Consider the following 112,590-nt stretch of genomic DNA (forward strand, 5'->3'; position numbering starts at 1 on the left):
CTCCGTCCGGCGGATGGGTGGTGTTGGGGTGGGGCCGCACGGGTGGGTGCTGTTCGGTTCGCATCGGTTCACGGGCGCCACGCGACCCGGTGCTCCGCCAGCCGAGCGAGAACCGCGTGATTCGCCTCCCAGCCGTCCGGGAACTTCACCAGCGTCCCCAGTTGCACCGGCTCGGTCGACGGGTAGTCGTCCAGCAGTTCGCTCACCCCCGCCCGGCAGACCACGATGCACGCGTGCCGGTGGCGGGAGGCGAGGACGCACAGGCGGCCCGTCTCCAGGTGGAAGGCGGTGGCGTCGGGGCGGCCGGAGAGGGGATGGAGGACCACGGTCACGTCGTACTCGCGGCCCTGGAGGCGATTCGCGGTGTCCACGGTGACGTCCGTCACGCCCAGCTCTGCCAGGGCCGCCCGGACTGCCGCCGCCTGGTCCCGATGGGCCGTGCCGACCGCGACCCGGCCGGCGGTGAGGGGAGCGGGATCGGGCGAGCGCTCCGACGTCGCCGCTCCGCCCCGGTCCAGGAGGCGCCGTACGACCGTCGCCACCGCCCGGACCGCCTCGGGGTCCGTGCGCGGGGTGTTCCGGGCGGGCAGCTCCAGGAGTCCCCAGCCCGACTCCGCCGCCTCGTCGATCACCCGGTCGGGGCCCGAGCCGTCCGACGGGACCGCGAAGGACAGGCGTCGGTCGCCGTGGTCCGTGCCGCTGCGGAACGGGGTGTACGGGTAGAAGGCGTCGGAGACGAGGGGCGCGGCGGACGCGGGGAGCCGCCACGAGACCGGCAGGCGGTGCTGGGGCAGTTCGGGGTTGTGGGCCAGGAGGGTGGTGACGGCCGAGCCCGACGGGTCGTACGACAGGCCCGCCCACTGCTCGCTGCCCACGATCGCGAACGGGTCCAGCTGCCCCGGGTCGCCCACGAACAGCGCCCGTTCGAACAGCCCCGCCACGGCGAGCAGCGAGTCCGAGCGCATCTGGTACGCCTCGTCGACGATCGCGTGCCGCCAGGGCTCGTCGACCTTGACGTGTGCCCACTTGGCCGCCGTGGAGATGACGACCGAGAGGCCCGCCAGGTCGCCCGCCTTCGCCGACTTGCGTACGTTCGGCAGGTCGTCCAGGGCCTTGTCGTACGGGTCGGCGTCACTGCTGTGCAGCCGGCCCACCGGCAGCTCGGGGTTCTTCTCGGCGAGTCTCAGCACCAGGTCGTCGACCTGGGCGTTGGTCTGCGCGACGACCATCAGCGGGCGCCCCGCGTCGGCGAGTTCGAGGGCCGCGCGGACCACGAGCGTGGACTTGCCGGCGCCGGGCGGGGAGTCGACGACGACGCCGCGCGCGGTGCCGTGCAGCGTGTCGTGAAGGATCGCGTCGGTGGCCTCGGTCGCCGCGGCACCGGGGTCGAACACGGCGGTCACAGCACGTCCTCCTCGGTCAGGGCGTCGGCGGCCTCGGGGGCCTGCTCCCCGGGAGGCCCGCCGTGCGTCCACGGCGTCTGCTCCGGGTCGGGCAGCTTCGCGCCGCCCCGCGGCTCGTGCTCGAACAACGTGAAGCACAACAGGTCGCCCTTCTCGGGCACCGACCCCTCCTCCGGCTCCTTGCCGCGGCCCATCTTGTCCAGCACCCGCAGCACCACGAGCACGCCCCCGTCCTCGATGTCCCCCTCGTACCCGACGAACTCCGCCGACTGGGGCTTGCCGCCCAGCGAGCGGAACACCTTGGCCCGCTCGCCCAGATGCGGCCGGTCGTCCGTGCGAACGGTCACCAGGGGCCGCGGACTCGGGCGCTTGCCCTCGCTGTACGCCATGACGACCTCGGTGACCTCGCCCGCGAACGCCTCCCCGGACAGTCGCCGCCCCGCCATCACCAGCGGGTCGTCGAGCGCCTCCTGCGCCTCCAGACGGGCCTGTTCACGCTCGCGTGCGGCGAGCTTGTTGGCGGCGGTGACCGCGTCGTCACGGCGCGGCTGCGGGGGTTCGCCGGCGAGGACGCGGTCGCGGTGGCCGGTGAAGGACCAGCGGTCGCGGGTCCACCGCTCCTCGACCCGCCCGGCCTCGGGCAGCTCCCGCACCAGGTCCAGGCCCCGCCACACCGCGTCCCAGGTGGGCCTGGTCCGGCTCTCGACGAGGGCGCGGATCTCGCGTTCGGCGGCGGTGAGATCCCCGAGCCGGTCGTCCGCCTCCAGCCCGTCCTCGGCGGCGGCGAGGGCGGTGCGGGCGCGGTCGTAGCGCTCGATGGCGGGGGCGAGCAACTTGTTGTCGAACGCCGGGTCGGTGGCGGGACCGGCGGGCGGGCACAGCAGCTGGCCCTCCCGGTCCCGCGCGAGCTCCGCCCGCAGTGCGGCCTCGGCGCCCGTCGACGCCTGGTGGGGAGGGTCGATCCACGCCAGCAGCGCGCCGAGATGCTGGTCCTCCAGGGTGGACTGGCCGGTCGTCCAGTGCCGGGCCAGTACGTCCGTCATGGCCGACAGCAGGGAGGAGCCGGGCACACGGGCCCGCTCGGCGAAGTGGGTCAGCCAGCGGCCGAGCAACGGCACGCGCGGGGGCGCCGGATAGGGGGTCTCCGGGTCCTGTTCCGCCGTACGCCGGAAGCGCATCGAGCGGCCCAGGAGCCGTACGAAGTCGATGCCCGCGCGGCTCGGCACGATCAACTGCGGGGCGTCCGCGCACAGTTCGACCTCGACCTTGACCCGCTTGCCGGTCTCCGGATCGGTCTCGTTGCGCTCGGCCGCCTCCACGTCCTGCGCGTAGGTGTCGATGTACGGCAGGACGACGTCCGCCAGCTCGGCCAGGAAGGCGAACCGGAGGTCCCGGTCGCGGGGCTGGGGTACGACCAGCAGGTGCGGGGCGTCCCGGTCGGTGCCGACCAGCGCGCCGAGCGGAGCCCCGGCCTCACCCGCGGTGGTGAGGGGCACGAAGACCAGCGGCCGCTCGGACAGACGCCGGTGGCGGACGGTGGCGGCGGGCTGGGCGCGGCCCGTGCTCACCGCTTCGAGGCGGGCGAGGGTGGAGATCAGCGACACGCGGCCACCGCCTCCGGGCGGCCGAGGGCCCCGGGTTCCCGGCCGAGGGCCTCGCCACGCAGCCGCGCCGCCCTGCGCAGGGCGGCCACCGCCGGGTCGGCCGGGTCGCCGGACTCGCCCCGGGCCGCCGACAGGACGTCCTCGACCGTCGTCAGGTCGCCCAGCTCGGCTCGCACCGAACGGCCCAGCGACGTGACCGCGCCGGACGCGCGGGAGCGGGCTCGGCAGTGGAAGGCCAGCTCACAGGCGGACAGGCACTCCGGCGCGTACGTCGCCGAGACCGACTCGACGGCCGTCGTCAGGTCGGCGGCGGGCAGCTCCGGGGAGAAGCAGGTGCCGTCGGGGAGGGTGTCGGCGATGTCCTCGATGCGGGTCAGCCGGGCCAGCTGGCGGGCGGTCACCGCGCGCTGCTTGCGGACGTCGACGGCCGAGGCGGTCGGGAGGTTGGAGAAGTCCTTGGGGCAGACCAGCAGGACGCGATGGCGCACGCGCGGGGCGGGGGCGCCGTCCGAGCCGAGCCGGGCGGCGATCTGCTCCAGCGCCAGCACGTACACCGCGGACTGCCGCGCGGCCGCGCCGACCTTGGCCGGGTCCGCCGCGCCGTCCAGCATCGGGAAGGACTTGATCTCCACGACCGTCCAGCTGCCGTCCGGATGCACGACGACCGCGTCCGGCTCCAGGAAGGCGGGCGAGCCGGCGACGTCCAGCGCGAGCATCGGATGGTCGAGCAGCGTCCACTCGCCGCGCGCTTCGGTGGCCTCCCGCAGAGCCAGTGCCGTACGGGCCGTGCGGCCCTCGGGGCCGGTCGCGGTGAGCTCGGGCACACGCGCGTGGCCGGGCGGTTCGGCGGTGCGGTCCAGTCTCTCGTGCGCCAGCCGCAGCAGCTCCGCGCCGCCGTCCGCCTTGACCTTGGCCTCGAAGGCGTTCCCGCGCGTGAAGGCGAACTGCGACTGCCCGAAGACCGACGGCGAGCCCAGCGCGCTCGCCAGTGCCGCCTTGTTCACCCCGGCGCCGTCCAGGATCGCGCGCCGCCTGCAGCCGGGGTTGGCGGCGAGGGCGGCCAGGGCGCGCGCGTCCAGCGCCTTGGCCGGTACGTCGGGACCGCGCAGCTCAGCGAGCCGGTGTCGGAGCGCCGTCCCCCGCGTCCTGGGGAGAGGCACTCGGCTCGGCTCCGGATCCGAACCGGGACTCGCGCTGCCGTGGAATTCGCTCACCCGCGGAAGTCTGGCATCCGCCACTGACAATTGAGGAAGAAGCGTCGTCGGAGGCCACCGTGACGGTGCCGCGCGCACTGTCCCGGGCACCCTTCGCGACCGTGCCGCCGGAGGCCGTTCCGGCCGTCGCGACGGGTGCCACCTCCGGGCCGAACCGCGCCCTGACCCGGTCCGCGGTCCGCAGCACGTACGGCGTCAGCAGCAGTCCGACGCCCATCACGGCGGCGCCCGCGACCGCGTCGAGGAAGTAGTGGTTGGCGGTGCCCATCACGACGATCGTGGTGATCAGGGGGTAGGCGACGGCCGCGACCTTCGTGAGGCGGGTCCCGCCGTACCGCCACAGCATCACCCCGCACCACAGCGCCCAGCCGACGTGCAGACTCGGCATGGCGGCGTACTGGTTCGTCATGCCGCCCATGCCCCGCGGCGCGCTGGCCTCGCCGCCCCACCAGCCGTACGAGCTGTACTGGGCCATCGTGTCCACGAAGCCGTGGCTCTCGGCGAGCAGCCGGGGCGGACAGGTGGGCAGCAGGGTGAAGCCGATCAGGCCTATGAAGGTCGACGTCATCAGCCAGGTGCGGGCCGCGCGATAGCGCACGGTGCGGGACCTGAAGATCCAGACCAGGAGCGCGGGCGTGACCAGGTAGTGCAGTGACGCGTACCAGAAGTCGGCCGGGACACCGAGCCAGGGCTCGCGCGTGAAGAGGCGGTTGAGGGGGTGCTCCGCGTTGAGGTACAGGGCCTTCTCGATGTCCAGGATCGCGAGGCCGTGGTCGACGGCATGGCTGACATCGCCCCGGGCGAGGAGCCGGCCCGCCGAGTAGCAGGCGTAGACCAGGAGTATCAGCGGCAGCTCGGTCCACCAGCGCAGGCGGGTCCGCGGCGTCGCCTCCACGCCAGCTGTCTCGGCGCGTGGCATCCGATCGCCTCCCCCTTCTCGTCGCGGCGCCCGGTTGACCGGTCGTACCACTTTACGGTGTATGCGCGAGCCCCCTTCGGGCGCCCCGGCCCTCAAGACGCAGAGATCGCCCCCGGGGTTGCCCCCGCACAGCGTGCGCGATGATGGACGGGTCCGCCTCTCATTTCTCCCGGAAAGGCCTTTCCATGGCACCGCGCATCCTGCTGGCCCGGCACGGACAGACGGCGTGGTCGCTGTCCGGCAAGCACACGGGCAGGACCGATGTGCCGCTCCTGGAGGAGGGCCGCCGGGGCGCGAAGCTGCTGGGCGAGCGTCTGCACCGGCCGCCGTACGACGGGCTCGCGGGGGTCGAGATCCGCACGAGCCCGCTCTCACGCGCGCGTGAGACGTGCGAACTCGCCGGCTTCGGCGAACGCGCGCGTACCTGGGACACGCTCATGGAGTGGCACTACGGCGCCTACGAGGGCATGACACCGGCCGAGATCCAGGCCGTACGGCCGGGCTGGCTCATCTGGCGCGACGGCGTGCCGGAGGGCGAGAGCCTGTCCGAGGTGTCGGCCCGGGCCGACGAGGTGGTGGCATGGGCGCGCGAGGCGGACCGCGACGTGCTGGTCTTCGCGCACGGGCACATACTGCGGTCCATCGGCGCGCGCTGGCTGGGCCTGCCGCTCGACTTCGCCGCCCGCATCCGGCTGAACCCGACGTCGCTGTCGGTGCTGGGGTGGGCCTACGGGGAGCCGGCGATCGAGAGCTGGAACGACCTGGGGCACCTGGCGGCGTAGCCGGCCGGCCACAGCCCCCGCCGGTCACGCCATGCGGGGGGTGCTCGCGTGTCGTTCCAGGAAGGCCGACACGCCGCTCGCCCGCCGGTGCGGCAGCAGTACCCGCGCCGTCCCGGCCAGCATGGTCTGCACCCGCGACGACTGCACCTGGTCGAGCAGGTCCAGCACCCGCATGCCGGCGGCCGCGGCCTCGTCAGGTCGTCCGCCCCGGGCCAGGTCGTCCGCCAGTTCCGCCATGTACAGGGCGATGTTGCGGGTGAAGTGCGGGTCCTGGAGCTCGGCCGCCCGCCCAGCGTGCCGGGCCGCCCGCTGCCAGTTGCCCAGTATCGACCAGCACTGTGCCTCCAGTGCCTCCAGCTCGGCCTCCCCGTAGAAGCTCATCCACTCGGGGTCGGCGTCGGAGTGGCCCCGGTCGAAGAGGGCCTGCGCGCGGACGAGGGCCTGCTCGCAGCCGGTGCGGTCGGCGAGCCCCGCCCAGCCGCCCGCCTCGCGCAGCGCCAGCAGCGACATCAGACGGGGGGAGCCCAGCGGGCGTGCGACGCGCTGCGCGGCCTGGGCGGCCCGCACGGCCTCACGCGGCCGGCCCGCGTCCCGTGCCAGGAACGAGGTGTTGCAGAAGGCGTGCGCCTCCAGGGCCGGGTCGCCCGCCATCCGGGCCGTCGCCAGCGCCTCCGCGTAGTGCGAGCGCGCGTCGTCGAACCGCCCCGAGTCGTGCGCCAGCCACCCCACCGAGATGGCCAGTTCACCCGCCCCCGAGTGGATCCGGTCGCCGGTCGCCTGCCGGGTCGTACCGGCGTCGAGCAGTTCGTACGCGGCACGCAGTGGGGCGGCGGCACGCCGGTAGAGGCCGTCGGCGCCATGCCGGTCGTCGAGCAGCCGGATACGGCGTACGGCTTCCTCGAGCGCGTCCGCCTCGTGTCCCCCGGCACGTCGCACGGGACGTTCCGCCGCCGCGGCGTCGAAGGCGAGCCCCAGGGGGCTCAGCGAGGCGGCGGCCACTGTGGCGCCTCCGCCGGTCATGAATGCGCGACGCAGCACGTCGCTCTCCTCGTGGATCTCGTGATTCTGGTGGTTCTCGTGGTTCTGCTCTGATCCGTACGGGTCGTACGGGTCGTACGGGTTCTGCGGGTCATACGGCTCGTGGCCCCTCCACGTCTCACTTGCGGCGCACGCCGGGCTCGTGGTGTGTACGAGGGGCGCGTCCTCGTCGGTGTGCGCCCGGCGTCCGCGTACGGACGAGCGGGGCGCGAAGCCGAGGTCGGTGAGCGTGCGGCCGGGGAACATGTGCAGGAACACCCGTTCGTACGCGTAGTTGGGGCAGCGGATCTCGCCGGCCTCGACCCGCCCGACGTAACGCGCGTCACAGCTGACCCGCTCGCCGATCTCGCGCGCGGCTCGTCGTACCACCGCGGCGAACTCGGCCGGCGAGCGCTGTCCGCGCAGCTGCCGGAACGCGAGATTCGGCCTCGGTGGTTGGAAGGGCTGGGACGAGGTCAGCTCTGACGACGCCATGGCCGGGTCCTCTCATGCGAACCGTCGAACCATGCCGGAGCGAGGACGAGTTGAGCCGGACACCCGTACCGAATATCCGTGTGGTGCCCTTGCTGTCGGCGGGCATGAACGTACCTGCTGTAGCGGACCCGCCACGCAGTGTTTGGCTACAAAACGGATATCTCATACGGGATCTGCCATGAACTGCCATCCTTTGCGGCTGACTTCCGCCGTAGCCGTTGACGTCGCGGCGCGTTGAACTCCGCGGACTGCAAAAGGGGTTCCGTGGTGGAGGTCGGGATGGAGACCAGCCAGAGCATCGCTCCGCATGTGCCGTCGACTACGGCGGGGCACGCGCCGACCGCAGAGTGCGGCGAGCCGCCGGCGGCGGCCTGCGACGTGGTCACGGTCCCGGCGCGGCAGGGCCTGGAGGCGGTCGACATCCTGCGGCGGGGGGCCGCCGGGGACGCGGTGGGGCCCGTACTGCACGACGACGGATGCGACACCCTCGGCTTCGTGGTCCCGTCGGGCACGGCGGCCGCCTGGGACGTGCCCGGCAGCACCTGTACGGAGACCGACGGCCGCGGGCTGAGGCTGAACCTGGACCCCGAGCCGCCGGTCGAGGGCTCGGACTGGCTCCTGCCGCCCGGCGAGGCGGACCTGGCGACGGATCCCGTGGTGCTGCGTGCGGCGCTGGGAGAGGCCGCGCGGCTGATCGAGGCGGCCGACAACTGCCGGTGACGCGTGGTCGCCGGTGCGGGCGGGTGGCGGTGACCGTACCCCCTGATAATGGCCAGGTGGGAAAGTCCAGGAACCCCCGGCGCTCCGGCGCGGACCTCGCCTCCGTCGTCGAGACCGTCGACGGCGGACTCGCCGAACTCATACCCGACCGGGACCGTGCGCGGGCCTGGACGCTGCTCATCGACGGGGCGCCGCAGTCGCACGTCGACCTGGACGACCCCTCCTATCTGTCCTTCGAGTACCAGCGCCGCCTCGGTCACGTCATCGATCTCGTGGCCGCACCCGGCAGACCCGTACAGGCCGTGCATCTCGGCGGTGGCGCCCTCACCCTCGCCCGTTACGTCGCCGCCAGTCGCCCCCGCTCCACCCAGCAGGTCGTCGAGCGTGACGCGGCCCTCGTCCAACTGGTCCGCCGTGAACTGCCGCTGGACCGCGGCGCCCGGGTCCGGGTGCGGTCCGTCGACGCGCGGGAAGGGCTCGCCAAGGTGCCCGACAGCTGGGCCGACCTCGTCATCGCCGACGTCTTCAGCGGGGCCCGCACCCCGGCCCACCTCACCTCGACCGAGTTCCTCGACGAGGTCCGCCGGGCGCTGAGACCCGGAGGCTGGTACGCCGCCAACCTCGCCGACGGGCCGCCGCTCGCGCATCTGCGCGGCCAGATCGCCACCGCCGCCGCCCGGTTCGGGGAGCTGGCCCTGGTCGCCGACCCGACCGTGCTGCGCGGCAAGCGCTTCGGCAACGCCGTCCTCGTCGCCGCCGACCACCCGCTCCCGGTCGCCGAGCTGACCCGCCGCGCCGCCTCGGACCCGCACCCGGGCCGGGTCGAACACGGCCGGTCCCTCACCGACTTCACCGGTGGTGCCGTACCGGTCACGGACGCGGCGGCGGTCGCCTCACCGGCGCCACCGCCGTCGGTCTTCCGGTAGCCCGGAGCCCTTCGGGTGGGTCAGTAGTTCCCGATCTCCACCCGCGGCGGCCCGTCGTGCCAGGTGCAGAACACCGACACCCGGTCCGCTCCGGCGCCGAACTCCACCCGGATCCATGTCTCCGTCTTCCACACCTGCATCGACCAGCCCGCACCCGGGGTCGCCGAGACGAGGGTCGCGTCCGTCTCGGCGATGTCGAAGACCACGCGGCCGCCGTCGGTGTCGTAGCTCTTGACCTGGCCGGACGTGGTGGGGGAGGGGCTGGTGCGCTGCGGTGGTGTCTTCGAGGGGGTGGGCGTGCGGGGCGTCCCGGCCGGCTTGGGCGAGGGGCTCGACGGGCCCTTCGAGGGGGTCGGCCGATTCGTCGACGACGCCAGCGGCTTCGACTCCTGCGTGGTCGCGTCGGCCGCCGTGATGGGCAGGGCGCGGGGCCGGTCGTACACCGTGCCCGCCATCACCGTGTGGACACCCCACCACGACAGCGTGACCGCCGCGCCCGTGGCGAGCGACCAAGCCAGTACGTGTACGAGTCCTCTGCGCATCGCGGGCCATACTGCCTCACGCGTCCCGGACGTGTCGCGCGGTTGTCCACAGGGCCTGAGTTGTCCGCGGAGTGCTCCAAAGGGCCGGAGTTGTCCACAGGAACCGAGTTGTCCACAGGCCCGGACCGGGCTCGCTCGCATGGCGTACGGTGCGGCGCATGGCAAGTGTGCTCGTGGTCGAGGACGACCAGTTCGTACGCTCGGCGCTCATCCGGCACCTGACCGACGCCGCCCACACGGTGCGCAGCGTCGGTACGGCACTGGAGGCGCTGCGCGAGGTCGCCCATTTCCGCTTCGACGTGGTGATCCTGGACCTCGGTCTGCCCGATCTGGACGGCTCCGAGGCCCTGAAGATGCTGCGCGGCATCACCGACGTACCCGTGATCATCGCCACGGCACGGGACGACGAGGCGGAGATCGTCCGGCTGCTCAACGCGGGCGCGGACGACTATCTGACCAAGCCGTTCTCGGTCGAGCACCTCTCGGCCCGGATGGCCGCCGTCCTGCGCCGGGCCCGGTCGGGCGGCGGGGAGGCCGCGCCGTCGAGTGTGCTCCGCGTCGGCGGCCTGACCGTCGACCCGCTGCGCCGCCAGGCCGAGTTGGACGGCGCGAGCCTGGACCTCACCCGCCGCGAGTTCGACCTCCTCGCCTTCCTGGCCGGGCGGCCCGGAGTCGTCGTCCCGCGCAAGGAACTGCTCGCCGAGGTGTGGCAGCAGTCGTACGGCGACGACCAGACCATCGACGTCCATCTGTCCTGGCTGCGCCGCAAGCTGGGCGAGACGGCCGCGAGCCCACGCTATCTGCACACCCTGCGGGGCGTCGGCGTGAAGCTGGAGCCACCGCGATGAGGTGGGCACTGGTCAAGGTCTGTCTGGCGGTCACCACCATGGTCGTGGTCGCCTTCGCCGTCCCGCTCGGACTCGTCATCCGTGAGATGGCCCGCGACCGCGCCTTCTCCAACGCCGAGCGGGAGGCCGCGGCCGTCGCCCCGGCGCTGTCCATCACCACCGACCGGGACCAGCTGGAGCGGGTCGTCGCTTCGGCCGGGTCGGACGCGGGCATGGCCGTGCACATACCGGCCTCCGGTGACGCGGCCGCCGTGGACCTCGGCCGCCGGCGCGCCGCCGCCGACGACATCGCGACCGTACGACGGCTGGGCCGCGCCTCGACCAGCGAGGTGCCCGGCGGATCCACGCTGCTCCAGCCGGTCGCGCTGAGCTCCGGCGAGATCGCCGTCGTCGAGGTGTACGTGCCCGACGCGGAGGTCACCAACGGCCTCGCCACGGCCTGGGCGGTGCTCGCCGGCGTGGGCCTCGCCCTGATCGTCGGGTCGGTCGCGGTCGCCGACCGGCTGGGCGTACGGATGGTGCGGCCCGCGCAGCGCCTGGTCGAGGGCGCGCACGAGCTGGGCGAGGGCAAGCTGGGCGCCCGGGTGCCGGAGGACGGGCCGACCGAACTGCGGCTGGCGGCAGTCGCGTTCAACTCGATGGCCGACCAGGTCGTACAACTCCTAGCGAACGAGCGTGAGTTGGCGGCCGACCTGTCCCATCGCCTGCGTACCCCCCTGACCGTGCTGCGGCTGAACGCGGCCTCGCTCGGGGACGGCCCGGCCGCCGAGCAGACCCGGGCCGCGGTCGCCCAGTTGGAGCGCGAGGTCGACACGATCATCCGTACGGCCCGGGACGCCAAGCCGCAGACGGTGGCGGCGGGTCCGGGGGCCGGGTGCGACGCGGCCGAGGTGGTGCGCGAGCGCATGGCCTTCTGGTCGGCGCTGGCGGAGGACGAGGGCCGCAAGGTGCGGGTGGCCGGCGTGGACCGGCCGGTGCGGATACCCGTGGCCCGGGCGGATCTGGCGGCCGCGCTGGACGCCCTGCTCGGCAACGTCTTCCGGCACACGCCCGAGGGCACGGCCTTCGCGGTGGACGTGCACAACGGCGAGGACGCGGTGATCGTGCTCGTCTCGGACGCGGGGGCCGGCATCTCCGACCCCGAGGCGGCGATGGCGCGGGGTCGGGGCTCGGGCAGCGCCGGCTCGACCGGGCTCGGCCTGGACATCGTGCGGCGGCTCGCGGAGTCGACGGGCGGGGACGTACGGATCGGGTCGTCCGTGCTGGGCGGCACCGAGGTGCGGATCTGGATCCAGCTGGACGGACGGGCGCCCGTGCGCAGGGGGCATCGGGGGGCCGTCCGAAGACGCCGCCCCGGCAGATTGGTCTCGACCTTTAACCGTCCCCGATCTCTCCCTTAAGCGCACCCTAAGGTCCTCAACACCGGCCTGGATCAGGGCTTTTGCCCGATTCCGCATCGCTAGCGTGCTGCCGCACCCCACCCTCGGGAACCCCCGTGATGAGCGAAGGCAGGCACGTGATGAGTACGCACCGGCGCAAGGTCAGCGGCAGGAACAAGGCGATCGGCGGACTCGTCGCCGCGGCCGTGGTCGGTGGTGGCGCGATCCTGTTCACGGGTACGGCCCAGGCCGCCGGGATCGGGGCGGCGTACACGAAGACCAGTGACTGGTCGACGGGCTACACCGCGCAGTACGTCGTCACCAACAACAGCGCGGCGGCCAAGGGCTGGACGCTGGAGTTCGACCTGCCGTCGGGCTCGAAGCTGAGCTCCCTGTGGAACGCCGAGTCGAGCGTGCGCGGGCGGCATGTCACCGTGACGCCGCCGAAGTGGGACACGGACGGGCTTGCCGCCGGCGAGTCGGTGACGGTCGGCTTCGTGGTCAACGGCACGGGCGCACCGACGGGCTGTCTGATCGACGCCGCGAAGTGTTCCACGGACGACAGCGCGACGCCCGAGCCGAGCGGCCGCCCGACGTCCACCGCATCGGCCTCGCCGACCCCGACCCCGACGCCGAAGCCGACGGCCACGCCCACCCAGAGCGCTCCCGCCACCGCGACCCCCACCGCCAAGCCCTCGGAGAGCCCCGGCAGCGGAACGGGAACCGCCGCCGGCTTCGCCCCGTACATCGACACCTCCCTCTACCCGGCCTTCGACATGGCGGCGAGCGCCGAGGCGACCGGCGTGAAGGACTACAACCTCGCCTTCATCACCGACGGCGGTGGCTGCACCCCGAAGTGGGGCGGCGTCACCGACCTCGGCACCGACGCGGTGGCCGCGCAGATCGGCGCCCTGCGGGCCGAGGGCGGCGATGTCCGTGTCTCCTTCGGCGGCGCGGCGGGCAGCGAGCTGGCGACGACCTGCTCCTCGGCGGACGCGCTGGCGGCGGCGTACGGCAAGGTCGTGGACGCGTACAAGCTGACCAAGGTCGACTTCGACGTCGAGGGCGGCGCGCTGCCGGACACGGCGGCCAACGCGCGCCGGGCCCAGGCGATAGCCGGACTCCAGCGGCAGCACCCGAACCTGGACGTCTCCTTCACTCTCCCCGTCATGCCGGAGGGCCTGACCCAGCCCGGCGTCGACCTTCTCGCCGACGCCGAGCAGAAGGGCGTGAAGATCGACACCGTCAACATCATGGCGATGGACTACGGCCCCGCGTACAGCGGCGACATGGGCACCTACGCCGAGCAGGCGGCCACCGCCACCCAGGCCCAGGTCAAGAGCGTCCTCGGCCTGTCCGACGGCGCGGCCTGGAAGACGGTCGCGGTCACCCCGATGATCGGCGTCAACGACGTCACGACCGAGATCTTCAAGGTCGACGACGCCGCCCAGCTGGTGAGGTTCGCCCGGTCCAAGGGGCTCGGCTGGCTGTCGATGTGGTCGGCCACCCGTGACCAGCAGTGCGCGGGAGGCGAGAAGCCGGCGGCGGACGCGACGTGCAGCTCGATCCTCCAGGAGAAGTTCGCGTTCTCCAAGGAGTTCGCGGCCTACGGCAAGTAGGGACGAGCAGCCGACCGACCACCCATGACACGGGGGAGCGCGCCCCGGCCGGTCTTCCCCCCATCCGGCCGGGGCGCGCGGGCTGTCGCCCCCGGGGCAGTTCCCTGCGGGGGCGGCCGGCTAGATCTCCGTCTCCACCGCCGGCAACGTCCCCGTCCGCGCAGCCTTCCCGTACCAGTACGCGCTCGACTTCGGCGTCCGGGCGAGTGTCGAGTAGTCGACGTACACGGCCCCGAACCGCTTCTCGTAGCCGTACGCCCACTCGAAGTTGTCCATCAGGGACCACAGGTAGTAGCCCCGGACATCGGCGCCGTCGGCGATCGCGCGGCGGACCGCGGAGAGATGTCCGTGCAGGTACGCGATGCGCTCCGGGTCGTGGACGCGGCCGTCCGGGTCCGGCTTGTCGTCGTAGGCCGCGCCGTTCTCGGTGATGTACAGCGGCAGACCGGGCGCCTCCCGGGTGTAACGCATGATCAGCTCGTGCAGGCCGGTCGGGTCGATCGTCCAGCCCATCTCCGTGCGCTCACCCGGCGTCTGGTGGAACGTCACGTCGTCCGCGCAGGGCCACGGCGAGTGCTCGCTCGCCCCGTGACCGTCCGCCCGCGGGCCGCTGACCTCCGTCTCCGCCGCCGACACCAGCGCCGGGGTGTAGTAGTTCAACCCCAGGGCGTCCAACGGCTGGTTGATCGCGGCCAGGTCGCCGTCCAGGACGTACGACCAGTCGGTCAGGAGCTCCGTCGCCGTGTACAGGGTCTCCGGGTAGGCGCCGTGCAGAATCGGGCCGTGGAAGATGCCGCTGGCCAGGTCGTCGATCTTCCGGGCCGCCGCGAGGTCCGCCGGGTCCTGCGAGAACGGCCGTACCGCGGCGGAGTTGAGGCTGAGCGCCACCGAGTTGCGGGCCGGCATCACCGAGCGCAGGGCCGAAGCGCCCAGGCCGTGCGCCAGGTTCAGGTGGTGGGCCGCCCGCAGCGTGGCCGCCGGTTCCGTACGGCCGGGGGCGTGCACGCCGGATCCGTAGCCCAGGAACGCGACGCACCAGGGCTCGTTGATCGTGATCCACTGCTCCACCCGGTCGCCGAGCGCCTCGCCGACGATCTGCGCGTACTCGGCGAACCGGTACGCCGTGTCGCGCTCCGGCCAGCCGCCCGCGTCCTCCAGCTCCTGAGGGAGGTCCCAGTGGTAGAGGGTGGCGGCCGGTTTGATCCCCGCGGAGAGTAGCTCGTCCACCAGACGGCGGTAGAAGTCCAGGCCCCGCTGCACCGCGGGGCCCCGGCCCGTCGGCTGCACCCGTGACCACGAGATCGAGAAGCGGTACCCGCTCAGGCCGAGCTCGGCCATCAGCGCCACGTCATCGCGGTAGCGGTGGTAGTGGTCGATGGCGATGTCACCGTGCTCGCCGCCGGCCGTCCGGCCCGGCGTATGACTGAAGGTGTCCCAGATCGACGGGGTGCGGCCGTCCTCCCGCACCGCCCCTTCGATCTGGTACGCGGACGTCGCCGCGCCCCAGAGGAAGGAGGGGGGAAAGGACACGGCGGACATGGGTTCAGGCATGGAAGCGCTCCCATAGGGGGTCGTGGAGACCGACGGGTAGGAGGGGAGGGGGAATGGGGGGAACAAGGGGCCGAGGCGGCGGTGACCCGGCCCCGAGGGACGTACGGGAAGGGATGTACGGGAAGAGACGTACGGGAAGGAACGTATGGAAAGGGGCGTAGGGCGACGGACGTACGGGACAGCGATGCGACCCGACGGGCCTCAGCCCTTGACCGCGCCCTGCATGATCCCGCCCACGATCTGCTTGCCGAACAGCAGGAAGGCGATCAGCAGCGGCAGCGTGCCGAGCAGAGCGCCCGCCATGATCACCGCTTGGTCGGGGACGTAGCCGGTGCCGAGGGAGTTGAGGGCGACCTGCACGGTCGGGTTCTCCTGGTTCAGGGCGATGATCGGCCACAGGAAGTCGTTCCAGGCGAACACGAAGGTCAGCAGGCCGAGGACGGCCATCGCGGGCCGGGCCGCCGGGAAGACCACGTGCCACACCACCCGCAGACTGCTCGCGCCGTCCACCCGCGCCGCCTCGATCAGCTCGGTCGGCAGCGCCTGCAGCAGGTACTGGCGCATGAAGAACGTACCGAAGGCCGTGCACAGCGTCGGCAGGATGACCGTCTGGAGCTGGTTCGACCAGCCGAGGTCCGCCATCCACAGATACAGCGGTACGACCGCCAGCTGCGGCGGGATCATCATCGTGCCGATCGTCAGCATCAGCAGGACGCCGGAGAACCGGAACCGCAGCTTGGCGAAGGCGAAGCCGGCGAGGGTGGCGAACACCACCGTACTGATGGTGATCGTGGCCGCGACGAACGTGGTGTTGAACATCGCGGTGCCGAGCCCGCCCTCCTCCCACGCCCGTTCCATGTTCTTGAACAGGTTGCCGCCGAACCACAGCGGCGGCGGGGTCTCCGCGAGCCGCCGGTCGGTGCGCGAGGCCGCGATCGCCGTCCACACCAGCGGGGCCAGCGAGACCAGCGCGAAGACGGTCAGGACGACATAGGTGAGCGGGCCGGCGTGCAGTTGCTTGCCCGCGCCCATGACCCGGCGGCGCCCGCGCTTGGGCTGCTGGTCCTTCTCTATCTGAGGAACCGTCAGTTCACCTGTACTCATTGGGACTTCCTCAGCCGTCGGGACACCAGCAGTTGGATCACGGCGACGATCAGCAGGATCAGGAACATCGACCAGGCGATCGCGGAGGCCTTGCCGAGGTTGCCGATGATCCAGCCCTGGTCGTACATGTACAGGCCGAGCGTCTGGTACTGGTGGTCGGAGCCGCCCTTCGAACCGGACACCCCGCCGAACAGCAGCGGCTCACCGAAGAGCTGGGTCGCGCCGATCGTCGAGACGACCACCGTGAACAGGATCGTCGGCCGCAGCTGCGGGATCGTCACATGGATGAACTGCTGCCAGCGGCCCGCGCCGTCGATCGCCGCCGACTCGTAGAGGTCGGCCGGGATCGCCTGCATCGCCGCCAGGTAGATCAGCGCGTTGTAGCCGGTCCACCGCCAGATCACGATCGACGAGACCGCGAACTGCGAACCCCAGTCGGACTCGCGCCAGTTGACCGGATCGATCCCGACGAACTCCAGCAGCCAGTTGATCATGCCGCCGTCCCACGAGTACAGCAGCACGAACACCAGCGTCGCCGCCGCCACCGAGGTGGCGTACGGGGTGAGCATCACGACCCGCCACACGGTCGAGCCGCGCAGCTTGTAGTTGAGCAGGTGGGCCAGTCCGATCGCCATCAGCAGCTGGGGCACCGTGGAGATCACGCCGATGGTGAAGGTGTTCCCCAGCGCGTTCCAGAAGAAGTCCGAGGACAGCAGGTTCTGGTAGTTGTCCAGGCCGGTCCAGGTCTGGCCGTCGAGGTCGGCCAGCTGCACGTTGTGCAGCGAGTACCAGGCCGTGTAGAGCAGCGGGACGAGCGAGAACGCCCCGAAGACGATGAAGAAGGGGGCGACGAACGCGTACGGCGACGCCTTCATGTCCCAGCGGTACAGCCGGCTGCGCCAGGAGTCCGGGCCCGGCGGAGGCGGCGTACCGCGACCGTGCGCGCGGCCGGCCGCGCCCGGCTGGTCACCGGGCGCGGCGTCGGCGCTCGCGGAGTGCGCGAGGGCCTGCTTGGAGCTGGTCACTGGCCGAGCACGTCCTTGATCTCCTCGGACGCGGCGTCCCAGCCCGCGTCGGGGGACTTGCCCTTCTGCTCGACCTGGAGGATGCCGACGTCGGTCAGCGCGGTGTTGATCGCCTGGTCCTTGATGCCGAAGTACTGCGACGGGATCGTCTTCGCCGAGTCGGAGAAGATCTGGGTGATCGGCGCGTTCGAGAAGTACTCCGTGGTGGCGGCCGCCGGCTTCAGGGTCGAGTACGCCGACGGGGTCGACGGGAAGCTGGCCTGCTTGGCGAAGACCTTCGCCTGCTGCTCGGGCGCGGTCAGCCACTTGGCCAGCGCGATGGACTCCTTCTGGTGCTTGCCCGAGGTCGGCACGCCGATGAACGAACCGCCCCAGTTGGCCGCGGTCGGCGCCGCCGCCACGTCCCACTTGCCCTTGCCGGCGTCACCGGACTTCTCCAGGATGTAGCCGATCATCCAGGCCGGGCAGGCCACCGTGGCGAAGGTGCCGTTGGCGTAGCCCTGGTCCCACGGCTTGTCGAACTGCTTCAGCTTCGCCGACATGTCGCTGGTCGCCACGTCCATGGCGACGTTCCAGGCCTTCTTGACGCTCTGCGACTTGTCCCAGGTGACGGTGCCGTCCGTCTGGTAGTAGCGCTCGGGCTCGCCGCCGAGGGCCGCGTTGTAGACCGAGGAGGCCGAGTCCACGAACTTGGTGCCGCTGGGCGCCTTCTTCATGTACTCCTTGCCCAGGTCGACGTACTTGCCCCAGTCGCCCTTCCACTGCGCGGCGAGCTTGGTCCGGTCGGTCTCCAGGCCGGCCTTCTCGAACAGGTCCTTGCGATAGCAGATCGCCATGGGCCCGACATCCGTACCGAGCCCGATCAGCTTGCCGTCCTTGGTGGTGGCCTGGGCGTTCTTCCAGTCCAGCCACTGGGACTTGTCGACCTCCTTGCCGAGGTCGACGAACTTGTCGCCCTGTGTCTCCACGGCCTCGGTGATGTTCATGACCTCGATGGCCTGGATGTCGTCGGCGCCGGCGCCGGCCTGGAGTCGGGTGAGGACCTTGGGCCAGTAGACGTCGGTGCGGGTGGTGACGTTCTCCTTGATCGTGATGTCGGGGTGGAGCTTCATGTACTCGTCGTAGAGGCCGGCCTGCTTGTAGCCGAAGGTGCCGAAGGTGCCCACGGTGAGCGTGGTCTTGCCTCCGCCGCCGTTGCCTCCGCCCTCCGAAGAGCTGTCGTCCGAGTCCTCGGCGCAGCCGGCGAGCAGCCCTGTCGTCAGCGCGGCCGCGGCCGCGAGGGCCATCAGCCGGCGGGACCGGCGGGTACTCGTGCGCATTGCGTCCTCCTGTTGCCTGACGTGCCGACCCCCCGGCCAACTGCACTGTTGGGCCCGTTCGTTGTTCTCGCTGCGGCTCGGGCGGGGAACGTGCGGGATGTGTATGTGTCAGGTACTGTGGGAGCGCTCCCACAGGTGATGAGTTGAAGGGTCGTCGGTCGGGGCGGGGGTGTCAAGGGACCCGGAGCGGAGAGATGTGTTCAGTTATCGGGCTGTTAACTGGACCCGCTCGGACCGGTTCGGGCTGGTTCGGGCCGCCTCGGCGGACGAGGGCGAGGCCGTACGGGCCGGAGCGGGGCCGGGGACAGCAGCACCCCGGGGACGGTCACTCTTCCTGACGGGACTGTTAAATTCCAGGCCAGCGTGAAGACAACGGCGGAAGGTGGAGCCCCATGGCAACCCACGGAGCGCGGGGCCGTAGCGGCGGTCGGCCCACCCTCGAAGAGGTGGCGGCCCGTGCCGGCGTGGGCCGGGGCACCGTCTCCCGCGTGATCAACGGCTCGCCCCGGGTCAGTGACGCCACCCGCGCCGCGGTGGAGGCGGCGGTCGCGGAACTCGGCTACGTCCCGAACACGGCGGCCCGCGCCCTGGCGGCGAACCGCACCGACGCCATCGCCCTGGTCGTGCCCGAGCCGGAGACACGGTTCTTCGCGGAACCGTACTTCTCGGACATCCTGAAGGGTGTGGGCGCCGAACTCGCCGACACCGAGATGCAGCTGCTGCTGATCTTCGCGGGCAGCGACAAGGAGCGGCGCCGCCTGGCCCAGTACCTGGCCGCCCATCGCGTCGACGGCGTCCTGCTGGTCTCGGTCCACGCGGACGACCCCCTGCCCGACCTGCTGTCCCAGCTGGAGATCCCCGCGGTGATCAGCGGCCCGAGATCGGCCGCGGAGACCCTGACCTCGGTGGACTCCGACAACTACGGCGGTGGCCGCTCGGCCGTCGAGCACCTGGCGGCCCGAGGCCGCACGCGGATCGCCCACATCACCGGCCGCCTCGACGTCTACGGCGCCCAGCGCCGCGTCGACGGCTACCGCGACGCCCTGCGCGACGCGGGGATCGAGGTGGACGAGCGGCTGATCGAGCCGGGCGACTTCACGGAGGAGGGCGGCCGTCGGGCGATGGAGACCCTCCTCTCACGCTGCCCCGACCTGGACGCGGTCTTCGCGGCGTCGGACGTGACGGCGGCCGGCGCCCGCCAGGTCCTGCGCGAGGCGGGCCGCCGTATCCCCGATGACGTCGCCCTCGTCGGCTACGACGACTCGGCCATCGCCCGCCACATGGACCCGCCCCTCACCAGCGTCCGCCAGCCCATCGAGGAGATGGGCCGCCGGATGATCGACCTGCTCCTCACCGAGATCGCGGACCGCCGCCCGGCGATGTCGCGGGGCCTGGAGCGGGCCCAGATGGTCCTGGCCACGGAGTTGGTGCCGCGGGCGTCGTCCTGAGCGGTGGCCGTGCGCCTTCCGGGACCAGGACCCGGGCAACGCTCGCGGAGTGCGCGGGAGTTGGCGAGGTTCCTTCGAGCGGCCGGGTGACCGGGCCGTCGGGGGACGGGCGGCGGCATGCGCGCGGGGTCCGGATCTCCGGGGTTGCCTCGCGGCCGGCCTCGGGCCGAGCCCGTCTTCAGCGCGGAGCGCTCAGGGGAGAGCGGGCGGGTCAGCGGGTTGCGGCGGTGGCGTGAGCCGCCACCGTGTCTCCCCGTCCTGCTCCTCGTCGGTCGGGGCGAGTCCGGCCGCCGCGGCTACGGCCGCCGAAGCCGCGTGGGCGGGGTGGATGTGGGCGACGACCGTACGGACCGACCTTCGCCCGAGCCAGTCGACGAGCCCCCGCGCGGCCTCGGACGCGAACCCGCGCCCCTGCCACCGACTCCCGATCACCCAGGCGATCTCGGCGCCGCGGCCGTCGCGGGGCCGGCCTTCGGTGACCGTGGCCTGGACCGTGCCCACGAGGCACGACCGCGCGCGCAGCCGCAGCACCCAGTTGCACCAGGAGACGGCCGGGTCGGGGGATCCGGAAATGAGGCGCTCGTAGCGGGCGCGCAGGTCGGCGGGGGAGAGGGGAGCGCCGCCGATGTAAGTGTGCAGCGCCGGGTCCGACAGGACGACGGCCATTTCCTCGGCGTGCTCGACGCGCAGAGGGAGGAGATCGAGGCGGGCGGTGCGGACGGTCTCGGGGGGTACGCGGGGCTCGGACATCGTGCGCAGCCTATGACCCGGGCGGGAAAAAGCTTCAGCCGGTGACTTCGTTTCCGAAGTCACCGGCTGAAGACCGAGGGTGAGTGACGGGACTCGAACCCGCGGCATCCTGGACCACAACCAGGTGCTCTACCAGCTGAGCTACACCCACCATGACCGGCTTTGGGTTTCCCCGACCGGCCGAGAAAAAGTGTACAGGGTCCGAAGGGGTGCTCGCGCACGGATTCCTCGGCGCCCCCCGGCACCCCCCTCGCACTCCTACTGAGCAGGCAGAACGTGCTTCGCGGCGATCGACTTCGCGGTGTCCGAGTCCGGGCCGGGCTGCGGCACGAAGACGGCCTCGCGGTAGTAGCGGAGTTCGGCGATGGACTCGCGGATGTCGGCCAGGGCGCGGTGGTTGCCGTTCTTCTCCGGGCTGTTGAAGTAGGCACGCGGGTACCAGCGGCGGGCCAGCTCCTTGATCGAGGAGACGTCGACGATCCGGTAGTGGAGGTAGTCCTCCAGCGTCGGCATGTCGCGCAGCAGGAAGCCACGGTCCGTGCCGACGGAGTTGCCGCACAGCGGGGCCTTGCCGGGTTCCTTCACGTGCTCGCGGACATACGCCAGCACCTTCTCCTCGGCGTCGGCCAGGGTCGTGCCGCCGGCCAGTTCGTCGAGGAGCCCGGACGCGGTGTGCATCTGACGCACCACCTCCGGCATCGTCTCCAGCGCCGGGTCCGGCGGGCGGATGACGATGTCCACACCCTCGCCGAGGATGTTCAGCTCGGAGTCGGTGACGAGGGCGGCAACCTCGATGAGCGCGTCGTCGGACAGCGAGAGGCCGGTCATCTCGCAGTCGATCCACACCATGCGATCGTTCATGCGAACACCCTACGGCTGACGTCCGCTTTTGGGATGCCCGGTGTCGCAGGCGGCGTACCAGGGGGCTGCCGACCCCTGGACCCCCGCTTCGGCCTGAACGGCCTCGTCCGCAGACGCCGGACGGGCTGAAATGTGCCCGCCCGGCGTCTGACGTCAGGCTCCGCTGCGCTGACCCGGCAGGGTCGCCCGGCCTCCGACGTACAGCTCGCGCCCGTTCTCCGAGGGGCCGGGGCCTACGGGAGCCGGTGTGCGGCGGGTCTGGAGCGGGACCGGGCCGCCGTCCTGGTACGGGGCGGGTGGTGGGCCCTGCTGGACGGTGGGGCCCGTCGGGGGCTCGACGTCCGTCGGCCGTTCGGCCTGGGGACGGCGGGCACGGTACGCCGCCCGGTACGCGGCCGGCGACGAGCCGAGCTGGCGGCGGAAGTGGCCGCGCAGCGCGACCGGCGAGCGGAAGCCGCAGCGTCCCGCCACCTCGTCCACCGAGTAGTCGGACGTCTCCAGCAGGCGCTGCGCCTGAAGGACCCGCTGGGTGATCAGCCACTGGAGCGGGGCGCTGCCCGTCAGCGAGCGGAAGCGGCGGTCGAAGGTGCGGCGGCTCATGTACGCGCGGGCCGCCAGCGTCTCGACGTCGAACTGCTCGTGCAGGTGCTCCAGCGCCCAGGCGACGACCTCCGCGAGCGGGTCGGCGCCGATCTCCTCTGGTAAAGATCGATCGAGGTAGCGCTCCTGACCGCCGGATCGGCGCGGCGGGACCACCAGACGGCGGGCCAGTGCTCCGGCCGCCTCGTTGCCGTGGTCCGTCCGCACGATGTGGAGGCAGAGGTCGATGCCGGCCGCCGTGCCCGCGGATGTCAGAACGTCGCCGTCGTCGACGAACAGCTCGCGCGGATCCACGTGCACTGACGGGTAGCGCTTGGCCAGAGTCGGTGCGTACATCCAGTGTGTCGTCGCGGGACGGCCGTCCAGCAGGCCCGCCGCGGCGAGGACGAAGGCGCCGGTGCACAGTCCGACTATGCGTGCACCTTCCTCGTGCGCCCGGCGCAGCGCGTCGAGTGCGTCCTCGGGCGGCGGTGAGGTGATCGAGCGCCAGGCCGGCACGACGACCGTGCCCGCCCGCGAGATCGCCTCCAGGCCATGTGGCGCGGAGAGTTCCAGGCCCCCTGTGGTCCGCAGTGGGCCTTCCTCGCCGCCGCACACCAACAGGCGGTAGCGCGGCACGCCGGCGTCCTGGCGGTCTATCCCGAACACCGACAGCGGTATGGAACTCTCGAAGATGGGGCCGCCGCTGAACAGCAGCACCGCAACGATCTCCTTGCGGCGTCGCCCGGAAAGTTTCCGGGCCGCGGCTTCCGGCGCGGCAGTGGAGTCGTGGCTCATACTGCTAAGCCCCCCTCGGTGGTCGCGGCTCCTCGGTTGTGTCGCTCCTGCACGTTTCCCCTTGGTCCTGCACGAGTCCCCCGCCGTAGACAGTCAAGATCGAATCTACTGTGTCGCGTCGCGCCGGAGTGGCCGGTTCGACACTCGGTAGATTGTCGACTTGGCAACTTGGCGTGAAGCATTCGATCACGAAGCGTTGCACTCAAGGGCCGTGCAGGGAAGTGCGCCTTGTCGCGGTGGCCAATCCACGTAGGGTGCGCAGGGCCCCTGAGGCCCTTTCCGTGCAGGTGGAACGGGGGTTGGGGGGTGTTCTGGGCAGGGGATGCCCGCGCGCCAGAAGTTGGCTGAAAAGCAGCGTGCCGGGGTGTGAAAACCGGTCAGCCGACCGGTGTATTTCCCCCAGTGTGACGTCCGCCTCTATGGGCCCCGGTTCCGGTCCTGTGATGGCGTCCACGGCGCCGGGGTGACGGGCCGGCCTCCCCGGCCTTGATGCGGGCCGCGCCGCGTTCCGACTGGCGCAACAGCAGGCGGCACACGGCCGTCACGGCCGCGAGGCCCAGGGCCGTGCCGGTGGCGCCGGCGAGCGAGGTGCCGTACCAGAGGAGCACCACGGGGACCAGGACGCAGCTGAAGGCCGCCCAGCGCACCACATCGGTGGCGCTGTCCTCGGTGGGCGTGCTGGGTCCTGACATGCGTACTGCTCCCTGGGCTGCCTGGGCGGTGGCTCAGGGAGATCAACGCGGGTCCGAGCGGTCGGTCACTGGTACGCGCCGGTAGGCGGCCGTCCGGCGGCGGGACGAAGTTGAACCCTGTGCAAACCGCCTGTACACCGCAGCAACCATTGCGTTACGGGCGCACCCTCGTGCATCCTCCCTGGAACCCGCACCGACCGTGAGCGGGGATCTGGGCTAAGGAGGCGTGCCGCCGTACCCTTGGGGTATGGGGTTGGGAAGACCATTCCCGGACACAGCTCCGCCGCATACTGCTGCATCCGTCAGCGAGCCCGCTCGTGGGCCACCCATAAAAGGATCAATTCGCCGAGACAGCCATGGCCGGTCACGAATTCTTCGAACCCGCGGACCGCAAGCGGCCCGTCGCCGACCCCACGGCGGCCGAGCCCCTGGCGGCGGAACAGCCACGCCATTCCTGCGACCCCGCCTTCAAGCACGGCGTGGTCGTCGGCTTCGACGGCTCCACCTCCAGTGAGCGCGCCCTGGCGTACGCCATCGGCATGGCGCATCGCTCCGGGTCGGGCCTGATCATCGTCCACGTCGCCAACCGGCTGCCCACCACCGTGTGGGCCGGCTGCGAGCCTCCGGTCTTCGTCGACGTGCCGGATCACCGCACCGAGGTGCTGGGCCTCGAACTCGCGTGCGCGGAGTACCTCGCCGAGGTGCCCTGGATCCTCGTCGAGCGCGGCGGGGACATCTGCCACGAGCTCGAAGAGGTCGGGCAGGAGTACGAGGCGGACGCGATCGTCGTCGGTTCCACGCACGGGATCGTCGGGCGGATCTTCGGCTCCGTCGCAGGGCGGCTCGCCAAGCGGGCCAAGCGTCCTGTCATCGTCATTCCGTAACTCCCCGTCGTCCCAGGTGGGATGAGCGGTTCGGGGTACGGCCCCCTTCTTGCGATGCGTGAACTTACTGGCGCGTAGAGGTGTTTGTGCCTTTGTGAAGGGCATATATCGCTCACCGCACAACTGCACATGCACGAAGGGAGCCCGCCGTGGACAACGACGTCTCTGCGGGAAGCGGAATCACTACCGTGGTCGGCCGACTCGCCCTGGGAATCACCCTGTTGGCCTTCGGGCTGGGGTACACCGAAGTCATCGACGGCGTGTCGGCCGCTGACGCCGTATCAATCGCCCAGTACGTGGGCGGCATTGCCCTCTTCGTCGCGGGGCTGATGGCCCTCCGCGACCGTGACACCGCGAACGGGACCGCGTTCGTGACGCTGGGCGCCCTCTGGTTCACCTGGGCGGTCTCGGCGGGCGGCTCCGCCGATGCGGCCGGGTTGTTCCTGTCGCTGTTCGCCCTCGTGGTGCTGTCACTCACGCTCGCGGGTGGGGATCAGCTCGGGCAGGGGGCGTACGGGCTGTTCTTCGTCGCGCTGGTGCTCATGGCTGTCGCCGACTTCGCCGACAGCGGCGGGCTCGCCAAGGTGGGCGGCTGGTTCGCCGTCGCCGCGGGTGCGGTGGCCTGGTATGCGGCGACCGCGGCGCTGGCGCACTGGCCCACGGCTCTTCCGCGACGCGCTGCGGGTCGGGGCGTGACGGCCACCGGGTAGCTGCGCGGGCTGGGGGTTGGGCGGCCCCCGGCGCTGAAAACGGACCCCCCGTGTCGGGTGGCGACACGTGGGGGTCCGTTCCGTTGTCCGGCCTCTGCGGGTCGTGGGGGTTGCTCGCGCAGTTCCCCGCGCCCCTTGCTGCCAGGGGGCTACTCCACCGTTACCGACTTCGCGAGGTTCCTCGGCTTGTCGATGTCCCTGCCCAGGGCCAAGGCGGTGTGGTAGGCGAGGAGTTGGAGGGGGACGCCCATCAGGATGGGGTCGAGTTCGTCCTCGTTCTTCGGGACGATGATCGTCTGGTCGGCCTTCTCCTGGGGCTGGTGGGCGACCGCGAGGATCTTGCCGCTGCGGGCCTTGATCTCCTCCATGGCGGCGCGGTTCTTCTCCAGGAGGTCGTCGTCGGGGACGATGGCGACCGTCGGGAGGGAGGGGTCGATCAGGGCCAGGGGGCCGTGCTTGAGCTCGGAGGCCGGGTAGGCCTCGGCGTGGATGTAGGAGACCTCCTTGAGCTTGAGGGAGGCCTCCAGGGCGACCGGGTAGCCCCGGACGCGGCCGATGAAGAGCATCGAGCGGGCCTCGGCGTACTGCTGGGCCAGCTTCTCGATCTCCGCCTCCTGCTCCATGACCTCGGCGATCTGGGCGGGCAGCTTGCGCAGGCCCTCGATGATCCGCTTGCCGTCGCGGACCGAGAGGTCGCGGGTGCGGCCGAGGTGCAGGGCCAGGAGGCCGAAGGCGACCGTCGTGTTCGTGAAGCACTTCGTCGAGACGACGCAGACCTCGGGGCCCGCGTGGACGTAGATGCCGCCGTCCGCCTCGCGGGCGATCGCCGAGCCGACGACGTTGACGATGCCCAGGACCCGCGCGCCCTTGCGCTTCAGCTCCTGGACGGCGGCGAGGACGTCGTAGGTCTCGCCCGACTGGGAGACCGCGATGTAGAGGGTGTCGGGGTCCACCACCGCGTTGCGGTAGCGGAACTCGGAGGCCGGCTCGGCGTCCGCGGGGATGCGGGCCAGCTCCTCGATCATCTGGGCGCCGATCATGCCCGCGTGGTACGAGGTACCGCAGCCGAGGATCTTCACGCGGCGGATCTGGCGCGCCTCACGGGCGTCCAGGTTGAGGCCGCCGAGGTGCACGGTGGAGAAGCGGTCGTCGATGCGGCCGCGCAGGACGCGGTCCACGGCCTCGGCCTGCTCGTGGATCTCCTTGTGCATGTAGGTGTCGTGGCCGCCCATGTCGTAGGACGCGGCTTCCCACTCGACCGTGGTGGGCTCCGCCGTCGTACGGGTGCCCTCCGTCGTGTACGTGCGGAAGTCGTCGGCCTTGAGGGTGGCCATCTCGCCGTCGTCCAGCGTCACTATCTGGCGCGTGTGGGCGACCAGCGCGGCGATGTCCGAGGCGACGAACATCTCCTTCTCGCCGATGCCGAGGACGACCGGGGAGCCGTTGCGGGCGACGACGATGCGGTCGTTGAAGTCGGCGTGCATCACGGCGATGCCGTACGTGCCCTCGATGACGCGCAGCGTCTCGCGGACCTTGTCCTCCAGCTTCTCCGCCTGCGAGCGGGCGATGAGGTGGACGAGGACCTCGGTGTCGGTCTCGGAGAGGAACTCGACGCCGTCCGCCTCCAGCTTGCGGCGCAGGTCGGAGGCGTTGTCGATGATGCCGTTGTGGACGACGGCGACCTTGCCCTCGGCGTCCAGGTGCGGGTGGGCGTTCGCGTCGGACGGGGCGCCGTGGGTGGCCCAGCGGGTGTGGGCGATACCGGTCGTGCCCTTGAAGCGCCCCGGGACCTTGGCCTCCAGGTCGCGGACCCGGCCCTTGGCCTTGACCGTCTTCAGGCCCGCCGCCTTCGGGGACGTGACGACGATGCCCGCCGAGTCGTAGCCGCGGTACTCCAGGCGCTGAAGGCCCTCCAGGAGCAGGGGAGCCACGTCACGCTTCCCGATGTATCCGACGATTCCGCACATATACAGGTATTCCTAGCCGTAGACGATGCGGCGCAGCTGCCTGAGCGTGAGCTCCGGCGGTGCCACCGCACGGTATTTGAGGTCCGCCTCGATCCGTTCGAAGATCTGCGCGTTCACCAGGCCCTGGGCCTGGAGTTCGCGGTGGCGGCGACGGACGTAGTCCTCGGTCGTCTCGTCGAAGTAGGCGAGCACGTCCTGGATCACACGAAGCGCCTCGCCCCTGCTGAGGGGCGTGGAGCGCGTCAGGTGATCTACGAGTTCGTCGTGCACCCGGTAGATCCTGGGGTACGGGCAGCGGTTTCGCAAGAAACCTGCCCGTTTTCGGGCAGCCGCCTTGCAGTGGGCTGGCAATCGGCTGTTTGAACCTCTTGGAAGAACATTGAGGGTCTCATGGGGGCCTGTTCCGGAGCCGTCCATGCGTCGGTCCGCATCCCGTTGCCTGAGGGGACGAGTTTCGGACGCCATGGACATTCCTCGCATGGGAGTACCCCAGCAGCTGGCCGAGCGCATGAGCATGGCCGAGCAGCACGAGTACCTGCGCGCCAAGTTCTCGCGGCGCAACATGATCAGAGGCGGCGCCGTCACGCTCGGCGCCGTCACGGGTGGCGCGTTCGTACCGGGCGCCACCGCCCAGGCCGCCACCCAGGCCGCCACCCAGGCCGCCGTTCCGACGCGGACGGCTCCGCGCACCGAGACGGTCGACGGTGCCCTCGTCGCCCCCTTCGGCCGCCACCTCGGCTACGGCAACGACCCGCGCACCGAGATGACCATCTCGTGGCAGGTCCCCGTCTCCGTGAAGAAGCCGTTCGTCCGGATCGGCGCCCACCCCTGGGACCTCTCCCGCAAGATCGAGGCCGAGGTCCGCACCCTCTACACGCCGGCCGGTGTCGGTGCCAGCGCCGACCACACGCAGTACTACGTCCACGCCAAGCTGACCCACCTGCGCCCCGGCCGGACGTACTACTACGGAGTCGGCCACGCCGGCTTCGACCCCGCCGAGCCGCACCTGCTGGGCACCCTCGGCACCTTCACCACCGCCCCCGCCCACAAGGCGCCCTTCACCTTCACCGCCTTCGGCGACCAGGGCGTCAGCTACCACGGCCTCGCCAACGACAGCCTGCTCCTGGGCCAGAACCCCGCCTTCCACCTGCACGCGGGCGACATCGCCTACGCCGACCCGTCCGGTGCGGGCAAGACCGCCGACACCGGCTACGACTCGCGCGTGTGGGACCAGTTCCTCGCCCAGACCGAGTCGGTCGCCAAGTCCGTGCCGTGGATGGTCAGTTACGGCAACCACGACATGGAGGCCTGGTACTCGCCCAACGGCTACGGCGGCGAGGAGGCCCGCTTCACGCTCCCCGACAACGGGCCGGACAAGAAGCACCTGCCGGGCGTCTACTCCTTCGTCTACGGCAACACGGCCGTCATCTCGCTGGACCCCAACGACATCTCCTTCGAGATCCCGGCCAACCTCGGTCTGTCCGGCGGCACCCAGACCAAGTGGTTCGAGGCGCAGCTGAAGAAGTACCGGGCCGCGCACGACATCGACTTCGTCGTCGTGTTCTTCCACCACTGCGCGTACTGCACCTCCACCGCGCACGCCTCGGAGGGGGGTGTGCGCCAGGAGTGGGTGCCGCTGTTCGAGACGTACCAGGTGGACCTCGTCATCAACGGCCACAACCACCAGTACGAGCGCACCGACGTCATCAAGGGGAACGAGGTCGCCAAGAAGCTGCCGATCGGCGGCACGGCGTACCCCGAGACCGAGGGCGTGGTGTACGTGACCGCGGGCGCGGCGGGCCGCAGCCTGTACGCGTTCACCGCGCCGGACTCCTACGAGGGGCACGAGCACGAGCAGGAGTCCGTGGCCTCGTTCGTCAACCTCAAGGACGGCAAGCAGAACGAGACCGTCGCCTGGTCCCGGGTGCGCTACCTCGACTACTCGTTCCTGCGCGTGGACGTCACGCCCGCGCCGAAGGGCCGCTACACGACCCTGAAGGTGCAGGGCATCGCCGAGACCGGCGAGCGGATCGACCACTTCACGGTGGCGCGCAGGGCCAAGTAGCGAGCGGCCGGGCACGCGGGCTACAGCCGCTTGAGCACCGCCTGCTTGGCCATCGTGAACTCGTCGTCGGTGAGCACACCCGTGCGGTGCAGCTCGCCGAGTTCGCGCAGCCGGCGCAGGAGGGCGTCGTGGTCGTCCTCGGCGGCCGCGACCGGAGGGGAAGGCAGCTCCGGTCGCGGCTGGGGTACGTCCGTGGCGGTGGCCCCGGCCGGATGCGGGAGGCGGGCCTGGACCGCCGCCGCGACCAGGGCCATCAGCGGATCCTTCTTGAAGCCCCACAGCTCCACCGAGTTGGCGTCGTACTTCGGCGGGGCCTTGGTGGGCGCGTTCCTCACGGTGAAGCGGAGGTGGCCGTTCTCCAGGCCCGCCGCCGGATGCCACTGCACGGCGGTGACGTCCGTGAGCGTGAGGGTGCGGGAGCCGGCGGCGGCCTTGGCGTCCTCCGTCTTCCAGTTCCACTCCAGGCGGATGTGCTCGCCGTCGAAGGTCGCGGTGCCGTCCCCGGCGGAGACCGACAGGGGGACGGAGGGGCCCGGCAGCAGATACGCGTCGACCGGGTCGGCCGGGACCTGGTCCAGCAGCAGGGCGCCCCGCACCTCGTCCACGAAGTACTCGGCGACGCCGTACCGGTCGGACTCGACGACCAGCTGGTAGGGGTCGTTGGGCTCGGTGAGCCGGCCGCCGGTGGCGTGCAGCAGCGGGTCGGCGCCCTCACGCAGCCGCAGCCGCAGCCGCCCGGCCTTCTTGCCCTGCTCGAAGGAGACCCCCGCCAACGCCCCCAGGGGGACGACCAGTTCACCCAGGGTCTTGCGGAACAGGCTGACGTTCTTGTCCCGCCCGGGAGTCAGCCGCAGGGCGTCGCCGTCGAAGACCCACGTGCCGTCCTTCTGGATGATTTCCGCCATGGGGTGGATTGTTCCACCAGTCTCACGAGAGAGTGGTCCAGACCTCTTGGAGCGCAACGGCTCATGAAGGGACACGCTTGTGAGAGTCGGCTGTGTCGGACCGCACCACAGAACGTTCCGCCTTCTCGGTTCCCTGCTGCTGGTCGCGATGGGCGCCTCGGTGACCGGGGCCGCTCCCGCCCGGGCGGCGTCGCCCCTCCCGCTCGACCGGGTGGTCCCCGTGCCCGCCTCGGTGGACCCCGGCGGATCCCCCTACCGGATCACCCGCGACACCCGCATCCGCGTTGACGACTCCCGCGAGACGCGCCGCGTGGGCGAGTACCTGGCGCACCTCCTGCGCCCCTCCACCGGCTACCGGCTCCCCGTCACCGCCCACGGTGGCGGCGGCATCCACCTGCGCCTGGCCAAGGGCCCGTTCGGTGCCGAGGGCTACCGCCTCGACAGCGGCCGCAAGGGCGTCACCATCACCGCCGCGGGGCCCGCCGGGCTCTTCCACGGCGTCCAGACCCTGCGCCAGCTGCTCCCGGCGGCCGTCGAGAAGGACTCCGTCCAGCCCGGCCCCTGGCTGGTCGCGGGCGGCACGATCAAGGACACCCCGCGCTACGGCTGGCGCGGCGCGATGCTCGACGTCTCCCGGCACTTCTTCACCGTCGACCAGGTCAAGCGCTACATCGACCAGCTCGCCCTGTACAAGATCAACAAGCTGCATCTGCACCTCAGCGACGACCAGGGCTGGCGCATCGCCATCGACTCCTGGCCGCGCCTGGCCTCGTACGGCGGCTCGACGCAGGTGGGCGGCGGTCCCGGCGGCTTCTACAGCAAGGCCGACTACAAGGAGATCGTCCGGTACGCGTCCTCCCGCTATCTGGAGGTCGTCCCCGAGATCGACATGCCCGGCCACACCAACGCGGCGCTCGCCTCGTACGCCGAGCTGAACTGCGACGGTGTGGCTCCGCCGCTCTACACCGGTACCGAGGTCGGGTTCAGCTCGCTGTGTGTCGGCAAGGACATCACCTACGACTTCGTGGACGACGTGATCCGCGAGCTCGCCGCGCTCACCCCGGGCGAGTACCTCCACATCGGCGGCGACGAGGCGCACTCCACGAGCCACGAGGACTATGTGGCGTTCATGGACCGGGTGCAGCCCCTCGTCGCCAAGTACGGCAAGACGGTGGTGGGTTGGCACCAGCTGACAGGGGCGACTCCCGTGAAGGGGGCGCTCGCGCAGTACTGGGGGCTCGACGACACCAGTGCGCAGGAGAAGGAGCAGGTCGCCGCCGCCGCGCGGAACGGGACCGGGATCATCCTGTCGCCGGCCGACCGGATCTACCTCGACATGAAGTACACCGCCGATACGCCGTTGGGGCTGGACTGGGCCGGGCTCGTGGAGGTGAAGCGGTCGTACGACTGGGATCCGGGAAGCTATCTGCCGGGGGCGCCGGCCTCGGCGATCCGGGGTGTCGAGGCGCCGATGTGGACGGAGACGCTCAGCAAGTCGGCCGACCTCGAGTACATGGCGTTCCCGAGGCTGGCGGGGGTGGCCGAGCTGGGGTGGTCGCCGGCTGCCACGCATGACTGGGAGGGGTACAAGGTTCGGCTGGCTGCGCAGGGAGCTCGGTGGGAGGCGCTGGGGATTGATTACTACCGGTCGCCTCAGGTTCCGTGGTGATTCGTCTGCGGGCCGGTGGGGGCTGGTCGCGCAGTTCCCCGCCCTGGACGTAGACGGGCACCCCGGGGGACCGTACCCCGGGGTGCCCGCCTGTCTGTGTAGGGCCGTGGACTACAGCCCCGCGATGGGGTTCTTCAGGTTGCCGACCAGCTGGAGGGCGCCCGCCGGGTCCGCGAGGTCGACCATCTGCTTGTTGTTGCGCAGCTGGAGGCGGTTGAGGCAGGACAGGGCGAACTCGGGGGCGAACATGTCGTACTGCTTGAACTTGTCGGCGAGTTCGGGCACCGAGTGCTGGTAGTCCCGGGTGATCTCGGCGACCGTGCGCCAGAAGTCGTCCTCCTCCAGAATTCCCTCGGCGGCGAGGTTCGCGGCGAGGAAGCGGAAGAAGCAGTCGAAGACGTCCGTGAAGACGGACAGGAGCTTCTTGTCCTCCGGGACCTCCACGCGGAGCCGCTCGACCGTCGGCGGCAGCACCGCGTCCGGGTCCATGACGGCGATCTCCTCGGCGATGTCCTTGTAGATCGCGCGCTCCACGACCCCGTCCTTCAGGACGAGGATGACGTTCTCGCCGTGCGGCATGAACACCAGGTCGTAGGCGTAGAAGCTGTGGAGCAGCGGGGTGAAGTAGGCCCGCAGGTAGCGGCGCAGCCACTCCGTGGGGGTCAGGCCCGACTGCTCGATCAGCGCGCCCGCGAAGGACGCGCCCTCGTGGTCGACGTGGACGAGGGAGGCCATGGTGGCGAGCGACTCGCCGTCCTTCAGGGACGACACCGGGCTCTCCCGCCACAGCGCGGCCAGCATCTTGCGGTACGGCGAGTAGCGGTCCGTCGCCGCCTCGTACTCCAGGTGCCGGTAGCCGACGGCGGCGCGCTCGCGGATGATCGACAGGCCGGTGGACTTCAGGATCGGGTCGCCGGCGATGAGCTGGGCCAGCCAGTCGTTGATGGCCGGGGTCGCCTCCATGTACGCCGCCGAAAGGCCGCGCATGAAGCCCATGTTGAGGACGGACAGTGCCGTCTTCACGTAGTGCTTCTCGGGGCTGGAGCTGTTGAAGAAGGTCCGGATGGACTGCTGGGCCAGGTACTCGTCGTCGCCCTCACCCAGGCACACCAGGTGCTTCTGGGCGACCTCGGCGGCGAAGGTGACGGTGAGCTTGTTCCACCACTGCCAGGGGTGGACGGGGATGAACAGGTAGTCGGCGGGGTCCAGGTCCTGGTCGCGCAGGACGCCGTGGAAGCGCTCGACGGTCTCCTCGCCCAGCTCCTGCCGTACGAAGGACTCGTACTCGATGCCGACCCCGGCCGTGAACGCGGCGCGCGAGTGGTGGGCCGCCAGCCAGACGAGCCGGACCGGGCTCGCCGTCTCGGGGGCGTACGACAGGTACTCGTGGATGCCGAAGCCGAGCCGCCCGTTGTTGGCGACGAAGCAGGGGTGGCCCTCGGTCATGCCGGTCTCGATGGCCTGGAAGCCGGCCTTCGCCAGCTCGGCGACCGGGACCTGCGGCTTGGTGAGCTTGTAGCAGGTGCCGGAGAGGGTGGAGGAGATCTCCTCCAGGTAGACCGGCAGTACCTCGTCGCTCAGGCCCAGGGACTTCTGGAGCTCGATGAAGAAGTCCAGGGCGGCGAGCGGGCGTTCGGCCCCGTCCCGGTGACGGGTGATCGAGTCCGCGTCGACCTGCCAGTGGTCGAGGGCGTGCACCGTGGCCGTGAAGGTGTAGCGGGTCAGGCCGTCGTCGCTGCGCACGACGTACGTGCCGTCGGCGGCGCTCTCCGGCGTGATGAGGCGCTCGTGGGAGAACTCGGCGAGTGCCTTGCGGATCAGGAGGCGGTTGGCCCGCGCCCAGCGGTGGGGGGACAGATGCGCTACGGCGTCGGACAAGGTCATACGGCTACTCCTCGGGCGGCCAGGCTGTGCCTGTCAATGAAGCGTTCGCGCGTGCAGAAGCTGAGCAGCGCCTTCTTCTCCGGCTTCTGGATCTCGCGCTCGGGCACGAAGCCCACGGCTTCGTTCAGGGCGTGGACGGCCTTGTTCGAGACGTCCGGCTCCACGACCACGCGTCGTACCGCCGGGTCCTCGAAGAGGTGCGCCATGACGGCGGTGATGACGGACCGGGTGAAGCCGCGGACGGGCCGGTCGGTGGGCGGCGTGAGGAAGTGCATGCCGATGTCGCCCGGCTGCGGCTCGTACAGGCCGACCAGTTCCCGGTGGGCGGGGTCGTACTTCTCCATCAGGAAGGCGGGGACGCCGTTCTCGTCGAGGCCGAGCAGCGCGTGGTGGTGCTCGTCGGCCGCGATCTCCATGTAGGCGCGCTCGACGTCCACCAGGCTCGCGTCCTGCATCATCCAGAAGGCGGCCTTGGGGTGGGTGACCCAGGCGTGCAGGAGCTCGGCGTCCTTCAGGGGGTCCAGCGGGCGGAACGTGAATGTCATACCGAGAACTCCTGGAACGCGATCGTCTTCTCGACCGGGTAGTACTCGGTGCCGAGCAGCTCGCGGATGATGTACGCGTTCCGGTACGGGCCCATCCCCAGGTCGGGGCTGGTGATGCTGTGCGTGTGGACGCCGGCGTTCTGCAGGAAGATCCCGCGGCCGGTGACGTCGACGGCGTAGTTGCGGGCGACGTCGAAGCTGCCCCGGGAGTCGTAGACCAGGCGGTCACGCACGGGCCGCAGGAACTCCGGCTCGGCGTACCGGTAGCCGGTGGCCAGGACCAGGCCCTGCGAGTCGAGCGTGAAGTCCTTCCCCTGCTCCTCCTGGCGGAAGGACACCGTGTACGTGCCGTTCTCGTACGCCACGCCGCTGAGCGAGGAGTTGGTGAGCAGCCGGGTGGGGACGGGGCCGCCGAGGTTCTTCTGGTAGAGCAGGTCGAAGATCTCGTTGATCAGATCGCCGTCGATGCCCTTGAACAGGCCCTTCTGCTGGGCGGTGAGGCGGTAGCGGGTCGCCTCCGGCAGCTCGCGGAAGTAGTCGATGTACTCCGGCGACGTCATCTCCAGCGTGAGCTTGGTGTACTCCAGCGGGAAGAAGCGCGGGGAGCGGGTCACCCAGTTCAGCCGGTAGCCGTGGACGTCGATCTCGCTGAGCAGGTCGTAGTAGATCTCCGCCGCGGACTGCCCGGAGCCGACCAGGGTGATGGAGTCCTTCTTCTGGAGCTCCGCCTTGTTCTGCACATAGCGGGAGTTGTGGATGAAGTCGCCGCCCAGGCCCTGGCACGCCTCGGGTATGTAGGGCGGGGTGCCCGTGCCGAGGACGAGGTGGCGGGCGCGGTAGGTGTCACCGGCGGCCGTCCGCACGACGTACAGCTCGGCCCCCTCGTCGTACGTCACCTCGGTGACCGTCGTGCTGAAGCGGATGCTGCTCAGCTTGTTCGCGGCCCAGCGGCAGTAGTCGTCGTACTCGACCCGCAGCGGGTAGAAGTTCTCGCGGATGTAGAACGAGTAGAGCCGGCCCTTCTCCTTCAGGTAGTTCAGGAAGGAGTACGGCGACGTCGGGTCGGCCAGGGTGACCAGGTCCGACATGAACGGGGTCTGGAGGTGGGCGCCGTCCAGGAACATGCCCGCGTGCCACTCGAAGTCGGGCTTCGACTCCAGGAAGACCCCGTCGAGCTCGTCGATCGGCTCGGTCAGGCAGGCGAGTCCGAGGTTGAACGGGCCTAGCCCGATCCCCACGAAGTCATGGGTTCTGGTCGGGTTTTCAGGACGCGCGGTCAAGGGACTCTCCCAGGTACTGCTCGGCGTGGCCGGCTATCAGGTCGAGGACGGCCGCGATGTCTTCGGTCGTCGTCTCGGGGTTGAGCAGGGTGAACTTCAGGTAGTGGCGGCCGCTCACCTTGGTGCCCGCGACGACCGCGTCGCCGGAGGCGAACAGGGCCTTGCGGGCGTAGAGGTTGGCGCGGTCGATCTCGGCGGGGTCGGTGACGGCCGCCGGAATGTAGCGGAAGACCAGGGTGGAGAGGGTCGGCTCGACCACGACGTCGTAGCGCGGGTCGGCGGCCAGCAGCTGCCAGCCCTCCACCGCCAGGTCGCAGACCTCGTCGAAGAGCTGCCCGATGCCGTCGGCGCCCATCACGCGCAGGGTCATCCACAGCTTGAGGGCGTCGAACCGGCGGGTGGTCTGGAGGGACTTGTCGACCTGGTTGGGGATGCGCTCGGTGACCATGCGCTTCGGGTTGAGGTACTCCGCGTGGTAGGTGGCGTGGCGCAGGGTCGAGGCGTCACGGACCAGTACGGCGGAGGAACTCACCGGCTGGAAGAAGGACTTGTGGTAGTCGACGGTGACCGAGTCGGCGCGCTCGATGCCGTCGATGCGGCCCCGGTACTTCACGGAGGCGAGCAGACCGCAGCCGTAGGCGGCGTCGACGTGCATCCAGGTGTCGAACTGCTCGCACAGCTCGGCGACCTCGGGCAGCGGGTCGATGGAGCCGAAGTCGGTGGTGCCGGCCGTCGCGACGACGGCCATGGGGACGAGGCCGTCCTTCCTGCAGCGCTCCAGCTCATGGGCGAGCGCGACCGTCTGCATGCGCTTGTCGTGGTCGACGGGGATGGAGACCACGGCGTCCTGGCCCAGTCCCAGCAGTTTCGCGGACTTCTTCACGCTGAAGTGGCTGACCTCGGAGGCGAAGATCCGCAGTTTCGCGAACGAGTCGGTCTTGGCCTCCTCGCGCGCCAGCAGCAGCGCCTGGAGGTTGGACTGCGTGCCGCCCGAGGTGAAGACACCGTCGGCGTTCTCGCCGAGCCCGATGCGGGCCGTCGTCCAGTCGATGAGCTTGCGCTCGATCAGGGTGCCGCCTGCCGACTGGTCCCAGGTGTCCAGGGAGGAGTTGACGGCGGAGAGGATCGCCTCGCCGAGCACGGCCGGGATGACGACCGGGCAGTTGAGGTGGGCGAGGTAGCGCGGGTGGTGGAAGTAGATCGCGTCCCGGAGGTAGACGTCCTCCAGCTCGTCGAGGACCGCGGCGGTGTCGAGCAGCGGCTTGTCGAGGTCGATGGCGTCGATGGCGGGGGCGAGGGCGTCGACCGTGACGCCGGTGAACGGACGGTCGGTGGCGGCGAGTTTGGCTGCCACCCGCTCTATACCTTCGGTCACGGAGCTGCGGTACCGCTCCGCGGTCGTGTCATTGAGCAGGTGCGAGCGCATGGGGAGGTCCTCCGGTGGGGACGGGCCGTGAAGTGCGGGGTGGCATGCGAGGTGGCGTGCAACTTAGGTTAGCCTAACCTAAGTTCCTTTGAATCAGGGCGGCACCAAGGGTGACTGCGATCACTTACGTCCGGTGGCCGCCCGATCGCCTTGCTTTCAGGGGCGGTTACGCCTGCTCGCGCAGCTGCTCCTCGCTCATCCCCTGCCTCCAGTACCCCACGAAGGTGACCCGGCGCCGGTCCACCCCGCGCTCCTGGACGAAGTGCCGGCGCAGTGTCTTCACGCACCCGGACTCGCCCGCGATCCACACGTACGGCCGCTCGGCGGCGGGCAGTTCGGCGGAGCGGATGGCGTCGAGGGCCATGGGGGACCCCTCGGCGCGCGTCCCCTCCCGGACGAGCCAGGTGATCTCGGCGTCGGCCCCGGTCACCAGGTCCTGGATGTCCCCGGCGTCGTGCACCTCCAGCCACACCCGGGCACGGGTGCCGGCCGGCAGGGCTTCGAGGATGGCGGAGACGGCGGGTACGGCCGTCTCGTCGCCCCAGATCACCACGAGGTCGGTGTCCTGCGCGGGCCGGAACCGGATCGCCCGGTTGTCGGCGACGGCCGGCCCGAGCAGCAGGACCCGGTCACCGGCCGAGGCGCGGGAGGCCCAGTGGGAGGCGGGGCCGGCCGGGGTGTGCAGGACGAAGTCGATGTCGATCTCGTCGGGGTGTCGGCGCAGGGCGCGCAGCGTGTAGGACCGCATCACGGCCCGCACGTCGTCCGGGAGTTCACGCCAGCCCTGCCACCACCCGTCACCGAGTTCGAGGGGAACCTGCGGTTCCGTCTGGCCCGGGTGCGGCAGGAACAGCGACAGGGACTGATCGCGCCCGTCGGAGAAGAAGTACTCCAGATCGTCCCCGCCGAAGGTGACCCGGACCAGAGACGGCGCGAGCCGCCGCGTCCGTACGACCTGGAGGGAAAAGAAACGGAACGGGGCGGCAACGGCGGTAGTCATATGTGCTCCTGAGGCAACGCGCCCCGAAGGGGCGCGGGGAACTGCGCGACCAGCCACGGCGGACGCGCAGTTCACCACGGTGCGGTGGACCTACGGCGCTGACCGGCTCTCCCGGCGGAGCGCCTACGCGACCTTCTTGGCCTTCTCGATGGCCTCGGCAAGGCTGGTCAGCAGCGGCGTGCACTTGTCGTACGACAGAATCGGCTCGGGCGAACGCCCGATGACCTGCCCGGCCTTCACCGCGGGAAGCTTCTTCCAGGTCGCCTCGGTGATGTCAGCGGGCTGGATCGTCGAGGAGCGGTCGTCCATCATGATGATGTCGGCCGGGTACTTGTCGACGTTCTCCCAGCTCAGCGACTCGAACCAGCCGCCACCCTCCTTCTTGGCGCTCTCCGGCGGCTCGACGAAGTTCACGCCGAGGGCCTTGAAGTACTCCAGGTCGATGGAGAGGTTCGTGCCGGAGACGTAGAAGATGTCCTGGCTGGCGGAACCGGCCATCACCTTGATCTCGGGACGCGCCTTCGCGGCCTTGCGCAGCCGCTCCGCGGCGGCCTCGAAGTCCTTCTTGGCCTGGACGGCCTTGTCGGCCTTCAGGTCCGCGCCGAGGGACTCGGCCAGCTCCCACATCCGCTCCAGCGGCTGGGTCAGCTGGCGGTCGTAGACGGAGATCGCGGCGCTCGGGGCGAGCTTGGCGATCTTGTCCTTGGACGCCTCGGGGACGTACCAGAGGGTGCCGGCGCTGTCGAAGGTCGTGGAGATGAGGACCTCGGGGGCGAACGCGGCGTACTTCTCGACGTTGAACTGGTCCCAGACGTTGCCGAAGACGGTCAGCTTGCTGACGTCCATGTCGCCGGCCTGGACGTCGGCCTTGCCGCCCTCGGTCGTGGTCGGGCCGAAGACGCCGTTGATCTCGATGCCGTAGTCGTACAGAGCGGCCGCGACACCGACGAAGGCGACGATCTTCGTGGGCACCTTGTCGAGCTTCACGGTGGTGCCGCGGTCGTCCTTGAACGTCCAGGGGCCGGACTTGGCAGCGGTCGTGGCCTCGCCGGAACCACCGCTTTTCGCGTCGTCGTCACCGCATGCTGCGAGCACGGCACCGAGGCCGAGGGCGCCGCCCGCGGCGAGGATGCCGCGGCGGGTGAGGTGGGTGGCTCTGGCGTTGGACATGGCTACGCTGCTTTCGAACAGGGCGGATCACGCGCCGGACAATTCGAAGGTAGGTTAGCCTAACCTGAGCTGATGTCCAGGGGTGGGGGCCTTGTGATCGAAGCTGTGCGTGGGTTGTGCGGGATGTGTGACCGGCCCACAAGGCCCAACTCCCTTGTAATCAAGGGGCGTTGGGCCTCGCTCGCTTCGTGGGGTCCCCGAGCCGGGATCAGCCCACCAGCCCCAGCTCCCGCGCGATCAGCATCCGTTGCACCTCGCTCGTGCCCTCGCCGATCTCCAGGATCTTGGAGTCCCGCCACATCCGGGCCACCGGGTACTCGTTCATGAAGCCGTAGCCGCCGTGGACCTGGGTGGCGTCGCGGGCGTTGTCGACGGCGACCGTGGACGAGTAGAGCTTCGCCAGGGCCGCCTCCTTCTTGAAGGGCTCTCCCGCGACCAGACGGGAGGCGGCGTCGCGCCACGCCAGGCGTGCCGTGTGGGCCTTCATCTCCATGTCGGCGATCTTGAACTGGATGGCCTGGTTGGCGCCGATGGGCCGGCCGAACGCGTGGCGTTCCTTGGCGTACTTCACCGACTCGTCCACACAGCCCTGCGCCAGGCCCGTGGCCAGCGCCGCGATGGCGATCCGGCCCTCGTCCAGGATGCGCAGGAACTGGGCGTAGCCACGGCCCTCCTCGCCCAGGAGGTTGGCCGCCGGGACCCGGACGTCCGCGAAGGACAGCTCACGGGTGTCGGATGCGTTCCAGCCGACCTTGGAGTACGGGGCCGCGACCGTGAAGCCGGGGGTGCCGGACGGGACGATGATCGATGAGATGAGCGGCCTGCCGTCCGGTTCCCGGCCCGTCACCGCGGTCACCGTCACCAGACCCGTGATGTCCGTGCCGGAGTTGGTGATGAAGCACTTGGTGCCGTTGATCACCCACTCGCCGGTCTCCGGGTCGAGCCGGGCCGTCGTCCGCGTCGCGCCCGCGTCCGAGCCGCCGTCGGGCTCGGTCAGCCCGAAGGCGCCGAGGATCTCACCGGAGCACAGACGCGGGAGCCACTCCCGCTTCTGCTCCTCGGTGCCGAAGAGATGGACCGGCATCGCGCCGAGCGAGACGCCCGCTTCGAGGGTGATGGCCACCGAGGAGTCCACGCGGGCCAGCTCCTCCAGCGCGATGCCCAGCGCGAGATAGTCGCCGCCCATGCCGCCGTGCTCCTCCGGGAACGGCAGACCGAACAGCCCCATGCGGCCCATCTCCCGCACGATCTCGTACGGGAACTCATGACGCTCGTAGAGGTCGCCGATCTTCGGCGCCACGACGTCGTGGGCGAACTCCGCCACCGTACGGCGGAGTTCCTCCAGCTCGGGGGAGAGACGGTGGTCCATGGCTGTTCACTGCTCCTTGTGGGAGAGGGCTCGGACGGTGCGGGACGGGCTGGGTCGGCCCAGTTGTTCGGCCATCCACGCGCTCGTGGCGACGAGACGGTCCAGGGCGACCCCGGTGTCGATGCCGAGGCCCTGAAGCATCCACACGAGGTCTTCGGTGGCGAGGTTGCCGGTGGCGGACTTGGCGTACGGGCAGCCGCCGAGGCCGCCGGCGGAGGCGTCGACCGTGGTGACGCCGTGCTGGAGGGCGGCGTAGGTGTTGGCCAGTGCCTGGCCGTAGGTGTCGTGGAAGTGGACGCCCACAGCTGCCGCTGGGATGCCGGCTTCCCGCAGCGCCGCCAGCAGCGCTGTCACGTGCCCCGGGGTCGCGACCCCGATGGTGTCGCCGAGGCTCAGCTCGTCGCAGCCCATGTCGACCAGTGCCCGGCAGACCCGGACGACCTGGGGAACCGGGACGGCCCCCTCCCACGGGTCGCCGAAGCACATCGAGAGATAGCCGCGGACGTGGAGGTCCGCCGCCTTCGCCTTCGCCACCACCGGCTCGAACATGGCCAGCGCCTCGTTCACCGTGCGGTTGAGGTTGGCCTTGGCGAAGGACTCGGTGACGCTGGCGAAGACGGCGACCCGGGTCGCGTGCAGCGACAGGGCCCGGTCCAGGCCGCGTTCGTTCGGCACGAGGACCGGCAGGTCCACCGGCAGGCCGGCGACGAGCGGGAACAGCCGCTCGGCGTCCGCGAGCTGGGGTACCCACCTGGGGTGGACGAAGCTGGTGGCCTCGATCGTCGTCAGCCCCGCGTCGGCGAGGCGGCGGACGAACTCCGCCTTGGTCTCGGTGGGCACCGTCGCCGACTCGTTCTGCAGACCGTCGCGTGCGCCGACCTCGTGGATCCGGACGCGGGCGGGCAGACCCGCTGCCGGTACGGCCATCGGGAGACCCTCGACTGTCATTGCTCCGCCTCCTCATGAGGTGCGATGACCGCCAGGACCTGGTCCATGGCGACCGTCGTGCCCGGCGTGACGTCCAGTTCGGCGACCGTGCCGGCGTGCGGGGCGGAGATGACGTGCTCCATCTTCATCGCCTCGACGACCAGCAGGCTCTGCCCGGCGGCCACTTCGTCCCCGACGGCGACCTTCACCACGGTCACCGTCCCCGGCATGGGCGCGGTGAGCGAGTCGGCGCCGGCGTGCGCGGCGCCGGTGAGGGACGCGGCGACCGGGTCGTGGTCCCGCACATGCCAGGCGTCGCCGTCGCGGCCCAGCCAGGTGCCGTCCGGCAGGGCGGCGCGGTGGAAGGTGTGGCGTACGCCGTCGAGGGTGACGGCCACCTTCTCGTCCGTGACGGTGTGGCTGCCGCGCGGGGCGTACTCCACGGGGTCGGTGATGCGCAGGTGGAAGCCGACCGGCCTGGACTCGCCGCCGAGCCGCCATCCGCTCGGCACGGAGAACGGATCGGTCCATCCCTCGCCACGAGGCCGCAGCGCGTCCAGACGCACGGCCGCCGCCGCCTCGTACACCTCCTCCGGGACGTCGGTGGGGACCAGGTCGTCCACCACGCGCTCGACCAGCCCGGTGTCCAACTCGCCCGCGACGACCGCCGGATGCGCGAGCAGCCGCCGCAGGAACCCGGCGTTCGTCTGCACGCCCAGCGTGACCGTCTCCGCGAGGGCCGCCCGGAGCCTGCGGAGCGCGGTGGCGCGGTCGGGGCCGTAGGCGATCACCTTGGACAGCATCGGGTCGTACAGGCTGCCGACCTCGGTGCCCTCGCTGAGCCCGGAGTCGGTGCGGATGCCGTCGCCCTGGGGTTCGTGGAGCTTGAGGACCGTGCCGCCGGAGGGGAGGAACCCGCGCGCGGGGTCTTCCGCGCAGATGCGGGCCTCGACGGCGTGACCGGTGAGCCGTACGTCGTCCTGCCCGAAGTCCAGCCGCTCGCCCGCCGCCACCCGCAGCTGCCACTCGACCAGATCCAGGCCGGTGACCAGCTCCGTGACGGGGTGTTCCACCTGGAGGCGGGTGTTCATCTCCATGAAGTAGTAGGAGGAAGGGTCGCTGCCGGGCACGATGAACTCCACCGTGCCCGCTCCCCGGTAGCCGCAGGAGCGGGCCGCCTGCACGGCCGCCTCGCCCATCGACGCGCGCGTGCTCTCGTCCAGCAGGACGGACGGCGCCTCCTCGATGATCTTCTGGTGCCGGCGCTGCAACGAGCACTCGCGCTCGCCGAGGTGCACCACATTGCCGTGGCCGTCGGCCAGCACCTGGATCTCGATGTGCCGGGGCCGGTCGACCCATCGCTCGACGAGGAGCGTGTCGTCGCCGAAGGACGCGCGGGCCTCGCGACGGGCGGCGGCGATCTCCTCCTCGAGCACGGACAGGTCCCGCACCAGACGCATGCCCTTGCCGCCCCCGCCCGCCGAGGGCTTCAGCAGCACCGGTGCGCCCAAGTCACGGGCGGCGTCGGCCAGGTCGGGATCCCGGCCGCCGGGTACGACCGGCACGCCGGCCGCCTTCACCGTCTCCTTGGCGCGGATCTTGTCGCCCATGAGCGAGATGGCGTCGGCGGGAGGCCCGATGAACACCAGCCCCGCGTCGGCGCACGCGCGCGCGAAGGCCGCGTTCTCCGCGAGGAAGCCGTATCCGGGGTGCACGGCCTGCGCGCCCGTACGCGCGGCCGCCTCCAGGATCCGCTCCATGGACAGATAGCTCTCGGACGCGGGCGCCGGACCGATCCGTACCGCCGTGTCCGCCTCCCGGACGTGCCGCGCGTCGGCGTCCGCGTCGGAGAAGACGGCCACCGAGCGCACGCCCAGCGCGCGCAGCGTACGGATCACACGGACGGCGATCTCGCCCCGGTTGGCCACGAGGACCGTGTCGAACATGGTCTGCGTCATCGTCACAGTCCCCCTCACATCCGGAAGACGCCGAACTGGGGCTCACCCAGGGGCGCGTTGGCACAGGCGGTCAGGGCCAGGCCCAGCACCTGACGGGTCTCCAGCGGGTCGATCACACCGTCGTCCCAGAGGCGCGCCGTCGCGTAGTAGGCGCTGCCCTGGCGCTCGTACTGCTCCCGGATCGGTGCCTTGAAGGACTCCTCGTCGTCCGCCGGCCAGGGCTCGCCGCGCGCCTCCAACTGGTCCCGCTTGACGGTCGCGAGGACGGAGGCGGCCTGTTCGCCGCCCATGACGGAGATCTTGGCGCCCGGCCACATCCACAGGAAGCGGGGCGAGTACGCGCGACCGCACATGGAGTAGTTCCCGGCGCCGTACGAGCCGCCGACGACGACTGTCAGCTTCGGCACGCGTGTGCAGGCCACCGCCGTGACCATCTTGGCGCCGTGCTTGGCGATGCCGCCCGCCTCGTAGTCCTTGCCGACCATGAAGCCGGAGATGTTCTGGAGGAAGAGCAGCGGGATTCCGCGCTGGTCGCACAGCTCGATGAAGTGGGCGCCCTTCTGGGCGGACTCGGAGAACAGGATGCCGTTGTTGGCGACGATGCCGACCGGGTGGCCGTGGATGCGGGCGAAGCCGGTGACGAGGGTCTGGCCGAACTCGGCCTTGAACTCCGCGAAACGGGAGCCGTCGACCACGCGCGCGATGACCTCGCGCACGTCGTAGGGGGTGCGGGAGTCGACCGGGACCGCGCCGTAGAGGCCGTAGGGGTCGACCTTCGGTTCGGTGGCGGGGGTGACCTCCCAGGGGAGCTTCCCGCGCGCGGGGAGGGTGGCGACGATGTTCCGCACGATCCGCAGCGCGTGCGCGTCGTCCTCCGCGAGGTGGTCGGTCACGCCGGACACCCGGGAGTGGACCTCGCCGCCGCCGAGTTCCTCGGCCGTCACGACCTCACCGGTGGCGGCCTTCACCAGCGGGGGGCCGCCGAGGAAGATCGTGCCCTGGTTCCGGACGATGACGGCCTCGTCGCTCATGGCGGGGACGTAGGCGCCGCCGGCCGTGCACGAGCCCAGCACGGCGGCGATCTGCGGGATCCCGGCGCCCGACATCCGGGCCTGGTTGTAGAAGATCCGCCCGAAGTGCTCCCGGTCCGGGAACACCTCGTCCTGCATGGGCAGGAAGGCGCCGCCGGAGTCGACCAGGTAGAGGCACGGCAGGCGGTTCTCCAGGGCCACCTCCTGCGCGCGCAGGTGCTTCTTCACGGTCATCGGGTAGTACGTCCCGCCCTTGACCGTGGCGTCGTTGGCGACGATCACGCACTCGCGGCCGCTGACCCGCCCGATCCCGGCGATGACGCCGGCGGCCGGGGCCTGCCCGTCGTACATACCGTCGGCCGCCAGGGGAGCGAGCTCCAGGAAGGGGGAGCCGGGGTCGAGGACGGTGTCGACGCGGTCGCGCGGCAGCAGCTTCCCGCGCGCGGTGTGCCGGGCGCGTGCCTTCTCACCGCCTCCCAGCCGGGCGGCGGCGAGCTTGCCACGCAGCTCGCCCACCAGTGCCCGATGGGCCTCCTCGTTGGCCCGCCAGGCCTGAGACGCGGGATCTGCCGCGCTCACAAGCTCCGGTGCCTCGTGCATCCCGCGGTCCCCTCACCAGTGGTCGACCAGTTAATGAGCGTTAACGCATTTCCTTCAGGTTAACGACCGCTAACCTCCCTGTCTAGAATTGCTTCCATGGCCACCAGAACCGACGCCCCCACCCGCCGCGAGCAGATCCTCAAGGAGGCCGCGCGGCTGTTCGCCGAGCGTGGTTTCCACGGCGTCGGCGTGGACGAGATAGGCGCCGCCGTGGGCATCAGCGGCCCCGGCCTCTACCGGCACTTCGCCGGCAAGGACGCGATGCTCGCCGAGCTCCTGGTCGGCATCAGCGGCCAGCTCCTGACGGGTGCGAAGCGGCGCCTCGCGGAGGCCGACGGCGTGCCGCCCGAGGCGGTCCTCGACTCCCTCATCGAGGGCCATATCGACTTCGCCCTCGACGACCGCCCGCTCATCACCCTGCACGACCGCGAGCTGGACCGCCTGCGCGACAGCGACCGCAAGCTCGTACGGCAGCTCCAGCGGCAGTACGTCGAGCTGTGGGTGGAGGTGGTGCGCACGGTGTATCCGGACCTGACGGAGCCGACGGCCCGCTCGGCGGTGCACTCGGTGTTCGGCCTGCTCAACTCGACCCCGCATCTGGGGCGGCCGGGGTCGCTGCCGGGGCGGGGGGTCACGGCGGAGCTGCTGCACCGGATGGCACGGGGGGCGTTCGGGGCGGCGTGAGCCGTCCGGGGCCCCTGTACTCATGCCGTCTTTAGGTCAAGACTTAGTAAAGTAGCGGCGTGATCATCGCTGCAACGGCCGACGCACCCGTCGGCGGAGTCGCCGGCTGGGCCGCCGACCTCATGGAGAAGCTGGGCGGCCCCGGCGCCGGACTGGCCATCGCCCTGGAGAACCTCTTCCCGCCGCTGCCGAGCGAGGTGATCCTGCCGCTGGCGGGGTTCACGGCGAGCCAGGGCCGGATGGACGTGGTCGAGGCCGTCGCCTGGACGACCGCGGGCTCGGTGGCCGGCGCCCTGGCGCTGTACCTCCTCGGCGCGCTCTTCGGCCGGGACCGGCTGATCGCGGCGGCCGCGCGGCTGCCGCTGGTGAAGGTCGCGGACGTGGAGCGGACCGAGGCGTGGTTCGTCCGGCACGGCACCAAGGCCGTGTTCTTCGGCCGCTTCGTGCCCATCTTCCGCAGCCTGATCTCGATACCGGCCGGTGTGGAACGCATGCGGCTCCCCGTCTTCCTCGCCCTCACCGCGGCGGGCAGCCTCATCTGGAACACCGCCTTCATCGCCGCCGGCTACGCGCTGGGCGCGCGCTGGCACGAGGTCACCGACCTGGTGGGCCTCTACTCCAAGGTGATCCTCGCGGCGGTGGCCGTGGCGGCCCTGGCCTTCGTGGGCGTACGGATCCTCCGCGCGGGGCGTGGGGCGCGGCGGCGTCCGGTCCGACGGGGCGAGGAGAAGGCGCGGCTCTGAGTGGGGCGAGCGTGACGAGCGTTACGGACCTCGACCCCTGGACGCCTGTGGATACTCGCCGGTACGGTTGAGTGAGCAAGCGCTTAGACATGTACCGGTGGAGGTGGGCGGCGTGCGCCGTACGGTGTTCAACGAGGATCACGAGGCGTTCCGGGAGACCATCCGCGCCTTCATCGAGGCCGAGGTCGTCCCGGTCTACGACGAGTGGTTCGCGGCGGGCCAGGCGCCCCGCGACTTCTACTACAAGCTCGCCGAGCTCGGCGTCTTCGGCATCCGCGTCGACGAGGAGTACGGCGGCGCCGGCATCGACTCGTACAAGTTCGAGGCGGTGATGTACGAGGAGACCGCCCGCGCGGGTGTGCAGTTCGGCGGCTCCGGCGTGCACGTGCTGCTCGGTCTGCCGTACATCAAGATGCTCGCCAGCGACGAGCAGAAGAAGCGGTTCCTGCCGAAGTTCGTCTCCGGTGAGGAGATGTGGGCGCTGGCGATGACCGAGCCGGGCACCGGCTCCGACCTCGCGGGCATGAAGACCACCGCCAAGCTCTCCGAGGACGGCACGCACTACGTCCTCAACGGCTCCAAGACCTTCATCACGGGCGGCGTGCACGCCGACCGCGTGATCGTCTGCGCCCGCACCGACGCGCCCAGCGCCGAGGACCGCCGCCACGGCATCTCCCTGTTCGCCGTGGACACCAGGTCCGAGGGCTACTCCGTCGGCCGCAAGCTCGACAAGCTCGGCCTGAAGACCTCCGACACCGCCGAGCTGGCGTTCGTCGATGTGAAGGTCCCCGTCGAGGACCTCCTCGGCGAGGAGAACAAGGGCTTCTACTACCTCGGCCACAACCTCGCCTCCGAGCGCTGGGGCATCGCCTTCGGCGCCTACGCGCAGGCCAAGGCCGCCGTCCGGTTCGCCAAGGAGTACGTCCAGGACCGCACCGTCTTCGGCAAGTCCGTCGCCTCCTTCCAGAACACCAAGTTCGAACTGGCCGCCTGCCAGGCCGAGGTCGACGCCGCCGAGGCCGTCGTGGACCGCGCACTGGAGGCCCTGGACGCGGGCGAGCTGACCCCCGCCGAGGCCGCCAGCGCCAAGCTGTTCGCCACCGAGGTCGCGCACCGCGTGATCGACCGCTGCCTCCAGCTGCACGGCGGCTACGGCTTCATGAACGAGTACCCGATCGCCCGTCTGTACGCGGACAACCGCGTCAACCGCATCTACGGCGGCACCAGCGAGATCATGAAGTCGATCATCGCCAAGGACATGGGCCTGTAGGGCTCCGGAAACTCCCCGCCAGTAGAAAAGGTGCCATGAACCAGGCACTACAGGGTCTCCTCGATCTGCTCGACCTGGAGCAGATCGAGGAGAACATCTTCCGCGGCCAGTCCCGCTCCGCCGTCGTGCCGCGTGTCTTCGGCGGCCAGGTCGCGGCCCAGGCGCTGGTCGCGGCCGGGCGTACGGTCGCCGAGGACCGGCACGCCCACTCCCTGCACGCGTACTTCCTGCGCATGGGCGACCCCGGCACGCCCATCGTCTACAACGTCGAGCGCATGAGCGACGGCCGCTCCTTCACCACCCGGCGGGTGGTCGCGGTCCAGCACGGCAAGCCGATCTTCGCCCTGTCGGCCTCGTTCCAGGTGTACGAGGAGGGCATGGACCACCAGATCCCCATGCCGCCCGCGCCCGACCCGGCGACGCTCCCCACCTCCGAGGAGCGGCTGCGTGGCTACGACCACCTCGACCCGGACGTCGTCGAACGCTTCCTGGAGGCACGCCAGGCGGTCGACCTGCGCTATGTCGACGAGCCGCCGTACGGCAGGTTCGGCGAGCCCCGCGAACCGCACTCCCAGGTCTGGTTCCGCACCAACGGCAAGCTGGCCGACGACCCTCCCCCAGACTCCGTCTGGGGGGACCCCCACCTGCACGTCGTCCTGGCCACGTACGTCTCCGACATGACCCTCCTCGACTCCGTCCTGCTCGCGCACGGCCGGGGCGGCTGGGCCGTCGGGGACGTGGTCGGCGCCTCCCTGGACCACGCCATGTGGTTCCACCGCCCGTTCCGCGCGGACGAGTGGCTGCTGTACGACCAGGAGTCGCCGTCGGCGCACGGCGGGCGCGGCCTCGGCCAGGCCCGCATCTACACGCAGGACGGACAGCTGGCGGTCTCGGTGATCCAGGAGGGCGTGGTCCGGGTCCCCCGGCCGACGTCGCGCGGCACCGCCTAGACCAGTCCCGCCTCCGCCAGCAGGAACGCCGTCATCGGGTCGTAGTGACGCGGGCTGACCACGTGGTCGTCCAGGGGCACCACCACCTGCACCGTCCCCTCCGCCTCCGCGAGGAACAGCGCCGGGTCGTTGCAGTCCGCGTATCCGACGGAGTCCACCCCGTGCTGCCCCGCGTAGCCCGCCCAGCCGTGGTCGGCGACGACCAGGTCCGGCAGCGGGCGCTCCGCGCGTTCGAGGCCCGTCAGGATGGCCTTCATCGGGTCGCCGGAGTGGGTGTGCCAGAGGGTGGCGCCGTGTTCGAGGACCGCCACGTCGGCGAACTGCATGACGTAGCCCTCGTCGGTCTGGAGGCCCTCGGGGATGACGACGATCTCGCAGCCCGCCGTGCGCAGCGCGGCGGCGGTGGCGCGGTGGACGTCGAGCAGGCCGCCCGGGTGGCCCGTCGCGAACAGCACCCGCTGCTGTCCGTCCGCCGCCTTGCGCAGCCGGGCCGCCATGCGCTCCAGGGCGGCCACCGTCAGCTCGGGGTCGATGGTGTCCTGACCGTGGCGGTGCTCCGCGTCGTCGTTCACGCCGACGCGCTCCGCCATCACCGCGAGCACGTCCTGCTCGTCGGTCCAGCGGTCGCCGAGTTCCAGGCCCAGCCAGTAGTGGCGGTTGCCGTTCGCCAGCTGGCGGTAGTGGGAGAGGTTGTTCTCGCGGGGCGTCGCGACGTCGCCCGCGATACGGGTTCTGACGAGGTGGTCGACGAGCTCGGCGCGGCTGGGTGTCCCGGGTATCGGCATGCCTCCCATTGTGAGGCAGACAACTACGGGAACGCCCGCGTCCGGGGCGCGTGCGACGCGGGTCACTGTACGGACCACCGCCCGGCGCGGGTCACCGTTCGCCGTGGCGCAGGGCGAACCACAACTCCATACGTACGTCCGGGTCGTCCAGGTCCGTGCCGAGGAGCGCCGCGCAACGGGCGATCCTCCCGCGGACCGTGTTGCGGTGGACGGACAGGGCGACGGCCGTGCGGTCCCAACTGCCGTGCAGGGAGAGCCAGGTGCGCAGGGTCTCCGTGAGGGGGGCGGTGAGGGGCGCGAGGAGAGCGCGGGCGTGGGACTCGGCCTCGTCGGGGGAGAGCAGGTCGGTGAGGGCCGGGCGGTGGGTGCCGTGCCGGAACAGGGGCGTCCGGGTGGCCAGGGCGCGGGCCAGGGCCCGGGCCGCCTGGGTGTCGGCCGTCGGCCAGCCCGGAGCGTCCGCGGGGGCACTGACGCCCAGGGTCCAGCCGGGCTGCGGGGACGGTTCGCGGTCCGCCGGGGCGAGGACGCGCACGACGTCCGGCGCGAGGTCGACCAGCGGGGAGCCGAGGGCCGCGCCCAGCGCCGAGGCGGCCACGGGGTCGCAGGGCTGGGCGTCCGGGCGGCCGTGGACCACGAGCCAGCGGTCGGCGCCCAGGAGGGGGGCCACCGTCTGCGGCTCGGCGCCCAGCAGCAGCCGTACGAGCGCCGACGAGCGGGCCGCTCCCGAGCCGCTCTGGTGTTCGCCGGTGAGGAGGGAGAGGAGCACGGCGGCGACGGAGGCGATGGTGTGGTCGCCGGGGTCCCGGTGCGGGGCGGCGACTCCCAGGACGAAGCCCCGGCCGGCGCCGAGGGCGTAGGCGGCGAGGTGGGTGCCGGCGACGGTGTCGGTGGCGGAGGTGGGCGTCCCCGGACCTGAGGGCCGCACGACCGACGCGAGCGCGGACAACGACCCGCTCACCGCCTCCTCCGGCTCCCGCCCCGCCTCCCCGATCACCGTGCCCTCCGGCCCGTACAGCACCGCCAAGCCCCCCGTCCGCTGGGCCAGCTGCCGGACCACCGCCCGTACCGGATCAGGGCGGGAGGCCGCCGCGGCCAGGCTCTGCTGGGCCTCCGTCACACGGCGCAGTTCGGCGTGGCGGGCCCGGGCCATCAGCTGCCAGACCGCGCGGGCCACACCCGAGAAGGTCGTCCGGGGCGGCACCTCCAGGAGCGGGAGGCCGTACGCGTCGCAGGCCGCGACCAGGGCACGGGGCACCGTGTCGTGGACGGGGGCGAGCCCGAAGCCGAGCGCCGCGCCGCCCGCCGCCACGATTCTCGACACGTAGTCGTCGAAGTACGTCCCCGAACCCGCCGCCTGAGGGATGTGCACCCCTGCCGTGAGCAGCAGCTCGCCGCCCAGCAGATACGGATAGGGGTCGGCCATCTCCGAGGTGTGGGCCCAGTGGACCGGCGGGTCCGCGTCCGTCGGGCCGGCGATCCGGCGCAGGCCCAGGTCCGCACGGGCCAGGAGCGCCGAGAGCGGAACCGGTGGGGTGGGCGGGACTGCGGGCTCGGGCATGGGACGTTTCCTACAGTCGAGCTGTCTCGGATGGATGAAACGTACACTTCGCAGTCACTTTCCGGCCACCTACTGTCGGTCCAGACCGGCAGCCGCGGGTACGGGCGGATGTCCCCGCGAGCCGCTGCCGACCGTCCCCACCCCCCCTTGCACGACACGCCACCGGGATGTTCGCGAAGGAGGCCCTACATGGCCGTCGACTACACCGTCATCGTCGTCTATCTGGCCGGCATGCTGGCCATGGGCTGGTGGGGCATGCGCCGCGCCAGGTCCAAGAGCGAGTTCCTGGTCGCCGGCCGCCGGCTCGGCCCGACGATGTACTCCGGCACCATGGCCGCCATCGTCCTCGGCGGCGCGTCCACCATCGGCGGTGTCGGGCTCGGCTACCAGTACGGGCTCTCCGGTGCCTGGATGGTGTTCACCATCGGCCTCGGACTCCTCGCCCTCTCCGTCTTCTTCTCCGCCCGCATCGCCCGCCTGAAGGTCTACACCGTCTCCGAGATGCTGGACCTGCGCTACGGCGGCCGGGCCGGGGTCATCTCCGGTGTCGTCATGTGGGCGTACACCCTCATGCTCGCCGTCACGTCGACCATCGCGTACGCCACGATCTTCGACGTCCTCTTCGACATGAACCGCACCGTCGCGATCGTCCTCGGCGGCTCGATCGTCGTCGCCTACTCGACGCTCGGCGGCATGTGGTCGATCACCCTGACGGACATGGTCCAGTTCGTGGTGAAGACGATCGGTGTGCTGCTGCTCCTGCTCCCCATCGCCGTCGTCAAGGCCGGCGGGTTCAGCGAGATGAAGGCGCAGCTGCCGACCGAGTACTTCGACCCGCTGGGCATCGGCGGCGAGACGATCTTCACCTACGTCCTGATCTACACCTTCGGCATGCTCATCGGACAGGACATCTGGCAGCGGGTGTTCACCGCGCGCGGCGACAGGACGGCCAAGTGGGGCGGCACCGTCGCCGGCACCTACTGCCTCGTCTACGCCCTCGCCGGTGCCGTCATCGGTACGGCGGCCAAGGTGCTCTACCCCAGGCTCGGCAGCGCGGACGACGCCTTCGCGACCATCGTCAAGGACGAACTCCCGGTCGGCGTAAGGGGGTTGGTGCTGGCCGCCGCCCTCGCCGCCGTGATGTCCACCTCCTCCGGCGCGCTCATCGCCTGCGCGACCGTCGCCAACAACGACATCTGGTCGCGGGTACGGGGCGTGGTCCGCCCCGACGAGGACGCGCACGACGAGGTGAAGGGCAACCGCGCCTTCATCCTGATCATGGGCGTCGCCGTGATCTGTACGGCCATCGCGCTCAACAACGTCGTCGAGGCGCTGACCGTCGCCTACAACCTGCTCGTCGGCGGACTGCTCGTGCCGATCCTCGGCGGGCTGCTGTGGCGGCGCGGGACAGCGCAGGGCGCGCTCGCCTCGGTCGTCGTCGGTGGCGTGGCGGTGATCACCCTGATGGCGACCCACGGCATCCTCGCCAACGAGCCCGTCTACTACGGCCTGCTGTCTTCCCTCGCCGCGTACCTCGCCGTCTCCTTGATGACGAGGCCGACCGACGCGGCCGTACTCGCCGTCTGGCGTGAGCGCCTCGCGGGGCGGGATCCCGAACTCGTGTCCGAACCCGTACCGGCTCACCAGTAGAGTCGTAGGCAGATATCCCGCATACGCGATGAAGCGTAGGAAAGAAGGCATTTCCACATGAGCAGCAACGAGACGCCCCGCGGCCCCGTCGACTCCTCCCGCATCCCGCGGTACGCCGGACCCGCGACCTTCGCCCGGCTCCCGCGCCTCGACGAGGTCGGCCGCGCCGATGTCGCCGTGGTCGGCGTGCCGTTCGACTCGGGGGTCTCGTACCGGCCGGGCGCCCGCTTCGGCGGCAACGCGATCCGTGAGGCGTCCCGGCTGCTGCGCCCGTACAACCCGGCGCAGGACGCCTCCCCCTTCGCGCTCGCGCAGGTGGCGGACGGCGGGGACATCGCGGTGAACCCGTTCAACATCAACGAGGCCGTGGAGACCGTTGAGGCGGCCGCGGACGACCTGATCGGCACGGGCGCCCGCCTGATGACCCTGGGCGGCGACCACACCATCGCCCTGCCGCTGCTGCGCTCGGTGGCGAAGAAGCACGGCCCGGTCGCCCTGCTCCACTTCGACGCCCACCTCGACACCTGGGACACGTACTTCGGCGCCGAGTACACCCACGGCACGCCCTTCCGGCGCGCGGTGGAGGAGGGCATCCTCGACACCGAGGCGCTCTCCCACGTCGGCATCCGCGGCCCGCTCTACGGCAAGCAGGACCTGACCGACGACGAGAAGATGGGCTTCGGCATCGTCACCTCCGCCGACGTCTACCGGCGCGGCGCCGACGAGGTCGCCGACCAGCTGCGCCAGCGCATCGGCGACCGCCCGCTGTACATCTCCATCGACATCGACTGCCTCGACCCGGCGCACGCCCCCGGTACCGGCACCCCCGAGGCGGGCGGCATGACCTCGCGCGAGCTGCTGGAGATCCTGCGCGGCCTCGCGTCCTGCAACCTGGTCTCGGCGGACGTCGTCGAGGTGGCGCCCGCGTACGATCACGCCGAGATCACGTCGGTGGCCGCGTCCCACACGGCGTACGAACTGACCACGATCATGTCCCGCCAGATCGCGGCGGCCCGTGAGGAGAACGAGGGCAAGTGACCCACGACCACGACCTGGTGCTCCGCCCGACGGAGGCGCAGATCGCCGCTGCTCTGAACCCTCCCGCCGGCCGCAACGGCGGAGACCTGGTCGTGGAGACACTGGCCGCGCTCGGCGCGACCACGGTCTTCGGGCTGCCCGGCCAGCACGCGCTGGGCATGTTCGACGCGCTACGGCGGTCCGACCTGCGCTACCTCGGGCTGCGGGTGGAGAACAACGCCGGGTTCGCGGCGGACGCGTACGGCCGGATCACGGGTGAGGCGGCGCCGCTGCTGCTGTCGACCGGCCCGGGGGCGCTGACCTCGCTGGCCGCGCTCCAGGAGGCGGCCGCGGCCTCGGCCCCCGTGCTGGCGATCAGCAGCCAGGTCCCGACGGCGGGGCTGGGCGGTGGCAGGCACGGGTACCTGCACGAACTCCCGGACCAGGCCGCGTCGTTCAGGGGCGTGGTGAAGTCGGTCCACACGGTCCGCACCCAGTCCCAGATCCCCTCCGCGATCGAGGCCGCCTGGAAGTCGGCGCTGACGGCACCGCACGGCCCGGTCTGGGTGGAGATCCCGCAGGACGTGCTGCTGGCCGAGACGTCCCTCCCGGTCGTGACGGGCGGCGACGCCTTCCCCGACGAGCTGCCGCCGCGCCCCGAACTGACGGCCGTGGCGGCCCACCTGCTGTCGCGAGCAGCGCGCCCGGCGATCATCGCGGGCGGGGGAGTGGTCCGCGCGGACGCCTCGAAGAAGCTCCGGCAGCTGGCGGAGACGCTCCGGGCGCCGGTCGTCACGACGCCCGGCGGCAAGGGCGCCTTCCCCTGGACGCACCCCCTGTCCCTGCAGTCCTGGATCGAGGACCGGCACACCACGGACTTCCTGGAGGACGCGGACGTACTCCTGGTGGTCGGCTCGGGCCTGGGCGAACTCTCCTCCAACTACCACACGTTCGAGCCGCGCGGCCGGGTCATCCAGATCGAGGCGGACCTCGGCAAGCTGGAGTCCAACCACCCGGCACTCGGCATCCACGCGGACGCGCGCCTCGCCCTTCAGGCGCTGCTGGAGACGGTGGCGGACAGGGAGGACGCGGGCGCGCCGGAGCGGGTGCGGGAGGTGCTGGCGAAGGTCGCCGACCGTATCGCCGCCCAGGAACTCACCCTGGAACAGCAGGTGTTGGCCTCGGTGCGCCGTGCCCTCCCCGCCGACTCCCCGTCCTTCTGGGACATGACGATCCTCGCCTACTGGGCCTGGTCGGCGTTCGACGCCAAGGGCCCCAACCACATGCACTCCGCCCAGGGCGCCGGCGGCCTCGGCTACGGCTTCCCGGCGGCCCTCGGCGCGGCCGCCGCGGACCCGACCCGTCCGGTGCTCGCGGTGTCCGGCGACGGGGGCGCCCTGTACTCGATCGCCGAACTGGCGACGGCCCGGCAGTACGACCTGAACGTCACCTGGCTCATCGTCGACGACGGCGGCTACGGCATCCTGCGCGAGTACATGACCGACGCCTTCGGCGAGGCCACGGCCACGGAGCTGACGCGGCCGGACTATGTGGCGCTGGCGGAGTCGTTCGGGGTCTCCGGGGTCCGTACGACCCCGGAGACGCTTGAGGCGGACCTGGCGAAGGCGCTTCAGACCCCCGGCCCGTCGGTGGTCGTCCTCCCGGCGGTGCTGCGGATGTTCGCGCCGACGCACCTCACGACATGACTACCCAGGAGCCCTGCTCGCGCGTGTTGTCGACGTGGTCGCGGTTGTAGCAGGCGTCGTCCACCGCGGGGCCGGTCACCGGTACGGCCCAGGGGACGAGCGCGAGTGCTGCCCGGCAGAGGTTGGGGGCGGAGTGGCCGGCGATGGTGACACGGCCCCGGTCGCCGTCGTCGGCGTGGGCCGGGGCGGGGGCGGCGAGTACGAGGGCTGCCATGGTGCACGCGGCGAGCGCGCTGATCTTCTTCATAGCCGGGTCAACGGCATCGGATCGGTGCAGGTCATTCCGCTGTACAGGTGGTGACGGAACGCGCCGGGGTCGACGAGACCCCCGGCGCGTCCACGGCGACCGAACAGGGTCCGGTCGCCTACCAGATCGCCTCGACCCACTCCGGGTGGTCGATGAACGGGTTGCGGTTGTGCTGGTAGGAGTCGTAGATGACCTCGTTGCGGCGCTCCTCGAACGCGCTCGGCGGGTCAGCCTCGTTCCATGCCTTGAGGACGGAGAGCTTGCCCATGAAGGGGTTGGAACCGTTGCCGACCTTCTCGTTGGGCTCCAGGTCGGCCCAGCCGTCGTCACCCTCGTAGCGCACGGCCATGTAGAGGATCATGCGGGCCACGTCGCCCCGGTCCGCGGCGCGGGGCGCGAAGGAGTCGGAGTCGACGGTGCTGCCCCCGCCGTTGGTGACGGCGCTGCCGCCGTTGTCGAAGTCCAGGTTGCCGCGGATGCTGTTGACCTGGACGTCGCAGGCGCGCAGGTGGTGCAGGTCCGTGCCGGGGCCGATCGCCTCGCCGAAGTCGCCGTGGGACTTGGCCCAGGTGTGCTCGCGGTTCCAGTTGCCGGTGCTGCCGCCGTTGAGGGACTTGCTGCGGGAGACGCCGCTGTACAGCAGGAGCACGTTGCTGCTGTTGTTCGGGTCCTGGTCGGCGGCCTTCAGCGCGTTCCAGACCGCGGAGTACGAGATCTTCGTCTGGTCGCTGATGATCGTGTGCAGTGAGTCCTTCAGGGCCGTGCCGGTCTTGCCGATCGCGTCGGCGTAGTACGTGTCGTCGTACTCCGTCGTGGTCGCGGCGGCGGGGGAGGCCATGAGCGCCGGGGTGGTGAGGCCGACCAGGACGGCTGCCGTCGTCAGCGCCACGGACTTCCAGCGGCGGTGGCGTATGTGTGTCGCCAGCATGTGGGGTGTCCCATCTACGCGGGTTGAATGGAGGCGGCAATCGGGAGAGTGGCATGGACATGCGGTGGTGTCGAGGGCTTGCACGTGTCCATTGCGTGACGGGAAACGGCAAATCGGCGCTTGTCTACGCGAGTTGCTACGCGAACGGGAGCGTGAAACGGCCCCCGACAGGGAGTCGGGGGCCGTTGCGCGGAAAGCCGAGCCGGTGTCAGCTGACGTCCGACGGGTCCAGCCGGTAGATCGTCGACTGGTTGCTCTGCGAAGAGGAGGACGACGCGGACGAGGAGTTGGCGCTGTACTCGCTCTCCTTCACCGCCGTCCCGTTCTTCTGCACCCACTCCGTGACCGCGGAGCTGACGTCGCTGCCGCCGCCGGGGCCGCCGCCCATGCCGCCGCCACCGATCTGGATGTAGTGCAGCTGCCCGCTCTTCACCAGTTTCTTGAGCTTGGCCGTCGTCATCGCCTTGTCGCTGCCGGACCAGCCCCACATGGAGATGACGGGCTCACCGCTGCTGACGATCAGCTGGGCCGCGCTCTGCGAACTCGACACCGCGAGCAGCCACTTGGCGCCGTCCTGGTGCTTCTTGAGGTACGTGATGAGCTCGCTGCTCGCGCCGCCCATGCCGCCGCCGGGGCCGCCGCCCATGCCGCCGCCGCCCATGCCGCCGGGCTGGGTGCCGTTGCCGGTGGCGGTTCCGCCGGGGGCCGTACCGCCATTGCCATCGCCGGTGCCGTTCGGTGGCGTACCGCCCATCTCGCCGGTTCCGCCGGGGGCCTGGCCGGTTCCGCCGCCCGGCATCGTCTGCCCGCCGCCGTTCTGGCCCTGCTGCTGCCCGCCGGGGAAGCCGCCCTGTTCGCCGCCTGCCTGGCCGTTCTGTCCGCCCTGTTGTGTATCGCCCGGCAGCTGACCGCCGCCGAAGCCACCCCGGCCGCCGCCACCGCCGCCACCGGGACCGCCGCCGAAGCCGCTCCCCGTCGAAGGTCCGGCCGTCGGGTTCGTACCGCCCATGCCGCCGCCCGAACCGGACGGCACCGACCAGGCGTACGCCGCCGGACCCGCCACGGCCGCGACGACCGCCGCCACCACGGATGCCGCCAGCAGCCGTACCCGTGTCCCGGACGCGGACCGGAAGACGAGCAGGCCCACGATCGCCAGCGCCATGACGACGGCCACGGCCGGCCACAGCCAGGTGTTCCAACCGGAGGCCCGCCGCAGCAGGACGACCGCCCAGACCGCCGTGACGGCAAGGCCCGCGGGCAGCACCCACGCCCATCGCCGGTCGGCGCGGAAGGCGCGCAGCAGCATCACGCCGCCGCCTCCGCACAGGGCCGCGATGCCCGGGGCGAGCGCGGTCGTGTAGTACGGGTGCATCGTGCCCTCGGCCATGGCGAAGGTCAGGTAGTGCAGCGCGGTCCAGCCGCCCCACATGAGCAGCGCGGCGCGGGTCAGGTCGGTGCGCGGGGCGCGCCCGCACAGCACCAGGCCGCCGACGCACGCGATCGCGGAGAAGGGGATCAGCCAGGAGATCTGGCCGCCGAGGATGTCGTTGAACAGGCGGCCGAGCCCGGCGGTGCCGGAGAACCCGCCGCCTCCGCCCCCGCCGCCTCCGCCGTTGCCCTCGCCGCCGAGGATCCGGCCCAGGCCGTTGTAGCCCATGATCAGGTCCCAGGCCGTGCCGTCCGTCGAACCGCCGATGTACGGGCGTTCGTCGGCGGGCACGAGCGAGACGGCGGCCGCCCACCAGAAACTGGAGACGGCGAGGGCGACACCGGCGACGAGCAGGTTGACGATCCGCTTCGCGAGCTTCGGCTTCGCGGCGTACAGGTAGACGGCGAAGACGGCGGGCAGCGCGATGTAGCCCTGGAGCATCTTGGTGTTGAAGGCGAGCCCGAAGCACACCGCGGAGCCGACCAGCGGCAGCAGCCTGCCGTTGTGGACGGCCCGCAGGGCGAGCGCCGCGCCGCCGGCCATCAGGAACACCAGCAGCGTGTCCGGGTTGTTGTCGCGGTTGATGGCGACCGTGATCGGGGTCAGGGCCAGGACCAGGGCGGCCACCGTCGCCGCGCCGTGGCCCCACACCCGCTTCACCGAGGCGTGCACGATCCAGATCGTCGCCAGCGCGACCAGGATCATCGGCAGCATCATCTGCCAGGTGCCGTAGCCGAAGACCCGGCACGACAGGCCCATGACCATCAGGGCGAACGGCGGCTTGTCGACGGTGAGGAAGTTGCCCGCGTCCAACGAGCCGAAGAACCACGCCTTCCAGCTCTGCGTGCCGCTCAGGACGGCCGCGCTGTAGAAGCTGTTCAGGCCGGAGCCGGAGAGGTTCCAGGCGTACAGCACCGCCGCCAGGGCCAGGATCGCGATCAGCGCGGGCAGTGACCAGCGCGGTGCCTTGTCCGGGGGTGCCGCGGGCGGGGCCGGCGGTGGCACGTCGGGGGTCACGGGCGTGTGGGGGTGGTGATCGGTGGCTGATGTCACCAGCGCATCGTGTGCGGCGGGGGTGGGTGCGCGCTGTGCCGGACCTTGCGCTTGCCTGTGAGTTCTCCAAGGGGTCCGTAAAGCCTGACCGCCCTCGTCTCCCTCCGGTGCGGGCCCGGGGAGCGTGATCAGCGCGCGGTGCCGTCCGTCCCGCTCCCGGCTTCGCCCGGTGCGGTCGGGGGCGGACCAGAGGCGCCCGCCGGTCCGGCCGGCGGAAGCTCGGGCTCGGGCGGCGCCCCGACCGGCGTGTAGCCCCGGGGCTCGCCGACGGCCGCGAGGAAGGCACGCTCCTCGGGGGTCAGGCCGTCGTCGGTGACACCGTCGTCCTGGGACATCGTGCGCTGCTCCTAGCTGTCCTGGTCCTGCGGGGACCGGCCGGGGCGGCGGTCCGGGGGGTCGAGCAGTTCCAGTATGTCGATGTCCTCGGCCCGCACGTACAGTCCGCGGGTGCTCTCCACCCGGGCGAGGAAGGCGCCGTCGGCCGCCATCCGGTACGAGGACTCCAGATACAGTTCCGGACCCTGCGGGTAGGAACTCGCGTACGACTTCCCGCCGTACCAGCCACCCACCCAGGTGCCGTCCTTGAGGCGGACCCGGACGAAGGTGCCGTCCCGGTCGCGGAACATGTGGTCCCAGGCGGTCGGCGTCCCCCGGTACCGCCCGCGCAGCCGCCGCTGTTGCGCCCAGGACACCGCGAGCGCACCGAGCGCGGGGAGTGCGAACAGCAGGAGCAGGGCATACAGGGCCGCCGTACGCGTCCGCTCCGGGAAGCTCTCCGGGCGTACCAGGTCCGCCAGTTCGCCGCCGAGGACGGCGAAGTAGAGGCCGTTCAGCACGATCGACGCCGTCAGCGCACGCAGCAGCCGGTGTCCGAGATCGGCCTCGCCGGGCACCGGGCCCCGACGGTTCTCGCGGACGAACTGATAGACGACGCCGGGCAGAAAAGCCACCACCACCAGCACGAGTTGGGTCACTGATGAGGGCGGTTGCATCGGGCATCGGCACCTTGTGCGAGGGGAACGTCGTTGACGCTGCACAGGTTAGCCAGGCAGGACCGGCGGCGTACGGGGGACGGCAAGTGCGGCAGGACAGGCACGACTTGGTGGCGGCGTTGGTCGGGCGGGTGAAGGAGGCCCTGGCGTCCGGGGACCGGGAGCGCATGTTCGACACCGGGCTCGACCGGTTCGCGGTCAAGGCCCTGCGGCGGGCGAGAAGCAGTTACTCGCTGTGCCGCATGGTCTTCGAGACCATGGCGGTGCTGCATCGGGAACGCTCTCGGGCACTCGACGGCGAAGAGGCCGCCCTCCACCACGATCTGGCGCTGTTGTTCGGGCACTCCCGGTACGCGGCCCAGCCGCTGGCGCTGCTGCGCGAGGCAGACGTGCTGCGCGGCGGACGTCACCGTCCGTCGGCCCGGAGGCGACTCGGCGACCAGCGTCCCTTCACGCAGTACCTGTCCGGCAAGCGCCAACTCGTCGAACTGCGGAGCGGCGAGCCGGGCGACGACGTGCTGCGCGACGCGCACGTGCTGTCCGAGCAGTTGAACGATCCGTATCTGAGGGCCGACGTGGACGACTTCCTGCGCTCGCTGGGCGCGGAGCCCCCGCGGCGTCCCGCGTCGGTTCCCCCGCCGGTGACGCCCGCCTCGCCGAGGGTCCCGGGCGGTTCTTCCGCCACGGAAGGGGCGGCCCGTGCACTGCTGACCCAGGAGGCGCTGGCCCTGCGGGAGGCCCAGCGGCAGGAGGCCGAATTCCACCGCACCAAGGACCCCGACGCCCTGGACGGGGCGATGAAGGCCATGAGCCGAGCGGTCGAGTGCGCCATGCTGACCGGCGCGCGGGCACGCAGCCTGAGCCATGGCATGGAGATCGGGAGGCTGAACGCCACCCGGTTCGGCCATCTCGGCGACTGGGACGACTACGTCCACGCCGTCGCGAGCATGCGCATGGTGATCGGCCAACTGCCGCCCGACGATCCCGCGGTGGTGGGCTGTCTGCTGCAACTCGGCGTCACCCTGGAAGGGGGGCACGAGTACATGTTCGACAAGTACGGGCCCCGCTGCGGCACGGAGAACATCGACGCGGCCGTGGCCGAACTGCGCAGGGCCTGGCGCGCGGTCGAGGCGGGGGTGGCTGCGCCCGACGACGAGGACCTGCCCGGCACGATCCTCACCATGCTCGGCCACAGCCTGCTGCTCCGGGCCCTGGTGCGGGCCGACGCCGACGCGGCGGACCTCGACCTCACCGAGGCACTGGACCTGCTGGACCGGGCCACGGCCCTGCTGGGCGACGGGGGCGACGGCCCCGACCTGCCGCTGACCGGCGGCCGGGGCACCCCCGGACGCGGTCAGGTCGTCAGCCTGCTGCGCATGTACCGGGTGCAGGCCAGGATCCTGCGCGCCATGGCAGACGGAGACGTCGCCGCCCTGGAGGAGCAGATCGTCACGGCGCGCAGGCGTCTGCACACCGCCGGGTCCCCGCCGGCCCGCCCGCAGTGGCAGGTGATGCTGGGCAGCGCCCAGGTCTTCGCGGACATGCTGGCCGGACGGGCCACGGACCCGTCGGTGCCGACGATGCTGAGCCAGGCGGCGCAGGGCGGTACCGGGTCCGAGGGGCCGCAGCGCGCCCTCCGCTACGCCCGTCTCGCCGCAACCGTCGCCCTGCGGCAGCACCAGTGGGCCGAGGCCGCGCACCTGCTCGGCGAGTCGCTGCGGCAGATCCACGCCCAGCGCGCGCACGGCATCCCCGACTCCGCCCGGGTCGCCTGGCTCCAACAGGGCCGTGACTTCGCGAGCGACCTGGTCACCTGCCTGGTCGCGCTGGGCCGTGCGCAGGAGGCCGCGGTGGCCTTCGAGGAACACCGGGCGGTACTGCTGTCGGAAGCACTGGGCCACCGGGCGGACATGGTGGGACTGGACCTGGTCGCCCCGGAGCTCGCCCGTGACCACCGGGCGGCCGTGCGGGAGTTGCGCCGGTTCGAGACCGGCACCGATGCCCACCGTCCCCAGCATCGGGCCGAGCGGCGCCGGTTGCTCGACGCACGGGACCGGACCGCGGAGCGGATCCGGGAAGTCGAGGGCTTCCAGCGGTTCGGGCAGCCGCCCCGGTTCGCCGATCTGGCGACGGGCGCGCACGAAGGGCCCGCGGTCCTGCTGAACACCGGCTCCCTGCGCGGAGACGCCCTGGTCCTCCAGGACGGGGAGGTCTCCGTCGTCCCGCTGCCGCACGCGCGCGCAGACCGGCTGGAAGCGGCGGTGGGCACCCTGCACCGCGCACTGCACGCCGCGGAGCAGGCACGCGCAGGCGGTGACAACACGGCCTACCTGCGGCAGCAGCGGGCCGTCACCGGGGTCCTGGAACAGCTGTGGGACTGGGTGGCGGCACCGGTCTGGGAGCGGATCGGGACCGGTGGAACGGCCGCGGACCCGCCGCGGCGCATCTGGTGGGTGCCGTCCGGGCCGCTGTGGTTCCTGCCGCTGCACACCGCCTCGGCCGCCGGCGGGCCGTCGCTGGCCGACCTGGCGGTGTCGTCGTACGTCCCCACCCTGCGGATGCTGAAGCTGAGCCGACGACGGTCACCGGGCCGGCTGCGCGATCCCCTGGTGGTCAGCGTCCCCCACGCGCCGGGGGCGGCACCGCTGCCGGGCGCGGAGGCGGAGGCCGGGCTGGTGGCGGCTCTCGCGCCCGGCGCGCGCGTGCTGCACGGACCGGCAGCGACCCGCGAGGCCGTGCTCGATGCCCTGGGCAGCCATCCGTGCCTGCACTTCGCGGGGCACGGGATCAACACGTCCGACGGCACGCTCCTGGTGCTCCACGACTCGCAGGAGCACCCCCTCACGGCACAGGACGTACTGGATCAGGACCTGCCCGGAGGCGACCTGGCCTACCTGTCCGCCTGCGAGGCCGCGCAGACCTCGGTGCTGCTGCCCGACGAGGCCACGCACTTCGGCGCGGCCCTGTCCGTGGCCGGATACCGCCATGTGATCGGCACGCTGTGGCGGGTGGACGACGGCGTGGCGGTCGAGGCCGCGCGGCGTTTCTACGGACACCTGACCGAGGCCGACTTCGACCCGGCCCTCGCCCTGCACCGCACGGTACGGGAGCTGCGCGCCGCCTATCCGAGCATGCCGGGACTGTGGGCGGCGCACATCCACATCGGACCGTAGCCGGGGCCCGGAGTGGGTTGGCCGAGATGGGAATGGTTGACATTGAACCCGGAATTGATGGGTGCAGACTGAGGAGACGAATTGATGTCTTCGCGGCATTCGGGGGAATCTTGTTGCGAATCCATTTCACCAGCCGGGATCTGGAGTGCTTACGGATAGCTGACCGGCCGGACCCGCTCTGGGAGATCATCTGTAGTGTCTGCCGACTGCAGACCAGGGAGGGGCCACAGGCCTTCGACCTGTGGCGGCGCCAGGTCCGGGAAGGGCTGCGGCGCGGGGGACCGCCTGGTCAGCCGGTCCGGGCGTTGAGCAGCCTGGTGCCGCACGCCAAGTACTTTCCGGACTTTCTCACGCCGAGCGGCGAGCGGCAGGACCACGCCCTGGAGGACGGAATCGACCGGGTGCTGGCAACGCCGCGCCGCCGGCTGAAACACGAGATCGGGCTCGTGGCGGCGGGCGGCCGCACTCCCTTCGCCGGGCCGGCCCTGGCACGCGGCGAGCGGGAGGTTCTGCTGCTGCTCGGCGGGTTGCTGCGGTCCTACCATGCTGCCTTCGTCGCCCCCGTGTGGGAGGCGATGGAGACGGCGGTACGCGCGGATGTGAGCCGGCGTTCCCAAGCCCTGCTCGCCAGCGGCATCAGCGGCCTGCTGAACACGTTCCGCCCGATGGCACGATGGCGGTCGCCCGTCCTGGAGGCCGACTACCCGGTCGACCGGGACGTGCACCTCGAAGGGCGGGGCCTGCTGCTGATCCCCTCGTACTTCTGCTGGCGCCGCCCGATCACCCTGGTCGACGGCTCGCTGCGACCGGTACTGGTCTACCCGGTGGAGAAGTCGGCACCACTCGTGTCCGCTGCCGGACGGGCCGAACTGTCCAGGCTGCTCGGCCCCACCAGGGCCGCACTGCTCCAGGAGGCGAGCGCGCGTGCCTGGGGCACCACCTCCCAACTGGCCGCGAAGGTCGGTATCTCGCTGCCCAGCGCCAGCCAGCAACTCACGGTGCTCCGCGAGACCGGGCTGCTGTCGAGCCATCGGGACGGCAAGCATGTTCTGCACGCGGCGACACCGCTGGGGCGGCGGCTGCTGGGCGGTCGCTTTGGCTGAGGCCAAAGGATCGTGCGCGGAGGTGACGTCCCGGCGAGGCTGCTGGTGCAGGCGCGGTCGCGGCTGCGGGCAAAGCCACTACGGGGAGGCAACACATGCGTAAGTTCAGGATGGCTCTGGCAGGCGGAACCGCCGCGGTCGCCCTCGGGGCCGGGCTGCTGGCCGGCGCCGGACCGGCCGCGGCAAGCGCGTCCGGGGCGGACGGCGTCCAGGCGGCGGCGACCCGGCACGGCTGTCCCTCCGGGGCGGTGTGCATCTATCCGGGTCCGAGCTGGAACAACGACAAGCCGTCCCACACCTACTGGAGCGCGGGCGTCCACAAGCTCTACGACCAGTACGGCAAGCACCGCGTCTTCAACAACCAGACCGATGGCTGGACCGTGCAGATGTGCACGGGAGGCAACGGAACGGGTTGCGGGGACAAGATGGGGCCGGGCTGGTACATCGACCAGAACCTGACCCCGATCAACTCGATCTACATCAAGCCGTAGCCCCGCGGACCGGGTACGAAGCACCGGGCAAGGGACAGGGCCGGGCCGGGCTCCTCCGCACCGAGGGGCGCGGCCGTCGGGTCAGGATCAGAAACGGGATCAGAAATGCGTGGCGACCCCGAACACCCGCCGCAACTGGGCCATGTCGTGCCGGTCGTGCTCCGTCGGCTCGTACCCCTGGTGGAAGTGGACCTGCTGCTCGGCGGACAGACACGGGACCGGTGTGCCGTCGATCCGGCCCGTCACGAAGGCCGACGCGGGGTAGACGAACGGGCGCGACGGTTCGAGTGAGGCCTGGGTCGCGGAGCCGTCCTCGGCGAAGACCAGGGGGTGGAGGTCGATCTCCCGCTCGTCCGGAGCCGTGACCACGAACCGGACCGGCCGCCAGTCCAGGGTCTCCACGAAGCCCGCGCCCGTGAGTGCCGCCAGCACCGCGGGCTCCTGTTCCTGGCGGTGCATCAGGTCCAGGTCGCCGTGGTCGCGGGTCTGCTCCCCGAGCAGGGCGTCGATGCCCCAGCCGCCGCCGATCCAGACCGCGACCCGCGCCTGCTGGAGCAGGGACAGGACGGACAACACGCCGTCAGCAGTCATCATGCGTGCAGCATTTCACGCTGCTCGGGCCCGTTCGGCGGCCGGCGCGGCAGCGTGGAGACGGGCATCCGCGGCCGCGGAAGGCGCCGCTCAGCGGCGGGGAAAGTCTCCCCGGGCCGTGCGGTACAGGCCGATCCCCAGGAGTGCGGCGGAGCCGGTCCAGGAGAGGAGGTCGGAGGGGAGCGCCGCGGGCCATGCCCACCAGTGGGCCGTCTGCTCCGGGCCGTAGCCGAAGACCGACACGACCAACGCGAGCAGCGTCGGGATCACCGTGGAGGCGTGGTTGCCCAGTGCCGCCCGGCCGATCAGGGCGAGCCCGGTGTAGAGGGCCAGGTTGCGGACGGCCGACTCGGCCGCGAAGGGGTCGGCGCCGCCGAGCCATCCCGCCATGACCGGGGCCGCCACCGCGGCTGTCGCCACCACCACCGCGACGGCGAGCAGGGAGTCGAGGGCGGCGACCCGGCGCAGCGCCGTCCTCTCGATGGGGGTGGGCGTGCCGTAGCACGCGTTCAGGGCGATGGCCGGGGCCAAGGGGGCGAAGAGGATGAACGGCACGTCCGCCGAGGTGGCCCCGCCCAGTTGGGGCAGCGGCAGGCGGCTGTTTCCCAGGGCGAAGGCCGCCGCCCAGAACCCGACCGTGACGAGCGCGAGCAGCGTCAGGCGCCGTGTGTGGATCCACCAGGTCATCGCGGCATGCACCGCGCCTGGACGAGGGTGTCCTGGAACCAGGTCCGCTGGCTGCTCACACTGGTGCCGAGGACCCGTCCGACCGGTGCCCAGGTCCGTGGATCGGTGCTGTCGCGGGCCTCCTGCTGACTCCGGCCGGCCTTTACGGACAGCCAGACGCCGAGCTGGTCCTGGGAGTCGAACGCCCGCTGAGCGGCTGTGGCCGGATCCGCCGGGCAGTGCGCGCGGCTGTCATCGTGCGAGCTGTTGACGAGGTTCACGGTGAGATCGGAGGTGAGGCCGGTCACCAGGTCCTGGTCGGTGAAGGCGGGGTCCTGCCGGACGGTCACCGTCCACTGCCTGGGCCCGGGCCGCTGCCCGCTCTCGGTGACGACATCGGGCGGAGTCACTCCGACGAGACGGAGGCGTTCGACGGCCGTGCTCACGGTGCGGGCCGTTCCGGTCAGCCGGGACGCGTGCTCGGGCCAGACGCACACCCGGGTGCCCCGGGGGTCGGCGCAGACCAGATCGGCGACCGGACGTGCCTCGATCGCGTCGGGGCCGAGTCCGTCCACCAGCCTGACGCCCGCGGACGTGGTGGCCGTGGCGGCGACCAACGCCAGTGCGGCACCCCAGTACGGGACGGACGCGGGCAGGCTCCCCCGCCGGGGGGTACGCCGGGAGAGGGCCGCGGCGGCGACCGCCAGCGCGGCCAGACCGACGGCCACGAGCACGGGTGCCGTGATCGCCCCCGGGTAGACCGCGGAGGTGTTCGAGCAGCAGCCGAAGGCCGGCTGGGTCAGATGGCGCAGCCACAGGGGCTCCAACGCCGGCGGGTACACGTTCCACAGGTAGTCGCCGATCAGGACCACCGGCACGGCGGCCACGGCGGGCAGCCACATGCCGACGGCGTAACCGATGGCGACGTGGGCGCACAGGATGACGCACGCCGCGCCGATGATCCGGACGTCCGGCCGGCCCGGAGCCGACTCCATCTGGAGGCGGGCCACGGCGAGTGCCGCCGCGAGGGCGAGGAAGCCCAGCAGGACGACCGGTGCGAGGGACGCCGCGGCGATCTGCCACCCGTTGCGGGTCGGGGTGCCGTCCCCGACCCTGGCGCGGCGGAGCCTTCCGGCCTCCCAGGCGGCACAGGCCGCGGTGACCGGGGCGATGAAGATCAGAGCGGAGACCGCCTTGGCGGTGGCCGCCGTCCAGTAGCCGTCCAGGTCCCCGGCGACGTAGTCCGAGGTGACGTAGAGGACGACGATGCAGAGCAGCACGGGAGCGGCGGGAACGGCCGCGTTGGCGCGCGGGTGGAGACGGAACATCACCATGCCTCGCCTCCGCCGAGAACCGCCGTGTAGGCGCCGTCCGCGACCCGGCCCGACGCGGTGTCCCGCGGGGCGAGGGCGTAGAACTCCTGGACGGTGCCGGTGAAGCGGACCACCCCGTCGGACAGGACGACGACATGGTCGTAGACCTCGGAGAGGTCCTCCGTCTGGTGGGTGGAGACGACGATGTCGGCACTGTCGGCGAGTTCCTCGACGACCTTGCGGAACGTTCCCCGTTGCGCGGGGTCGAGACCCGCTGTCGGCTCGTCCATCAGGACGAGCCGGGAGGAGTGCACCAGCGTCTGGGCCACGCCGACCCGGCGCAGCTGGCCGCCGGACAGGGCCGAGGCCTGCTGGTCCGCCTTCTTGGCGAGTCCCACGCGTTCGAGCGCCGTCAGGGCTTCGTCCCACGCGTCCCGTCGGGACATGCCCTTGAGCCACCCGGCATAGGCGACCTGTTCCCGGCAGGTCATACCGGGGGCGGGAGTGATGTGCTGGGGCATCCACCCGACCTGGCGCCGGTAGTCCCGCAGTTGGGAACGTACGGCGGGGTCGAGTCCCGCGAAGGAGACGGTGCCGGAGTGTGCCTTGAGGGCGGAGGCGGCGAGCGCCAGCAGCGTGGTCTTGCCCGCGCCGTTGGGCCCGAGCAGCACGGTGCGTCCCGGGGGGAAGGCGAAGCTGAGTCTGTCGAGGACGACCGGGCCCCGACGGTACTGGTAGGTGCAGGTGGCGAACTCAACAGACACAGCCCACGGCCTTCTTACAAGGAATGACGACGTTTCAGTGTGGCGCTTGTGGTGCCGGCGGTGCTCGCGGGCTCAGTAGCGGACCGCGACCGAGTTCACCTTCAGGTAGTAGCCCGACGGGCTGTCCTCGATCTTCGTCACGGTGAAGTGGTAGTCCCCCTTCGGCTGGTCGCCGAAGGCGTGCGAGTCGGAGCTGGCGCAGTGGAAGGTGTAGCGGCCGCGGTTCTCGTCGGGCTGGACGATCGAGGTCTCGCGGGTCAGCTGGAGCTGGGTGTCGTTGACCGCGGGGCCCAGTCCGCCGTTGCTGCAACCGCTGAGCGATATGGACGTGCTGACGCCGTCGTTGTTGTTGTCCGTCCACGTACGGGAGTTGAAGCCCGTGCGCACCCCGTTCATGCTGGAGCTCCAGCTGCCTTCCGCGTGGGCCGGGATCGCCCCGGCGAGCACCGCGGCCGAGGCACATCCCGTGATGGCGGCGATCATCCTCTGTCTACGCATGTCGTGTCCCCTCCGATTTACCTGTGACTGACGTGATCACGCCAGCCTGGTCGAGGTGACGCTACGTCGGACGATCTTGATGTCGGGTGTACGGCAGGAGAATTGATCATGAAGTCCTCGTGCGGTGGCCTCGCGCGCCGTAGCCGTTTCGCTGTGTAAAAGGGTCCACGTGCGTACAACCTTTCCCACGGTCTCGCGAGTCAACAGGGCATGACTCAAGGGCCATCGAGACCGAACTCAAGAGGCGTTTCCGGACGTGCGAGAGCACTCCTGGCGACCGGCGTGGTGGCCGGGGTGTTCATACCGGGTGTCGCGGCCGCCACACCCGCCGTCGCGGCGACCACCCCCACCGTCAGCTGTACGTCCGCCAAGGCCGGCCTCGCCGCCAAGCTGAAGAAGGACATCACCGCCGCCCTGGCCAACCGCAAGGGGACCATCGCGGTCGGCCTCTACGACCGTTCCACCAACACCACCTGCGCCCTGCGTGCCTCCAGCGCCTACGACTCCGCCAGCGTCGTCAAGGTCACGGTGCTGGCCGCGCTGCTGTGGGACGCGAAGAAGCACGACCGGTACCTCACCGACCGTGAGGCGTCCCTCGCCAAGGCCATGATCACCAAGTCGGACAACGCCGCGACCAGCACGCTCTGGAAGCAGCTCGGCCTGACGAAGATCAAGGGCTTCCTCGCCGCCGCCGGCATGACCCAGACCAAGCCCGGCGCGGACGGCTACTGGGGCCTGACCCAGATCACCGTCACCGACGAGCAGAAGCTGCTGAAGCTGATCACCGCCAAGAACGCGATACTCAGCGACAACTCCCGCGCCTACATCCTGAAGCTGATGGGCCAGGTCGTCTCCTCGCAGCGCTGGGGCACCCCGTACGGAGTGCCGTCCGGCGTCACGGTGGCCGTCAAGAACGGCTGGCTGCAACGCGCCACCCAGGGCTGGCGGGTGCACAGCGTCGGCGCCTTCAAGGGCGGCGGCCACGACTACGTGATCACGGTGCTCACCCATGGCAACAGCACCATGAACTACGGCATCACGACCATTCAGGGTGTCGCCAAGGTCATCCACAGGGACCTGGCCGCGAGCTGACGCGGACAGCGCTCCTCGACGGCGATCATTAAGAACGTTATCCGTGCGGCCTACCCGGCGTCACCCACCCCTCCTACGGTGACGCCCATGCGCAAGAGAACCGCACGTATCGTGCTCGCCACATTCACCGCCGGGCTGGCGGCGGCCGCCTGTCTGACCGCCGTCGGCCCGGCGAACGCCCGGGAGGGCACCACGAACGCCCGGGACGGCCACACCTGTTCGCCGTCCGTCTCCATCGACGGCTTCTCCGACGCGCTCGACGGGACGACGTTCCAGGGGGCCTATGTCGGCAACCTCTCCGCCCTCGCCGTCGACCGCGACGGCTCGCTCGCCGGCCTCTCCGACGAGTCCTTCCTCTTCGACCTGGACGCGAGGACGCTCGGGCCCGAGTCCGTCCTCCGGCTCGCCGACGAAAGCGGCGCCGAGATCGACTCCGAGGGCCTGGTGATCGACCGCGACGGCACCCGTCTGATCACCTCGGAGGTCGATCCCTCCATCCGTCGCTACTCCGCCGACGGCAGGATCCTCGACCGCCTCCCCGTCCCGGACGCCCTGCGTGTCGCTCCCGCGGGCCGTGCCCAGCACAACGGCACCTTCGAGGGACTGACCATGTTCCCCGGCGGCCACACCCTGCTGGCCTCCATGGAGTACGCGCTGTCCGGCGACAGCCCGGACATCAACCGCTTCCAGACCTGGCGCCGGCACAAGGGCCACTTCGTGCTCGGCGCCCAGTACGCCTACCGCACCGACGCCGGCCTCGGCGTCCCCGAGGTCCAGGCGACCCCCGACGGCCGCCTCCTCGTCCTGGAACGCGGCTTCACCGCAGGCGTCGGCAACACGGTCCGCCTCTACCTGGCCGACCCGCGCCGCGCCACGGACACCAGCGGTGTCGAGGACCTCACCGGTCAGGACGGCGGCGTACGGCTGATCAAGAAGACGCTCCTCGCCGACATCGTGAACTGCCCGTCACTGGGAGCGACCGCTGAGCAGCCCCAGCCGAACCCGCTCCTCGACAACATCGAGGGCATGGCGATCACGGGGTACTCGAAGGGGCGCCTGAAGGTGCTGCTGGTGAGCGACGACAACCAGAGGCCGACGCAGACGACGCGGTTCTACCAGCTGCGCGTACGGATCTGAGCGCGCCGCCCCCGTTTGTTGCGGCGGGATGAAATCGACGCTCGTCGGCGTTGGTGCCTTCCGGCAGATCAGGACGAACGGAGGGCACCGGCGTGGCAGCGCATCAGGGGGAGACCAAGGGCTGGGCGCGCAGACTGGCCGGGTATGCGTGGCGTTACCGCAGGGACGTCGTCCTGGCCCTGGGGTCCTCCCTCGCGGGCATGGCCGTCATGGCCGTCGTCCCGCTGATCACCAAGGTGATCATCGACGACGTGATCGGCGACCACACCCGCTCCATGGCGGTCTGGGCGGGCCTGCTGATCGCCGCCGCCCTCGTCGTCTACGTCCTCACCTACATCCGCCGCTACTACGGCGGCCGCCTCGCCCTCGACGTCCAGCACGACCTGCGGACCGACATGTTCGAGACGATCACGCGGCTCGACGGACGACGACAGGACGAGCTGTCCACCGGGCAGGTCGTCGGGCGGGCCACCAGTGACCTCCAGCTGATCCAGGGCCTGCTCTTCATGCTCCCGATGACCATCGGGAACTTCGCGCTCTTCGTCATATCCCTGGTCGTCATGGCGTGGCTGTCGCCGCCGCTCACCCTGGTCGCCCTCGCGGTCGCCCCCGCCCTGTGGTGGATCGCCAAGCGCAGCCGGACCAGGCTGCACCCCTCCACCTGGTACGCCCAGGCCCAGGCCGCCGCCGTCGCGGGCGTCGTCGACGGGGCCGTCAGCGGCGTACGCGTGGTGAAGGGGTTCGGGCAGGAGGAGCAGGAGACCGGGAAGCTCAGGGACGTCAGCCGTCGCCTCTTCGCGGGGCGCCTGCGCACCATCCGGTTCAACTCCAGGTACACCCCGGCGCTGCAGGCCGTCCCGGCGCTCGGGCAGGTCGCCATGCTCGCGGTCGGCGGCTGGCTGGCGGTGCGCGGGCACATCACGCTGGGCACGTTCGTCGCCTTCTCGACCTACCTCGCCCAGCTCGTCGGCCCGGTGCGCATGCTCGCCATGGTCCTCACGGTGGGGCAGCAGGCCCGGGCGGGCACCGAGCGCGTCCTTGAGCTGATCGACACCGAGCCCTCGATCGAGGACGGCACCAGGACGCTGCCCGCCGACGCGCCCGCGACCGTCGAGTTCGACGACGTGTCCTTCGGGTACGACGGCCCCTCCGGGACGACCGCGCCCGTCCTCGACGGGCTCAGCTTCGAGATCCGCCCCGGCGAGACCCTCGCCGTGGTCGGCTCCTCCGGCTCCGGCAAGTCCACCGTCTCCCTCCTCCTCCCGCGCTTCTACGACGTCACCCGCGGCGCCGTCCTCGTCGGCGGCCACGACGTCCGCGAACTGACCCAGGACTCGCTGCGCGCCGCGATCGGGCTGGTGCCCGAGGACTCCTTCCTCTTCTCGGACACGGTCCGCAACAACATCGCGTACGGCCGCCCCGACGCGACCGACGAGCAGATCGAGGCCGCCGCCCGCTCCGCCCAGGCGGACCGTTTCATCGCCGAGCTGCCCGACGGCTACGAGACCACGGTCGGCGAGCACGGCCTCACCCTCTCCGGCGGCCAGCGCCAGCGCATCGCGCTCGCCCGAGCGATCCTCACCGACCCCCGGCTCCTCGTCCTCGACGACGCGACCTCGGCGGTCGACGCCCGCGTCGAGCACGAGATCCACGCGGCGCTGAAGCAGGTCATGCGGGGCCGGACCACGCTGCTGATCGCCCACCGGCGCTCCACCCTCGGCCTCGCCGACCGCATCGCCGTCCTCGACGCCGGCCGCCTCGCCGACATCGGCACCCACGAGGAACTCCAGCGGCGGTCCGCCCTCTACCGCCGGCTGCTCACCGACCCCGACGAACTCGGCGGTGTCTCACCCGGCCACGCCCAGCCCGCCTGCCCCCGCGAGGACACCTCCGTACGGGACGAGCTGGACGCCGAGTTCGACGCCGAACGCGGGGTGACCCCGCGGCTGTGGACCGGCGACCGCGAGCCCAAGGACCTGGCGCTGACGGAGTCCCCGGCCACCCCCGAGCTGCTCGCCCAGGTGGAGGCGCTGCCTCCGGCGGCCGACACCCCCGACATCGACGAGGCCGGCGCGGTGCGCCCGGAGGAGTCGTACGGACTGAAACGGCTGCTCCGCGGCTTCGGGCCGCCGCTCCTGATCAGCCTCGGCCTCGTCGCCATGGACGCGGGCATGGGCCTCCTGCTGCCCGTCCTGATCCGGCACGGCATCGACTCGGGCGTCACACAGGTCGCGCTCGGCGCGGTCTGGGCGGCGTCCCTCCTGGCCCTGCTCGCCGTCACCGTCCAGTGGGTGGCCCAGATCGGCGAGACGCGGATGACCGGGCGCACCGGCGAGCGCGTCCTGTACTCCCTGCGTCTGAAGATCTTCGCCCAGCTCCAGCGGCTCGGACTCGACTACTACGAGCGGGAACTGACCGGCCGGATCATGACCCGGATGACGACGGACGTCGACGCGCTGTCGACGTTCCTCCAGACGGGCCTGGTCACCGCCTTCGTCTCCGTCGTCACCTTCTTCGGCATCATGGTCGCCCTGCTGGTGCTCGACATCCAGCTCGCGCTCGTCGTCTTCGCGACCCTGCCGCCGCTGATCGTCGGGACCTTCTTCTTCCGCCGGGCGAGCGTGAGGGCCTACGAACTCGCCCGTGAGCGGGTGTCGTCGGTCAACGCCGATCTCCAGGAGTCGGTGTCGGGGCTGCGGATCGTGCAGGCGTTCCGGCGCGAGCGGGACGGCGGCGCGCGGTTCGCCGAGCGCAGCGACAGCTACCGTCAGGCCCGTATCCGCGGCCAGTGGCTGATCTCGATCTACTTCCCCTTCGTGCAGTTCCTGTCGTCGGGAGCCGCGGCGGCGGTCCTGATCGTGGGCGGCGCCCGGATCGAGGCCGCGACGCTGACGACCGGCGCGCTGGTGGCGTACCTGCTCTACATCGACCTGTTCTTCGCCCCGGTCCAGCAGCTCTCCCAGGTCTTCGACGGCTACCAGCAGGCCACGGTCTCGCTCGGCCGCATCCAGGAACTCCTCCAGGAGCCGACCTCGACGAAGGCGGCCGAGGAGCCGCTGGAGGTGCTGTCCCTGCGGGGCGAGGTGGCGTTCGAGGACGTGCACTTCAAGTACGGCGACGATGAGGAGGCCCTGACCGGGATCGACCTGCGCATACCCGCCGGGCAGACGGTCGCCTTCGTCGGCGAGACGGGCGCGGGCAAGTCGACCCTGGTCAAGCTGGTGGCACGCTTCTACGACCCGACCGGCGGCCGGGTGATGGTCGACGGCACGGACCTGCGCGCCCTGGACATCACGTCGTACCGCCATCGCCTCGGGGTCGTCCCGCAGGAGGCGTACCTGTTCCAGGGCACCGTCCGCGACGCCATCGCCTACGGCCGGCCGAACGCCACCGACGCCGACGTGGAGGCGGCGGCTCGCGCGGTCGGCGCCCACGAGATGATCGCCACCCTCGACGGCGGCTACCTCCACGAGGTCGCCGAGCGCGGCCGCAACCTCTCCGCCGGGCAGCGCCAGCTGATGGCCCTGGCCCGCGCCGAGCTGGTCGACCCCGACGTCCTGCTCCTCGACGAGGCCACGGCCGCCCTCGACCTGGCCACGGAGGCCCAGGTCAACCAGGCGACGGACCGGCTCGCGGGCCGCCGTACGACACTCGTCGTCGCCCACCGCCTGACCACGGCGGCCCGCGCCGACCGGGTCGTGCTGATGGACCACGGACGGGTCGCCGAGGACGGCACCCACGAGGAGCTGCTGGCCCTGGGCGGCCGGTACGCCGAGCTGTGGCGGACCTTCCTCGGCCAGGCAGCTGAGTCCACGGTGGGGGTGCGTGTTTCTGACTGATTGATTCCGGGCGCTGGTCCGTCGGTTGAAGGTGACGCGACACTGGTCAACGAGTACAGCGACTGGTCTGGTGAGCTTGGTCGATCACGGCATGGCGCAGCAGATGAGCGGTAATATCGGCAGACCTAACGACCATCCGGGGGGTCCGTATGCCGTCGCACATCGTCTCGTATGCTCTGGACGAGCAGACCACGGCCGCATTCGAGATTGAGACTGGCGACGACTTTCACCCTGTTGGCTCGGAAACAGCCATCGCCCGAGTCCGCGAGGCTGTTCAGCCCGCTGTTCAGGCAGCGCGGACTGTTCTGGACCAGGTCGCAGCAATGAAGCCCGGCGAAATCCAGCTCAAGTTCGGGATCAAGGTCAATGGCACAGCAAATTGGTTGATCGCCAAGGCTGCGACGGAAGCGAACTTCGAGGTCACCCTCACTTGGGCACCGACGGGCGAGTCTGGCGCGCAGTAGCGGGACGCGGCAGTACAGGCAACGCGGCTCCACGGTGGGAAGACCGGTCATGGACAACCAGTTGAGCAGACCCGCGAATGACTCGTGGGTCGCTGCCGTTCATCGCACCGAGACCGATGATGTGTCGCTCGGATCAGCCTTTGTACTGGACACTCACCGAGTCCTCAGCTGCGCCCACGTGGTACGCAGCGCCTCCGAGGCTGGGGCGCCGCTTTGGGTGGCTTTCCCCAAGGCGGAGGACGGCGACACGGCGCGCATCGCGGTGCGAGAGGTCGTCTTGCCGCCGCCCGGAGTCCAGCGCACCCAGGACACAGCAATTCTCCGCCTTGCCGAGCAAGTCCCAACGACTCGTGTTCCACGGTTGCGCTGCCCTGTCCCGGCCGACATGGTGGGCCGGGACTGGTGGGCTTTCGGATTTCCCGGAGGCGAACCGCTCGGTAACTCGGCCGCCGGCGTGATAGGCGAGGCGCTCGGCTATGGCTGGGTGCGACTCGACACCAATTCCCGGTACACGGTCAAATCGGGCTTCAGCGGCTCGGCGTTGTGGTCACCGGAGTATGACGCGGTCGTTGGAGTGGTTGGCCAGGCAAGTGGCGAGGGCGACGCTCGTGCGTTGTCGCTCTGGCAGATCGATCGCATCTTCCCGGGCGAGGGCATCGCAGATCTCGCCGTGTGGACAGTCGAGGCGGCCGGCGAATCCGCCCTCGCATCCTGGGGTTGGTCACTGCGAGAGGACCCTGAAGCTGGTCGTCATTGGCGGCCCAGGGCCCGCGGCGTCAGTATCGAGACAGAGAGAGGTTTCCGCTTCCGTGGGCGAACTGCTGCCCTCACGGCCATCGTCGACTGGATCAGCGATCCGCCGCAACGTAAGGCACTCGTGGTCACCGGCTCACCAGGTGTGGGTAAGTCGGCTGTCCTGGGGCGCGTCGTTACCACGGCGGATGAGGAGATCGCGGGTCTGCTGCCGGTAGATGACACCGGTGTACGCGCACAGGTTGGATCCATCTCGTGTGCCGTACATGCCAAGGGCAAGACCGCACTTGATGTCGCCGTGGAGATTGCCGCAGCGGCCTCGGCCGCGCTCCCACACGACATCGAGTACCTACCGGAGTATCTGCGGGACGCCCTCGAGGAGCGCTTCCCACCCCAGCACAACACCATTCCAGAACCATTTACGGTGGTCATCGACGCACTTGATGAGGCTGCTACCCCTCAGCAGGCGCGCCTGATCATTCGTCGAATCATTGCACCGCTGGTGGAAACCTGCGCGGATCTCAATATTCGAGTGATGGTGGGAAGTCGGCGACGCGACGACTCAGGTGATCTGCTGGCGTCGTTTGGTAGGACCATTTCCGTAATTGATCTTGACGAGCCCCACTACTTCGAGGCGGAAGACCTAACGTCGTACACCCTCGCCACGCTTCAGATGCTCGGGGATGAACGGCAGGACACTCCATACGCTGATGATGCGATCGCGGAGCCGGTGGCCCGTCGAATCGCCGCTATGGCCGAACGTAACTTCCTGGTGGCGGGACTCGTGGCACGGGCGCACGGGTTGCACGATCAGGACGCGGTGAGACCCGAGCAGATCGCCTTTATCCCAACAGTGGACGGCGCACTGCGTGACTATCTCGACCGAATCCAGCCCGTAGACGGCCACCCCGCTGACGCTGTTCTCGCCGCTCTCGCCTTCGCTGAGGCGCCGGGCTTCTCGCTAGCCCTGTGGCGCACGGCAATCATCGCTCTTGGGGGGCCAGACATCCCAGCCGCTTCCCTCGCCGCTTTTGCTCGCTCATCAGCAGCGAACTTCCTCGTCGAGTCAGGTGGTGGGCAACAGCAGGACATCGTCTATCGGCTCTTCCATCAAGCTCTCAACGACACTCTGATCAGCGCCCGAGCCGAATTGCATTCACCGTGCGCAGACGAGCGGGCCCTCAGTCGTGCCCTCATCGCCGAAGGCGAGCGGACGGGTTGGACGGAGGCCGACGCATATCTCAAACGTTCGCTCCCTGGACATGCTGAGGCTGGGGACGTACTGGACGAGTTGCTGTCGATGGAGACGTATTTGCTCCACGCTGATCTACGCAGATTACTCCCCGTGGCCGATCGCGCTTCCTCAGACCTCGCTCGAAGCAGAACCAAACTCATCAGGCGTACGCCCTTGGCGTTCAACGCTGATCCGAGCCAGCGCATCGCCCTGTTCAGCGTGACTGAGGCCCAGCAGCATCTCGGCCGTGTTTACCGCGATTTGGCACTTCCTGCACCTTATCGCGCAACCTGGTCCACTGTGCTGCCCGGTAGCGAGGAAGCCGTGCTGGACGGCCACACGCGAGGGTCGTATGTCCTGTGCGCATTCACTCTGGGCGACCGGGATCTGCTTGCCAGCGCTGGCGGTGACCGTACTGTGCGGATCTGGGACCCAGTACTAGGTGAAGCCCTCCACGTAATGGAGGGGCACACAGATGAGGTTCGTTCCATTGTTCCTGTGCGTTTGGGGACGTTGGATGCTCTTGCCTCAGCCGGACGGGACGGGACGATTCGGTTCTGGGATCCTCTCGTTGGCGAGCCCTTGCATCACATTGAGGGGAACCAGACCGGATACTCGGCTCTCTGTTCGCTCACTCGCGACGGTCGCGTCCTCCTGGCGGCGGCGAGGGCGACTGAGGTGTGGCCCACCATCCAGCTGATCGACTCCGCCACGGGCCAACAGGTGGCGGAACTCGAGGGCCACGAGGGGTGGATCACTGCTCTCTGCGAGGTCACGGTGGACGACGCCACCATGCTCGCCTCGTGCAGCGAGGACGGTGCCATATGTCTCTGGGATCTTTCGACTAAATCCACTCGTTGGGTAGTAACCCGGGCAGGATGGGACGAATGGACCCGGGCCTTGTGCACGGTCAGAATCAATGGGCAAACGCTGATCGTTGGCGCTGGATATGACTCCGTGATCCGCCTCTGGGATCCGGGCGATGGTGCCGAGGTCGGCCAGTTGAGAGGTCATGAAGCTTCTGTCTTTGCTGTCTGCGTCACGACGCTGAACGAAAAACCGGTCTTGGTCAGCGGGGGTGCCGACGAGACGCTGAGGCTCTGGGATCCACACGCGGGGCAGCAACTTGCCATGTGGCTCGGCCATACGGACTCCATCTACGCGGTCTGCTCCGTCCGTACCGGTTCCCAGGTGCGGCTGGCCAGCAGTGGCGATGACCGAACCATCCGTGTCTGGGACCCTGCCACAGGTGGGCAGGAGACATTGGCTGAGGGCAGTGAGGAACACGACTTCAATGTTGCCTGTGCTGTCCGAACGGGCTCAGGCCTGTTCATGGCCACGACCCGGGTCGGCAGGCGGAGGGTCGTAATTCGCGATCCCATCTCGTGGGAAAAGGTACGCGAGCTGACCACGACCTGGGTCAACGCGATGTGTACGGTCCAATTCCAAGGGCGAAGTCACCTCGTCGTCGCCGGGACGGGTATCGAGATATGGGATCCGCAAACCGGAAATCGGGTCCGGTTCCTCCAGCAGGTGCGCCAACCGTACATGGGTGTCAATTCAATCAGTGCGGTCAAGGTCAACGAATCCCGGCTGCTGGTGGTCTCATCGGCAAGCTCTGTGCACTTCTGGGACATATCCCGAGGGCGTGTGGTCCACGAGTTTGATGTTGGCAGCGCCGGGGCACGGGAGATCTGCCTTGTGCCGGTGCGCGAGCGACTCGCCATCGCGGGCGTCACCTACGACGGCCGAATCAGAATCTGGGACCCGCGTACGGGGAACCAACTGGCTGAGTTGAGCATCGGCAGAGGTTCCCTCACTGCGCAGTGCACTGTCCAGGTCGGAGGGCGAGTGCTGCTTGCTACGGGCAATGAGTTCGGTGTTGTCCAGTTCTGGGATCCAGCGACAGGGAAGCTGCTCAGCTCACTGGAAGGGCATGCAGCAGCAGTGCGTCAGCTGTGGGTTTCAGTTGTTGATGGCCATAAGGTGCTTGTGAGCTCCAGTGACGACCGGACGTTGCGGATATGGGACCCAACAGGTCTTCGTCCCCTGGTGGAGATTCCTGTACACTACACGATTGAGTGGGTGGCTCAAGCTGGCTCTGACATCACAGTGAGTTTGGACACGGGAATGCTTGGTGTCAGACTTGACCTTTCAACGACAGGACTTTGCCCTACCTGTCCTTCCGGATCCCATATTTCAGGGAAGTGCACTTCTGGACATCGGACGGCTGGTCAAGTGCCCTCCGAACGAGGAAAACTGGTGCCGACCCATTCGGCGGTACCTCGCTTGCCCATCCCGTGAGGCCCAACCTTCGCTCGGTCTTCAGTGAAATTCTGTTGATCGGTTTCGCGGCTGGTTGGAGTGGGATTGAGGCGTGCGATTTAAATCGTAAGGGTGCCGAGACTTCCGTCTCGGGTGGAATCATTTAGCCCTGGGTAACCTGGACGGTGCAGGCGATGCTCGAATTCGTCCCTGAATCCTCGCGGGACCGCATGTCGGTCGGCATCGTTCGCCGGCTCACGAGCCAGGCAGCCAACTGCACTACATCGAGGGGCATCCCGCCGCTCCGCGCCCGCCGCAGCCTCAGACGCGGCGGCGTTGATTATCTCTCTGCCCGGCCGCCACCGTCCGGCCTGGGCGCCTGGGGTTTGCGGTGCTTGCCGGAGCCGGAGCCGGAGCCGGAGCCGGAGCCGGAGCCGAGCGGCTTCGGCACCGGCCCTGAGGGTGAGGGCTTGTTGGCCTCCGGGTACAGGATGGCTTGGGCCTCGACCAGGCTGGCTGCGAATCCGTACGGCTCCCATGTGTGCCCGTTCCCGCGATCGATAGCGGGGCGCATCCGGATTCAGATGTGATGCCCTGGGCCCGACGCCGGGCATGAGAGGCACGGCGCGCAGTCGGCCGATCTTCCCGTTCCGCCCAGTCCTTCAGCGGCTCGTCGTCCATCCTCGCGTCGGTGGCGGCTGTCTCAGGAGGGTAGCGGCCAATGCGGGCCGTTCGGGTTCCCGAGCCATACGGCCTGCTGGTCGCGGGAGACGGTCACGCCGAACGCCGCGGTGTTCGGTGAGCCGTACTCCTCCCAGGTGGCCACCGCCGATTCGATCGCGTCCCACAGGCGGCGGGGGCCGCCCTGCCTGACTTGCCAGCCGCTGTCCGTGGGAGCGAGGACGGCGAAGGAATCGGTAACGCTGTCCAGTAGAAACGTGCTGACCGGGCCGCCGTCGACCGCCATCGAGAAGAAACGGGCGTCCGGCGCCGCGAGCTGTGCCATGAACGCCGACCCGGAGTCAGTGAGAAGCTCTGGCCCGCGTACGGCTTTCCGTACCGCCCCGTCGTCGGGGCCCGGGACCATGCCGAGGCTCTCTGGTGCGTCCTGCTGGCGGGCGATCATGAAGCTCGGGTCGTCCTCGCTGAACCAGCCGCTCGCGCTGTCACCGGTGACGATGAGTTTGGCCAGGCCGAGGGAGCGCATCCAGCCGCGAAGGGTGGTGAGGATGACGCCGCCCGGCCGGACCTGTTCCAGCCAGGCGGGCGGGATGCTGCGGAAGCCACACGTGGCGATCAGCCGGTCGTACGGGGCTCCGTCGGGGTGGCCGGCGCGGCCGTCCCTCACCAGCAGGTGGGGGGTATGACCGGATCCGGTGAGGGCGTGGCCGGCTCGTCGGGCCACGCCCTCGTCCGTATCGATCGAAGTCACGCTCTCGCTGCCGAGCCGGTGGCACATCAGTGCTGTCGAGTATCCGGTTCCGGTGCCGATCTCCAGCACGTTCATGCCGTCCTGCACATCCAGGTCTTCGAGCATCCGGACCACGAGGCTCGGCAACGTCGACGACGAGGTCGGGGTGGCGTTGCTGATCGGCTTCGGGTCGGCCCAGGCGATGTCCCGGCCGTCGAACTGGGTCATCCATGTCTCGTCGGTGTAGACGAGCCGGAGCCACTCCTCCTTACCGACCGTCTCCGGTGCGACCGGCTCCCAGGTGGTGACGCCCGGGGCGCGGCTCTCCCGGTAGAAACGCGGGATGAATCTGTGGCGGGGCACGGCCTCCACGGCGGCCCGCCACTGCGGCGAGCGCAGCCAGCCGTCCTTCTCCAGTTGTCGGGCGAGTCGGCGCCGGAGATCGGCTGCGGCCGTCTCGATGTCGGTTTCACTGGCCACGGAGTCCTCCTTCCAGGAGATCGGTGAGTGCGGCAGTCATCGGCAGACCGGTCGGCGGCTCCATCCATGCCCACTGCCCGGAAGGATTGCACTCGATGAAGATCCACTCACCGCGGTCGGTCAGAGCGAAGTCGAACGCCCCGAAGACAAGCCCGAAGTGCTTCAGATAGGCACGCATCGACCGCTCCACCGCGGGTGGCGCGGCAAGCGGCGTGTATGTGTGAGTGCCGTAGTCCGTACGCCAGTCGAGGAGACCGGAGTCGATCCGCACGGCGAAGATCTGCTCGCCGATCACCGTCACCCGGATATCGGCAACCTTGCGCACCCGCTTCTGGAAGAGGTGCATGGTGCCGGACACGGAATCGTCGATCTCGTCGACGGTCACCTCGGTCACGGGGACGGTCTGGGCCTTGCCGTCGACCAGGTAGAGCGGAACCGAGATCGGCTTGAAGATGACTGGGCCGTGCGCCCCGATGAAGGCCCGTGCGTCGTCGGGAACGTTGGTGATCAACGTCGGCGGAAGTGTGAAGCCGGCCGCCGCCGCTGCCGCGAGCCCGGCTGGCTTGTACTCGGCGTCGCCGATGCGATTGGGGTGGTTGACGTAAAGGCACCCAGGCAGAGAGGTCAGGATGCCGCCGAGCCCGTAGCGCGCTTGGGCCACGGCGAATCGCTCGTCCTGCTTGTCGAGGTGGGGGAAGGCAAACCCGGAGGGGCGCCGGTAGTACACGGAACGCACCGCGCCCAGGTCGGCACGTCGGCTCGGGGTCTGCACGCTTCCCCGCCACCGGTCGGTGCCACCGATGGTGGCCGAACACGACAGAGTGGCGGGGAAGTCACCGGAGTCGAACCGCACGACCGGGACACCCCGGTCGTGCAGCTCGGCGATCACGAAGTCCGCAGTCGGGTCGTCGAGGTTGGTGACGACCAGGACCGGACCATCGTCGTTCGTCACCAGAGTCACTGGTCGGTGTCGTTCCCCGTGTCGCTGTCCGGGGAGTCGCTGTTGCGGTCGCCCTGGCCCGTGGTGCCGGTCGCGGGATTCGTACCGGAGGACGTGCCGTGGCCCGGGGACATGGTGGGTGCCCCGGAAGTGTCGAAGTACCGGGCGGTCTGGGTCTCCGGATCCAGCGTCACCGTCGCGTAAGCGGGGCCCTCGACGGGCGGATACGGGGCGATGCGACGCAGAGCCCACGGGGCCGCGGTCAGATGCCCCTGCGGCAGTGGGCTGCCCGTGGGGAATCGATCCATGTGGTTGAACACGGTCTTCCTTCCTGTCAGAAGTTCTGTCCTTCGCCTGACTTGCTCACCCGCACGGCATCGAGGAGCACGATCCTGCTTGTGCGGGAGTCTCAGGAGCGCCGGGAAGAAGAGGCGCCGCGGCCTACGTCGAACCCGGACCGGGATTCCGCAACCCGTCCAGGACCCGTTGAAGGAGGCTGATGTCCGGTGCGCGGGCCTCGACTGCCAGTCGGCCGTCGCCGTACCAGCGACTGAGGTGCTCCCGCCACGCGATCTCGGCACGCTGCATCTCCGCGCGGATCTCGCCGAGAGCCAGTCCCGACTCGACGCGCAGTCGCACAAGGTCGGCGGGAGTTATCCGGACCGGCTCTGGGACAGCAACCGCGCCCGCCTCGTCAGACGGACGAGCCGGGCCGAAGGTCAGCTCCACGCACGCGTCCGAGACCGGGGCGCTGACAAGCTCCTCCGAGGTCAGGAGCCGTAAGGAGATACGCGAGATCAGCATGCGGCCGGCACCCGCAGCTCCGCCCAGACGAGCTTGCCCCAGGGATGCAGGTCGTAGCCCCACCGCCAGCTCAGCGACTCGACCAGGAGCAGACCTCGGCCGCCCTCGGAGTCTCCCTCGGGACTGCCCGGTTCCGGGGTGTCTCGGCACTTGTCGGCAACGCCGACCCGAATCACTTCGGCCGTCTCGCGCCGAATCACCACACGGACCACGCGACAGGGCGTGTGGCTGACGGCATTGCTGATCAGCTCCGAAACGATCAGAGTGCCCACCTCGGCCAACTCGCCTATGTCCCAGGTGTCCAGAGCCGCGGACACAAGCAGACGTGCGCGGCGTGCGGACTGCGGCTCGCACGACATCGTCTCGCTGTAGCCCGGAACACCAGTCGCGGTTGGCTTGGCGGCGGTCATGGTCACGGGGTCATCCCTCCGAGGCTGGGACGCCCGCCCCGCAACGGGTGCACAGGGGCGGGCTTTCCTCCACGCCATCGAGAGGCAGGAAGGGGAATCTCGCCCGCTCAACGGCTGGTACCGAGTCAACGGCCCTTGGCCGACGGCGAACAGGAAATGTCGTGCCCCGCCGTACCTCCGCGAACCGGAAGACTTTACGCTCCGATGACCTCGGGTCTGGTTCGGCCAGTGACCACAGGGCTACGGTCGGTCCATGGGAGCGAACGCCATCCTCAAGAGCCGGATGGAGGAACTCGGGCTCACCCAGGAAGAATTGGCTGGTCGGATGAACGCTGCGCTGGCAGAGATCACCGGCAGGCCCGGTGACGTCTCCGACCGCACCGTCCGCAACTTGCTCAATGGAACGTCCCGCCGCCCCATCGGGCGTACGTGCGCAGCGCTGGAGAGGGTGTTCGGGTGCTCCGTGGAGGACTTAGGGTTCACAGCACCACGCACCATGCAGCATCCGCAGGAGGACCCCGTGCGGCGCCGCGCCTTCATCGCCTCAGCCACCGGGACCGCGGCCGCCGCGGTTCCCTTGATGGCGCAACGCCGTACGGTCGGCATGTCGGACGTGGCGCGGGTCGCTGCCGGAATGAACGCCCTCGTCGAAGCCGACGACCGCCAGGGCGGGCATACGGAACTGGAAAGGGCCGCCGTCCAGGGCCGCGACGGCGTACTGGAGCTTCAACAGCGCAACGCCGGTGAACGCGTCCGCCGGGCCTTGTATGCGCTGGCCTCCGAATACACCGCCATAGCCGCTTGGTCCTGCGTCGACGCCCGGAACTTGGACCAGGCGCAGCGGTACCTGAACGAATCCGTCACGTACGCCGGTCTTTCTCAGGACGGACCCACAGAGGTACGGGTGTGGGTCACCATGTCGATGCTCGCCTCTCAGCGCCGCAAGTGGCCCGAAGCCCTCGCGGCAGCGCAGGTGGCACAAGCCTCCGCGGCCGCTCGTAGAGATCCGTTCTTCGACTCCCTGGGTCGGGTTCGAGCCTCGCTCGCCTACGCGGCCCTCGGCGAGGGGCGTGATGCCTTGCGGCATCTCGGGTCCGCCCAGGACACCTTCGCCAAGGCACCCGAACACGAGCGCCCTCGCTGGACGGCCTTCTACGGCCAGGCCGAACTCGACCACCTCGGCGCGATCGTCCACAACCGCAGTGGACGCCATGCCCACGCCGAGGCGATGGCGCACCGTGCCCTGACCAGGATTCCGCCCGTCTTCCGCCGCAACCGGGCGTTGGCGACTGCCCAGCTCGCCCTCGCGCAACTCCACCAAGGGGATACCGAACAGGCCACGGCCACCGCTGCCGACGTCTTCACCATCATGGACGGCGCCCCCCTCCCCGGACGCATGCGCACGCTTATCGGCGACTTCCACCGAGGCTTGCTCGTCCTGGCCCCCTCCACCGCTTACGCACGCGAATGGGCAGACCGCCTACGTACCGATTGGAGCTGAACGTGATCGACCTACGTCACTTCCAGCACGGAAACCTCCCCGAGAGCTTCCGGGAACTGCTCATCGACGTGCACGATGACGCCTACGCCGACGCCATGGACGACCCCTTCAACCAGCGATTCCCCTGGTTCGTCGACCACTGGTCAGGCATGGAGGACTTCACATGCGTCGTGGCGTACGACGGAGACGAGCCGACCGGTTTCGCCTACGGCGCCCCGCTCACCCCCGGCCGGGAGTGGTGGCGATCCACCGACTACGAGCCGAACAACGGCTACACCTCCACCTACGCGGTGTCCGAACTCATGGTGCGGCCTCAGTGGCGCAAGCAGGGCGTCTCCGAACGCCTCCATGAAGCGCTGTTGAAGGAACGCACAGAAGACCTCGCCGTACTTCTGGTCGACGTGACCCACCCCAAGGTGCAGGCGCTCTACACATCGTGGGGTTACACCAAGGTCGGCGAGCAACGGCCTTTCGCCGACGCCCCGCTACTCGCAGTCATGGTCAAAGACCTTCGGGACTGAGTCGCCACCAGCCAGTGACAGGACTGCTGTCGAACGCGGCCCGCCGGTGCCTCCGCAAAGCCGGGGGGCCAGGCACTCCTCATACTCAACGACGCGGCCGTGGACGAGACGTACCTGGCCCGAGCACCCGGTTCATCTGCACGGATAGGTCGGCGCCTGGTGCTCACCAGGACATGTGCGGGTCGGGGACACGTGTGGGCCGGGGCGGCCGACGGAATCGATCCGCGGCTGTCCCCAAAGGCTGCTGCGGTGTGGCCCGGGGCGCTCCCGCGCCGGACGGAGTCCAGCCAGTCGCCCGAAGCCTGTGAGGCCCGCCAGGGCCGAGCAGTGCGAGGGTGACCGAGGGAGGTTCTGCCCACGGACGGGTCGCCGAGGACGGCACCCACGAGGAGCTGCTGGCCCTGGGCGGCCGGTACGCCGAGCTGTGGCGGACCTTCCTCGGCCAGGCCGAGCCGGAGGAGCCGGTCGGGGCGGCCCGATAAGGGTGCCGGCCCGACGGCCGTGCAACCATCGGGCCTACGTCGCGCGTCCGTACACCAGTACGTTCATCGCCGGTGTACCGGGAGGACAATCAAGTGGACAGTGGTGCGATACGCCGACGACTGGCGGTCGGCCTGGCGGTGCTGACCACGTCCGCACTGCTCGCGGTCGCGGCACCGACGACGGCCCAGGCCGCCGACCCCACGCGCTGCGAGGGCCGCAAGGTCAAGACGTACTCGTTCTCCACCGGCACCCTGTACGTCTACAAGAAGCGCGGCCACGTCTGCGCCATCGTCCGCCCCGAACGCCCCGGGCGCCGGCAGACGATGAAGGTCAGCGTGCAGGCGTACCGGGCCAACCGGGTGGCCGACGAGGGCCAGTACACCCTCCGCGCCGGCCCGGTCACCGTCCATGCCGGGCAGCGGTGCGTGTGGGTGACGGGCAGGGTGGGGAGCGGGTCGGTGAGCAGGGGCTGGATCCTGTGCTGACCGGCCGACCGGCCCCGGGCCACAACCCGCGTCCGTGATGTCCGTCCACCGACTACTTCTCGGCGCTGTTCACGGGGTGGGCTCCGAGCTCGTCCACGCCACGGTCACCTTGAGATGGCACCCTGCCTGGCTCTTGGTGATCACGGCCCCCGCCTCGAAGGCGAGATCGACCCCGAATTCGACCGTGATCTCGTCGGGCCGGGCCTTGCGCAGCTGATCGAGCGCCGCGCGTGCGGCCTCCGTGACCGGCTCCAGGGCCTCTTGCAAGGTCCCGGGCACATCGCGAATGGCATCGCCGATGCGGCCCGCCTTCACCGGACCCTCAAGTGCGGCCGGGGCCTCGACCAGGACGCACCCCCCGCCCGCCAACGGAATCCGAGTCAGAGGTGCCAAGACGCCTCCTCCAGCTGTCGCCCTCCTGGCCAGGATCGCCATACCCGGCGGCGATGGCACCTCGGACTGGGCCGTACGCCTCACACCGGCCGCGCGCACCCCACCGGCTTCGCGCCCCCGAGCTGGACGTACAGGGCGGTCGACAGGGGGCAGTCGGCTCGCCTCGTGACCGCCTTGGAGACCTTGTGCTGGGGCTTGCGCTTCCCCTCGCCGTCGCATGACGTCTCGCGGACCTGGCCGTCCCCGGAGCCGTACACGCAGTCGCCGACGATCGTGCGGGGGCCGCCTCCGCCGCCGGGGTCGCCGGGGTGGGGCGGGGACAGGTTGCGCATACAGGCGTAGCCCTGCGGGATCGCGCCGTCGCCGTCCTCGTCGGAGGTCCGGCTCTGTTCGCTGATGTGCAGCACGAAGTCGGTGGTCCCGGGGCACAGCGGTCCGTCGCCCACTCTGCCGTCGTGCCGGGCCACGACCCGCGCCGCCGCCCGTTCACCGGTGCACGGCACCTCGGTGAAGCTGGTCGTCCCGAAGGAGCTGCACTCGTCGACGCCGAGGAACACCGCGCCGTATCCGGCGGGCCGGGTCGGGGGCGTCACCTGCTGCTCACCGGGGCCGGCGCTCGAACTCCCGCTCTCCCCGAGCCGCCCGTCCTCCTCGGCCGCGCCCGACGGGCTCTGACAGCCCGTCAGCAGCGTGACACACAGCACCAGCAGCGCACACGCCACCCCCACGGCACTTCTCTCACGCATCGCACTCCCCCCGGTACCCCCAGGCCAGCGTGACCCGCCGCGGCGGGCGCACGCCAGACATGTGGGGTCCTTTGCGTCGGTTGGGGGTGAGTGCGCCCGTTGTGTGGCGTACGGGCGCTACGCCCAAAGTGTTATTCCGCGGTGCTGTGCGGTGTTAGCCGCGCCCGTACGACAGCCCATGGCCGACCGGATACAGCACCCGTGTCGGATCGTCCGCCCGCTGCACCGGCACCGGCAGCCTTCCGCGCGGGGACACCCGCCCGGCGATCACCCGCGCGGCCGCGCGCAGCTCGACGTCGGTCCAGGAGTAGGCCGCCAGGCAGGCCCGGACGGTGGGCAGCTGGGCCACGTCGTACGGGTTGCGGATGGCCACCGCCACCACCGGCCTCCCCGTCGCGAGGAGTTGCTCGACCAGCGTCTTCTGGGTACTGGTCGCCGTGACGTTGTACGTCCCCACCACCACCGCGTCCGCCGCCCGAGCCGCCTCGACGGCCCTGGCGATGGTGGCGGAGGAGGGCGCCGTACCCGTCGACAGGGCGGTCGCCGTGAAGCCCAGTTCGGTGAGGGCGGTGGCGAGTACGCCGGTCGGCGGTCCCGTCGTGCCGGACGGGGAGGCCGGGTCGGCGCCGACGACCAGGACCCGGGGGTGCGAGCGGCGGGACAGCGGCAGCAGGGACCCCTCGTTGACCAGCAGGGTCGTCGTCCGCTCGGCGATGCGGTCGGCGGCCCTGAGGTGGGACGCGGTGCCGACGTTCCGGTCGACCCCGCCCTGGCTGACGTACGGCTCCTCGAACAACCGCAGCCTCGCCTTCAGCCGCAGGATCCGCAGGATCGATTCGTCGAGCCGCGCCTCGGTCAACTCGCCGTCCTGGACGGCCTTGAGGACCGCGTTCCACGCGATGTCGATCGACGGCGGGTTGAGGAGCTGGTCCACGCCCGCCTTGAGCGCGAGGACGGGGACGCGGTCGTCGCCGTACTTCGTCCGTACGCCCTCCATGCCGAGCGAGTCGGTCACCACCAGCCCGTCGTAGCCGAGTTCCTCGCGCAGGATGCCGGTGAGGATCGGGCGGGAGAGGGTGGCCGGGTCGCCGGAGTCGTCGAGGGCCGGGACCATGATGTGGGCGGTCATGATCGAGTCGATGCCGGCCCGGACGGCGGCCCGGAAGGGCGGCGCGTCCAGGGTCTCCCACTGCTCACGGGTGTGGGTGATGACCGGGAAGCCGTAGTGGCTGTCGACGGCGGTGTCGCCGTGCCCGGGGAAGTGCTTGGCGGTGGCCGCGACCTGCCGGTCGTGCCGCGAGCGCTGGTATCCGGCCACCTCGGCGGCGACCATGCCGGCCACCGCCTCCGGTTCGGCACCGAAGGAGCGGACGCCGATGACCGGGTTGGCCGGGTTGACGTTCACGTCGGCCACGGGGGAGTAGTTCTGCCGGATCCCGAGCGCCTTCAGTTCCTGCCCGGCGATACGGCCGAGGGTGCGGGCGTCGGTGCGCGAGCCGCCCGCTCCGATGGCCATGGCGCCCGGGAAGAGGGTGGCGGGCTCGCCGACACGGCAGACGATGCCGTGTTCCTGGTCGGTGGAGACGAGGACGGGCAGGCCGCGGGGCTGGGTGAGGGACGCCCTCTGAATGCCGTTCGAGAGGTCGGCGATCTGATGGGGGTCGCGGGTGTTGTGCGCCCAGGTGAAGTAGATGATGCCGCCCACCCGGTACCTGGCGATCAGCTCGGCCGCCGTACGGACGCCGATCTCCTTGAGGTTGGCGTCGATGTCGGCCTGGTCGGGGGCGGTGGCGGAGTGCCCGTAGACCCGCATGACGAAGAGCTGGCCGACCTTCTCCGGCAGGGTCATCCGGGCGATGAGGGCGCGCAGTCTCCTGTCGTCGGGGGCGGCGGCGTGGGCGGTGCCGCCGAGGGCCAGGGCGGTGGTGAGGCCGGTGGTGGCCGCGAGGACGGTACGTCTTGAAGGTGTGGCGGTGTTTCCTGTGCTTCTCCCGCTCCGTCTGCTTCCCCTGCTGGTGTCGGGCACGTGCGCTCCTTCCGGAGGTGGTGCGCTGAAGGAAACTTCCGAGAAGTCACCAATAACCGGGAAGTTTCTGCCAGTCAAGGGACTGCACCGCAACCAGGAAGGGGCCGCCATCGGCGCAGTTGGAGGGGGGCGCGCCGATGACGGCGTGCTGCCGGCCGCGGCACGGCGGAGAGGGTTGGTCAGCGATCGCAGCCAGCAGCGAGGGCCGACACCGCACCACGGTGACTCTCCAGCAGCTCGCGGTTTGGACGAGCGGGGGTGGGGCCGGGTTCCCGCGGGTGGCCGGAATCCGCGAAGTCGGTACGGCGGTGGCGGGTGGGGTGAGTGGGGGCCTGGGGCCTGGAAGGAGGGGACAGTAGGTGCGGCGGGGGCGGGTCCATCTCGTGGACGGCCCGGCGCGGGAGTGCAGGGCCGGGCGATCATGACGATATGCCCGTAGTCGCCATCCCCGGTTCCAAGTCCATCACCGCCCGCGCCCTCTTCCTGGCGGCCGCGGCCGACGGGGTCACCACGCTCGTACGGCCGCTGCGCTCGGACGACACGGAGGGCTTCGCCGAGGGGCTGACCCGCCTCGGCTACCGCGTCGGCCGGACCCCGGACACCTGGCAGGTCGACGGCCGCCCGCAGGGCCCCGCGGTCCCGGAGGCGGACGTCTACTGCCGCGACGGCGCGACCACGGCCCGCTTCCTGCCCACCCTGGCCGCCGCCGGCCACGGCACCTACCGCTTCGACGCCTCGCCCCAGATGCGCCGCCGCCCCCTGCTGCCGCTGACCCGCGCCCTGCGCGACCTGGGCGTGGACCTGCGGCACGAGGAGCAGGAAGGCCACCACCCGCTGACCGTGACGGCGACCGGCGTCGAGGGCGGGGAGGTGACGCTGGACGCGGGGCAGTCCTCGCAGTACCTGACGGCCCTGCTGCTGCTCGGACCGCTGACCCGCGAGGGCCTGCGCATCACCGTCACCGACCTGGTGTCGGTGCCGTACGTGGAGATCACGATCGCGATGATGCGGGCCTTCGGGGTGGAGGTACGGCGCGAGGGGAACGTCTTCGTGGTCCCGTCCGGCGGCTACCGGGCCACGACGTACGCGATCGAGTCGGACGCCTCGACGGCGAGCTACTTCTTCGCGGCGGCCGCGCTGTCCGGCGGTGAGGTGACTGTCCCCGGCCTGGGCGAGGGGGCGCTCCAGGGCGACCTGGGCTTCGTCGACGTCCTGCGGCGGATGGGGGCGCAGGTGTCGGTGGGCGCGGAGTCGACGACGGTCCGTGGCACGGGCGAACTACGCGGCGTCACCGTCAACATGCGCGACATCTCCGACACCATGCCGACCCTCGCGGCCATCGCGCCCTTCGCCTCCGGCCCGGTGCGGATCGAGGACGTGGCGAACACGCGGGTGAAGGAGTGCGACCGGCTGGAGGCGTGTGCGGAGAACCTGCGGCGGCTGGGGGTGGAGGTGGCCACGGGGCCGGACTGGATCGAGATCCAGCCGGGACCTGCCGGCGGCCTGGCCGGTGCGGAGATCAGGTCGTACGGCGACCACCGCATCGTCATGTCCTTCGCGGTGACCGGGCTGCGGGTGCCGGGTATCGCGTTCGACGACCCCGGGTGCGTACGGAAGACTTTCCCGGATTTCCACGAGGAATTCGGGGCGCTGCGCGCGCTGCTGTGACGCGAGACGGTGACGGGGGTCGACAGGTGGGCTTCAAGCTGGAGGGGCCGGTTCTGGAGGGCGCGTTGGTGCGCCTGGAGCCGCTGGAGCAGCGGCACGCCGCCGATCTGGCGGTGGCGGCGGAGGAGGACCGCGGGACCTACGCCTTCACCTGGGTTCCCAGGGCCCATGAGGTCGGCGACTACATCGACGCCCAGCTCGCCCGCGCGGCGGCGGGACGGCTCGCGCCCTACGCGCAGATCTCCCTCGCCTCGGGCCGTGCGGTCGGCGCCACCTCCTACTGGGAGCCGCGCTGCTGGCGTTCCGACGACCGACTCGACGCCGTCGAGGTCGGTTTCACCTGGCTGGCCCGCTCCGCCCAGGGCACGGGCGTCAACGCCGAGGCCAAGCTGCTGCTCTTCCGGCACGCCTTCGAGGAGTGGGGCGTGGCCCGGGTGGACCTGAAGACGGACGCGCGCAACGACCGCTCCCACGCGGCCATCGCGAGTGTGGGCGCCCGCTTCGAGGGCCTGCTGAGGAACTGGTCGCGCTCCTGGGCCCCGGGGGAGGAGGGGCAGCTGCGCGACTCCGCGCTCTTCTCGATCACGGCGGCCGAGTGGCCGGAGATCCGGGGGCGGTTGCGGGAGCGGGTGGCCAGGTTCCTTCCGCCGGCGTCGTAGCCCGCCGAGCGGCCGTGGTCCTTGGCCGCCAGGGCGGTGATCGGCAACCATCGACTCCATGACCGCCTACCTCATCCTCCACGGCTGGCAGAACCACCGCCCCGAGGCCCACTGGCAGCACTGGCTCGCCGACCGTCTCTCCGACATCGGCCACCAGGTCGTCTACCCGCCGCTGCCCGACCCCGACGACCCCGAACTCGAGGTCTGGCTGGCGGAGTTGGCGCGGCACATCGACGGGCTCGACGCGGGGGCGGAACGGGTCGTGGTCGCGCACAGCCTGTCCGCCGTGCTGTGGCTGCACGCGGCCGCGCGCGGGATGCCGGGGCTCGGCGCCGTGGACCGGGTGCTGCTCGTGGCCCCGCCGTCCGGCGCCGTACTGGCCCGGTACCCGCAGGTCGCCGGATTCGCCCTGCCGTCCCTGGAGCTCACGCTCCCCGGCCCCACCCGCCTGGTCGCCGGTGACGACGACCCGTACTGCGAGGAAGGCGCCGACACCGCCTACGGCGACCCGCTCGCCCTCCCGGCCGACATCCTCCCCGGCGCCGCCCACCTCGACCTGGACGCCGGGTACGGGCCGTGGCCCGCCGTGCTGGCCTGGTGCCTCGACCCCACCGCACCGCTCACGGCCCGCCCGGAGTGAGCTTCCCGTCGGAGTTCCGGTGTACGGGCGCCCACGGCGAGCATGCACAGTGGCGCGCCCGTGACCAGGGCGACTGTCTGCGGTGACCTGCTCGGCCTGCCGGGCGCTGCCCGTCTCGTCCTGGGCGCCGGGTCCGGGGGTGGCCGGCTGTGTGGGCCTGGTTCCTCGTCCCGGCCGTACCGCTCACGGCCCGCCCGGAGTGAGCTTGCCGGCGCGGAGTTCCGGTGTACGGGCGCCCACGGCGAGCAAGCGCGGTGGCGCGCCCGTGACCAGGGCGACTGGCTGTGGGGCGACTTGCTCGGCCTGCCGGGCGCTGCCCATCTGGACCTCGGCACCGGGGCCGGGTGGTGGCCCGCTGGGCTGGCCTGGTGCCTGGTCCCGGCCGTGCCGCTCACGGTTCGCCGGGAGTGAGCTTGCCGTCGCGGAGTTCCGGTGTACGGGCGCCCACGTAGGCCACCGCCAGCACGCACAGCAGCCCGCCCGTGATCAGGGCGGTCGCGCCGGATGACCAGCCGGCGACCAGGCCGCCGCGCAGATTGCCGAGATGCGGACCCGCCTGGCCGACGATCTGCTCGGCGGCCGTCACCCGGCCGAGCAGGGCGTCGGGGGTGCGGGTCTGGACGATCGTGGTGCGCGAGACGACCGACAGGGCGTCGGCGGCGCCCGCCACCACCAGCAGCGCGAGTCCCGCCCACGGGCTGGTCGTCAGGCCGAACAGGGCGAGGGCCGCGCCCCAGGTGCCCGCTCCGCACAGCATCACCAGGCCGGGGCGGCCCAGCCGCGTGACCGCGCCCGACAGGGCCGTCGCCGTCACGCCGCCCACCGCGACGGCCGACAGGAACAGGCCGAGGGTGCGCGGGTCGTCGTCGAAGCGTTCGGCGTTGACCAGCGGGAAGAGACTGACCGGCATGGAGAGGATCGTGGCGGCGAGGTCGGTGACGAGCGCGCCGCGTACCACCCGGTGGCCGGTCAGGAAGCGCAGGCCGTCCAGGACGCCGTGCAGCCCCGCCCGCGCCGGCTCGCCCTCGGGCGGCAGCGCGGGCAGGCCGAAGGCGCCGTAGAAGGCGAGTCCGAAGCTCAGCGCGTCCAGCAGATAGCAGACGCCGATGCCGAACCAGCCGAGGAACAGCCCGCCCAGCGCCGGGCCGAGCAGCATCATCGCCTGGCCGGTGACCTGGTTGAGGGCCAGCCCGGCCGCCACCTGCTCCTTGGGCAGCAGCCGCGGCACGAACACACCCGCCGCCGGACCGCCGACCGCGCCGAAGCAGGAGCCGGCCGCCACCAGGGCCAGAATCCCGGCCACGGGCACCCGCCCCGTGAAGCCCTGCACCGCGAGCAGCAGCACACAGACCGCCTGCCCGACGGTGGCGACCAGGTAGATCCGCCGCCGGTCCCCCCGGTCCACCCACGACCCGGCGAACAGGCCCACGCACACCATGGGCAACGCCTGCGCGAGACCGACCGCACCGCTCCAGACCGCGCTCTGCGTCATGTCCCAGACCTGGTACATGACGGTCACCATCGTCATGAAGCTGCCGAGCACGGAGATCGTCCGCCCGATCAGCAGCCGCCGGAAGACGGGGGAAGTACGCAGCGGCCGTACGTCGATGAACGTACGGGCGAGGCTCATGAGGGCATGGCGGGGCGCGGGGCGGGTTCGGGCACGAGGGGGGACGCTATACGGCGGCCCCCGCGCCGGGCCACCGGATTACGGGCGTCTGCCCTAGGCCGACTCGTTCAGCAGCCGCGACAGGTGGTCCCGACCCGCGTCGAGCAGCTCGGGCAGCGGGGCGGCCTCCTCGTACCACCGCTTCTCGTACTCCCAGCACAGCCAGCCGTCCCAGCCGTGCCGGGAGAGGACCTCCACGCACTCGGCGAGCGGCAGCACCCCGGTGCCGAGCGGCAGCGGGGTCGTGTCGTCGGCGGCGGCGATGTCCTTGACCTGGACGTAGCCGAGGTACGGGGAGAGCGCCGCGTAGCTCTCCGAGGGCTGCTCGCCGCCCAGCCAGGTGTGCATGACGTCCCACAGCGAGCCGACGTGGCGGTGACCGACCAGGCCGAGGACGCGGATCGCGTCGGCGGCGGTGCGGTGCGAGTCGTGGGTCTCCAGCAGGATCCGTACGCCCATGTCGGCGGCGTACTCCGCGGCCGTACCGAGGCGCCGCGCGGCGATCGCGTCCGCCGACTGCCGGCTCTGCTCGGGGTCGGCGCCGGGGAAGACGCGGACGAAGCCGGTGCCGAGGTCGTGGGCGAGGTCGACGAGCCTGCGGACCTCCTCGATCACGGGCCCGTCGTCACCGGGCGCGGCGACCCGGGCGTACCCGGCCAGGCCCAGGAGCTCGATGCCGGCGGCCTTGAACTCGGCCGCCACGTCCGCCCGTTCGTCCGGACCGAGGCCCGGGTGCACCGGCTCCTCGGGGTGCGTGCGCAACTCGACGCCGTGATACCCGTGGGCGGTCGCCAGCCGCAGCACGTCGGGGAGGGGGAGACCGGGGACGCCGAGGGTGGAGAACGCCAGTTTCATGGATCCCACCTTGCCAGGGAAACGAGGGCACGCCCATCCGGCAGGCGGGCCGGGGACGCTGCGGACCTGTCCCCTCCTGCCCCCGTACCGGTGATCTCACTCCTGTGTGCCGTGCAGATCCAGGCGCCAGTCCTGGCCGTTCAGGTCCTTGCCGAAGGAGCGGTGGGGCTTCTCGGCGGCCAGCACGAAGCCGTGGCGCTGGTAGACGCGGCGGGCGGAGGCCAGGATGTCGTTGGTCCACAGGACGAGGTCGCGGTAGCCGGCCCCCCGGGCGAAGTCGACCACGGCCGCCACGAGCCGGTCGCCGATGCCGAGGCCGCGCGCGTCGGGCTCGACCAGCAGCAGCCGCAGCCGGGCCGTGGCGGGTGCCTCGTCCCGTACGACCATCACGCAGCCCACCGGACGGCCGTCCAGCTCGGCGATCCACACCCGCTCCAGACGCGGATCGTGGTCCTGCGCGAAGTCCGCGACGATCCTCGCCACCAGCCCCTCGTAGTCGGCGTCGAAGCCGTACTCGGCGGCGTACAGCGCGGCGTTGCGCTGCACGATCCAGCCGAGGTCGCCGGGGCCGGGCTCGCGCAGCAGGACGTCCTCGCGGCGGGGAGGGCGGCTGTGGGACAGGATCGTACGGACGGTCGTCATCGCCTCGGCGAGGCGCGGCCGTTCGTCGGCCGGCACGGCCGACAGCAGCGAGCCGACCGATTCGGTCGCCCGCTCCTCCAGCAGCTTGCCGGTCTCCCGGCCGCGCGCGGTGAGCGTGACGCGCCGGCGCCTCGGGTCCTGCCGTGAGGCCGTGCGCTCGATGAGCCCGTCCTGCTCGAACTTGTTCAGGATCCGGCTCAGGTACCCGGCGTCCAGGGAGAGTTCGGCCCGTAGGTCGGCCGCGTCCGTACGCGGGGAGTGCGCGAGCTCGTACAGGACGCGGGACTCGGTGAGGGTGTACGGGGCGTAGAGGTGGCGGCTGTAGTCGAGGGCGCCGATGACGTTCGTGTAGAAGCGGTTGAAGGCGCGGATGTCGTGGACGGTCATGATCGTCGACCCCGTTGGACTCTGAGGCGGTCCGGCGGCCCGCCTGCCGATCTCTGACTCAGTCAGAGGTTCCGTCGGAGTCGAGCTTAGGACGCCCGCGCCCCGGCGGCTACCCCTGGGCGCTCGCCGGCCGGTACACGCACACCTGCGCGCCGGTCTTGGCCGTGGTGGCGGATACGAGCTCCAGCGGCCGCTTCCCGCCGTCGGCCGGGAAGATCGACTTGCCGCCGCCGAGCAGCACCGGCATGACGATGAGCTGGAGCTCGTCCACCAGCCCCTCCTGGATGAGGGTCCGCACGAGGGTGGGGCTGCCCATCATCGCCAGGTCGCCGCCCTCCGCAGCCCGCAGCGCCCGCACCTTGGCGACGGCCTCGGCGCCGGGGACGAGGGTGGTGTTGTTCCAGGTCAGGTCGGCTTCGGTGAGGGTGCTGGAGACGACGTACTTCTTGATCGAGTTCATCCGGTCGGCGAAGGGGTCCCCGGCCCGCTCCGGCCACGCGCCCGCCATGGTCTGCCAGGTGCGGCGCCCGAACAGCAGTGCCTCGGCCTTCCGCATCCCCGCGTCGAAGGCACCGCCGAGGACCTCCTCGTCGAAGTACGGGTGCGACCAGCCACCGTGCGCGAAGCCGCCGTCGGTGTCCTCCTGGGGGCCGCCGGGAGCCTGGACGACGCCGTCGAGGCTGATGAACTCCGTGATGGCGATGCGCATGGGATTGCTCCTGTTGTCCGCTCGGCTCGGGTCGGCTCGGGCGAGCCGGTCCGCACACAGGGAAGACCGGGGTGGCGCCCGGAACTCATCGGTGGGTCGAGTCAAGACGCGGAACGGGGCGTTCGGCAGGGGCCGGGAGGCCGGCTTTCCGGCGGCCCTCCGGCGGCCCTCCGGCGGCCGTCCAGCGGACTTCCGGCGGACTTCCGGCGGACTTCCGGCGGACTTCCGGCGGACTTCAGGCCCTGGCTGCCCGCTCGCCCGACGGCGGGCACCTCCGTTTGGGCCCGCGCAGAGCGCGCAGCCCGCCGCGCCGCCGCAGCATGGTCGTGTCAGGCAGCATCATCGGCGCGACTGGGAGTCTTCATGGCGACGGGCTGGGATCCTCGGGCCGCTACCGACCCCGAGGGCGGTGAATGGCTGCCCGTCCTCGACATCCCCCCTGCCGCACGGCAGCGGCGCTGGACCGTCCTGCTGCGCTGGCTGCTGCTCCTGCCGCAGTTCGTGGTGGTCTGCCTGCTCTCCATCGCGGCGTTCTTCGTGACCATCGTCGGATGGTTCGCCGCCCTGTTCACGGGACGGCTGCCCGACGGGATCTTCCGCTTCCTCGGCTCGGTCCTCGCCTACCGGACGCGGGTCGGCGCGAGCTCGATGCTCCTGGTGGACCGCTATCCGCCGTTCTCCTTCTCCGCACCCGACCACCCCGTGCAGATCGAACTGCGCCCCACGCCGCTGAACCGGCTCGCGGTGTTCTTCCGTCTGATCCTGATGATCCCGGCGGGCATCATCAACAACCTCGCGCAGGCGGGCTGGTTCGCGATCGGCTGGGTGTTCTGGCTCATCGGCATCGTGCTGGGGCGGCTGCCCGCGCCGGTCTTCGCCGCCACGGCCGCCGTCGCCCGGTACCAGCTGCGGTTCACCGCCTACGCCACGATGCTGACGCCCGCCTACCCCAAGCGGCTCTTCGGCGACGAGCCCTCCCCGCCGGACGCGGTCCGCTCCGGCACCCGGCCGCTGCTCCTGGACACCACGGCCAAGGTCCTCGTCGTGCTCTTCCTGCTGCTCGGCCTGGCCGGCCATGTCGTCAGCGGCTCCGTGGACTACGACGACGACGGCCACGAGAGCGACGACGTGTCGGCTCCGGCGGGGGCTGGGGTGCCCGCAGGCTGAACAACCGCACAGGTGGCTCGGCGAGGTCGAAGGACTTTCCGCCGACCTTGCCGCGGCGCACGTCTTCGTGCTGGGTCTCGTTTCGCTTCACACCGTGAGAAGGCGGCCGCCGCTCAGCGGCGTTGGGCGGCGCACGTGGCATGGACGCGGCCGGGGCGGGCCGCTCCGCCGGAGGACTTGCCGCAGACGTACGGCTCCCACTCGTCCTCGTCCGCGACGATCCGGCCGCAGCTGAGCCACATGGCGTGGCCGGTGAGCGCATCGTGATGGTGGCTCAGCGACATGACGGACTGGGCAAGTAGCCCGACGCGCTCCATCTCACCTCGCAGGCCCGCGGCTTCGGGGGCGTTCATGCGGTGGCGTGCCACTTCGACCGCGGCGAGCGCCACTTGGGCGGGTGCGTCCTCCGGAGGTTTGTCTGCGACGAACTTCTCGATCTGCGGGATCAGTTGCTCCAGCGTGGTGTGGAGGTCTTCCTCGAAGCTCTTGACGGTCTGGTGCCCCAGGAGCGTGGTCTGGTCGATGAACCAGGAGGCTGAGGCGCGCATCGCTGCCATGCTCGGAGCCGGTGCGTCCGTCTCGTCGGTGGTGTTCATCGGGTCACCACCCTGTCCTGCCCGGCAGCGGGGGCAGGCACATTGCGGGCTCATGGACATCAGAGGCAGCGGTCCCTGGCTGTCCGGGACACTCACCGTGCCGCGTTCCTCGATGACGGTGCCCGAACGGTCCATGGTGTAGATCCGCATGGTCATCTTTACCCCGCGCCTTGTCGGGGGCGTAGCGTTCGCCACGTCGACGCTCCTTGTCAGCGTTGGCCGGCCCCGGAGTCGTTCGCGCGGCTGCCGGGGCGTGTTTGGCGACGAGGGCGCAGCGGCGAGGGCGTCGGGTCGCGGCAGCTCAAAGCGAACTGACCGTTGTCGCCGCGCTGTCCACACCCTTCGTCGACCAGGTGTGAGAACAGCGTGACGCTGCGAGAAGAGGCCGACGCTCACAGATTTGTGAGCGCTGGGAGCGGGTCTAGAGGCCGATCCAGGTTGCCATGTGGTTCAGCGTGTCGGGAGTACGGCGCGACAGGTGCACCAGCCCGGTGATCGTCTCCCGGGCCGCCGGGTGATAGCGAGTCTGCTCGGGCGCCACTCGCCGAGCCTCGACCAGTGACTTCAGTGCTCCTTCGGTCTGCCCGGTCTCCATCTCCGTACGCGACTTGTCGATCAGGAAGTGGGCTCGGCGGGACGTGGCCAGCTGCGACGGCAGCTTGATCTTCCGGGCTTGCTTGAGCGCGTCGTCGTACTGGTGCATCTCGACGGCGGCGGACATCTTGTGCAGGGCTACGTTCGTGGGGCCGAAACTCAGCCAGTGCACATCCGAGGCATCGCCGATGCGCTCGGCGATTCGGCGCGCCTCCGCGATGTGCGCCTTCACTGCCCCCTCGTCCTGCGCTCGCGCCGCGATCACGGATCCTCCGAGGTGCAGCTGACCGGAGACAGCCGAAGCTTCGCGCGTCTCGTCGGCTTGACGGACCAGACCGTGGCCGGCGGCGACAAGACGCTGTCCGATCCGGTACTCGCCCTCGCGGAAGTAGACCAGTGCCCGCATGTATTGGCGTACGGCCGACAGACACGGATCTGAGGCGCGCTGTGCCGCCCAGTCCATGCGGTCGAGGGCGACGGCCGAGAGGTCGTAGTAGCCGAGCTTGACGCTGATGTCGTGTGCGGTGCGATACGCAGAGGCGAGCGCCTGCCACAGCCTGGTGGTCGGCGTCGACCAGGCGGTGTGAGTGAGTTCGGCGACAAGGCCGGGCAGTTTCCGCGCAGCGTTCCGCAGATGTGTGGCCCGGACCTCCTGACACAGCCTGTCCGCACCTGCGATGAGCTGTTCCGCCGGTTGCACGGTCAGCTCCGGGTTGGTGCCGAGGTCGTACAGGTCGAGCGACTCGCGGATCGGGCGCACCAGTTCGGCGAGCCGGTCACGTTGGAGTTCGGTCACGTAAGGCTGTCCGGTCAGCACGGTGACATCGATGCTGAGCGCCTTGGCGCAGGCTGCCACGAAGTCGGCAGAGGCGGGGCGGGCCCCGCACTCCACCTGGTTCAGCAAGCTGTAGGAGTAGGGCAGCCGGCCCGCCAACTGGCGTTGTGTGAGCCTGGCCAGTCTGCGCTGGTCCCTGATGCGTGCGCCCGTGTGGTTCTCGTCCAACGTGGGCATACGGGTCTCTCCGTTCTGAGTAGCCACCTTGAACAGTACCCACGTCCGTACTCCTGCGTGCTTCCTCCTGACTGCCTGCTGAGCAGGCACAGTTGCGTGTGGTCGGATGGGAACATGACGACAACGGACCCTGTGCTCTATCTGTTCGGCTCGGCAGCCCCTCCCGTCTTCGACATCCCGAAGGTCGTCCACAACGCGCAGGGGCGCGGCTTCGACGTCTGCCTAGGTCTGACCCCGACCGCACAGCGCTGGCTGACGCCGCAGCTGGCCGAGCTCGAACGACTGACAGGTCACCCCGTGCGCAGTGAGTACAAACTGCCGGGTGAACCGGACGTATGGCCGAAGGCGGACGTCATCGCCATCGCGCCCGCCACCTTCAACACGGTGAACTCGTGGGCGCTCGGCCTCACCCACGACTTCGTGGTGGGCGTCGTCGCCGAGGCCATCGGCAAGGGCATCCCGATGGTGACCATGCCGTGCGTCAACGCGGCCTACGTACAGCACCGCCAGTTCGAGCGCAGCGTCGAGGAGCTGCGGGGCATGGGTGTACGGGTCCTGTACGGCGACGGCGGATTCGTGCCCAACCAGCCAGGCCAGGGCAAGCCGAAAGGGTACCCGTGGCACCTGGTCCTCGACGCTGCGCAGGAACTCGCCCGAACCTGATCGATGCCGCACCGGGAAGCCTGATGCCTGCGGGACTGCACGCGCGGTGAGATGCGGTTGGTGCGCGCCTGTGTCTCGTCCGCACGGCGCGGACCTGCCGTCGCGCCGGGCACCGCGTCATCGTCCCCGACGAGCTACCCCGGCCATGGGCACGTCTCAAGGCCCCCGAGCCCCTGCGGCTCTCCTACTTTCGAGGCCCCCCAGCAGACCCCCGAACCATCAACTCCCCCCGAATCGTCGCGATCCCCCCGGGCGGCGGCTCCTCCCGCCCCATCGCGATCCGCCCCGCCCGCGCCCCCGCCTCCGACAACGGCAGCCGCACCGTCGTGAGAGAAGGCACCGCGTCGATGCTGAACGGCAGATCGTCGAATCCCGCCACCGACACGTCGTCCGGAATCCGCAACCCCGAATCCCGCAGCGCCGCACACGCCCCCAGCGCGACGGAGTCGTTCGCCGCGACGACGGCCGTCAGGGACGGATCCCGGCGCAGCAGCTCCAGCGTCGCCTCGTAGCCCGACTGCCGGTCGTAGCGCCCGTAGACCGTCCAGCGGGCGTCCTCCTCGATCCCGTGCGCCTCCAGCGCCGCCCGGTGGCCCTCCAGCCGGTGCCGGGTGGTGGTCCGCTCCTCCGGGCCCGCGATGTAGCCGAGCCGCCGGTGGCCCAGGCCGATCAGGTGCTCGGTCAGTTCGCGTCCGCCGCCGCGGTTGTCGAAGGTCAGGGCGATCGCGCCGGTGTCCGAGGACGGCGGGCGGCCGCACAGCACGACCCGGGTCCCGGCGTCCGCCAGCTTCCGCAGCTTCGCCGCGACCGCCGCCGCGTGCGGGGCGTCCTCGACCGCGCCGCCGGTCAGTACGACCGCCGCGGCCCGCTGCCGCTGCAACAGGGTCAGGTACGTCAGCTCGCGCTCGGGCGAACCCCCCGTGTTGCAGACCACGGCCAGCCGCTCGCCGCCCGCCCGGCCGCCCGGGCCCCCGATCTCCGCCTGGATCGCGCTCGCCATGATCCCGAAGAAGGGGTCGGCGATGTCGTTGACCAGGATGCCGACCAGGTCGGACGTGGCCGCGGCCAGCGCGCTCGCGGGACCGTTCAGCACGTAGTCCAGCTCGTCCACCGCCCGCAGCACCCGTTCCCGGGTGGAAGCGGCGACGGGGTAGTTCCCGTTCAGCACGCGCGACACCGTCGCGGGGGAGACCTGGGCGCGGGCCGCCACGTCCGCCAGGGTCACCGTCATCTCGTCGTCCTCCGGTCGTGCATCTCGTCGTACCACCTCGTACTGCTCACAGACCTGTCCGCGTACTGCTCGCGGACAGCCCACGTACTGCTCACCGACAGGCCCGCCTCTTCGTAGACAGGCCGTGAGCGGCCACGGTTCCGTGTATGTCGAGCAGACCTTACGGCCAAGAACCCCCGTTGTTCGTCCCCTCGAACAACTCAACCCGGTCACGGTCTTGTCCGGACCCCTGGTCAGAGGCTAGCTTCTTATCCCATAGAAAGCGCTTGCTGTGACGCTCAACAGGGTAGGGGCGTACGCGGCACGCAGAACCGCGTACGACGCTGTGTACGACGCCTACGAAGGGAATGACGTGACACGCAAGACGGTGCGTATCGCCATGAACGGTGTGACGGGGCGCATGGGCTACCGCCAGCACCTGGTCCGCTCCATCCTGGCCCTCCGCGAACAGGGCGGTCTCGACCTCGGCGACGGCACCGTGCTGTGGCCGGAGCCGATCCTCGTCGGTCGCCGTGAGCACGCCCTCAAGGCGCTCGCCGAGCAGCACGGCCTGGATCAGGACAACATCTCGACCGACGTGGACGCCGTCCTCGCCGACCCGACCGTCGAGATCTACTTCGACGCCCAGGTCACCTCCGCCCGCGAGGAGGCGATCCGCAAGGCGATCGCCGCCGGCAAGCACATCTACACCGAGAAGCCCACCGCCACCGGTCTGGAAGGCGCCCTGGAGCTGGCCCGGCTCGCGAACGAGGCCGGCATCAAGCACGGCGTCGTCCAGGACAAGCTCTTCCTCCCGGGGCTCCTCAAGCTGAAGCGGCTCATCGACGGCGGCTTCTTCGGGCGGATCCTCTCCATCCGCGGCGAGTTCGGCTACTGGGTCTTCGAGGGCGACTGGCAGGCCGCCCAGCGCCCGTCCTGGAACTACCGCGCCGAGGACGGCGGTGGCATCGTTGTCGACATGTTCCCGCACTGGGAGTACGTGCTCCACGAGCTCTTCGGCCGGGTCAAGTCGGTGCAGGCCATCGCCACCACCCACATCCCGCAGCGCTGGGACGAGAACGACAAGCCCTACGACGCCACGGCCGACGACGCCGCGTACGGCGTCTTCGAGCTCGACGGCGGCGCCATCGCCCAGATCAACTCCTCCTGGGCCGTGCGCGTCAACCGCGACGAGCTGGTCGAGTTCCAGGTGGACGGCACGGAGGGTTCGGCGGTCGCGGGCCTGCGCAACTGCCGTGTCCAGCACCGCTCCCTCACCCCCAAGCCGGTCTGGAACCCGGACATCCCGGCGACCTACTCCTTCCGCGACCAGTGGCAGGAGGTCCCCGACAACTCCGAGTTCGACAACGGCTTCAAGGCCCAGTGGGAGCTGTTCCTCAAGCACGTCTACGCCGACGCCCCCTACCACTGGGACCTCCTCGCCGGCGCCCGCGGCGTCCAGCTCGCCGAGCTGGGCCTGAAGTCCTCGGCCGAGGGCCGCCGCATCGACGTTCCGGAGATCCAGCTGTGACGATCCACCTGCCCGACTCCCGGGGTGGCCTGCGGGCGTACGAGCCGCGCGCCGAGCCCCTCGCCCTCGCTCCGGGCGCACCCCTCACCTCCCGTACGGTCTTCTCGGCGGCGCATGTCGTCGCCGACCCGTACGCCGACGTGTCGCCCGACTCGGCCGCCGCCGTCGACTGGGACGCCACCCTCGCCTTCCGCCGCCATCTGTGGTCCCACGGGCTCGGCGTCGCCGAGGCCATGGACACCGCCCAGCGCGGGATGGGTCTGGACTGGGCGGGCGCGGCCGAGCTGATCCGCCGCAGCGCCGCCGAGGCGAAGGCCGTCGGCGGGCGGATCGCCTGCGGTGTCGGCACCGACCAGATCGCCGGCGGATCTCTCGTGGAGGTCCGGGCGGCCTACGAGGAGCAGCTCGCCCTCGTCGAGGCGACCGGGGCGCAGTCCATCCTGATGGCCTCGCGCGCCCTGGCCGCCGCGGCGCGGGGTCCCGAGGACTACCTGGAGGTCTACGGCCATCTGCTCCGGCAGGCCGCCGAACCGGTGGTCCTGCACTGGCTCGGCCCGATGTTCGACCCGGCGCTGGAGGGCTACTGGGGGTCGAGCGACCTCGACACGGCCACCGACACCTTCCTGGAGGTCATCGCCGCCCACCCCGACAAGGTCGACGGCATCAAGGTCTCCCTGCTGGACGCCCAGCGGGAGATCGACATCCGCCGCCGCCTCCCGCAGGGCGTGCGCTGCTACACCGGGGACGACTTCAACTACCCCGAGCTCATCGCGGGCGACGAACAGGGCTTCAGCCACGCCCTGCTCGGCATCTTCGACCCGCTGGGCCCGCTGGCGGCCGAGGCGGTCCGGGTCCTGGACACGGGGAACGTCGGCGGCTTCCGTGAACTCCTCGACCCCACGGTCGAGTTGTCCCGCCACCTCTTCCAGACGCCCACCCGCTTCTACAAGACGGGCGTGGTCTTCCTGGCCTGGCTGGCCGGCCACCAGTCCCACTTCACCATGGTCGGCGGCCTCCAGTCGGCCCGCTCCCTGCCGCACTTCGCCCGCGCCTACGAACTCGCCGACGGCCTCGGCCTGTTCCCCGATCCGAAGCTCGCGGAGGAGCGGATGAAGAACCTGCTGTCCCTGTACGGAGTGGCCCAGTGAGCGCCCAGAAGGATCTGTCCCGCTTCTCCATCAACCAGATGACGGTGAAGCAGCTGAGCCTGCCCGAACTGGTCGAGGAATGCGGCCGGTTGGGCGTGGTGAACGTCGGCCTGTGGCGTGAGCCCGTCCAGGAGTACGGCCTGGAGGCGACGGCCAAGCTGGTCCGCGACGCGGGTCTGACCGTCACCACCCTGTGCCGCGGCGGCTTCCTCACGGCGATCGACCCGGACGAGCGGGCCAGGGCGCTGGACGACAACCGCCGCGCGGTCGACGAGGCGGCGGCGCTGGGCACGGACACGCTGGTGCTGGTCTCCGGCGGCCTGCCGGCCGGCTCGAAGGACCTGCACGGCGCCCGGGAGCGGATCGCGGACGCGCTGACGGTGCTGGGTCCGTACGCCGAGGAGCACGGGGTGAAGCTGGCGATCGAGCCGCTCCACCCGATGTTCGCCTCGGACCGCTGCGTGGTCTCCACCCTCGCCCAGGCCCTCGACCTCGCCGAGCGCTTCCCCGCCCGGCAGGTCGGGGTCACGGTCGACACGTACCACATCTGGTGGGACGACAACGCGCCCGCGCAGATCGCCCGGGCGGGCGCGGGCGGCCGTATCCACACCTTCCAACTCGCCGACTGGATCACCCCGTTGCCCGCGGGCGTCCTCACCGGGCGCGGGCAGATCGGGGACGGCTCGGTCGACATGCGGGAGTGGCTCGGGTACGTGGAGGCGGCGGGCTACACCGGTGCCGTCGAGGTGGAGCTGTTCAACGACCAGCTGTGGGCGCGCGACGGCCGCGAGCTGCTGGCGGAGACCGCGGCGCGGTTCGTGGAGCACGCGGGCTAGCACCCCGACACGGGCAGCGCACAGCGGGACGCCGACGGCATGCGGGCCGTCGGCGTCCCGCTTGCCGACAGACCTCACGGCGGCGGAAGCAGCGTCCCCAGGGGCCCCAGATCCAGGTTGAGGTCCTCCAGCGTCAGTCCGTAGCGGTCGCACAGTTCGGTCATCCGGTCGTGCAGGAGCATCAGGGTCAGTCCGAGGCGCTCCTCCTGCTCCTCGGTCAGATCGCCCTCGTCGACGCGGTGCAGGGCCTGGCGCTCCATCAGCTGGCGCAGCAGCTCGACGATGGTGAGGACCAGCCTGACCAGGTCGCGCTCCACGGTGTCGGGGTCGGTGTGCAGCCGGCGTGCGGCGGAGCGGCCCGTGGCCGGCGGGGTCATGTCGTCCGGCTGGGCGGGCAGCAGCGAGAACGCGCGGTGCGCGGCCTGAGCGACCTCGCGCAGGCGGTCGGGGGGCGGGCGGTCAGCCGGGGTCGTCACCGCGGTCGCCGCCGTTCTGGCCGGGCCCTCGGTCCCGCAGGACGGGTGCCCACTGCTCCTCCACCTGCTCGCGAACGGCGATCACGACCGCGCGCAGCGAGACCCGCACCAGGTCGATGTCCGCGATCGACAGCACGACATCGCCGGTGATCACCACACCGCCGCTCAGCAGCCGGTCGAGCAGGTCGATCAGCGCGACCTGGGTTCCGGCGAGCGGGCGGTCGTCGTCGTAGGAGTCGCCGTAGGAGTCCGTCACGGTTGTCGGGCCTCTTCGAGGGGCGCGGTGAAGGAGTACGGCGCCCACGGGCCGGTGACCTCCACCCGTACGCCGGGCAGGTCGTCGGCGGTGTGCAGCATCCGGTCGCGGAACTCCTCGGCCGCGCGGCGCGGGACGAGGTAGGCGTCGTTGGCGACGTTCTCGCCGGGGAGGTCGCCGGGGAGCCGGGCCAGGGTCCCCTGCTGGGGGCGGTGCCGGGCACGCTCCACCGCGAGACCACGGGCCTGCTCCTCCGTCCGCCGTACGGCCTCCTCGGCGGCCCGCCGTGTGTCCTCGCGCGCCTGGCGGTGCTGCCTGCGGCGGCGCAGGTACGCGCGCCCCGCGTCCGGTCGGGCCGACTGTGACCACTCGTCCGGCTGGGCCGGCTCGGCCGGTTGGGCCGGCTCGGACGGGGCGGCGATCTCCGCGTACACCTTCACGCCCCACTCCACGTGGTCCTCGAACCGGTCCAGCAGCGCGGTGAAGTCCTGCTGCCGTTCGCCCAGCATCCACTCGACCCGGCTGTCGTCGAGGTACACCGTGGCCAGCCGCAGCGGGAGGACCGTCGTGCGGGCGGCCAGCGTCTCGATGACCAGGTGATGGGACCGGGCCGTCGACTCCAGCCAGTCGAGATCCTCCAGACGCGCCTTCAGGGCCCCCTCCGCGAACTCCTCCCCGGGCACCGCGCTCACCGCGGCGGCCACCGCGCCCGAGCGGACCAGCGTGACGGGTGCGTCCGCCACACCGCGGACGTCGGCCAGCGCCGCCCGCGCCCGCCGTGCCGCGGGGTCGGACGACCTGACCACGGCGTAGGCGTAGCTCAGACGTTGCCCGTTCACGGCTACCGGTCCCTGTCCCGGTCCCTGTCCCGGTCCCTGTCCCGGTCTCCGTCCCTGTCCCGGCCCTCGGCGTCGTCCCTCTTGCGCCGGGGACGGCGTGGCTCGGCGGCGGACTCCCGGTCCGTCTCACGAGGCCGGCGTCGACTGCTCGACCCGCGCTCGGGCAACTCGCCCGCGGACTCCGGCCTCTCGGACTTCTCGACCTTCCGGCGCAGCTCCTCGACCTCGGCGCGCAGCTGTTCGTTCTGCTCCTTGAGGCTGTCCTGCCGGTCGGCGCGGGAGGACAGCGCGGGGTCGTGCTCCCACCAGTCGATGCCGATCTCCTTGGCCTTGTCGACCGAGGCGACCAGGAGGCGGAGCTTGATGGTGAGCAGCTCGATGTCGAGCAGGTTGATCTTGATGTCGCCGACGATGACGATGCCCTTGTCGAGCACGCGTTCGAGGATGTCGGCGAGGTTCGCGCTGGATGACTCGCCGTACGGGGACATCGCCCGGGACGGCGTGGAGCGGGTGGGGACGGGCTCGGTCACGGTGTTCTCGACTCGTCGGTGTCGTCGTCAGGGTGCCGGTCTTCGTTCTCGTCCTCCTCCCAGTCGTCCTCGTCCTCCTCCTCGTCCTCGTACCGGTCCTCGGGCTCCTCGTCCTCTTCCGGCTCCTCGTCGTCCTCGTCGTCCTCGTCGTCCTCGTCGTACTCGTCCTCGGGCTCGTCGTGCTCGGCCCGGCCCTTCGCGTCCTCCTCGTCCTGCTCGGCTTCCTCGACCTCCTCGGGCTCCCGGACCACCTCGCCCTCGCGGATCTCCCCGCGCCAGCCGCCGGTGGCCTCCCCGCGCATCATCACGAAGGTGCGGAAGAGCTTCAGGTCGAGCCGGGCGCGGCGCCCCTGCGCGCGCATCCAGCTGCCGACCCGCTCGACCGGCCCCTTGGGGAAGTACCGCAGGACCAGCAGCACCTTGGTGAGGTTGTCGGTGAGGGGGTGGAAGGTGACGACGCCCTGGGTCGAGCCCTTGTCCCCGGAGCTCGTCCAGGCGATGCGCTCGTCGGGCACCTGTTCCGTGATGGTGCTCCGGAAGCGCCGGTTGGACTTGGCGACCTTCACATGCCACCTGGCCGTGGTGTCGTCCTGTTGCTCGATGCCGACCACGCCCTTGGCGAAGCGGTCGAACTCCTGGAACTGCGTCCACTGGTCGTACGCCTCGCGCACGGGCACGCCCACATCGATGTCCTCGATGATGGTGATCCCTTTGCCCATGCTGTCCGGGTCGTTGCCGGGGTCCTTGTCCCGGCTCTGCCCCGGCAGATGCCCGGCGGCGTCCTTGGCCTTGTCCACCACCGCGTCCTTGGCGTGCGATGCCGTGTCCTTCGCGTGGGAGGCCGTCGAGGTCAGCGCCCCCATGCCCGACGGCAGGTGCTCGCCGAGCTTCTTGCCGCCCTTGGTCACCGCGCCGGCCAGTCCGCGCGGACCGATGTGGGCCTCGCCCAGCCGGCGGGCACCCTCGCCGAGCCGGTCGCCCATGCCCTCCAGTGCCGTCTGAAGCCGGGCCTGGACATAGTTCTCCAGCTCGTCCTTCAGCCGGTCCGTACCCGGCACCCGCTCCTCGGACTTCGTCCTGGTCCCCGTGCCGCCCGAGCCGCGGCCCGTCGCCTTGCGCTCAGCCATGGTCCTGCCCCTGCCTGCTCGACCGCGCGGCGCCACCGCCGCGTGAGCGGCTCTGTGAGGCGGAGGTCTTCCTCCTGCGGGGCTCTTCCTCGTCGTCCCGCCCCGGCCTGCCGCGCTGCGACCTGCCGCGCCCGGCGCTCCGGGACGCCTCCTTCCGGGGCTTCGCCCGGCGTTCCTCGCCGTTCCCCTCGTCGCGCGGCTCCTCGTCCTGCTCCGTCTCCGTCTCCGTCTCGTCCTGCTCCGTCTCGTCCTCGACGTCGTCCTCGGCCTCGGTGTCCTCCTCCTGCGCCCTCTCCCGCAGCCCGGCGGTGCGCTGGTGCAGGGTGTCGGCCAGGTGGTCGGCCTTCGAGCTCAGGACGGTGGTCGCCGCGGCCTTCCCCGCGTCGGTCAGTTCGGAGCGCACCTGGTCGGTGAGGGTGTGGACGAAGGGGGACTCCTGGAGGGCCTTGCCGACCTGCCCGGGCTTGATCCGTGATCCGGCGAGCAGCGCACCGAGGCCGAGGGCGAGCTTCACCTTCTTGGTCCGCCCCAGCATGTAACCGCCCAGCAGCGCCGCGCCGATCTTGGCGTTGTTCATGACCTGTCTTCTCTCCTCACCCAGGCAGCGGCTCGCGACCACGCGTCACGGACCGGGCTGTCCGCCCTGCCGCAGCTGGTAGGCCCTGATCTCCTCCAGACGGTGCAGCAGGGCCTCCTCCTGCCGTGCGAACTCCTCGTCGTCGATCCGGTCCTCGTCCCGCGCCCGCTCCAGGTTCACGAGTGCCTCCTGCACGGGAGCCGGGTCGTAGTACTCGTCCTCGGCGGCCTTGACCACCTTGTCGAGCACCCAGCCGATGCCCCGCACGGGCGCGAACGGGAGCGTCAGAATCCCGGTGACCAGTCCCACGGCACCTCCTCTCCCACAGGGCCCTGTACGTCAGTACCTCCGTACCTCCGTACCTCAGACAAAGCTGTACGGCGGCAGGGGGCCTCGCAGCCGCAACTCCACGCCATCGCCATAGCGTTCGGCCAGCTCCTGCCCGGCCCGGTTGAACTCCTCGGCCCTGTCCTCCTCCAGGAGGAAGGACGCGCTCACGAAGTACTGCTTCGACGGCGGCGCGACCTGCTCCGCCTCGGCGAGCGGCCGCAGCGCGGCGAGGACCTCCTCGGCGAGGGCGTCCTGGCGGCCCTGCACCTCCTGGGACACCAACTCGCCGAGCGCCAGCCGGTCCTCGTAGGTGCCGCCGCCCGTGCGGGTCAGCTCGTTCAGCTCCCGGGCCCGCGTGTTCTGCTCGAGGACGGTACGTACCACCGCGTCCTCGTCCAGGACTCCCTTGACGTTGAACTCCGCCCGCCCGGCGAGTTCGTCCAGACGCTGCGCGAAAAGCTCCGCCCGCTCCTCCAGGACGCCGCGTACGGCCTCCTCGTCGGCGGCGACGAACCCGAAGCTGAGCGGCAGCGTGGGGCCGTCGGCCCAGAGCCGCTCCTGGACGCCCTGATGCGCCTGGAGATCCCGGCGGGCCACCGAGAGGTCGTCCGGGCACTCGCTGACGACCGCGCACAGGGAGGCGCCACGCACCACGCGCACCTCGCCGGGCGGGTCGCCCACGCCCTCGGCGTCGCCCAGGTCCAGCGGGTGCGAGTCGTTGGTGATCGCGTACACATACACGGACATGGGCTCGCTCACTCCTCCCGGTCCCGTGTGGAGCGGCGCTCCGAGCGGCGTTCGCCGCGCTCGCTCCGTTTCGCGCGCGCCGGCCTGCGCTCACGCTCGGCGTCCTCGTCCTCGCCCTCGTCCTCGTCACCGCCGCCCTTGAACGACTCGGTGATCGCCTCGACAGCGCCCGACAGCGCCCCTTTGCTCTTGCCGTGGGCACCGCTCTCGACGGAGCCCTCGACGATGTCGGTCAGCTGCGCGGGTGCCTTGCGGCCCGACTCCAGATCCAGCCGGTTGGCCGCCTCGGCGAAGCGCAGGTAAGTGTCGACGCTGGCGACGACCACCCGCGCGTCGATCTTCACCAGCTCGATGCCCACCAGGGACACCCGCACGAACGCGTCGATGACCAAGCCTCGGTCCAAAACGAGTTCCAGCACGTCGTACAGGTTCCCCGAACCGCCTCCGGAGGCGGGGGCACCTCCAGCACCGTTGCCCTGTGGCACCACAGTCACGGTGAAATCCCTTCCGGCCCGACTTCCCGGCGAAAGGGCGCGACCTCGGGGGGCGTCTTCCCCTAGCGGCCGTCCTTCCTGTCCACCTGCGCGCGCGTGTAGCGACGCCCGCGCTCGTACGCCAGCAGCTTCCCCTCCGGGTCCAGCACCACCTGGTAGCTGGCCATCACGCTGGTCGTCTCGGGAATCCGTTCCAGTTCCACGACCTCGACATCGGCTTCCCAGCCCTGGTCCGTCGGCCTCAGCGAGGAAACCGACTCGGGAGCCCTCCCCAGCAGCTCACTGAGTTGTTCGATCGCGGACCGCATCGCATCGGCGGCGGACACCCGCTCTCCGGCGGATTTCTGTCGTGATGAGGAACGAGCCTTGCGCGGCTCACGATCACCCGTGATCTTTCACCCTCTCGGTGTACCCCTCAATCTTCTGCCTCACACGGAGCCCACGCCACTCGGTTCATCGCGCGGACCAGCGACCCGGAACACCGCCTGCCCGGCGTCCGCGCACCCCGGAACGCCCTACTTCCCGGCCGCCCGTTTGGTGAGCACCGCCAGCTCCACCGGAATCACCATCTCCACCACCTGCGACACGGCACCCTTCGGCAGCCTCGTCCTGCGGGCCACCGCGTCCGCGACCGGGCTGGCCTCCTCGGCCAGCAGCCCCGCCATGAGGCCGCCGGTCGCGAAGCCGCCCAGCGTGGCCACGCCGGTGAGCGGGGCACCGTGCGGTGTCGCGACCGTCTCCGCCTCGCCGGACAGCGCCGCCACCGTCGTACCGACCATCTGCCGAGCCCCTGCCTCGTCCGTACCCAGCAGCTCCGCGATGTCGCCGATCCGGCCGTCGCCGAGCTCGTCGAGCACGTCGTCCTGGAGGGACGTGAGGGGGTTTTCGTGTAGCTCCTGCATGTCTGAAACGCTACGTCTGTCCTGAATCCAAGGCACGCCGAAAAAAAATCCGCGGAGACCGTACAACCCTTCCCCCACCACGCGGGTCGTACTTGAAGTCAGGACTCTTGGAGGGGGATCTGGGGGGATCGCGGGGGTTCTGACGGGGAGGGGAAACCCCGAGGGGCTCGGTCCATGGACCGAGCCCCTCGAAACGTTCCCGGGACCCCTGATCCCAGAATCGCTTTCCGATCAGAAAAAGACCCCGCACCGCAGCAGCACATTCGCGTACGGCCGTGCCTCCCCGGTCCGTACCACCAGCCGCGCCCCGGCCGACAGCTCCTTGAGCCGCTCGTGGGTGACCAGTTCCAGCCCGGGAAACTCGCCCGCCAGCAGCGCGGCCGCCGCCGGATTCGCCTCGCTGATCTCCCGCGCCGCCGTCGCGCCCTCCACCACCAGCTCGGCCAGCAGACCGTCCACCACCTCGGCGAAGGACGGCACCCCGGCCCGGAAGGCGAGGTCCACGACCCGGGGACCGTCGGGTATCGGCATGCCCGCGTCGCACACCAGCACCCCGTCGCCGTGGCCCAGCTCGGCGAGGGCGCCGGCGAGATGGCGGTTCAGGATTCCTGCCCTCTTCACAGCGCGTCGACCTCCGCCGCCGTGGGGAACGACACCTGCGCGCCCTCCCGCGTCACGGCCACCGCCCCCACCCGGGCCGCGTACGCCGCCGCCTCGGCCAGGGGCGAGCCCGTCCCGAGTTTCCA

General features: G+C 70.7%; 107 protein-coding genes and 1 tRNA gene (1 of these 108 cut by a window edge). 39 read left to right on the plus strand and 69 right to left on the minus strand.

The genetic code is table 11. The annotated features are described in order from the left end of the window. Positions 1-68: 68 nt before the first annotated feature. The 4 genes from ACFU95_RS04825 to ACFU95_RS04840 are packed head-to-tail and all read right to left on the minus strand — an operon-like array spanning position 69 to position 5,140. Positions 69-1,403 carry an AAA domain-containing protein gene (locus ACFU95_RS04825; RefSeq protein WP_383821721.1) on the minus strand — a complete coding sequence of 445 codons (1,335 nt, stop codon included), beginning with the start codon at positions 1,401-1,403 and terminating at the stop codon, positions 69-71. Continuing rightward, the gene (locus ACFU95_RS04830; protein ID WP_383821723.1) at positions 1,400-3,007 is read right to left on the minus strand and encodes a hypothetical protein; all 1,608 of its coding nucleotides are present in this window, start codon (positions 3,005-3,007) and stop codon (positions 1,400-1,402) included. Before ACFU95_RS04830 ends, ACFU95_RS04825 begins: the two co-directional genes overlap by 4 nt. After that, entirely contained in the window at positions 2,998-4,167 is a 1,170-nt protein-coding gene (locus ACFU95_RS04835) for a hypothetical protein (protein ID WP_383821726.1), read from the minus strand. The genes ACFU95_RS04830 and ACFU95_RS04835 overlap by 10 nt, the downstream gene beginning before the upstream one ends. After that, entirely contained in the window at positions 4,118-5,140 is a 1,023-nt protein-coding gene (locus ACFU95_RS04840) for a phosphatase PAP2 family protein (RefSeq protein ID WP_383821729.1), read from the minus strand. The genes ACFU95_RS04835 and ACFU95_RS04840 overlap by 50 nt, the downstream gene beginning before the upstream one ends. A gap of 185 nt (positions 5,141-5,325) precedes the next feature. Between ACFU95_RS04840 and ACFU95_RS04845 the strand changes: the two genes are divergently transcribed. Beyond that, a complete protein-coding gene (locus ACFU95_RS04845; protein WP_383821731.1) occupies positions 5,326-5,922 on the plus strand; it encodes a histidine phosphatase family protein in 597 nt (198 codons plus the stop codon). A 24-nt stretch (positions 5,923-5,946) separates the two neighbouring features. On the opposite strand, the gene ACFU95_RS04850 is transcribed toward ACFU95_RS04845, so the two are convergent. Next, a complete protein-coding gene (locus ACFU95_RS04850) occupies positions 5,947-7,434 on the minus strand; it encodes a hypothetical protein (protein ID WP_383821734.1) in 1,488 nt (495 codons plus the stop codon). Between the two features lie 279 nt (positions 7,435-7,713). Between ACFU95_RS04850 and ACFU95_RS04855 the strand changes: the two genes are divergently transcribed. Together ACFU95_RS04855 and ACFU95_RS04860 are read left to right on the plus strand one after the other, a co-directional pair. Further along, positions 7,714-8,154: a hypothetical protein gene (locus ACFU95_RS04855; RefSeq protein ID WP_383821736.1), complete on the plus strand. Its 441-nt coding sequence runs from the start codon at positions 7,714-7,716 to the stop codon at positions 8,152-8,154. A 56-nt stretch (positions 8,155-8,210) separates the two neighbouring features. Then, positions 8,211-9,080: a spermidine synthase gene (locus ACFU95_RS04860; RefSeq protein ID WP_383821739.1), complete on the plus strand. Its 870-nt coding sequence runs from the start codon at positions 8,211-8,213 to the stop codon at positions 9,078-9,080. Positions 9,081-9,100: 20 nt separating this feature from the next. Here the strand turns inward: ACFU95_RS04860 and ACFU95_RS04865 are convergent, their stop codons facing one another. After that, positions 9,101-9,622 (minus strand): hypothetical protein, encoded by a 522-nt coding sequence (locus ACFU95_RS04865; protein WP_383821742.1) that lies wholly within the window; start codon positions 9,620-9,622, stop codon positions 9,101-9,103. Positions 9,623-9,780: 158 nt separating this feature from the next. On the opposite strand from ACFU95_RS04865, the gene ACFU95_RS04870 reads away from it, so the two are divergent. From ACFU95_RS04870 to ACFU95_RS04880, 3 genes are all read left to right on the plus strand, one after another. After that, positions 9,781-10,470, plus strand: a complete 690-nt coding sequence (locus ACFU95_RS04870) for a response regulator transcription factor (protein WP_383821745.1) — start codon at positions 9,781-9,783, stop codon at positions 10,468-10,470. Further along, on the plus strand, positions 10,467-11,870 hold the full coding sequence (locus ACFU95_RS04875; protein ID WP_383821748.1) for a sensor histidine kinase: 1,404 nt from the start codon (positions 10,467-10,469) through the stop codon (positions 11,868-11,870). Before ACFU95_RS04870 ends, ACFU95_RS04875 begins: the two co-directional genes overlap by 4 nt. A 119-nt stretch (positions 11,871-11,989) precedes the next feature. Next, a complete protein-coding gene (locus tag ACFU95_RS04880) occupies positions 11,990-13,468 on the plus strand; it encodes a cellulose binding domain-containing protein (protein ID WP_383821750.1) in 1,479 nt (492 codons plus the stop codon). A 120-nt stretch (positions 13,469-13,588) separates the two neighbouring features. Here the strand turns inward: ACFU95_RS04880 and ACFU95_RS04885 are convergent, their stop codons facing one another. From ACFU95_RS04885 to ACFU95_RS04900, 4 genes are all read right to left on the minus strand, one after another. Continuing rightward, positions 13,589-15,007 (minus strand): GH1 family beta-glucosidase, encoded by a 1,419-nt coding sequence (locus tag ACFU95_RS04885; RefSeq protein ID WP_383822247.1) that lies wholly within the window; start codon positions 15,005-15,007, stop codon positions 13,589-13,591. Positions 15,008-15,220: 213 nt separating this feature from the next. Further along, positions 15,221-16,123 carry a carbohydrate ABC transporter permease gene (locus tag ACFU95_RS04890; RefSeq protein WP_383821752.1) on the minus strand — a complete coding sequence of 301 codons (903 nt, stop codon included), beginning with the start codon at positions 16,121-16,123 and terminating at the stop codon, positions 15,221-15,223. Beyond that, the gene (locus tag ACFU95_RS04895; RefSeq protein WP_383821755.1) at positions 16,120-17,148 is read right to left on the minus strand and encodes a carbohydrate ABC transporter permease; all 1,029 of its coding nucleotides are present in this window, start codon (positions 17,146-17,148) and stop codon (positions 16,120-16,122) included. The genes ACFU95_RS04890 and ACFU95_RS04895 overlap by 4 nt, the downstream gene beginning before the upstream one ends. Continuing rightward, positions 17,145-18,467 carry an ABC transporter substrate-binding protein gene (locus tag ACFU95_RS04900; RefSeq protein ID WP_383821757.1) on the minus strand — a complete coding sequence of 441 codons (1,323 nt, stop codon included), beginning with the start codon at positions 18,465-18,467 and terminating at the stop codon, positions 17,145-17,147. Before ACFU95_RS04900 ends, ACFU95_RS04895 begins: the two co-directional genes overlap by 4 nt. Positions 18,468-18,859: 392 nt before the next feature. Between ACFU95_RS04900 and ACFU95_RS04905 the strand changes: the two genes are divergently transcribed. Next, positions 18,860-19,915 (plus strand): LacI family DNA-binding transcriptional regulator, encoded by a 1,056-nt coding sequence (locus ACFU95_RS04905; RefSeq protein ID WP_383821759.1) that lies wholly within the window; start codon positions 18,860-18,862, stop codon positions 19,913-19,915. Between the two features lie 192 nt (positions 19,916-20,107). On the opposite strand, the gene ACFU95_RS04910 is transcribed toward ACFU95_RS04905, so the two are convergent. From ACFU95_RS04910 to ACFU95_RS04930, 5 genes are all read right to left on the minus strand, one after another. Further along, positions 20,108-20,665: a GNAT family N-acetyltransferase gene (locus ACFU95_RS04910; protein WP_383821762.1), complete on the minus strand. Its 558-nt coding sequence runs from the start codon at positions 20,663-20,665 to the stop codon at positions 20,108-20,110. 78 nt (positions 20,666-20,743) lie between these two features. Then, a tRNA-His gene (locus ACFU95_RS04915) sits at positions 20,744-20,816 on the minus strand. 107 nt (positions 20,817-20,923) lie between these two features. Further along, complete coding sequence (gene orn / locus ACFU95_RS04920; protein ID WP_383821765.1) at positions 20,924-21,526, minus strand: oligoribonuclease; 603 nt, start codon at positions 21,524-21,526, stop codon at positions 20,924-20,926. Positions 21,527-21,679: 153 nt separating this feature from the next. Then, entirely contained in the window at positions 21,680-22,903 is a 1,224-nt protein-coding gene (locus ACFU95_RS04925) for a GlxA family transcriptional regulator (RefSeq protein ID WP_383821767.1), read from the minus strand. A 377-nt stretch (positions 22,904-23,280) separates the two neighbouring features. Continuing rightward, positions 23,281-23,595 (minus strand): hypothetical protein, encoded by a 315-nt coding sequence (locus ACFU95_RS04930; protein WP_383821769.1) that lies wholly within the window; start codon positions 23,593-23,595, stop codon positions 23,281-23,283. Between the two features lie 356 nt (positions 23,596-23,951). Between ACFU95_RS04930 and ACFU95_RS04935 the strand changes: the two genes are divergently transcribed. Together ACFU95_RS04935 and ACFU95_RS04940 are read left to right on the plus strand one after the other, a co-directional pair. Further along, entirely contained in the window at positions 23,952-24,479 is a 528-nt protein-coding gene (locus ACFU95_RS04935; RefSeq protein ID WP_383821771.1) for a universal stress protein, read from the plus strand. 149 nt (positions 24,480-24,628) lie between these two features. Next, on the plus strand, positions 24,629-25,189 hold the full coding sequence (locus ACFU95_RS04940) for a GPR1/FUN34/YaaH family transporter (protein ID WP_383821774.1): 561 nt from the start codon (positions 24,629-24,631) through the stop codon (positions 25,187-25,189). Positions 25,190-25,338: 149 nt separating this feature from the next. On the opposite strand, the gene glmS is transcribed toward ACFU95_RS04940, so the two are convergent. Beyond that, a complete protein-coding gene (glmS, locus tag ACFU95_RS04945) occupies positions 25,339-27,156 on the minus strand; it encodes a glutamine--fructose-6-phosphate transaminase (isomerizing) (RefSeq protein ID WP_383821777.1) in 1,818 nt (605 codons plus the stop codon). Positions 27,157-27,168: 12 nt separating this feature from the next. After that, positions 27,169-27,426, minus strand: coding sequence for a hypothetical protein (locus ACFU95_RS04950; protein WP_030054194.1), 258 nt, complete (start codon positions 27,424-27,426; stop codon positions 27,169-27,171). A gap of 208 nt (positions 27,427-27,634) precedes the next feature. Here ACFU95_RS04950 and ACFU95_RS04955 point away from each other — a divergent pair, with 208 nt between their 5' ends. Further along, on the plus strand, positions 27,635-29,221 hold the full coding sequence (locus ACFU95_RS04955; protein ID WP_383821780.1) for a purple acid phosphatase family protein: 1,587 nt from the start codon (positions 27,635-27,637) through the stop codon (positions 29,219-29,221). A gap of 20 nt (positions 29,222-29,241) precedes the next feature. Here ACFU95_RS04955 and ACFU95_RS04960 read toward each other — a convergent pair whose 3' ends face one another. Then, positions 29,242-30,126, minus strand: coding sequence for a DUF4429 domain-containing protein (locus ACFU95_RS04960; RefSeq protein WP_383821782.1), 885 nt, complete (start codon positions 30,124-30,126; stop codon positions 29,242-29,244). Between the two features lie 148 nt (positions 30,127-30,274). Between ACFU95_RS04960 and ACFU95_RS04965 the strand changes: the two genes are divergently transcribed. Beyond that, entirely contained in the window at positions 30,275-31,795 is a 1,521-nt protein-coding gene (locus ACFU95_RS04965; RefSeq protein WP_383822249.1) for a beta-N-acetylhexosaminidase, read from the plus strand. A gap of 111 nt (positions 31,796-31,906) precedes the next feature. Here the strand turns inward: ACFU95_RS04965 and ACFU95_RS04970 are convergent, their stop codons facing one another. The 10 genes from ACFU95_RS04970 to ACFU95_RS05015 form a co-directional block, all read right to left on the minus strand. Beyond that, positions 31,907-33,679 (minus strand): IucA/IucC family protein, encoded by a 1,773-nt coding sequence (locus tag ACFU95_RS04970; protein ID WP_383821785.1) that lies wholly within the window; start codon positions 33,677-33,679, stop codon positions 31,907-31,909. Then, positions 33,676-34,224 (minus strand): GNAT family N-acetyltransferase, encoded by a 549-nt coding sequence (locus tag ACFU95_RS04975; protein ID WP_383821788.1) that lies wholly within the window; start codon positions 34,222-34,224, stop codon positions 33,676-33,678. The genes ACFU95_RS04970 and ACFU95_RS04975 overlap by 4 nt, the downstream gene beginning before the upstream one ends. After that, on the minus strand, positions 34,221-35,504 hold the full coding sequence (locus ACFU95_RS04980) for a lysine N(6)-hydroxylase/L-ornithine N(5)-oxygenase family protein (RefSeq protein ID WP_383821791.1): 1,284 nt from the start codon (positions 35,502-35,504) through the stop codon (positions 34,221-34,223). Before ACFU95_RS04980 ends, ACFU95_RS04975 begins: the two co-directional genes overlap by 4 nt. Then, positions 35,488-36,930, minus strand: coding sequence for a lysine decarboxylase DesA (desA, locus tag ACFU95_RS04985; RefSeq protein WP_383821794.1), 1,443 nt, complete (start codon positions 36,928-36,930; stop codon positions 35,488-35,490). Before desA ends, ACFU95_RS04980 begins: the two co-directional genes overlap by 17 nt. Before the next feature lie 166 nt (positions 36,931-37,096). Continuing rightward, the gene (locus ACFU95_RS04990) at positions 37,097-37,930 is read right to left on the minus strand and encodes a siderophore-interacting protein (RefSeq protein WP_383821797.1); all 834 of its coding nucleotides are present in this window, start codon (positions 37,928-37,930) and stop codon (positions 37,097-37,099) included. Between the two features lie 123 nt (positions 37,931-38,053). Next, on the minus strand, positions 38,054-39,100 hold the full coding sequence (locus ACFU95_RS04995) for an ABC transporter substrate-binding protein (protein ID WP_383821800.1): 1,047 nt from the start codon (positions 39,098-39,100) through the stop codon (positions 38,054-38,056). Between the two features lie 208 nt (positions 39,101-39,308). Continuing rightward, complete coding sequence (locus ACFU95_RS05000; protein WP_383821804.1) at positions 39,309-40,469, minus strand: acyl-CoA dehydrogenase family protein; 1,161 nt, start codon at positions 40,467-40,469, stop codon at positions 39,309-39,311. Positions 40,470-40,475: 6 nt separating this feature from the next. Next, complete coding sequence (locus tag ACFU95_RS05005) at positions 40,476-41,417, minus strand: hydroxymethylglutaryl-CoA lyase (protein ID WP_383821807.1); 942 nt, start codon at positions 41,415-41,417, stop codon at positions 40,476-40,478. Beyond that, a complete protein-coding gene (locus ACFU95_RS05010) occupies positions 41,414-43,342 on the minus strand; it encodes an acetyl/propionyl/methylcrotonyl-CoA carboxylase subunit alpha (protein ID WP_383822252.1) in 1,929 nt (642 codons plus the stop codon). The genes ACFU95_RS05005 and ACFU95_RS05010 overlap by 4 nt, the downstream gene beginning before the upstream one ends. A gap of 26 nt (positions 43,343-43,368) precedes the next feature. Continuing rightward, a complete protein-coding gene (locus ACFU95_RS05015) occupies positions 43,369-44,985 on the minus strand; it encodes a carboxyl transferase domain-containing protein (RefSeq protein WP_383821810.1) in 1,617 nt (538 codons plus the stop codon). Positions 44,986-45,081: 96 nt separating this feature from the next. Here ACFU95_RS05015 and ACFU95_RS05020 point away from each other — a divergent pair, with 96 nt between their 5' ends. The 4 genes from ACFU95_RS05020 (at position 45,082) to ACFU95_RS05035 (ending at position 48,632) form a co-directional block, all read left to right on the plus strand. Continuing rightward, on the plus strand, positions 45,082-45,669 hold the full coding sequence (locus ACFU95_RS05020) for a TetR/AcrR family transcriptional regulator (protein ID WP_383821812.1): 588 nt from the start codon (positions 45,082-45,084) through the stop codon (positions 45,667-45,669). A 122-nt stretch (positions 45,670-45,791) separates the two neighbouring features. Next, positions 45,792-46,412: a DedA family protein gene (locus ACFU95_RS05025; RefSeq protein ID WP_383822254.1), complete on the plus strand. Its 621-nt coding sequence runs from the start codon at positions 45,792-45,794 to the stop codon at positions 46,410-46,412. A gap of 112 nt (positions 46,413-46,524) precedes the next feature. Continuing rightward, a complete protein-coding gene (locus ACFU95_RS05030) occupies positions 46,525-47,682 on the plus strand; it encodes an acyl-CoA dehydrogenase family protein (RefSeq protein WP_383821815.1) in 1,158 nt (385 codons plus the stop codon). A gap of 35 nt (positions 47,683-47,717) precedes the next feature. Further along, positions 47,718-48,632, plus strand: a complete 915-nt coding sequence (locus ACFU95_RS05035; protein ID WP_383821818.1) for an acyl-CoA thioesterase — start codon at positions 47,718-47,720, stop codon at positions 48,630-48,632. Here the strand turns inward: ACFU95_RS05035 and ACFU95_RS05040 are convergent. Further along, positions 48,629-49,417, minus strand: coding sequence for a phosphatase (locus tag ACFU95_RS05040; protein ID WP_383821821.1), 789 nt, complete (start codon positions 49,415-49,417; stop codon positions 48,629-48,631). The genes ACFU95_RS05035 and ACFU95_RS05040 overlap by 4 nt on opposite strands. 91 nt (positions 49,418-49,508) lie before the next feature. Next, positions 49,509-50,975, minus strand: a complete 1,467-nt coding sequence (locus tag ACFU95_RS05045) for a PucR family transcriptional regulator ligand-binding domain-containing protein (protein ID WP_383821824.1) — start codon at positions 50,973-50,975, stop codon at positions 49,509-49,511. Between the two features lie 189 nt (positions 50,976-51,164). On the opposite strand from ACFU95_RS05045, the gene ACFU95_RS05050 reads away from it, so the two are divergent. The 3 genes from ACFU95_RS05050 to ACFU95_RS05060 are packed head-to-tail and all read left to right on the plus strand — an operon-like array spanning position 51,165 to position 55,348. Next, complete coding sequence (locus tag ACFU95_RS05050) at positions 51,165-52,625, plus strand: sodium:solute symporter (protein WP_383821827.1); 1,461 nt, start codon at positions 51,165-51,167, stop codon at positions 52,623-52,625. Positions 52,626-52,682: 57 nt separating this feature from the next. Further along, entirely contained in the window at positions 52,683-53,663 is a 981-nt protein-coding gene (gene speB / locus ACFU95_RS05055) for an agmatinase (protein ID WP_383821830.1), read from the plus strand. After that, positions 53,660-55,348, plus strand: a complete 1,689-nt coding sequence (locus ACFU95_RS05060; protein WP_383821833.1) for a thiamine pyrophosphate-binding protein — start codon at positions 53,660-53,662, stop codon at positions 55,346-55,348. The genes speB and ACFU95_RS05060 overlap by 4 nt, the downstream gene beginning before the upstream one ends. Here the strand turns inward: ACFU95_RS05060 and ACFU95_RS05065 are convergent. From ACFU95_RS05065 to ACFU95_RS05085, 5 genes are all read right to left on the minus strand, one after another. After that, positions 55,338-55,595, minus strand: a complete 258-nt coding sequence (locus tag ACFU95_RS05065; protein ID WP_383821836.1) for a hypothetical protein — start codon at positions 55,593-55,595, stop codon at positions 55,338-55,340. The genes ACFU95_RS05060 and ACFU95_RS05065 overlap by 11 nt on opposite strands. Positions 55,596-55,713: 118 nt before the next feature. After that, the gene (locus tag ACFU95_RS05070) at positions 55,714-56,523 is read right to left on the minus strand and encodes an endonuclease I family protein (protein ID WP_383821839.1); all 810 of its coding nucleotides are present in this window, start codon (positions 56,521-56,523) and stop codon (positions 55,714-55,716) included. Between the two features lie 208 nt (positions 56,524-56,731). After that, positions 56,732-59,005 (minus strand): ArnT family glycosyltransferase, encoded by a 2,274-nt coding sequence (locus tag ACFU95_RS05075; protein WP_383821842.1) that lies wholly within the window; start codon positions 59,003-59,005, stop codon positions 56,732-56,734. Between the two features lie 128 nt (positions 59,006-59,133). Then, positions 59,134-59,340: a hypothetical protein gene (locus ACFU95_RS05080; protein ID WP_383821845.1), complete on the minus strand. Its 207-nt coding sequence runs from the start codon at positions 59,338-59,340 to the stop codon at positions 59,134-59,136. Between the two features lie 12 nt (positions 59,341-59,352). Then, positions 59,353-59,997, minus strand: a complete 645-nt coding sequence (locus tag ACFU95_RS05085; RefSeq protein ID WP_383821848.1) for a DUF6338 family protein — start codon at positions 59,995-59,997, stop codon at positions 59,353-59,355. A gap of 86 nt (positions 59,998-60,083) precedes the next feature. On the opposite strand from ACFU95_RS05085, the gene ACFU95_RS05090 reads away from it, so the two are divergent. The 3 genes from ACFU95_RS05090 (at position 60,084) to ACFU95_RS05100 (ending at position 64,764) form a co-directional block, all read left to right on the plus strand. After that, positions 60,084-63,170, plus strand: coding sequence for a CHAT domain-containing protein (locus ACFU95_RS05090; RefSeq protein WP_383821850.1), 3,087 nt, complete (start codon positions 60,084-60,086; stop codon positions 63,168-63,170). A gap of 305 nt (positions 63,171-63,475) precedes the next feature. After that, complete coding sequence (locus ACFU95_RS05095) at positions 63,476-64,273, plus strand: DUF5937 family protein (RefSeq protein ID WP_383821853.1); 798 nt, start codon at positions 63,476-63,478, stop codon at positions 64,271-64,273. Positions 64,274-64,368: 95 nt separating this feature from the next. After that, positions 64,369-64,764 (plus strand): hypothetical protein, encoded by a 396-nt coding sequence (locus tag ACFU95_RS05100; protein WP_383821856.1) that lies wholly within the window; start codon positions 64,369-64,371, stop codon positions 64,762-64,764. A 99-nt stretch (positions 64,765-64,863) separates the two neighbouring features. On the opposite strand, the gene ACFU95_RS05105 is transcribed toward ACFU95_RS05100, so the two are convergent. The 5 genes from ACFU95_RS05105 to ACFU95_RS05125 all read right to left on the minus strand — a co-directional run bounded on the left by ACFU95_RS05105 (position 64,864) and on the right by ACFU95_RS05125 (position 68,596). After that, the gene (locus ACFU95_RS05105; RefSeq protein WP_383821858.1) at positions 64,864-65,358 is read right to left on the minus strand and encodes a nucleotidyltransferase domain-containing protein; all 495 of its coding nucleotides are present in this window, start codon (positions 65,356-65,358) and stop codon (positions 64,864-64,866) included. 87 nt (positions 65,359-65,445) lie between these two features. Continuing rightward, complete coding sequence (locus ACFU95_RS05110; protein ID WP_383821861.1) at positions 65,446-66,042, minus strand: hypothetical protein; 597 nt, start codon at positions 66,040-66,042, stop codon at positions 65,446-65,448. Next, complete coding sequence (locus tag ACFU95_RS05115; protein ID WP_383821864.1) at positions 66,039-67,355, minus strand: hypothetical protein; 1,317 nt, start codon at positions 67,353-67,355, stop codon at positions 66,039-66,041. The genes ACFU95_RS05110 and ACFU95_RS05115 overlap by 4 nt, the downstream gene beginning before the upstream one ends. Next, the gene (locus ACFU95_RS05120) at positions 67,349-68,098 is read right to left on the minus strand and encodes an ATP-binding cassette domain-containing protein (RefSeq protein WP_383821867.1); all 750 of its coding nucleotides are present in this window, start codon (positions 68,096-68,098) and stop codon (positions 67,349-67,351) included. The genes ACFU95_RS05115 and ACFU95_RS05120 overlap by 7 nt, the downstream gene beginning before the upstream one ends. Before the next feature lie 72 nt (positions 68,099-68,170). Continuing rightward, positions 68,171-68,596 (minus strand): hypothetical protein, encoded by a 426-nt coding sequence (locus tag ACFU95_RS05125; protein ID WP_383821870.1) that lies wholly within the window; start codon positions 68,594-68,596, stop codon positions 68,171-68,173. Between the two features lie 210 nt (positions 68,597-68,806). Here ACFU95_RS05125 and ACFU95_RS05130 point away from each other — a divergent pair, with 210 nt between their 5' ends. From ACFU95_RS05130 to ACFU95_RS05150, 5 genes are all read left to right on the plus strand, one after another. Beyond that, positions 68,807-69,688 (plus strand): serine hydrolase, encoded by an 882-nt coding sequence (locus ACFU95_RS05130; protein ID WP_383821873.1) that lies wholly within the window; start codon positions 68,807-68,809, stop codon positions 69,686-69,688. 87 nt (positions 69,689-69,775) lie between these two features. Next, entirely contained in the window at positions 69,776-70,825 is a 1,050-nt protein-coding gene (locus ACFU95_RS05135; protein ID WP_383821876.1) for an esterase-like activity of phytase family protein, read from the plus strand. 92 nt (positions 70,826-70,917) lie between these two features. Beyond that, positions 70,918-74,664, plus strand: coding sequence for an ABC transporter ATP-binding protein (locus tag ACFU95_RS05140; RefSeq protein WP_383821879.1), 3,747 nt, complete (start codon positions 70,918-70,920; stop codon positions 74,662-74,664). A 149-nt stretch (positions 74,665-74,813) separates the two neighbouring features. Continuing rightward, positions 74,814-75,128 (plus strand): CU044_2847 family protein, encoded by a 315-nt coding sequence (locus ACFU95_RS05145; RefSeq protein ID WP_383821881.1) that lies wholly within the window; start codon positions 74,814-74,816, stop codon positions 75,126-75,128. 49 nt (positions 75,129-75,177) lie between these two features. Further along, entirely contained in the window at positions 75,178-79,419 is a 4,242-nt protein-coding gene (locus ACFU95_RS05150) for a trypsin-like peptidase domain-containing protein (RefSeq protein WP_383821884.1), read from the plus strand. 301 nt (positions 79,420-79,720) lie between these two features. On the opposite strand, the gene ACFU95_RS05155 is transcribed toward ACFU95_RS05150, so the two are convergent. The 6 genes from ACFU95_RS05155 to ACFU95_RS05180 all read right to left on the minus strand — a co-directional run bounded on the left by ACFU95_RS05155 (position 79,721) and on the right by ACFU95_RS05180 (position 83,425). Then, a complete protein-coding gene (locus ACFU95_RS05155) occupies positions 79,721-79,954 on the minus strand; it encodes a DUF6087 family protein (protein ID WP_383821887.1) in 234 nt (77 codons plus the stop codon). Between the two features lie 129 nt (positions 79,955-80,083). After that, positions 80,084-81,271, minus strand: a complete 1,188-nt coding sequence (gene tgmC, locus ACFU95_RS05160; protein WP_383821891.1) for an ATP-grasp peptide maturase system methyltransferase — start codon at positions 81,269-81,271, stop codon at positions 80,084-80,086. After that, entirely contained in the window at positions 81,261-82,223 is a 963-nt protein-coding gene (gene tgmB, locus ACFU95_RS05165) for an ATP-grasp ribosomal peptide maturase (protein ID WP_383821894.1), read from the minus strand. The genes tgmC and tgmB overlap by 11 nt, the downstream gene beginning before the upstream one ends. A 5-nt stretch (positions 82,224-82,228) precedes the next feature. Continuing rightward, positions 82,229-82,531 carry a putative ATP-grasp-modified RiPP gene (tgmA, locus tag ACFU95_RS05170; protein WP_383821897.1) on the minus strand — a complete coding sequence of 101 codons (303 nt, stop codon included), beginning with the start codon at positions 82,529-82,531 and terminating at the stop codon, positions 82,229-82,231. 121 nt (positions 82,532-82,652) lie between these two features. Next, positions 82,653-83,015: a hypothetical protein gene (locus tag ACFU95_RS05175; protein ID WP_383821900.1), complete on the minus strand. Its 363-nt coding sequence runs from the start codon at positions 83,013-83,015 to the stop codon at positions 82,653-82,655. Next, positions 83,009-83,425: an ATP-binding protein gene (locus ACFU95_RS05180; protein ID WP_383822257.1), complete on the minus strand. Its 417-nt coding sequence runs from the start codon at positions 83,423-83,425 to the stop codon at positions 83,009-83,011. Before ACFU95_RS05180 ends, ACFU95_RS05175 begins: the two co-directional genes overlap by 7 nt. A gap of 253 nt (positions 83,426-83,678) precedes the next feature. Here ACFU95_RS05180 and ACFU95_RS05185 point away from each other — a divergent pair, with 253 nt between their 5' ends. The 4 genes from ACFU95_RS05185 (at position 83,679) to ACFU95_RS05200 (ending at position 86,415) form a co-directional block, all read left to right on the plus strand. Next, on the plus strand, positions 83,679-84,926 hold the full coding sequence (locus ACFU95_RS05185) for a helix-turn-helix domain-containing protein (RefSeq protein ID WP_383821903.1): 1,248 nt from the start codon (positions 83,679-83,681) through the stop codon (positions 84,924-84,926). Beyond that, on the plus strand, positions 84,893-85,447 hold the full coding sequence (locus ACFU95_RS05190; protein ID WP_383821905.1) for a GNAT family N-acetyltransferase: 555 nt from the start codon (positions 84,893-84,895) through the stop codon (positions 85,445-85,447). Before ACFU95_RS05185 ends, ACFU95_RS05190 begins: the two co-directional genes overlap by 34 nt. Positions 85,448-85,782: 335 nt before the next feature. Beyond that, a complete protein-coding gene (locus ACFU95_RS05195; protein ID WP_383822279.1) occupies positions 85,783-85,929 on the plus strand; it encodes a hypothetical protein in 147 nt (48 codons plus the stop codon). Positions 85,930-86,022: 93 nt separating this feature from the next. Continuing rightward, complete coding sequence (locus ACFU95_RS05200) at positions 86,023-86,415, plus strand: hypothetical protein (RefSeq protein ID WP_383821908.1); 393 nt, start codon at positions 86,023-86,025, stop codon at positions 86,413-86,415. A 69-nt stretch (positions 86,416-86,484) separates the two neighbouring features. Here the strand turns inward: ACFU95_RS05200 and ACFU95_RS05205 are convergent, their stop codons facing one another. The 3 genes from ACFU95_RS05205 to ACFU95_RS05215 form a co-directional block, all read right to left on the minus strand. Further along, the gene (locus ACFU95_RS05205) at positions 86,485-86,808 is read right to left on the minus strand and encodes a CU044_2847 family protein (protein ID WP_383821910.1); all 324 of its coding nucleotides are present in this window, start codon (positions 86,806-86,808) and stop codon (positions 86,485-86,487) included. Between the two features lie 80 nt (positions 86,809-86,888). Then, the gene (locus ACFU95_RS05210) at positions 86,889-87,554 is read right to left on the minus strand and encodes a hypothetical protein (RefSeq protein WP_383821913.1); all 666 of its coding nucleotides are present in this window, start codon (positions 87,552-87,554) and stop codon (positions 86,889-86,891) included. A gap of 154 nt (positions 87,555-87,708) precedes the next feature. Further along, positions 87,709-89,580, minus strand: coding sequence for a glycoside hydrolase family 3 protein (locus ACFU95_RS05215; protein WP_383821916.1), 1,872 nt, complete (start codon positions 89,578-89,580; stop codon positions 87,709-87,711). Positions 89,581-90,009: 429 nt separating this feature from the next. Between ACFU95_RS05215 and aroA the strand changes: the two genes are divergently transcribed. Genes aroA through ACFU95_RS05235 form a run of 4 tightly spaced genes read left to right on the plus strand, consistent with a single transcriptional unit; the run spans position 90,010 to position 92,958 of the window. Further along, positions 90,010-91,248 carry a 3-phosphoshikimate 1-carboxyvinyltransferase gene (gene aroA, locus ACFU95_RS05220; protein WP_383821919.1) on the plus strand — a complete coding sequence of 413 codons (1,239 nt, stop codon included), beginning with the start codon at positions 90,010-90,012 and terminating at the stop codon, positions 91,246-91,248. A 26-nt stretch (positions 91,249-91,274) separates the two neighbouring features. Continuing rightward, on the plus strand, positions 91,275-91,907 hold the full coding sequence (locus tag ACFU95_RS05225; RefSeq protein ID WP_383821922.1) for a GNAT family N-acetyltransferase: 633 nt from the start codon (positions 91,275-91,277) through the stop codon (positions 91,905-91,907). A gap of 58 nt (positions 91,908-91,965) precedes the next feature. After that, entirely contained in the window at positions 91,966-92,547 is a 582-nt protein-coding gene (locus ACFU95_RS05230; RefSeq protein ID WP_383821925.1) for an RBBP9/YdeN family alpha/beta hydrolase, read from the plus strand. Positions 92,548-92,607: 60 nt separating this feature from the next. Beyond that, positions 92,608-92,958, plus strand: a complete 351-nt coding sequence (locus ACFU95_RS05235) for a hypothetical protein (RefSeq protein ID WP_383821928.1) — start codon at positions 92,608-92,610, stop codon at positions 92,956-92,958. On the opposite strand, the gene ACFU95_RS05240 is transcribed toward ACFU95_RS05235, so the two are convergent. The 4 genes from ACFU95_RS05240 to ACFU95_RS05255 all read right to left on the minus strand — a co-directional run bounded on the left by ACFU95_RS05240 (position 92,939) and on the right by ACFU95_RS05255 (position 96,809). Continuing rightward, a complete protein-coding gene (locus tag ACFU95_RS05240) occupies positions 92,939-94,177 on the minus strand; it encodes an MFS transporter (protein WP_383821931.1) in 1,239 nt (412 codons plus the stop codon). The two genes, ACFU95_RS05235 and ACFU95_RS05240, sit on opposite strands and share 20 nt — an antisense overlap. A gap of 93 nt (positions 94,178-94,270) precedes the next feature. Then, on the minus strand, positions 94,271-95,071 hold the full coding sequence (locus ACFU95_RS05245; RefSeq protein WP_383821934.1) for a sugar phosphate isomerase/epimerase family protein: 801 nt from the start codon (positions 95,069-95,071) through the stop codon (positions 94,271-94,273). Between the two features lie 96 nt (positions 95,072-95,167). Next, positions 95,168-96,100, minus strand: a complete 933-nt coding sequence (locus ACFU95_RS05250; protein WP_383821937.1) for a GNAT family N-acetyltransferase — start codon at positions 96,098-96,100, stop codon at positions 95,168-95,170. A gap of 109 nt (positions 96,101-96,209) precedes the next feature. After that, positions 96,210-96,809 carry a dihydrofolate reductase family protein gene (locus ACFU95_RS05255; RefSeq protein ID WP_383821940.1) on the minus strand — a complete coding sequence of 200 codons (600 nt, stop codon included), beginning with the start codon at positions 96,807-96,809 and terminating at the stop codon, positions 96,210-96,212. A gap of 363 nt (positions 96,810-97,172) precedes the next feature. Between ACFU95_RS05255 and ACFU95_RS05260 the strand changes: the two genes are divergently transcribed. Further along, a complete protein-coding gene (locus ACFU95_RS05260; RefSeq protein WP_383821942.1) occupies positions 97,173-97,976 on the plus strand; it encodes a DUF4389 domain-containing protein in 804 nt (267 codons plus the stop codon). Positions 97,977-98,089: 113 nt separating this feature from the next. Here ACFU95_RS05260 and ACFU95_RS05265 read toward each other — a convergent pair whose 3' ends face one another. Together ACFU95_RS05265 and ACFU95_RS05270 are read right to left on the minus strand one after the other, a co-directional pair. After that, entirely contained in the window at positions 98,090-98,728 is a 639-nt protein-coding gene (locus tag ACFU95_RS05265) for a DUF6415 family natural product biosynthesis protein (protein ID WP_383821945.1), read from the minus strand. 265 nt (positions 98,729-98,993) lie between these two features. After that, a complete protein-coding gene (locus tag ACFU95_RS05270) occupies positions 98,994-100,178 on the minus strand; it encodes a helix-turn-helix domain-containing protein (RefSeq protein ID WP_383821948.1) in 1,185 nt (394 codons plus the stop codon). Between the two features lie 114 nt (positions 100,179-100,292). Between ACFU95_RS05270 and ACFU95_RS05275 the strand changes: the two genes are divergently transcribed. Then, positions 100,293-100,841: a flavoprotein gene (locus tag ACFU95_RS05275; protein WP_383821951.1), complete on the plus strand. Its 549-nt coding sequence runs from the start codon at positions 100,293-100,295 to the stop codon at positions 100,839-100,841. Positions 100,842-101,025: 184 nt separating this feature from the next. Here the strand turns inward: ACFU95_RS05275 and ACFU95_RS05280 are convergent, their stop codons facing one another. Beyond that, positions 101,026-102,072, minus strand: a complete 1,047-nt coding sequence (locus ACFU95_RS05280; protein ID WP_383821954.1) for a LacI family DNA-binding transcriptional regulator — start codon at positions 102,070-102,072, stop codon at positions 101,026-101,028. Between the two features lie 352 nt (positions 102,073-102,424). On the opposite strand from ACFU95_RS05280, the gene ACFU95_RS05285 reads away from it, so the two are divergent. From ACFU95_RS05285 to ACFU95_RS05295, 3 genes are read left to right on the plus strand one after another with little or no spacing between them, the layout of a single operon-like run. Next, positions 102,425-103,582 (plus strand): Gfo/Idh/MocA family protein, encoded by a 1,158-nt coding sequence (locus tag ACFU95_RS05285; RefSeq protein WP_383821957.1) that lies wholly within the window; start codon positions 102,425-102,427, stop codon positions 103,580-103,582. Beyond that, positions 103,579-104,730, plus strand: coding sequence for a dihydrodipicolinate synthase family protein (locus ACFU95_RS05290; RefSeq protein WP_383821960.1), 1,152 nt, complete (start codon positions 103,579-103,581; stop codon positions 104,728-104,730). Before ACFU95_RS05285 ends, ACFU95_RS05290 begins: the two co-directional genes overlap by 4 nt. Before the next feature lie 38 nt (positions 104,731-104,768). Then, positions 104,769-105,566 carry a sugar phosphate isomerase/epimerase family protein gene (locus ACFU95_RS05295; RefSeq protein ID WP_383822259.1) on the plus strand — a complete coding sequence of 266 codons (798 nt, stop codon included), beginning with the start codon at positions 104,769-104,771 and terminating at the stop codon, positions 105,564-105,566. A gap of 74 nt (positions 105,567-105,640) precedes the next feature. Here the strand turns inward: ACFU95_RS05295 and ACFU95_RS05300 are convergent, their stop codons facing one another. The 13 genes from ACFU95_RS05300 to ACFU95_RS05360 all read right to left on the minus strand — a co-directional run. Further along, positions 105,641-106,042, minus strand: a complete 402-nt coding sequence (locus tag ACFU95_RS05300) for a gas vesicle protein K (protein WP_383821963.1) — start codon at positions 106,040-106,042, stop codon at positions 105,641-105,643. Further along, the gene (locus ACFU95_RS05305; RefSeq protein WP_383821965.1) at positions 106,026-106,298 is read right to left on the minus strand and encodes a gas vesicle protein; all 273 of its coding nucleotides are present in this window, start codon (positions 106,296-106,298) and stop codon (positions 106,026-106,028) included. Before ACFU95_RS05305 ends, ACFU95_RS05300 begins: the two co-directional genes overlap by 17 nt. Beyond that, positions 106,295-107,137 carry a GvpL/GvpF family gas vesicle protein gene (locus tag ACFU95_RS05310; RefSeq protein ID WP_383821968.1) on the minus strand — a complete coding sequence of 281 codons (843 nt, stop codon included), beginning with the start codon at positions 107,135-107,137 and terminating at the stop codon, positions 106,295-106,297. Before ACFU95_RS05310 ends, ACFU95_RS05305 begins: the two co-directional genes overlap by 4 nt. A gap of 2 nt (positions 107,138-107,139) precedes the next feature. Beyond that, the gene (locus ACFU95_RS05315; RefSeq protein ID WP_383821971.1) at positions 107,140-107,667 is read right to left on the minus strand and encodes a gas vesicle protein; all 528 of its coding nucleotides are present in this window, start codon (positions 107,665-107,667) and stop codon (positions 107,140-107,142) included. Continuing rightward, positions 107,664-108,794 carry an SRPBCC family protein gene (locus tag ACFU95_RS05320; protein WP_383821974.1) on the minus strand — a complete coding sequence of 377 codons (1,131 nt, stop codon included), beginning with the start codon at positions 108,792-108,794 and terminating at the stop codon, positions 107,664-107,666. The genes ACFU95_RS05315 and ACFU95_RS05320 overlap by 4 nt, the downstream gene beginning before the upstream one ends. Continuing rightward, positions 108,787-109,371, minus strand: a complete 585-nt coding sequence (locus tag ACFU95_RS05325) for an ABC transporter substrate-binding protein (protein ID WP_383821977.1) — start codon at positions 109,369-109,371, stop codon at positions 108,787-108,789. Before ACFU95_RS05325 ends, ACFU95_RS05320 begins: the two co-directional genes overlap by 8 nt. A gap of 45 nt (positions 109,372-109,416) precedes the next feature. Continuing rightward, positions 109,417-109,680 carry a gas vesicle protein GvpG gene (locus ACFU95_RS05330; RefSeq protein ID WP_030051247.1) on the minus strand — a complete coding sequence of 88 codons (264 nt, stop codon included), beginning with the start codon at positions 109,678-109,680 and terminating at the stop codon, positions 109,417-109,419. Between the two features lie 54 nt (positions 109,681-109,734). Then, positions 109,735-110,448 carry a GvpL/GvpF family gas vesicle protein gene (locus ACFU95_RS05335; RefSeq protein ID WP_383821980.1) on the minus strand — a complete coding sequence of 238 codons (714 nt, stop codon included), beginning with the start codon at positions 110,446-110,448 and terminating at the stop codon, positions 109,735-109,737. Positions 110,449-110,456: 8 nt separating this feature from the next. Continuing rightward, entirely contained in the window at positions 110,457-110,942 is a 486-nt protein-coding gene (gvpJ, locus tag ACFU95_RS05340) for a gas vesicle protein GvpJ (RefSeq protein WP_383821982.1), read from the minus strand. 62 nt (positions 110,943-111,004) lie between these two features. Further along, on the minus strand, positions 111,005-111,334 hold the full coding sequence (locus ACFU95_RS05345; protein ID WP_383822262.1) for a gas vesicle protein: 330 nt from the start codon (positions 111,332-111,334) through the stop codon (positions 111,005-111,007). Positions 111,335-111,457: 123 nt separating this feature from the next. Then, positions 111,458-111,844 (minus strand): hypothetical protein, encoded by a 387-nt coding sequence (locus ACFU95_RS05350; RefSeq protein ID WP_383821984.1) that lies wholly within the window; start codon positions 111,842-111,844, stop codon positions 111,458-111,460. A gap of 231 nt (positions 111,845-112,075) precedes the next feature. Continuing rightward, a complete protein-coding gene (gene rbsD / locus ACFU95_RS05355; RefSeq protein WP_383821986.1) occupies positions 112,076-112,465 on the minus strand; it encodes a D-ribose pyranase in 390 nt (129 codons plus the stop codon). Continuing rightward, positions 112,462-112,590 carry the end of a ribokinase gene (locus ACFU95_RS05360; RefSeq protein ID WP_383821988.1) on the minus strand. It continues 774 nt past the right edge of the window, so the window shows 129 of its 903 coding nt (coding positions 775-903); its start codon lies beyond the right edge, outside the window — the gene reads right to left on this strand; it ends in the stop codon at positions 112,462-112,464. The genes rbsD and ACFU95_RS05360 overlap by 4 nt, the downstream gene beginning before the upstream one ends.

Origin of the sequence: Streptomyces sp. NPDC057623, assembly GCF_042800355.1 — a bacterium.
Classification (GTDB): domain Bacteria; phylum Actinomycetota; class Actinomycetes; order Streptomycetales; family Streptomycetaceae; genus Streptomyces.

What these genes read in the sequence shown, in the direction of transcription:
- ACFU95_RS04840 (WP_383821729.1), bottom strand. Translation starts at nt 5,140, where the DNA reads ATGCCACGCGCCGAGACAGCTGGCGTGGAGGCGACGCCGCGGACCCGC.
- ACFU95_RS04845 (WP_383821731.1), top strand. Translation starts at nt 5,326, where the DNA reads ATGGCACCGCGCATCCTGCTGGCCCGGCACGGACAGACGGCGTGGTCG.
- ACFU95_RS04850 (WP_383821734.1), bottom strand. Translation starts at nt 7,434, where the DNA reads ATGGCGTCGTCAGAGCTGACCTCGTCCCAGCCCTTCCAACCACCGAGG.
- ACFU95_RS04855 (WP_383821736.1), top strand. Translation starts at nt 7,714, where the DNA reads ATGGAGACCAGCCAGAGCATCGCTCCGCATGTGCCGTCGACTACGGCG.
- ACFU95_RS04865 (WP_383821742.1), bottom strand. Translation starts at nt 9,622, where the DNA reads ATGCGCAGAGGACTCGTACACGTACTGGCTTGGTCGCTCGCCACGGGC.
- ACFU95_RS04870 (WP_383821745.1), top strand. Translation starts at nt 9,781, where the DNA reads ATGGCAAGTGTGCTCGTGGTCGAGGACGACCAGTTCGTACGCTCGGCG.
- ACFU95_RS04875 (WP_383821748.1), top strand. Translation starts at nt 10,467, where the DNA reads ATGAGGTGGGCACTGGTCAAGGTCTGTCTGGCGGTCACCACCATGGTC.
- ACFU95_RS04880 (WP_383821750.1), top strand. Translation starts at nt 11,990, where the DNA reads ATGAGTACGCACCGGCGCAAGGTCAGCGGCAGGAACAAGGCGATCGGC.
- ACFU95_RS04885 (WP_383822247.1), bottom strand. Translation starts at nt 15,007, where the DNA reads ATGTCCGCCGTGTCCTTTCCCCCCTCCTTCCTCTGGGGCGCGGCGACG.
- ACFU95_RS04890 (WP_383821752.1), bottom strand. Translation starts at nt 16,123, where the DNA reads ATGAGTACAGGTGAACTGACGGTTCCTCAGATAGAGAAGGACCAGCAG.
- ACFU95_RS04900 (WP_383821757.1), bottom strand. Translation starts at nt 18,467, where the DNA reads ATGCGCACGAGTACCCGCCGGTCCCGCCGGCTGATGGCCCTCGCGGCC.
- ACFU95_RS04905 (WP_383821759.1), top strand. Translation starts at nt 18,860, where the DNA reads ATGGCAACCCACGGAGCGCGGGGCCGTAGCGGCGGTCGGCCCACCCTC.
- ACFU95_RS04910 (WP_383821762.1), bottom strand. Translation starts at nt 20,665, where the DNA reads ATGTCCGAGCCCCGCGTACCCCCCGAGACCGTCCGCACCGCCCGCCTC.
- orn (WP_383821765.1), bottom strand. Translation starts at nt 21,526, where the DNA reads ATGAACGATCGCATGGTGTGGATCGACTGCGAGATGACCGGCCTCTCG.
- ACFU95_RS04925 (WP_383821767.1), bottom strand. Translation starts at nt 22,903, where the DNA reads ATGAGCCACGACTCCACTGCCGCGCCGGAAGCCGCGGCCCGGAAACTT.
- ACFU95_RS04930 (WP_383821769.1), bottom strand. Translation starts at nt 23,595, where the DNA reads ATGTCAGGACCCAGCACGCCCACCGAGGACAGCGCCACCGATGTGGTG.
- ACFU95_RS04935 (WP_383821771.1), top strand. Translation starts at nt 23,952, where the DNA reads ATGGCCGGTCACGAATTCTTCGAACCCGCGGACCGCAAGCGGCCCGTC.
- glmS (WP_383821777.1), bottom strand. Translation starts at nt 27,156, where the DNA reads ATGTGCGGAATCGTCGGATACATCGGGAAGCGTGACGTGGCTCCCCTG.
- ACFU95_RS04955 (WP_383821780.1), top strand. Translation starts at nt 27,635, where the DNA reads ATGGGAGTACCCCAGCAGCTGGCCGAGCGCATGAGCATGGCCGAGCAG.
- ACFU95_RS04960 (WP_383821782.1), bottom strand. Translation starts at nt 30,126, where the DNA reads ATGGCGGAAATCATCCAGAAGGACGGCACGTGGGTCTTCGACGGCGAC.
- ACFU95_RS04965 (WP_383822249.1), top strand. Translation starts at nt 30,275, where the DNA reads ATGGGCGCCTCGGTGACCGGGGCCGCTCCCGCCCGGGCGGCGTCGCCC.
- ACFU95_RS04970 (WP_383821785.1), bottom strand. Translation starts at nt 33,679, where the DNA reads ATGACCTTGTCCGACGCCGTAGCGCATCTGTCCCCCCACCGCTGGGCG.
- ACFU95_RS04975 (WP_383821788.1), bottom strand. Translation starts at nt 34,224, where the DNA reads ATGACATTCACGTTCCGCCCGCTGGACCCCCTGAAGGACGCCGAGCTC.
- desA (WP_383821794.1), bottom strand. Translation starts at nt 36,930, where the DNA reads ATGCGCTCGCACCTGCTCAATGACACGACCGCGGAGCGGTACCGCAGC.
- ACFU95_RS04990 (WP_383821797.1), bottom strand. Translation starts at nt 37,930, where the DNA reads ATGACTACCGCCGTTGCCGCCCCGTTCCGTTTCTTTTCCCTCCAGGTC.
- ACFU95_RS04995 (WP_383821800.1), bottom strand. Translation starts at nt 39,100, where the DNA reads ATGTCCAACGCCAGAGCCACCCACCTCACCCGCCGCGGCATCCTCGCC.
- ACFU95_RS05000 (WP_383821804.1), bottom strand. Translation starts at nt 40,469, where the DNA reads ATGGACCACCGTCTCTCCCCCGAGCTGGAGGAACTCCGCCGTACGGTG.
- ACFU95_RS05005 (WP_383821807.1), bottom strand. Translation starts at nt 41,417, where the DNA reads ATGACAGTCGAGGGTCTCCCGATGGCCGTACCGGCAGCGGGTCTGCCC.
- ACFU95_RS05010 (WP_383822252.1), bottom strand. Translation starts at nt 43,342, where the DNA reads ATGTTCGACACGGTCCTCGTGGCCAACCGGGGCGAGATCGCCGTCCGT.
- ACFU95_RS05015 (WP_383821810.1), bottom strand. Translation starts at nt 44,985, where the DNA reads ATGCACGAGGCACCGGAGCTTGTGAGCGCGGCAGATCCCGCGTCTCAG.
- ACFU95_RS05020 (WP_383821812.1), top strand. Translation starts at nt 45,082, where the DNA reads ATGGCCACCAGAACCGACGCCCCCACCCGCCGCGAGCAGATCCTCAAG.
- ACFU95_RS05025 (WP_383822254.1), top strand. Translation starts at nt 45,792, where the DNA reads ATGGAGAAGCTGGGCGGCCCCGGCGCCGGACTGGCCATCGCCCTGGAG.
- ACFU95_RS05035 (WP_383821818.1), top strand. Translation starts at nt 47,718, where the DNA reads ATGAACCAGGCACTACAGGGTCTCCTCGATCTGCTCGACCTGGAGCAG.
- ACFU95_RS05040 (WP_383821821.1), bottom strand. Translation starts at nt 49,417, where the DNA reads ATGCCGATACCCGGGACACCCAGCCGCGCCGAGCTCGTCGACCACCTC.
- ACFU95_RS05045 (WP_383821824.1), bottom strand. Translation starts at nt 50,975, where the DNA reads ATGCCCGAGCCCGCAGTCCCGCCCACCCCACCGGTTCCGCTCTCGGCG.
- ACFU95_RS05050 (WP_383821827.1), top strand. Translation starts at nt 51,165, where the DNA reads ATGGCCGTCGACTACACCGTCATCGTCGTCTATCTGGCCGGCATGCTG.
- speB (WP_383821830.1), top strand. Translation starts at nt 52,683, where the DNA reads ATGAGCAGCAACGAGACGCCCCGCGGCCCCGTCGACTCCTCCCGCATC.
- ACFU95_RS05065 (WP_383821836.1), bottom strand. Translation starts at nt 55,595, where the DNA reads ATGAAGAAGATCAGCGCGCTCGCCGCGTGCACCATGGCAGCCCTCGTA.
- ACFU95_RS05070 (WP_383821839.1), bottom strand. Translation starts at nt 56,523, where the DNA reads ATGCTGGCGACACACATACGCCACCGCCGCTGGAAGTCCGTGGCGCTG.
- ACFU95_RS05080 (WP_383821845.1), bottom strand. Translation starts at nt 59,340, where the DNA reads ATGTCCCAGGACGACGGTGTCACCGACGACGGCCTGACCCCCGAGGAG.
- ACFU95_RS05085 (WP_383821848.1), bottom strand. Translation starts at nt 59,997, where the DNA reads ATGCAACCGCCCTCATCAGTGACCCAACTCGTGCTGGTGGTGGTGGCT.
- ACFU95_RS05100 (WP_383821856.1), top strand. Translation starts at nt 64,369, where the DNA reads ATGCGTAAGTTCAGGATGGCTCTGGCAGGCGGAACCGCCGCGGTCGCC.
- ACFU95_RS05105 (WP_383821858.1), bottom strand. Translation starts at nt 65,358, where the DNA reads ATGATGACTGCTGACGGCGTGTTGTCCGTCCTGTCCCTGCTCCAGCAG.
- ACFU95_RS05110 (WP_383821861.1), bottom strand. Translation starts at nt 66,042, where the DNA reads ATGACCTGGTGGATCCACACACGGCGCCTGACGCTGCTCGCGCTCGTC.
- ACFU95_RS05115 (WP_383821864.1), bottom strand. Translation starts at nt 67,355, where the DNA reads ATGGTGATGTTCCGTCTCCACCCGCGCGCCAACGCGGCCGTTCCCGCC.
- ACFU95_RS05125 (WP_383821870.1), bottom strand. Translation starts at nt 68,596, where the DNA reads ATGCGTAGACAGAGGATGATCGCCGCCATCACGGGATGTGCCTCGGCC.
- ACFU95_RS05130 (WP_383821873.1), top strand. Translation starts at nt 68,807, where the DNA reads ATGACTCAAGGGCCATCGAGACCGAACTCAAGAGGCGTTTCCGGACGT.
- ACFU95_RS05135 (WP_383821876.1), top strand. Translation starts at nt 69,776, where the DNA reads ATGCGCAAGAGAACCGCACGTATCGTGCTCGCCACATTCACCGCCGGG.
- ACFU95_RS05145 (WP_383821881.1), top strand. Translation starts at nt 74,814, where the DNA reads ATGCCGTCGCACATCGTCTCGTATGCTCTGGACGAGCAGACCACGGCC.
- ACFU95_RS05150 (WP_383821884.1), top strand. Translation starts at nt 75,178, where the DNA reads ATGGACAACCAGTTGAGCAGACCCGCGAATGACTCGTGGGTCGCTGCC.
- ACFU95_RS05155 (WP_383821887.1), bottom strand. Translation starts at nt 79,954, where the DNA reads ATGCGCCCCGCTATCGATCGCGGGAACGGGCACACATGGGAGCCGTAC.
- ACFU95_RS05175 (WP_383821900.1), bottom strand. Translation starts at nt 83,015, where the DNA reads ATGCTGATCTCGCGTATCTCCTTACGGCTCCTGACCTCGGAGGAGCTT.
- ACFU95_RS05180 (WP_383822257.1), bottom strand. Translation starts at nt 83,425, where the DNA reads ATGACCGCCGCCAAGCCAACCGCGACTGGTGTTCCGGGCTACAGCGAG.
- ACFU95_RS05185 (WP_383821903.1), top strand. Translation starts at nt 83,679, where the DNA reads ATGGGAGCGAACGCCATCCTCAAGAGCCGGATGGAGGAACTCGGGCTC.
- ACFU95_RS05190 (WP_383821905.1), top strand. Translation starts at nt 84,893, where the DNA reads ATGGGCAGACCGCCTACGTACCGATTGGAGCTGAACGTGATCGACCTA.
- ACFU95_RS05210 (WP_383821913.1), bottom strand. Translation starts at nt 87,554, where the DNA reads ATGCGTGAGAGAAGTGCCGTGGGGGTGGCGTGTGCGCTGCTGGTGCTG.
- aroA (WP_383821919.1), top strand. Translation starts at nt 90,010, where the DNA reads ATGCCCGTAGTCGCCATCCCCGGTTCCAAGTCCATCACCGCCCGCGCC.
- ACFU95_RS05230 (WP_383821925.1), top strand. Translation starts at nt 91,966, where the DNA reads ATGACCGCCTACCTCATCCTCCACGGCTGGCAGAACCACCGCCCCGAG.
- ACFU95_RS05240 (WP_383821931.1), bottom strand. Translation starts at nt 94,177, where the DNA reads ATGAGCCTCGCCCGTACGTTCATCGACGTACGGCCGCTGCGTACTTCC.
- ACFU95_RS05245 (WP_383821934.1), bottom strand. Translation starts at nt 95,071, where the DNA reads ATGAAACTGGCGTTCTCCACCCTCGGCGTCCCCGGTCTCCCCCTCCCC.
- ACFU95_RS05250 (WP_383821937.1), bottom strand. Translation starts at nt 96,100, where the DNA reads ATGACCGTCCACGACATCCGCGCCTTCAACCGCTTCTACACGAACGTC.
- ACFU95_RS05255 (WP_383821940.1), bottom strand. Translation starts at nt 96,809, where the DNA reads ATGCGCATCGCCATCACGGAGTTCATCAGCCTCGACGGCGTCGTCCAG.
- ACFU95_RS05260 (WP_383821942.1), top strand. Translation starts at nt 97,173, where the DNA reads ATGGCGACGGGCTGGGATCCTCGGGCCGCTACCGACCCCGAGGGCGGT.
- ACFU95_RS05265 (WP_383821945.1), bottom strand. Translation starts at nt 98,728, where the DNA reads ATGACCATGCGGATCTACACCATGGACCGTTCGGGCACCGTCATCGAG.
- ACFU95_RS05270 (WP_383821948.1), bottom strand. Translation starts at nt 100,178, where the DNA reads ATGCCCACGTTGGACGAGAACCACACGGGCGCACGCATCAGGGACCAG.
- ACFU95_RS05275 (WP_383821951.1), top strand. Translation starts at nt 100,293, where the DNA reads ATGACGACAACGGACCCTGTGCTCTATCTGTTCGGCTCGGCAGCCCCT.
- ACFU95_RS05280 (WP_383821954.1), bottom strand. Translation starts at nt 102,072, where the DNA reads ATGACGGTGACCCTGGCGGACGTGGCGGCCCGCGCCCAGGTCTCCCCC.
- ACFU95_RS05295 (WP_383822259.1), top strand. Translation starts at nt 104,769, where the DNA reads ATGACGGTGAAGCAGCTGAGCCTGCCCGAACTGGTCGAGGAATGCGGC.
- ACFU95_RS05320 (WP_383821974.1), bottom strand. Translation starts at nt 108,794, where the DNA reads ATGGCTGAGCGCAAGGCGACGGGCCGCGGCTCGGGCGGCACGGGGACC.
- ACFU95_RS05325 (WP_383821977.1), bottom strand. Translation starts at nt 109,371, where the DNA reads ATGAACAACGCCAAGATCGGCGCGGCGCTGCTGGGCGGTTACATGCTG.
- ACFU95_RS05335 (WP_383821980.1), bottom strand. Translation starts at nt 110,448, where the DNA reads ATGTCCGTGTATGTGTACGCGATCACCAACGACTCGCACCCGCTGGAC.
- ACFU95_RS05350 (WP_383821984.1), bottom strand. Translation starts at nt 111,844, where the DNA reads ATGCAGGAGCTACACGAAAACCCCCTCACGTCCCTCCAGGACGACGTG.